Below are 110,001 nucleotides of genomic sequence, written 5' to 3' on the forward strand. Positions count from 1 at the left end.
ATAATCTCGTGTTTTTCTCCAATATCGGGGTGGGGGCCCCCCCCTCGGGGGGGGCCCCACACCGACGTACAAACCAGAGGAAAACTCAGCCCATGAACTTCTTGAACTCGTCGGGCAGCTCGAAGTCCTTGCCCGGCTCACCGGCCGGAAGTCCGAACGCCCCACCTTGCGCCGCCTGCTCGCGGCGCGCCGCTGCCGCCTGCTCCTCGGCCTTGCGCTTCATGGGGTTACCGCTCTTGCGCTTGCCCTTGGCCTGCTTGATCTGCTTCTTCTGACGACCGGGACCGCCACCCATGCCCGGCATCCCGGGCATACCCGGCATCCCGCCGCCCTGGGCCATCTTCGACATCATCTTGCGGGCCTCGAAGAAGCGCTCCACCAGGCCCTTCACGGCGCTGACCTCGACACCGGAACCCTTGGCGACACGGGCCCGGCGCGAACCGTTGATGATCGTCGGGTCCTGGCGCTCGGCCGGGGTCATCGACTTGATGATCGCGGAGATACGGTCCACGTCCCGGTCGTCGATGTTGTTGATCTGGTCCTTGATCTGCCCCATGCCGGGCAGCATCCCGAGCAGCTTGGAGATGGAGCCCATCTTCCTGACCTGCTCCATCTGCGCCAGGAAGTCGTCGAGCGTGAAGTCCTTGCCCTTGCTGCTCGCCAGCTTGGAGGCCATTTTGGCGGCCTCTTCCTGGCTGAAGGTCTGCTCGGCCTTCTCGATCAGGCTGAGCATGTCGCCCATGCCGAGGATGCGGGACGCCATGCGGTCCGGGTGGAACGCGTCGAAGTCGTCCAGCTTCTCGCCGTTGGAGGCGAACATGACCTGGCGGCCGGTGACATGCGCGATGGAGAGCGCGGCACCACCGCGGGCGTCACCGTCGAGCTTGGAGAGCACCACGCCGTCGAAGCCGACGCCGTCGCGGAAGGCCTCCGCGGTGTTGACCGCGTCCTGACCGATCATCGCGTCGACGACGAAGAGGACCTCGTCGGGGCTGACGGCGTCGCGGATGTCCGCGGCCTGCTGCATGAGCTCCTGGTCGATACCGAGGCGGCCCGCGGTGTCGACGATGACCACGTCGTACTGCTTGGCCTTGGCGTGCTCGATGGAGTCCTTGGCGACCTTGACCGGGTCGCCTACGCCGTTGCCCGGCTCCGGCGCGTACACCGAAACGCCCGCGCGCTCGGCGACGACGGCCAGCTGGTTGACGGCATTGGGACGCTGCAGGTCACAGGCGACGAGCAGCGGCGAGTGCCCCTGGCCCTTGAGCCAGAGACCCAGCTTTCCGGCCAGCGTCGTCTTACCCGCACCTTGCAGACCCGCGAGCATGATCACGGTCGGCGGCTGCTTGGCGAAACGGAGGCGGCGGGTCTCGCCACCGAGGATGCCGATGAGCTCCTCGTTGACGATCTTGATGACCTGCTGTGCCGGGTTCAGCGCCTGCGAGACCTCGGAGCCGGCCGCACGCTCCTTGACCTGCTTGATGAAGGCCCGGACGACGGGCAGCGCCACGTCCGCTTCGAGCAGCGCGATACGGATCTCGCGCGCCGTGGCGTCGATGTCCGCCTCGGACAGGCGGCCCTTGCCCCGGAGATTCTTGAATGTCGCGGCAAGGCGGTCGGAGAGGGTGTCGAACACGGTGGTCGCGGATCCTCGGGTCGGGAGCGGGCGGACAGTGTCCCCCAGGGTATCGGGCCGCGCGCGGTGGGGTACGCCCCGTGGCCGGTCTCACCTCAGGCGCGCAGCATCGCCTCGAGCGTACGGGCGGTCTCGGAGGCCTGTTCCGGGGGCAGCGGCGCGCCTTCCAGGCCCGTGACATAGAAGGCGTCGACGGCGTTCGCGCCCAGTGTGGAGACATGGGCGCTGCGGACCCGTACCGCCGACTCGTCCAGCGCGCGGCCGATCCGGTGCAGCAGTCCGGGCGCGTCCTGGGCGCGGACCTCGATCACCGTCGCGAGCCGGGAGCCCGCGGCGGCGACGGTCACCCGCGGCGGCGGGGCCTTGACCCCGCGCCGGCGCGGGTACGCGGCCTCACGTTCCGCGAGCCTGCCCGGAATGTCGAGTGTTCCGTCCAGCGCCCGTACGAGATCGGCGCGGAGCCGGGCGGCTTGTGGCAGCGATCCGTACTCGGCCGCCACCCGCCAGCTCAGCAGCAGTACGCCTGCGGACTCGCCGAGCTCGGTGGGCAGGTCGATGGAGCGCAGGTCGGCGGCGCGGACGGTCAGCCGGTGCAGAGCGAGCACGCCGGCCGCGGCGGGCAGCACACCCGGCTGGTCGGGCAGGGCGATCAGCAGTTCCACGCCGACGGGTTCGGGCTGGTCCCGTTCCTGGGGCGGCTCGGGCCGCTCGGTGTGGGCGTGCAGCGCGAGCACCGGTTCACCGGTGCGCAGTGCCTCGATGGCGAGCCGTTCCTGCTCGGCACTGGGCGCGGCGGGCTCCGGCTCGGGCGGGGCGTCGCCGGCGAGAACCGCGGCGACCCGCCTGACCAGGTCGGCGACCAGCGAACCGCGCCAGGACGACCAGGCCGCGGGTCCGGTGGCGAGGGCGTCGGCCTCGGTGAGGGCCTGCAGCAGCTCGAGGGTGCCCGCCGAGCCGACGACGGAGGCGACCGAGGCGACGGTCGCCGGGTCGTCCAGATCGCGCCGGGTCGCCGTTTCGACGAGCAGCAGATGGTGGCGTACGAGCGTGGCGATGACGGCCACGTCGGCGCGGTCGAATCCGATCCGGGTCGCGAGGTCCTTGGCGATGGTCTCGCCGGCCACCGAGTGGTCGCCGGGCCAGCCCTTGCCGATGTCGTGCAGCAGGGCCGCGACCAGCAGCAGGTCGGGGCGGCCGACGCGGCGGGTGAGGGACGAGGCCTTGACCGCGGCCTCGACGAGGTGGCGGTCGACGGTCCAGGTGTGCACGGGATTGCGCTGCGGCCGGCAGCGTACGCGCTCCCAGTCGGGCAGCAGCTGGGTGATCAGGCCCTCGGCCTCCAGCGCCTCCCAGACCGCGACCGTCGACTCCCCCGCGCCGAGCAGGGTGACGAGCTCCTCGCGGGCCTCGGCGGGCCACGGCACCGGCAGCGGTCGGGCAGCGGCCGCGAGCCGGCGTACGGCGTGCAGGGAGATCGGCAGCCCGGACTGGGCGGCGGCTGCAGCGGCCCTCAGCGGGAGCACCGGGTCGCGTTCCGGCCGTGCGGCGCGGGCGAGCACCACTTCGCCGTCCTGTTCGACGACGCCCTCGGCGAGCGGGCTGCGCTCGGGCTGCGGAGTGCGCCCGCCGCTCAGCATCGCCCGCAGCCGCGGCCGCAGGGACCGTGCCCTGAGCACCCGGTTCACCTCACGCCAGGTGACGTCCGTGGCGTACGAGACGGTGCGCGCCGCCTCGTAGACCTGCCGCAGCAGTGCGTCGGCGTCCAGCAGACCGAGCTCGGTGGCCACCTGGTCCTGCTCCTGGAGCGCGAGCCGGTCGGTGGCCCGGCCGGTGGCCAGATGCAGCGCGTCCCGGGCGTCCAGCAGCCGCCTGCGGGCCTCGGCGAGGCCCTCGCGCGGCGCGTCGGCGAGCCAGGAAGCGGCGACGGCGCGCAGCGCGGTGGCGTCCCGCAGCCCGCCCCGCGCCTCCTTGAGGTCGGGTTCGAGGAGGAACTGCAACTCGCCCTGGCGCTCGGCACGTTCACGGCACAGTTCGTCCAGCTCGGGCAGCCGCTTGGGCGCCTGGTTGCGCCAGTCGGCCAGTACGGCGGTGCGCAGCCCGGCCACCAGCCCCAGATCGCCCACGACCGGGCGTGCGTCCAGCAGCCCGAGCTGCACCTTGAGGTCCTCGCCCGCGGTCTTGCGGGCCTCGGCCGGGGTGCGTACGGAGTGGTCGAGGGCCAGCCCCAGATCCCACACCGGGTACCAGATCCGGTCGGCGAGAGTGGCGATCGCGCCGGCATCCGCGCCGCCGTCGTGCAGCAGGAGCAGATCGAGGTCGCTGCGCGGCGACAGCTCACCGCGCCCGTAGCCGCCGACGGCGACGAGCGCCGCGCCCCGCACCCCGGCCTCCAGACAGGCGGTGGTGAACAGCGCGGACAACCAGTCGTCGGTCAGCTTCGCCAGGGCGGCACGGCGCGGCGGCCCGGGCCGCTCCTTCTCACTGAGAAGGCGCAGCCGGGCCGCCGCATAGCCGCTGGGTCCCGAGTCTTCCGCTTCGGTGGTCATTTCGAGGCTCGTCACCCAGCAGCTCCTGTTCTGTCGAGCGCTTACAGTGCGTCAGGTCCGCGTTCGCCGGTCCGCACCCGTACCGCCGTGTCGACCGGGACGCTCCACACCTTGCCGTCACCGATCTTGCCCGTACGGGCCGCCTTGACGACGACATCGATGAGCTGTTCGGCGTCGCTGTCCTCGACCAGTACCTCGATACGGATCTTCGGGACCAGGTCGACGGTGTACTCCGCGCCGCGGTAGACCTCGGTGTGGCCGCGCTGGCGGCCGTATCCGCTGGCCTCCGTCACCGTGAGCCCCTGGACGCCGAAGGCCTGCAGGGCCTCCTTGATCTCGTCCAGCCGGTGTGGCTTCACGACTGCGGTGATGAGCTTCATGCGTCCACCTTCTTGGTCTTGGCTGCGGCTGCCACGGAGTCGCCCGGCGCGGTTACGGCCTTGCGGGAGCCGGCACCGCCGCCGGCACCGCTGAAGTCGTACGCGGTTTCGGCGTGCTCGTCCTGGTCGATTCCGGATACCTCGACGTCCTCCTCCACCCGCATACCGATGGTCTTGTCGAGGAGGAAGGCGAGGATCGCCGATGCCACCAGAGAGTAGGCCAGCACCGCGAAGACACCGACGGCCTGCTTGCCCAGCTGGTCGAGTCCGCCGCCGTAGAAGAGGCCCTTGGCGTCGGACTGGACACCGCCGGTGGCGAAGAAGCCGACCAGCAGCGAGCCGGCGACACCGCCGACGAGGTGGACGCCGACGACATCGAGGGAGTCGTCGTAGCCGAACTTGAACTTCAGACCGACGGCCATGGCGCAGAGCAGACCGGCGATGGCGCCGATCCCGATCGCGCCGAGCGGCGAGCAGGAGCCGCCGGACGGGGTGATGGCGACCAGACCCGCGACTGCGCCGGAGGCGGCGCCCAGCGTGGTGAAGGCGCCGTGGCGGATCTTCTCGTACGCCAGCCAGGCGAGCATGGCGGCGGCGGTGGCGACCTGGGTGTTGACGAACATCACCGCGCCGACGCCGTCGTCGTTGCCGAGCCACGAGCCGGCGTTGAAGCCGAACCAGCCGAACCACAGGAGCCCGGCACCGAGCATCACCAGCGGCAGGCTGTGCGGCCGCATCGGGTCCTTCTTGAAGCCGACGCGCTTGCCGATGACAAGGATCACACCGAGGGCCGCGGCACCCGCGTTGATGTGGACGGCCGTACCGCCGGCGAAGTCGATGACACCGAGCTCGAAGAGCCAGCCGCCCGCGCCCCACACCCAGTGCGCGACCGGGAAGTAGACAACGGTGACCCACAGCGCCACGAACAGCGCCCAGGCGGTGAACTTCACGCGGTCCGCGAGCGCACCGCTTATCAGCGCCGGCGTGATGATCGCGAACATCAGCTGGAAGACGGCGAAGACATACACCGGAATGGTGTAGCCGTCCCACAGCTGGGTGATGCCGATGCCGCTCAGTCCGACATAGTCCGAGGTCCAGCCGATGAAGCCACCCTTGTCCGTGCCGAAGGCGGCGCTGAATCCGTACAGCACCCACAGGATCGTGACGATGCCGAGGCTGATGAAGCTCATCATCAGCATGTTGAGGGTGCTCTTGACCCGGACCATGCCTCCGTAGAAGAAGGCCAGGCCCGGAGTCATGATCATCACCAGTGCGGAGCAGATGAGCATGAAGCCGGTGTTGGCGGCAGACAGCGTGGGAGTGTCTGCGGCAAGCGTCGAGATGCCTGGAGGCATCGGCGTCTCCTCGTTGTTGGTGCGGCCGCGTGCGGGCGAAGCCTGTGCGGATACGGGCGGGCCGGTTATGCGCCATGAGGTTGGCGCAGCGCCGTTTCCGTCGATGCCACTCGATGTTTCGCCGCAGTGACGAAGGGGTCCTGCGTGTTACGCCCCCATGAACAGGCGGGTCGGGTGAGGGGCCCGGGAGTATCCTCTGCGCACATCACGACCGGCCGCGACGGCCACCCGGCTGACCTGGCGCGGGGGGAGCCGAGTCGGGTTGTCCGGGGTGATCGTCGCGACCGGGGTCCGGCGGGCGCCGTCCGCTCAGACCGCTTCCGCGGTTTCGGGGAGCAGGGCTGTGAGCTCGTCGGTGAAGTGTGCGACTTCGGCCACGCCTCCGAAGTCCCGGGCCGCCGTGTCGACGGTCTTGCGCAGTCGGGTGTTGACCCGCTCGGAGCGGACCTTCTTGGCGACGGTGAGCGCCCGTCCGGCCAGGACCATGGACTGCTCGGGCTCCTTCTTCAGGAGATGGACCGTGGCCATGCCGACCAGATTGAGTGCGTACGACCGCTGGTGCTCCTCGTCCTTGCCGAAGAGGTCCACGGCGCGCTCCATCACCGGCTCGGCGAGCGAGGCGTACGTAGGGCTTCGTCCTGCTACATAGGCGAGGTCTCGGTACGAGTGGGCGTTCTCGCCGTTGAGCTCGGCCTCGGAGAAGAAGCGGATCCAGTCGGGCTCGGACTCGCCGTCGAGACCGGCGTCGGCGAAGGTGTCCTCGGCCATCCGGACGGCTCGCTTGCACTTGCTGGGCTGGCCCATATTGGCGTAAGCGCGGGCCTCCATCGCATACAGCATCGCCTGGGTGCGCGCGGTCGCGCAGTCGCGGCTGCCGTACTGCGCCAGATGGATGAGTTCCAGGGCGTCCTCGGGCCGCCCGAGGTGGATCATCTGGCGGCTCATCGAGGACAGGATGTACGAGCCGAGCGGCTTGTCGACCGCTTCCTTGGCGGCGTGCAGGGCCAGTACGAAGTACTTCTGCGCGGTGGGCTGCAGGCCGACGTCGTAACTCATCCAGCCGGCCAGCTCCGCGAGCTCGGCGGCGCATTTGAACAGCCGCTGGGCGGTGGTCGCGGGCTGCGGCTCCTGGAGCAGATCGGTGACTTCGTGGAGCTGGCCCACGACCGCCTTGCGGCGCAGCCCGCCGCCGCACTGCGCGTCCCACTGGCGGAACATCGCGGTGGTGGACTCCAGCAGCTCGAGCTCGGGCTTGGAGAGCCGGGAGGCCCTGCGCATGGCGGCCGGCGCCGGCTGTCCCGGCTCGCCGACCGGCGACGGCACCAGCCAGCGCTGCAGCGGCTCGACGAGGGCGGGTCCCGCGGCCAGTGCGAGCGAGGTCCCGAGGAAGCCGCGCCGCGCCAGCATCAGGTCGCTGCGCGAGAACTCGCTGAGCAGTGCGACGGTCTGGGGGCCCGCCCAGGGCAGATCCACTCCGGACACCGAGGGTGACTGGTGCGCCGAGCGCAGTCCGAGGTCCTCGATGGCGACGACGCTGCCGAAACGCTCGGAGAACAGCTCGGAAAGGATGCGCGGGATCGGCTCACGCGGCTGCTCGCCGTCGAGCCAGCGGCGCACGCGTGAGGTGTCCGTGCTGATGTGGTGTGCGCCCATCTGGCGTGCCCGGCGGTTTACTTGGCGCGCAAGCTCGCCCTTCGACCAACCGCTGCGCACGAACCACGAACTCAACTGGTCGTTCGGGCGCTTGTCGGTATTCGTACCGTCTGCGCCGGTGCCGCCCACGGGAACGCCCCCATCCACTGAAAGCCTTGGTACTCGAACCCCTACCAGAATGCCGTGAGTTGAGACCGCCTGTACGGAGGTTGCGCCCCATCGAACAGGAAGCCGAGTTGCCTCCGGCATACCCACAAGTGCGCGGAACTCCAGGATTCGTGTACTGAAAGTAGTCCTACGATCACCCCTCCAGTGAGGGAGATTCCAGAAACGCCACCATTCGCCACCCCTTCGAATGAACTCGCTTACCGTCGGGCGCGATTCACTTGACATACGACGATCAGGAGGCAGCGGAGCGTTGCACGCACAGGCGCGCGGCATGGTCCGCACCACCCCTCGCGCCACCGCACGCCGCCGGAGCTTCACCGACTGCGACGCAGTGTTACGGGGAGACTTCGGGTCGTAACCACCGGCGTTGACGACCTGTTGGAGGGGGCATGGGCTTCACGATCGGCGGCAGCCGGGGGACCAGGGAGATCAGGCCCGGATCACGGCGCCGCGGCCGTACCACCGAGTGCACAGTGGTGGCCGAGTACACAGGGCTGTGGGGCTGGGCCGTGATCCCTGGCGCGCGAGCCGCGTCAGGCCGGTGCTCCTGCGGCGCCCCGGACTGTACGTCCCCGGGCGCCCACCCCCTCGACTTCGCCGCCGAGATCCCCGCCGGCGCCACCCTGGACAAGGTCACCAAGGCATGGGCGGAGGTGCCTGGCGCGTCCCTGCTCCTGCCGGTCGGCCGCACCTTCGACATCCTCGACGTCGCCGCCCCGGCCGGCCGCCGCGCACTGCTGCGCCTGGAGCGGATGGGTCTCCCGCTCGGCCCGGTCTCGGCGACGCCGGACGGCCGCTGCCAGTTCTTCGTCGCCACCGGCGCGGCGGCAGAACTCCCGGAGCTGCTCTACCGGATGGGCTGGGACGACGCGGACCTGGACCTGTACTGCCTGGGCGCCGGTGACCACATCATGGCTCCGCCGTCCGACCAGGCGGGCCTGGGGCCGGTGAGCTGGCTCCGGCCCCCGTCCCTGGACACGGCGACGGCTCCGCCGGAGGCGCGGCTGCTGCTGGGGACCTTGGCGTACGTCTGCCACCGCACCTTTCCCTGACGCGCGGGTCTCGCGCGCAGCGGGACCCCGTACGCCCTGTGTCCTCAATCGCCGGACGGGCTGAATCTCAGCCCCGCCGGCGATTGAGGCGCGGGGTCCGGGGCAGAGCCCCGGTACGAAAGGCGGGCCCACCCAGGGACAGCTACTCGCCGATCAGCGCGTCGACGAACGCCTCCGGCTCGAACGGCGCCAGATCGTCCGGCCCCTCGCCCAGGCCCACCAGCTTCACCGGTACACCCAGTTCGCGCTGGACCGCGATGACGATGCCGCCCTTGGCCGTACCGTCCAGCTTGGTCAGCACGATGCCGGTGATGTCCACGACCTCAGCGAACACCCGCGCCTGCACCAGGCCGTTCTGACCGGTCGTGGCGTCCAGGACCAGCAGGATCTCGTCCAGCGGGCCGTGCTTCTCGACGACGCGCTTGACCTTGCCGAGCTCGTCCATCAGGCCCGTCTTGGTGTGCAGCCGGCCCGCCGTGTCGATGAGTACGACGTCCGCGCCCTCGGCGATGCCCTCCTTGACCGCGTCGAACGCGATTGATGCCGGGTCACCGCCCTCGGGGCCGCGCACCGTGCGTGCGCCGACCCGTTCACCCCAGGTCTGGAGCTGGTCCGCGGCCGCGGCGCGGAACGTGTCCGCCGCGCCGAGCACCACGGAGCGGCCGTCCGCGACCAGGACCCGCGCCAGCTTGCCGGTCGTCGTCGTCTTTCCGGTGCCGTTGACGCCGACGACCATGACGACACCCGGGGTGTCCAGACCGCTCTCGGTCTTCACCGCGCGGTCGAAGTCGGTACCGAGGAGGTGCAGCAGCTCCTCGCGCAGCAGGGAGCGCAGCTCGTCGGGGGTACGCGTACCGAGCACCCGTACGCGCTCGCGCAGCCGCTCGACCAGCTCCTGGGTCGGCGCGACGCCGACATCCGCGGTGAGCAGCGTGTCCTCGATCTCCTCCCAGGTCTCCTCGTCGAGGTGCTCGCGCGACAGGAGCGTGAGCAGCCCCTTGCCGAGGGAGTTCTGGGAGCGGGCGAGGCGGGCGCGCAGCCGGACGAGCCGGCCCGCGGTCGGCTCGGGGATCTCGATCTCGGGGACGGGGGGCGCCGCGACGACCGGATCCTCGACGGCGGCCGGGGCCTCGACCGCCTCGGCGGTGTCGGGGAGGTCGACCTCCCCGATCGTGCGGCGCGGTTCCTCGACCGTCGGTGCGGCGTCCTCACCGACCTGAGGCTCGGCGGGCGGGGCAGTGATGGTCGGCGTACTCGACGGTGCCGAGGGCGGCAGCTGCTTCTTCTTGCGGCTGCTGACCACGAGCCCGCTGATCGCGCCGACCGCGACCAGGGCGATGACTACAGCAAGGATGACGATTTCCATAACCCACCCAGTATCGGCCACGACCGCTCCTACACAGCGGCCTCAGAGGATCACACAAGGACGACGGACTCCATTTGAACCCTTTGGGGGATACGTACGATGCTGGTGGTTCTGGCTTTACCCGGCCGCCTCGACCCCGGAGACGCGGAAACCCCGGAGTCCGCCTGACGGCGAGCGCACCGGCCACGTCCGCGAACCTTCCCATCTGGGTCGCCGCCAACATCAGTGTGCTGCTGCTCACGATGGGCGCGGGGGTGATCGTCTTCGACGGCCTGAACTTCTGGCAGGTGCTGGTCGTCGGCCACCGCGACGCCGGTCCTCTCGTACGGGATCGTGGGGGTCGCGGCGGTTGGTATCAGCCGGGTCCCCTCGGGCCCCGACTCCACCCGCCACCTCCCCGACCGCCTCCAGCACGGCGATGGTCGGCTCACCCCTGTCCATCTGACGCTTCGTCAGCTACCGTCTCCCTCCGCTGTCCGTTCAGCCCCGCCGACCTGTTCTTCGGCCGCGGGTCCCGGGGTTGTCCCCCGGGAAGACACAGCACACCCGGCGGAGGGGACCGTTCCCATGGCTTTCACAGTGGCCCGCTTCAATCTCGTCGATCCCGACGCGACGCCCGAGACCCTCGCGGCCCGCTATCGCGCCGCGCTCGAGATGGCCGCGTACGCCGACGACCGCGGCATCGACAGCATCCAGACCGAGGAGCACCACGGCGCCACCAACAACTGGCTGCCCTCTCCCTTCGTCTTCGCCGGCTCGGTGCTCGGCTCCACCCGCCGTATCGCGGTCACCGTCTCCGCGATCATCGGCCCGCTCTACGATCCGCTGCGGCTGGCCGAGGACATCGCCGTACTCGATCTGATCGGCAAGGGCCGGCTGGTCACGGTGGCCGGCATCGGCTACCGGCCCGAGGAGTACGCGCAGTTGGGCGTCGAGTGGAGCCGGCGCGGCAAGCTCCAGGACGAGCTCCTCGAGACGCTGCTGAAGGCATGGACGGGTGAGCCGTTCGAATACCGCGGCCGCACCGTCCTGGTCACTCCCCGCCCGTACACACAGCCGCATCCGCTGCTGCTGGTGGGCGGCTCCTCGCAGGCCGCGGCCCGTCGCGCCGCCCGGTTCGGACTGCCCTTCTTCCCGAGCGCGCATCTGCCGGAGCTGGAGGCGTACTACCACGAGCGGCGCGCGGAGTACGGGACGGAGGGCTGGACGATGATGCCGGCAGCGAAGACCCATTTGCTGCACATAGCGGAGGACCCGGACCGCACCTGGGCCGCGTACGGCGAGCATTTCCTGCACGAGGCTCGGATGTACGCCTCCTGGCAGTCCAAGGACATCCGCTCGGCGGTGCGCTCGCAGGCCACGACCGTCGAGGAGTTGCGGCGCGAGGGCGTCTACCGGGTCGTCACGCCGGACGAGTGCGCGGAGGCCGACGGGGAGAGTCTGGTGCTGCACCCGCTGTGCGGCGGGATGCCGCTGGATGAGGGCTGGCGCAGCCTGCACCTCTTCGCGGAGCGCGTTCTCCCTCGGCTCAAGGGCTGAGCCCGAGGGCAGTCACCGCCCGTGAACGGTGACCTCGTACCCCTCCCGCCGCAGCGAATCGGTACTGCCCCGGCTCAAGAGCTGAGCCGGGGCAGTTCCGTGGTGAGGAGCGGGGCAGCGGGGATTAGCCCATCTCCTCCAACGCCTTGCCCTTGGTCTCCTTGACGAACAGAAGCACGAAGGGGATCGAGAGCGCGGCGAAGCATGTGTAGATGATGTACGTGCCGGAGAGGTTCCAGTCCGCCAGGCTCGGGAAGCTCACGGTGATGAGCCAGTTGGCGATCCACTGCGCGGCGGCGGCGACGCCGAGCGCGGCGGCGCGGATCCTGTTCGGGAACATCTCGCCGAGGAGGACCCAGACCACGACGCCCCACGAGAGGGCGAAGAAGAGCACGAAGACATGCGCGGCGATCAGGGCGACGGCGCCCTGGGCACTGGGCAGTTTGCCGTTGACGAGGTCGGCGGAGAAGGCCCAGGCCTCGAAGGCGAGAGCGATCGCCATACCGGCCGAGCCGACGAGGGCGAGCGGACGCCGGCCGACCCGGTCGACCAGGACCATCGCGATCACGGTGCCGATGATGTTGATGATCGACGTGGTGAACGAGTAGAAGAACGAGCTGGCCGGGTCGATTCCGACCGACTGCCACAGCGCCGCGGAGTAGTAGAAGACGACGTTGATGCCGACGAACTGCTGGAAGAGGGAGAGCCCGATGCCGACCCAGACGATGGGCAGGAAGTTGAAACGGCCGCCCAGCAGGTCCTTGAAGGTCGACTTGTGCTCGCGGCGCATCGCGAGTTCGATCTCGGCGACGCGGGCGTCCAGGTCGATCTTGTGGCCCTCGACCTCGCCGAGGACCTCCTTCGCCTTGTCGACCTTTCCGACGGAGATCAGGAAACGGGGCGACTCGGGGATCGCGAAGGAGAGCAGTCCGTAGAGCACCGCCGGGACGACCATGACGCCGAGCATCCACTGCCAGGCCTCGATACCGAGCATCTCGCCGCGCTGGTTGCCGCCTGCGAGCTGCAGGATGGCGTAGTTCACCAGCTGGGAGATGGCGATGCCGATGACGATCGCGGCCTGCTGGAAGGAGCCGAGTCGGCCGCGGTAGGCGGCCGGCGACACCTCGGCGATATAGGCCGGGCCGATGACCGAGGCCATGCCGATGGCGAAGCCGCCGATGATGCGCCAGAAGGCGAGGTCCCAGAGGGCGAACGGGAGAGCGGAGCCGATGGCACTGGCGGTGAAGAGCACGGCTGCGATCTGCATACAGCGGATGCGGCCGATACGGTCGGCGATCCGGCCGGCGGTCGCGGCGCCGATGGCGCAGCCGATCAGGGCGATGGCGATGACCTGGGCGAGCGTTCCCGAGCCGATGTTGTAGCGGTCCCGGATGGCTTCGACGGCGCCGTTGATCACCGAGCTGTCGTAACCGAAAAGGAAGCCGCCCATCGCGGCGGCGGCCGTGATGAAGATGACATGGCCGAGATGCTCGGGGTGGGCCTGTCGGCCTCCCGATGCCGGCTGTGGCTGCTCAGTGCTGGTCACGTGTACTCCTGGGGCCGTCCGGCAGCGTCGCCGGGCGTGGGGGGGCGAGCCCTTCAAGTGGCGCACAACTTCCTGCCACCCACCACTTGAAGGTAAAAGCAACGCTGCAGAGACTATTCGTTCAAGTTTCGAAGTCAAGGCCTGATCCTTAAGAAGTTCCAGGCAGGCATGTGAGGGACTTGTGTTCAAGAGTTGAAGAGTTGAAGACCTGTCAGCGAAGACGCTGGCTGATGACCTTGGAGACGCCGTCACCCTGCATGGAGACGCCGTACAGCGCGTCCGCGACCTCCATCGTCCGCTTCTGGTGCGTGATCACAATCAGCTGCGAGGACTCCTGGAGCTCCTGCATGATCCGGATCAGCCGCTGGAGGTTGGTGTCGTCGAGCGCCGCCTCGACCTCGTCCATCACATAGAACGGGCTCGGCCGGGCCTTGAAGATCGACACCAGCAGCGCGACGGCCGTCAGCGACCGCTCGCCGCCCGACAGCAGCGACAGCCGCTTGACCTTCTTGCCGGGCGGTCTGGCCTCGACATCCACGCCCGTGGTGAGCATGTTGTCGGGATCGGTCAGGATCAGCCGGCCCTCGCCACCGGGGAAGAGCCGCGAGAAGACACCCTCGAACTCGCGGGCGGTGTCCCGGTACGCCTCCGTGAAGACCTGCTCGACGCGCTCGTCGACCTCCTTGATCACCTGCAGCAGGTCGGCCCTGGTCTTCTTCAGGTCTTCAAGCTGCTCGGAGAGGAACTTGTGCCGCTCCTCCAGCGCCGAGAACTCCTCCAGGGCGAGCGGATTCACCTTGCCGAGTTGCTGATACGCCCGTTCGGCGGACTTGAGACGCTTCTCCTGCTCCCCTCGTACGAAGGGTCTCTGCTGGTTGCGCGGGTGATCCGGGTCATCGGGCAGTTCCTCTCCCTCGGCGGGCGGGGACGGCGGCACCAGCTGGTCGGGGCCGTACTCGGCGACCAGCCCGGCCGGTTCCACACCCAGTTCCTCCAGGGCCTTGGTCTCCAGCTGCTCGATCCGCAGCCGCTTCTCGGCCCCGAGTACCTCGCCCCGGTGAACTGAATCAGTGAGTTTGTCGAGCTCGCTCTTGAGGTCGCGTCCCTGATTGCGGGCGGCGCTCAGATCCTGCTCGCGCTCGGCCTTGGCCGCCTCGGCGGCGACCCGCTCCGCCTCGGCCCGCACCAGCGAGACCTCGACATGCGCCAGGAGCTGGCGGGCGCCGCTCGCCACCGCGGCGGCGACCTCCGACTCGTGACGCAGCCGGGCGCGCCGCTGTTCGGCGCGTGCCCGAGCCTCGCGCTCGGCGCGCGCTCCCCGGTCGAGCGTGTCAGCACGCCCCGCGAGCCCCTTCACACGCTCCTCATGCGTACGGACCTGGAGGCGGGCCTCCATCTCCGTCTGGCGTGCGTTGGCGCCGTCGGCCGCGAGCCGGTCCCGTACATGCGTATCCGGCTCCTCCTCCGCGGGTGCCTCCTCGGCGACGAGCAGCCGCTCGGCGAGCTCCTCGGCCTCCTCGCGCGCCCGCTCCAGCGCCTCCTGGGCCCTGGCGGCGGCCGCGGTCGTCCGCTCGGCCTCGCCCGCAGCACCGCGCGCCTGTCCGGACAGCCGCCCCAGCTGCCCGGACACCGCGGACTTCTCGTGGTCGGCGGCCCGGCGGCGCTCTCCCAGTTCCTCGACCAGCGCGGCGCATTCACCGCGCCGTCCCGCGGCCTGCTGCTGGGCCGCCGACAGCTCCTCGCACCGTACGGCCAGCTCCTCCAGCTCGACGGCGGCCTCGTCGACGGAGGCCTGCACCTCGAGCAGGCTCGGCGCCCCGGCGGAGCCGCCCTGCGCGAAGTGCGCTCCGAGGACGTCTCCTTCTGCGGTCACGGCGGTGAGCTCGGGCCGCGAGCAGACCAGGTCCTCGGCATCCTCCAGCGTCCCGACGACGACCATGCCGTGCAGCAACCGGCGCACGGCGGGCATCAGTTCCGCGGGCCCGCGCACCAGGTCGGCAGCGTACGGAGGACCGTCGGAGCGCTGCGCCTGCGGTACGGATTCGGGGGCACCGCCGAGCAGTATGGCGGCGCGTCCGGCGTCGGTCTTGCGCAGCAGCCGCAGTGCCTCGGCGGCCGTCGCGGGGTCGGCCACGGCGATGGCGTCCGCCGCCGCGCCCAGCGCCGCTGCCACCGGAACCTCGAAGCCCGGGGTCACGCCGAGCAGTTCCGCGGCCGGCCCGAGCAGCCCCGTGAGGCGGTCCTTCGCACCGAGCAGCGCACCTGTGCCGTCCTTGCGGCGCAGCCCCAGGGCGAGCGCCTCCCGGCGGGCGGCGACGGCTGCGCGCTTGCGCTCGGCGCCGGTGAGCTCCTCGCGGGCCGCGCTCAGCGCCGCCTCCGCCTCTGCCAGTTCACGCTTGGCCGCGTCGTGCCGCTCCCCCAGCTCGGCATCGCCCGCGTCGAGACCGTCGACCTCGGCCTTGAGCTGCTCGTACTCCTCCTGAGCCGCGACGGCCCGCTCCTGAGCCTCGTCGCGCGCCGCGGCCAGCCGGTCGATCTCGGCCTGCGCGGAGGCCGCCCGCGAACGAGCCGCGTTGACCTGGCCGTTGAGCCGGGCCAGCCCCTCGCGCCGGTCGGCGATCGCCCGCGCGACGTCCTTGAGCCGGCGCTCCTCGACCGCCAGCTCCCGCTCCAGCTCGGCGCGGTGCGTGACGGTGTCCTCCAACGCGTGCTCCGCCGCCTCCAGCGCGGCCTCCAGCTCCGCCTCCTGCTCACGGATCCGGGCGGCCTCGCGCTCCATGTCCTCCGGGTCGCGGCCGCGCCGCTCCTCCGCCGGGGCCGCGGTCGCGCTCTTCACCCGCGCGTCGGCCAGTGAGATCGTGCCGCGCACCCGCTCGGCCAGCTGGGAGAGTTCGTACCAGCTCTGCTGGGCCCGCTGCAGCCGCGGCGCCAGCCGCCGTACCTCGTCCTCGAGCTCCGCCTCGCGTGTCAGCGCGGCCTTGAGCTCCGCCTCGGCCCTGTCCTTGCGTTCCTTGAGCGCGGCCTCGTCGGCGATCTCACCGCGCAGTGCCTCCCGGAGCCGTACGAGATCGTCGGCGAGCAGCCGCAGCCGGGCATCGCGCAGATCGGCCTGGATGACGGCGGCCCGCCGGGCCACCGCGGCCTGCCGTCCCAGCGGCTTGAGCTGGCGGCGCAGTTCGTCGGTCAGATCCTGCACGCGGGCGAGGTTGGCCTGCATCGAGTCCAGCTTCCGCAGCGCCTTTTCCTTGCGCTTACGGTGCTTGAGAACACCGGCGGCCTCCTCGATGAAGGCCCGTCGCCCCATCGGATCGGCATGCAGTACGGAGTCGAGCTGGCCCTGTCCGACGATGACGTGCATCTCGCGGCCAATGCCGGAGTCGGAGAGGAGTTCCTGGATATCGAGAAGCCGGCAGGTGTCGCCATTGAGCTGATATTCACTGCCGCCGTTGCGGAACATGATCCGCGTGATGGTGACTTCGGCGTAGTCGATGGGGAGCGCGCCGTCGGAGTTGTCGATGGTGAGGGAGACCTCGGCGCGGCCGAGCGGAGGCCGCCCGGTCGTCCCGGCGAAGATGACGTCCTCCATCTTGCCGCCACGCAGCGACTTGGCCCCCTGCTCTCCCATGACCCAGGAGAGCGCGTCCACCACATTGGACTTGCCGGAGCCGTTGGGGCCCACGACGCAGGTGATGCCGGGCTCGAAACGCAGCGTCGTGGCGGAGGCGAAGGATTTGAACCCGCGCAGGGTCATGGCCTTGAGGTGCACGCCGCCGGACTCTACCTTTCGCTTCGCTCGGACCGCCGGAGCTGCTCCACTCCGGCCTGCCACGTGGGATTTTCGACTGAAGGTCCGGGGGTTGTCACCCCTGAAGGCAGAGCGCTCCCGGTTTCACCTATGAAGGTGCAGGGCACATCAGACGGTAAGGGAAGGACTGTAAGGGGCGAGGCAGGGCGGGAAAAGAAAGAAGGGACGCCGAAGCGTCCCTTGCATATCTTGCGCGATGAACTCCAGCTGATCGCCCCTGCTCAGGTGAGCGCGGGCTCCGGCTGGTGCACGTCGATGTCGATGCCGTTGAGCAGCGACTCTCCAGGGTGCTGAGCAACGGCAGCGTTGAGCGCGTCATTCTCGGACTGGATCCGTACAAGCTCGGATTCGAGGTCCTGGACGCGCTGCTGCAGCCGTCGCATCTCGGCGAGGAGTCGCGGGTCGGAACCGCCGACGTAACCGAGAAGCGCCTTTGCCATGATGGATGGTCCTCCACACTGAGTGACCGACCGAATGCGGTGTGGGTCGTGAGGGATTCGCACCCGCGGTGCTCGACAGTGATTGTTACTTGCTAGCGCTGCGATTTGTACTGCCAAACAGCTAAGGTGCGCGGGGCTTCCAGAGTCTCACCAAAAAGTTTGACGGTCAACACGATCACGCCCCGTATCAACGGGCCAACCCGGGGCTCACGGCCGCGAAAGAAGCGGCGGAGCCACACTGCGGGGCCCTGGGGGCGTAGAGATCATCCTTACTGCGGCAGCCTGGCACGACAAGCCGTTCTTGGCAACCACCAGGCCATTTCCATCGCGGCAGGTGCCGTCGGCATACGCGGTGATCTTCGCTTCGCCGAATTACGCGGTGATCATTACCTGATCGCGAAGTCCTCGTAACCACCGCGGGGCGTGTCCCAGATCTCGGTGACTCCTTCGACCCGGCCGGGTGTGTCGTCGGAGCGAAGCCATTCCAGCAAACGGTGGCAATTCTCACGTGACCCCTCTGCCACAACCTGCACCCTGCCATCGTCAAGATTGAGCGCGAAGCCGGTCAGGCCGCCGATCTCCAATGCATTTGCCCTGGTGAACCAGCGGAAGCCCACTCCCTGTACTCGGCCGCGTACCCACGCGGTGAGCCGCGCAACATCGTTCATGCGTGCACGGTAACTGGCCAATAGATTTCCGATCACTTCACCCCCTCGCCACATGGGCTACAGTCCCGTCGCAATGAGTCTCACTCGTATGGGTGAGTCATGTTGACGATTGACCGTCGAGTACCAGGAAGGCACAGCGCATGGGACGCCATCGACGCTCCGCCGCCACACCCGTCGCAGATGACCACGCGGACGGCTCGGCAGGCCGGCACCGGGGTGGTGCACGCCGGAAGAAGCGGGGCCTTGTACCCGTACGCACCGGGCTGCTCGGCGCCTCCGCAGCCATGGCCGTAGGTGCCGTGGCTGTCACGACCGGCCTGCTTCCGGGCGGCGACAAGTTCACCGTCGGTCACGGCAACGACTCCGCCCAGCGGGTACGCGCCGAGGGATCCGCGCAGCTGCAGACCCAGGGCGACGCGAGCGCGGAGCCGACGAACGGGGCCTCGGCCCCCGCGAACCAGAGCGCCCCGCGCCCACAGGCGCCGTCGAAGACTCCCTCGCCCACGCCGACCAAGCCGTCGGCGACGCCCTCGAAGCAGCCGAAGGCTCCTGAGGCGAAGGCCCCTGAGGCGCAGAAGCAGAAGAAGAGCGCCGCCCCGGCCCGTACGAAGGCGCCTGCGCCCGAGCGGCCGTCCGCGGCGGCCAAGCCCCCCGTCCCCTCGGGTGCGGAGACCGCCGCGGCCGCCGAGTCCAAGGTGCTCCGCCTGGTCAACGAAGAGCGCGCGAAGGTGGGGTGCAGCCCGGTACAGGCCAGTGCACCGCTTGCGGCGCTGGCCGGGAACTTCAGCGACGACATGGCCGCGCGTGGCTTCTTCGACCACACCAGCCCCGAAGGGGCGACGCCCTGGGACCGCGCCGACAAGGCGGGCGTGCAGGGGCTCGGCGGCGAGAACATCGCTCGCGGGCAGGCCGACGCTGTTGCGGTGATGACCTCCTGGATGAACAGCGACGGTCACCGCGCGAACATACTGAACTGCGACTACAAGACCATGGGCGTCGGCGTGCACCTGGGCGCCGGCGGCCCCTGGTGGACGCAGGACTTCGGCTTCTAGCCGGTCGTACGTACGCGAGAAGGCCCCGTCACCTCGGTGACGGGGCCTTCTTCCTTGTCAGGCGGGTGAGGCAAGGCCATGCGGGGTCAGGCGGCGACGGCTGCCCGCCCCGCGATGAAGGTGCGGGCGGTCTCCGCCACCCGGCGGCCGAGGTGCTCCGCGGTCGCGATGTCGGCCTTGTGCACGCCCTCCGGGCCCTCGTCGGAGTTGGTCTGGGCTGCGGCGCCGGAGAAGAAGCCCAGGCGGTTGAGGTCGTGCTCGGAGCCCTCGGTGGAGTTCCAGCCGGGCTTGAGCCCGAGGTTCACCCAGTGCATACCGTGCTGGGCGGCGAGTGTCGCGAAGAACTGCAGGGTGTGCAGCTTGTCGCCGCTCTTGGAGCCGGAGTTGGAGAAGCCGGCCGCCAGCTTGTCCTTCCAGGCGTCGGTGAACCAGCGCTGGGAGGTGTCCTGTGCGAACTGGTGGAAGGCACCGGACGCGGTCCCCATGTAGGTGGGCGACCCGAAGACGATGGCGTCGGAGCCGTCGAGCAGCTCCCACTGGGCCTCGTCGATCTCGTCGACCTTGATCAGGTGAACGGTGGCGCCGGCGGCGGCCGCTCCTTCGCGGACAGCCTCGGCGATGACGGCGGTGTGGCCGTACCCGGAGTGGTAGGCAATCGAGACAACAGGCGTGGTCACGGTAGGGGTCTCCTCGAAAGCGGTGTGCTCGTCGGTGGTGGCACCAGAAAAGCACTAACTTCGAGTTAGCGCAACCCAATGGTTAGCGCTGCATCGGAGTATGGTGTCGACATGGAGACCAGTGCGCAGGAAGAGAGCACCCGGGGCTGTCCGAACGGCGACCTCGCCTTTGACGTGTTCTCCCGCCAGTGCCCGTCGCGCAACACGCTGGAGGACGTCACCGGCCGCTGGGGCAGCCTGACGCTGGGAGCGCTTCACGAAGGCACGTTCCGCTTCAACGAGCTGCGGCGGCGGATCGACGGTGTGAGCGAGAAGATGCTGTCCCAGACCTTGCAGGCGCTGGAGCGCGACGGGCTCGTACGACGGGACGCGCAGCCGACCAATCCGCCGCGGGTCGACTACGAACTCACCCCGCTGGGACGCCAGATCGCGGAGCGGCTGCTGACCCTCATCCGATTCGTGGAGGGGCGGATGCCCGAGGTACTGGCGGCACGCGACACTTACGACGAGGTGCGCGGCGGCCGCTGACAGCGCGGGCAGAAGTAGCTGGACCGGTTCATCCAGGGGCGGCGGCGCATCGGCGTGCCACAGCGACGGCACGGCTCGTCCTCGCGGCCGTACGCGTCCAACGACCGTGCGAAGTAGCCTGATTCGCCGTTCACGTTCACATACAGGCTGTCGAAGCTGGTGCCCCCGACGGCGAGGGCGGCGACCAACACGCCCCGTACGTGGCCGAGGAGTTCGACCGAGCGCGGCCGTGTGAGGGTCGCGGTGGGGCGCTCGTAGTGGAGCTTCGCGCGCCAGAGCGCCTCGTCCGCGTAGATGTTGCCGACACCGCTGATCAGCGACTGGTCGAGCAGCGCGCGCTTGACGGTCGTACGGCGCAGCCGCAGCGCGGTGTGGAAGGCCGCGTCGTCGAAGGCCGGGTCGATCGGATCGCGGGCGATGTGCGCGATGACGTCGGGCAGTCCCTCAGGGGTGTTGTCGTGCAGCGAAAGCCCGCCGAAGGTGCGCTGGTCGACAAAGCGCAGCTCGGTGCCCAGGGTGTCGTCGAAGCGGATACGGATGCGCAGATGCTTCTCGTCCGGTGCGGCTTCCGGCTGCACGAGGAGCTGGCCGCTCATGCCGAGGTGGCCGAGGATCGAGGCGTCCGTGTCCGCCAGCGGCAGCCAGAGGTACTTGCCGCGGCGGCGGGCCACACCGACGCTGTGACCCTTGAGCCGGGCCGCGAAGTCCTCGCCGCCGGCGAGATGCCGGCGGACCGCGCGCGGGTGCAGCACCTGCACCTCGGCGATCGTGCGTCCGCTGACCCAGCGCTGGAGTCCGCGACGTACGACTTCGACCTCGGGCAGCTCGGGCACGGGGCTCCTTCAGAACTTTCGCGGTGACGCCCGCAGCGTACCGCTCCGCCCACCACCGAAATCCGTGAGGCCCCTTGCTCCCAGGGAGCGAGGGGCCTCACGGCGGAAAGCGGAAGCGTGGACTCAGGCCGAGGCCCGGTCCGCGGACTCCGTGGACGAAGAGGCGTCGGCGGCCTCTTCGCCTGCCGCGTCGGTCGCCGCATCAGCGGCAGCCTCCGCGGAGGTCGCCACCTCGGCGGCGGCCTTGTCGGCAGCCGCGCGCTCGTCCGCGGCGGCACGGATCTCCCGCCACGCGGACTCCGCCGCCTGCTGCTCCGCTTCCTTCTTGCTGCGGCCGGTGCCGGTGCCGTACGAGACACCACCGACGCGGGCGGCAGCAGTGAAGGTCTTCTCGTGGTCCGGGCCGGTCTCGGTGACGAGATACTCCGGGACTCCGAGCCCCTCGGCAGCGGTGAGCTCCTGGAGACTGGTCTTCCAGTCCAGGCCGGCGCCGAGGTTCGAGGACTTCTCGATCAGCGGGTCGAAGAGCCGGTGCACCAGCTCCGAGGCCGCGTCGAGGCCCTGATCGAGATAGACCGCGCCGATCACCGCTTCAAGGGTGTCGGCGAGGATGGACGCCTTGTCCCGGCCGCCCGTGCCTTCTTCACCCCGGCCGAGCCGGATGAAGAGACCGAGTTCGAGGCCACGGCCGACCTCCGCCAGCGCACGCGAATTGACCACCGCGGCCCGCAACTTGGCCAGCTGGCCTTCGGGCAGGTCGGGGTGGGTGCGATACAGCGTGTCGGTGACCACCAGGCCGAGCACCGAATCCCCGAGGAATTCGAGCCGCTCGTTGGTGGGCAGACCGCCGTTCTCGTACGCGTACGAACGGTGGGTCAGCGCACGCACCAGAAGGGCGGACTCGAGGTGATACCCGAGCCGCCCTTCCAGAAGCGTGTGGGACGAGGCTGCGTTGACGTTGTCTGCCTGCTTCTTGGCGTGGGACAACTCAGACATCGGGCCTCTCACCAGCCGCTCAGACCTCGAGGACCTGGCGCTTGTTGTAGGTGCCGCAGCTCGGGCACGCGATGTGCTGCTGCTTCGGCTCCTGGCAACGCTCACACGAAACCAGGGTGGGGACCGCAGCCTTCCACTGCGACCGGCGGTGGCGCGTGTTGCTGCGCGACATCTTCCGCTTCGGAACAGCCACGGCTACTTCTCCTGCTTCTCGTCGACGCCCGCTTCGGCGCCGCCCATGTTGTCCTTCTCGTCGTCCTTGACGGTTCCGACGAGTCCCTGCAACGCCGCCCAACGAATGTCGACGGCGTCATGGTGGTGGTCCGGGTTCTCGTCCAGCCTGATCCCGCATTCGGGGCACAGGCCGGCACAGGTCTCCCGGCACACCGGCTGCATCGGCAGTGCGAGCACCACCGCATCACGCAGCACGGGCTCGAGGTCGAACAGGCCGTCCTCGAGATAGAGCCTGTCCTCGTCCTCGGCGTCGTCGACGGGTTCCGCAGTGCGGCCCCGGTCGTCGGCGTCGGGGTACGTGAACAGCTCCTGGAAGTCCGCCGCAACCTCTTGGTGCAACGGCTCCAGACACCTTACGCACTCCCCCTCGACCGATGCACGGGCGGTGCCTGTGACAAGCACACCTTCCATGACCGACTCGAGGCGGAGCTCGAGCGCTATCGGTGCGCCCAAGGGCACACCGATGACCCCTTCGATACCGAAGTCCTTGGGGGCCGTGACCGTGCGGGTCAGCCGCTGAAGCGCACCAGGACGCCGCCCCAGCTCGTGTGTGTCGAACACGAGGGGGTTGCGGTGGTCGAGATGCGCGTTCAGAGCTGTTCCTGCTTTCGGATCGTGGGGAGGGGCCGTCCCGACTCGGAGTCGAAGCGGGCAGCCGGGATCGCGAAAATACGCGCGACCGAAGAGCCAGGATACTGGACGGGCCGCCGTAGACCCAATCCGGTCCTCGGCGGCCCGATACTCAGCGGCCCTGCTCGTACCGGCGCAGCTGCTCGAGGTCGATCATGCTCGTGTCGAAGAGGCTGGTCTCGTCGAGAGCGGCGCCCTGCTGCTGCGCCTGCTGAGGCTGATGCTGGGGCTGGACCTGCTGCTGGTAGGCGTACGGATCCTGCTGCGCGTACTGCTGCTGGTCGTAGCTCTGCTGCTGGTAGGCGGCGTACGGATCCTGCTGATATGCGGCGTACACCTCCTGCGGCTGCTGCGGCTGGTAGGCGGCGTACGGATCCTGCTGAGCCGGGATCTGGGGCTGCGGCTCAGTCTGCGGCTGGTACTGGTGCTGGGGCTGGACCTGCGGCTGCTGCGGGACCTGCGGCTGCTGCTGCGGCTCGGCCAGCTCCGCGAGACCGGCCAGATAGTCGGCGTCGCTGGCGTGCTGCTGCGTGCCCGCCGCGTCCTGGGCGGCCATGTGCTCGCCGAGCGCGTCACTGGTGGTCCGGCCGTGCAGCTTCTGCCGGCCTCGGCCCACCGCGTCGAGGGTCTTGGAGAGCACGGCCTCGAAGGCGCCGAGCTTGGCGTCGACGTACTCGTCCGCGCGCTGGATCAGGGTCTGCGGGTCCGCGCTGTACTCGGGGGCGTCGTCCTCGGCAGGGTCGATGTATCCCTGCTGGTCGAGCGCGGGGCCGCGGCCGAGCAGCTTCTCCCGGCCGCGGTCGACGGAGCCGATGGTCTTGGTGAGGACGACCTCGAAGTTGGCGAGCTTGGAGTCGACGTAGTCGTCGGCCTCGGCGCGGATCTCCTCGGCGTCACGGCGGGCCTCGGCGAGGATCCGGTCGGCCTCGTCCTGGGACTGGCGGGCGACCTGGGTGTCCGAGATCAGCGAGCCGCGCTCGGCGTGGGCGGTCTCGATGATCCGCTCGGCCTCCTGGCGGGCCTGCTCGACCAGCTGCTCACGGCCGCCGATCAGCTCCTGGGCCTGGGCCAGCGAGCCCGGCAGGGCCTGGCGGACCTCTTCGAGCATGGCGAGCAGGTCGGCGCGGTTGACCACGCAGGAGGCCGACATGGGCATGGACCGGGCGTTGCCGACCGCCTCGACGATCTCGTCGAGCTTCTTCTGGACGTCCACCGTGTGTTCGCCACTCTCTACAGCTGATGGGAGACGGACGTGGACGACTGTACGGGCAGTCGGTGCCCGTCCGACACCGGGTGACGGACTGTCAGCACGCCACCCCGTTCGTCACTCAGTGCGTCACCGCGTCGTCGGTGAGTCGTCGCCGAGTAGTCACTGAGTAGTCACTGAGTTCGTGACTTCTCGGCGAGGCGCTTGGTGAGCGCCTGGCTCACCACGGGAGGCAGCAGGTGGGAGACGTCGCCGCCCCAGGCGGCGACCTCCTTCACCAGGCTGGAGGAGAGGAAGCTGTAGGTGGGGTTGGTCGGGACGAACAGCGTCTCGACACCCGAGAGGCCGTTGTTCATCTGGGCCATCTGCAGCTCGTAGTCGAAGTCGCTGACGGCGCGCAGCCCCTTGACGATGGCCGGGATGTCGCGCTGCTTGCAGAAGTCGACGAGGAGGCCGTGGTGGGACTCCACCTCGACGTTTCCGTACTCGCTGGTCACCTGGCGGATCATGTCGATCCGCTCCTCGACCGTGAACAGCCCCTGCTTGGACTGATTGATCATCACCGCGACGTATACGACGTCGTACAGCTTGGAGGCGCGGGCAATGATGTCGAGGTGTCCATTGGTGATGGGGTCGAATGACCCCGGACAGACTGCGCGGCGCAACTGAAGTCCCTCGCTCTCCGGTCCGGTCATCGTGCGTCTTCGCACGTAGAGGCGGCGTGACCGTACCAAAGCGTGCCCTCGCCGTAACGACGGGCCCGCAGTGGCTCGAAACCCGGTGGCCACACGAACTCGCCACCTCTGGTGCTGCGCTCCACGGTGGCGAGCGCATCGTCCGCGAGCCAGCCCTGAGTGCGGAGTGTGAGCAGAATCTCGCGAAGATCGTCGTCGGTGACGGAGTACGGAGGGTCGAGAAAAACCACGTCATAGGGGACTTCGGGAGCGGGACCCGTCACGATTTGTTCCGCTTTGCCGGTACGGACCTCGGCGCCGGGCAGTCCGAGCGCGCGGACGTTCTCACGGACGGTGCGGACCGCGCGGGAATCGGCCTCGACAAGCAGTGCGTGGGCCGCGCCGCGGGAGAGCGCCTCCAGGCCGACGGCGCCCGAGCCGGCGTACAGATCGGCGACACGGATACCGCTGAGCGTGCCCAGAAGCGACTCCCAGCTGGAGAAGAGCCCCTCACGAGCGCGGTCGGAGGTGGGGCGGGTGCCGTTGCCGGGCGGGACGGCGAGGCGGCGTCCGCCGGCCGCGCCGGCGATCACGCGGGTCATCTCAGTCCTTCTCGTGAGCTCGGTGAGCGAATCTCTTGCCGTCAGTCTCTCAGCCCTTGTCGAGGTACTGCTCGCGCTCCGTGTCGAGCAACGCGTCCAGCGCCGTACGCAGCTCGGGCAGCCGCTCCAGCTCCGGGTCCTCGCTGACGATCGCGACGGCCTCCTCGCGGGCAGCCACGATGACCTCCTCGTCCTCGATGACCGTGAGCATCCGCAGTGAGGAGCGCACGCCGGACTGGGCCTGGCCGAGCACATCGCCCTCGCGGCGCTGTTCGAGGTCGATACGGGAGAGCTCGAAGCCGTCGAGCGTGGCGGCAACCGCACCCAGCCGGGACCGGGCGGGGCTCGCCTCGGGCATCTCGCTGACCAGCAGACAGAGTCCGGGTGCCGTGCCACGGCCCACCCGGCCGCGCAGCTGGTGCAGCTGGGAGACACCGAACCGGTCCGCGTCCATGATCACCATGGCGGTGGCGTTGGGGACGTTGACACCGACCTCGATGACCGTGGTGGCGACCAGGACGTCCACCTCACCCGCGGCGAAGCGGCGCATGACGTCGTCCTTGTCGTCGGGCTGCATCCGGCCGTGCAGCACTTCGACGCGCAGGCCGCTCAGGGGACCCTTGGCGAGCTGCTCGGCGATCTCGATCACGGCCAGCGGCGGGCGCTTCTCCGCGTCGTCCTCGGCGGACTTCTTCTTCGGCTCGTCCTCGCCGTCGCCGATACGGGGACAGACGACGTACGCCTGGTGTCCGTTCTCGACCTCCTCACGCACGCGCTCCCACGCGCGCGCCAGGAAGTGCGGTTTGTCCTGGGCCGGGACCACATGGCTGGCGATCGGCGAGCGGCCGGCCGGCAGCTGGTCCAGGACCGAGGTCTCCAGATCGCCGAAGACGGTCATCGCGACCGTACGGGGAATGGGTGTGGCGGTCATGACCAGCAGATGCGGCGGCTGTTTGCCCTTCGAGCGCAGGGCGTCGCGCTGCTCCACGCCGAAGCGGTGCTGCTCGTCGACGACGACCAGCCCCAGATCGTGGAACTGCACCTTGTCCTCGATCAGCGCATGCGTACCGATGACGATCCCGGCCTCGCCCGTCACCAGGTCGAGCAGCGCCTGCCGGCGCGCGGCCGCGCCCATGGAACCGGTCAGCAGCACCACCTTGGTGGCGTGCTCGGAGCCGCCGAGCATTCCGCCCTCCGCGAGCTCGCCCATCATCTCGGTGATCGAGCGGTGGTGCTGCTGGGCGAGGACTTCGGTGGGCGCGAGCATCGCGGCCTGGCCGCCCGCGTCGACGACGGTGAGCATCGCCCGCAGCGCGACCATGGTGTTGTGCGTGACAGTGAAGTTGTCTGTGACATACGCATGGTCAGGATGGTTGACACTGATGCACTGAACCGGTTTCCGGCCCACGTATTCAACGCGTCGGATCCCTCTGCGGAAAGTGTTGTACTTGCGACGCTCGACCAGACGTTCAACCTTGCGATCGAGCCGGAATGGCCCGTATTCCGGCGGCAATTCCACAGAGACGTTGAACGCGGCCTTCTTCGGCAGCACTCGTGCCCTCCCGCCCAGTGAGCGCACCAGCCAGGCCACGTCGTCGGCAAGTACTCGGGACGCGGAGCAGAAGGAAACGCTGTACCCGTTCTTGTCAACGGTGCCGTCCGTGTCCATCAGCCCCTGCAGGACAGCGAGCCTGTCCTTGATCGAGGCTGTCTTGTACCTCTCCGGGACGAATTTCGCATGGGATGTCATCCCCCAAAGGCCGAGATCGCGCAGAGCGCTGATCACTGGATTCCGCCTCGTACCTCCAATCGGCCCGGGCAGCCGGATGAGGTAGTCGCATCGAGAACCCTGCTCGGCCACGACCACGCATTCTTCGGGCAAGGTAATTCGGACCGCATCGAGGATCTGCTGATCCACCGTCGAGAGGACGAGATTGTGGCGAAAGGAGCCGTCGCCGAGCAGCACACCCATGAGGTAGGGGTCCAACAGCGCCTCACCCACCCCACGAAGATCTACTGGTGCGGCTTCCGGCAAGTACCACTTGGATGAGCCGTTGCGCTTGCAGAGATCTTGACGAATCTCTCGCGTGGTAAGGACCTTTGGATCCTCCCCTCTGTCCCACGCACAGCTGGTGGCCACAATCCAGAGGTGTTCGTCGTCGCACTCGACCGTGGTGTCATCGGACAGGACGAGGCGCCAGACATCCCGCTCGCCTTGGGGGAAGACGCCGTCGACCGGCGCGATCTCCCCGGACGGCGTCACAAGCTCATCGCCTACCCGAATCTGTCCCATCGCGCGATACCCCACCGGTGTCAGCACCTGCGCGTCCAGTGGTTGTGCCTTGCCCGAGCCGACTTCGCCCTGGAGCAGGCGGTGCATGGGGTGCTCGGTCGCCAGGTCGTCGAAGATCTCCTCGGTGACCTTCTGCTGGCCTTCGGTGAGAGTGAACGGAAGCTTGGCGTCGAAGGCGTCGAGCAGGCCGCCCGGACTGGGTTTCCGTGCCACGGCGGGCAGTTGGCTGTCGGCGAACCGCCGCCGGGCGAGCGCGACCTGGAGCACGAACGCCTCGTCCCACTTGAGGCGGTCCCTGGCCTCGGCGATGTCCGCCTTTGTACGCGGCCGGTGGATCTTGCGCAGGGCATCGGGGAGCGTGGCGAATCCACGGCCTTCACGCAGCGAGGGCGGCAGCGGGTCGGCGGCCTCCGTGGCGCGCGGCAGGACCGCGTCCACCGCCTTGGCGATCTTCCAGGACTCCAGCTGCTTGCAGGCCGGATAGATCGGGATCAGCTGGTTGGCGAAGGCGTCCACGGCGTCCTCGGCACTGGCGGCGCCCAGCGGCTCGTACGCGGGATGGGCGAGCTGCAGCTTGCGGTTGAACATCGACACCTTGCCGGCGAACATCGCGCGGCTGCCCGGCAGCAGGTCCTTGTGCGGCTTGTGGACCCCCTTGCCGAAGAAGACCAGTTGCAGCCGTCCGCTGCCGTCGGTGATGGTGACTTCAAGCCGTCGGCCGCGGCCCTGGTTGAACGTGAGCACGCGGGCGTCCGCGACCTGGGCGACGACCGTGACGTGCTCGTCCAGGGGCAGCTCGGAGAGGGGTGTGAGCTCGCCCCGCTCGGCGTACCGCCGCGGGTAGTGGTGGAGCAGATCACCGACGGTGTGCAGGTCGAGGTGCTCGGCCATCACCTTCGCGGTGGCGGCACCGAGCGTCTTCGTCAGGGGTTCGTCGAGCGCGGACACGCGATCCATTGCACACCACACCACTGACAGTCGTCGCGTACCTGTTGATATCCCCTGGTCACAACGGTGCCGCGAGCCTCATGCCGGCCTCGCTACTCGACCCCGATCAGCAGCGGCGACGACTGGCGGCCGCCCCGGTAGACCACCGTGTCCACGGCCAGGTGGCCGTCCCGGACGTACCTCTCCAGGCGTTCGGCCACCGCGTCCGGTACTTCCTCGGCCAGTACCAGCGTCACCAGCTCGCCGCCCGCCGCGAGCATCCGGTCCAGGACCGTTTCCGCCGTGGCCGGCACGTCGGCGCCGATCACCGCCACGTCGCCGTCGATCAGGCCCAGTACGTCGCCGGCCTGACAGATGCCGGCCGTCGTCCACGACTGCCGTTCCGCGACAGCCAGTTCGGCGTAGCGGGTCGCGCCCGCCGCCGCGGTCATCGCGACCACGTCCTCGTCGAAGCGCCGGTCCGGCTCGTGGACGGCGAGCGCCGCGATGCCCTGGACCGCGGCGCGGGTCGGGATGAGAGCGACCCGCACACCTTCCGTACGGGCCTGTTCCGCGGCGGCCGCGGCCGTGTGCCGCAGCTCGGCGGAGTTCGGCAGCAGGACCACCTCGCGCGCGTGGGCGTGCCGGATCGCCTCGACCAGTTCGCCACTGGCCGGGGGTTCGCCGGGACGGGCGAGGACCGTGGTCGCTCCGGCCTCGGAGCACAGGCCCGCCAGTCCCTCACCCGGGACGACCACGACGACCGCCCGCTGTACCTGTTCGCGCATCACCGCCGCCGCGGTGTCGAAGTGGGTGATACGGATCCGGTACGGCCGCCCCGCCTCGACGCCCGCCTCCACCGCCGCGCCCGCGTCGTCGACGTGCACATGGACGTTCCACAGGCCGTCGCCGCCGACGACGACGAGCGAGTCGCCGAGCTTGTCGAGCCGGGTCCGTAGCCGGGCCACGGCCGCGTCGTCCGCCTCCAGGAGGTAGATGACCTCGAAGGCCGGGCCCCCGTCGGCGCACGACTCCACGGTCCGGGGCGCCGGCTCCGGCCGCACGTGGGCCAGCGCCGGGAGCACCGGGGCCTCGCCCGACACCGCCTCGACCAGCGCCCCGAGCACGGCGAGCAGCCCGCGTCCGCCCGCGTCGACGACTCCCGCCCGCCCCAGTACCTCGAGCTGATCCGGCGTCGCGTCCAGCGCGGCCCGCGCCCCCGCGTACGCCGCGCGCACGGCATCGTCCGGGGAGGCCTCCGCCGCGTCCGCCGCCGCCCCGGCCACGCTCAGGATCGTGCCCTCGACGGGATGCGCGACCGCCTCACGCGCCAGCCCGGCCGCCCGCCGCAGCGCAGCGGCCGGATGATCACCGTCACCGATCCGCTCCGCCATGCCCCGCAGCAGCTGCGCCAGGATCGTCCCCGAGTTCCCGCGTGCCCCTATCAGCGCCCCGTGCGCCATCGCCCGCAGCACATCGGCCGACGAGGGCAGGGAGGAACCGGTCTCATGAGCGGCGAAGACCGCCTCAACGGCCTGGGCCGCGGACTCCACGGTCAAGTACAGATTCGTGCCGGTGTCCCCGTCCGCGACCGGATAGACATTGATCGCGTCGATCGCCTCGCGCTCCCGGCCCAGGGCTTCCAACGCCAGTGAGCACCAGGCACGCACCGTTGCGGCGTCGAGGGCCCGCCCGTCTCCCACCGCCGCCCTCAAGGGAGACCCCGCGGGCCGCCCCTCCTTCTCTGGCACCTGGTGATCCTCCTTGAGCGGCCGGACAGGGCCGTGGGCTGCGGGGTTTGCACCGCAGGGTAGACCCCGGTCGGGGCCGAGGGCCGGGGCGGGTGCGGGAGAAGCCATGGTAGTTTCGTATCTCGGACGCAGTCGTTGTATGCTGCTCCGGTTGCCCGATGAAAGTCGGGCCATTCCCCCGGCAAAGTCACCAAATCAGATCACTGATCCGGTGCGCCGGAATTCACTGTAAGTGCATCTGAAGTCTTTGGAGTGACCCGTGGCTGCCAACTGCGACGTCTGCGGCAAGGGGCCGGGCTTCGGCAACAACATTTCGCACTCGCACCGCCGTACGTCCCGTCGCTGGAACCCGAACATCCAGCGCGTGCGTGCCGTGGTCGGTCGGACGCCGAAGCGGCTCAACGTCTGCACCTCGTGCATCAAGGCCGGCAAGGTCTCGCGCTAACCGCGACGTTTCGTCGTAGCGCAGCCCCTGCGGTTGCCTTGAAAGCCGGTCCACCTCGGTGGGCCGGCTTTTCGCCGTTCCCGCGCACTCCCCGCCCCGCACCCCCCGCATCCGGCACACCCCTCGCGCCCGTCAGCGCAGGCGCCATGCGTGATCCACAGGACCGATCCCGCCTCCCAGCGCGAATCCGGCCGCGATCGCGCCCGTGACGTACTCCTTCGCGGCCCGTACGGCCCGTGGGACCTCCATTCCCTTCGCCAGCCCCGCGGCGACGGCGGACGCCAGCGTGCAGCCCGTCCCGTGCGTATGCCGGTTGTCGTGCCGGGGCGCGCGCAGCCAGTGCTCCTCCGCGCCGTCCGTCAGCAGATCCACCGCGTCGCCCGCGAGATGCCCGCCCTTGATCAGTGCCCAGCGCGGTCCGAAGCCGAGCACGGCGTCCGCGGCCCGGCGCATCCCGTCCTCGTCGCTCACCACGACGCCGGTCAGCTGGGTCACCTCGTCGAGGTTGGGCGTGGCCACGGTCGCCAGCGGCAGGAGCTTGGCGCGTACGGAGTCGAGTGCGGAGGCGGCCAGCAACGGGTCCCCGTGCTTGGAGACGCCCACCGGGTCGACCACCACCGGCGCGTCCGTGCCGGCCAGCAGCTCGGCGACCGTCTCGACGAGCAGCGCCGACGCCAGCATGCCGGTCTTCACCGCCTGGACGCCGATGTCGTCGACGACGCTGCGGTACTGGGCCCGTACCGCGTCGACGGGCAGTTCCCACGCGCCCTGCACCCCCAGGGAGTTCTGCGCGGTGACGGCGGTGAGCACGCTCATGCCGTGCACTCCGAGCGCCAGCATGGTCTTCAGGTCGGCCTGAATGCCGGCGCCGCCGCCGGAGTCGGACCCGGCGACGGTGAGCACGCGAGGGGGTATGTCCATGCCCCCGAATCTACTTGCCGTCCTCGATGTCCCCGAAGTGGTCCCAGCCGCTCTTGCTCGTCCACGGCGCACCGTCGACGGTCACCTGTGGCAACGCCGAGGGATTGAGCACCTCGCCGATCACCTTCCAGCGGGCCGGCAGTTTCGCGTCCGGAGGGAAGGTCGCGACGATCGCATGGTCCTCTCCCCCGGTCAGCACCCACTGCAGCGGATCGACGCCGACCGCCTGGCCGATGTCGTTCATCTGGCTGGGGATGTCGATGAGGCCGGACCGCAGGTCGATACGGACCTTGCTGGCGTCCGCGATGTGCCCGAGGTCGGCGACGAGTCCGTCGCTGACATCGGTCATGGCGGTGGCGCCGAGGCCGGCCGCCGCCGGGCCCGCGTGGTACGGCGGCTCGGGCCGCCGGTGCGCCTCGACGAAGGCGCGCGGCGAGCGGAAGCCGCGCGAGAGCACCGCGTGCCCGGCCGCCGACCACCCCAACCAGCCGGTGTACGCGACGACATCGCCGGGCTGGGCGCCGGCCCGGGTGACCGGCTCGTGGTTGCGCAGATCGCCGAGCGCGGTGATCGCGAGGGTGATGAGGTCGCCTCGTACGACATCGCCGCCGACCACCGCCGCGCCCGCGACCTGGCACTCGTCCCGGATGCCGTCCATCAGCTCGGTGGCCCAGGTGACCGGGAGTTCGGCCGGGACGACCAGGCCGAGCAGCAGCGCGGTCGGGACCGCGCCCATCGCGGCGATGTCGGCCAGGTTCTGGGCGGCGGCCTTGCGGCCCACGTCGTACGCAGTCGACCAGTCGCGGCGGAAGTGCCGTCCCTCGAGCAGGATGTCCGTACTTGCCACAACCCTGCGGTCGGGTGCGGCCACGACCGCGGCGTCGTCGCCGGGCCCCAGCCGTACCGCGGGGGTGGAGGTGAGCCGTGAGGTGAGCTCCCTGATGAGCCCGAACTCCCCCAACTCGCCCACAGTGCCCTTCACCGAGTCTCACCTCTCCGTCGTCCTGCCGGAACGTCCGGCAGTGCTGCTTGCTTGCGGTCGCGAGCCGTCTTCGCGGTACGTACCGTCAAGACATACGCCAACTTCTGCATTTCGTACGCCACGCTGCGGACATCGTCCGGCGCGCAGGTCTCCCCGCAGCCCGCGGCGACGCGATACCGTGGCGTTTCTTCTCTCCCCACATGATCCTCGTGGCCGCCCTGGAGGTTCCGTGGTACAGGCGTACATCCTTATTCAGACCGAGGTGGGCAAGGCGTCGACCGTCGCCGAGACCATCGGCAAGATTCCGGGAGTGATACAGGCCGAGGACGTAACCGGTCCCTATGACGTGATTGTGCGCGCCCAGGCCGAGACGGTCGATGATCTCGGTCGCATGGTGGTCGCCAAGATCCAGCAAGTGGACGGCATCACCCGCACCCTGACCTGCCCGGTCGTGCACCTGTAGCCCCCGTCTACGCTTGGCCGGTGACTTCATACCGCCGCCGGCCCTTCTGCCTGTCCGCAGCCGCCGTTGTGCTCTTGGCTGCCGCGGGCTGCTCCTCCACGGACGCAGCGGCGTCGATCACGGTTCCCAGCCCCCCGCCGGAGGAGGTCTCCTTGTGCCGTGCGCTGCACAGGGAGCTGCCCGATTCCGTCGCCGGACAGGACCGCAAAGACCCCGAACCGGCTTCCGAACTGACCGCCGGCTGGGGCGATGCCGCGATCGTACTGCGCTGCGGCGTCCCCCGGCCGGAGAAGATGAGCGACCCCCAGTCGAAGGGCGTGGAGGTGAACGGGGTCAACTGGCTGCTGGAGCAGCGAGAAGCCGGCCCCCGGTTCACCACCACGTACCGCAAGACCTATGTCGAGGTCACGCTGGGGAAGCAGTACGCCCATGACATCGGGCCGCTCACAGATCTGGCCGGGCCCGTCAAGAAGACGGTCCCGGCCAGCCTTTGACCTCTGGCGCACGCCGGTCGGGCGGCGCTGCTCCTAAGCGGCGCTGCTTCTCACATGTGCCCTAGCGCAGGCCGGTCGGGCGGCGCAGCGCCGCCTGGATCAGCCTGTCCACCAGCTCCGAGTAGCTGATGCCGCTCTCCTGCCACATCCGCGGGTACATCGAGATGGGCGTGAAGCCCGGCATGGTGTTGATCTCGTTGATCACGAACTCGCCGTTCTCCTGCAGGAAGAAGTCGGCGCGGACCAGTCCCTCGCAGGACGCGGCGTCGAAGGCCTCGACCGCGAGCCGCCGCACCTCGGCGGTCTGCTCCGGGGTCAGCGGCGCGGGCACGAGACCGGCCGCAGAGTCGATGTACTTGGCCTCGAAGTCGTAGAACTCATGCGCCGTGACCGGCGGGATCTCGGCCGGCACGCTGGCGCGCGGACCGTCCTCGAACTCGAGCACTCCGCACTCGATCTCGCGGCCGCGCAGCAGCGACTCCACCAGGATCTTGGGATCGTGGCGCTGCGCCTCGGCGATCGCGTCGTCAAGGCCGGAGAGGTCGTCGACCTTGGTGATGCCGATCGAGGAGCCGGCGCGCGCGGGCTTCACGAAGAGCGGCCAGCCGTGCTCACCGGCGAAGTCGATGATCTTCTTGCGGGCGGCGGACGGGTCCTGCTCCCACTCGCGGGGGCGGACGACCTCGAACGGACCGACCGGCAGCCCGAAGGAGATGAACACCCGCTTCATGTACTCCTTGTCCTGGCCGACGGCCGAGGCGAGGACGCCGGAGCCGACGTACGGGACGCCGGAGAGCTCCAGCAGGCCCTGGAGGGTGCCGTCCTCGCCGTACGGACCGTGCAGCATCGGGAAGACGACGTCGACCTCGCCGAGCACCTTGGGCACGGAGCCGGGTTCGCTGTAGACGACTTCGCGGTTGGCCGGATCGACGGAGAGCACCACACCACCGTCGGCGGACTCGGCCAGCTGCTCGACGCTGGGCGTCCTGCGGTCGGCGATGGCCATCCGGTCCGGGTCGTCGGCGGTGAGCGCCCACCGGCCGTCCGTCGTGATGCCGATCGGCAGTACGTCGTACTTCGTACGGTCGATGGCCCGCAGCACGGCACCGGCGGTGACCACGGAGATTCCGTGTTCGGAGCTGCGACCGCCGAAGACGACGGCTACGCGCGGCTTGCGGAGCTGCTGCTCAGGGCTCTGGGGGAGGTTCTCGCTGCTCATATCGCGATGAGACTACCCGCTTGGAAGGCGTGGGGGGATTCCCCCCACAGGGCACAGCGGGCCACGTCAGCTGCGCTCCGGCTTGGCACTGCGTGACATCAGCTCCTTGAGCGCGACCACCGGCGGTTTGCCGTCGTGGACGATGCCGACGACCATCTCGGTGATCGGCATGTCGACCCCGTGCCGACGCGCCAGATCGAGCACCGACTCACAGGACTTGACGCCTTCAGCGGTCTGCTTGGTGACCGCGATGGTCTCCTGGAGCGTCATGCCGCGCCCGAGGTTGGTGCCGAAGGTGTGGTTGCGGGAGAGCGGCGAGGAGCAGGTCGCGACCAGGTCGCCGAGTCCGGCGAGGCCGGAGAAGGTCATCGGGTCGGCGCCCATCACGAGGCCGAGGCGGGTGGTCTCGGCGAGGCCGCGGGTGATGAGCGAGCCCTTGGCGTTGTCGCCGAGGCCCATGCCGTCAGCGATGCCGACGGCGAGACCGATGACGTTCTTGACCGCGCCGCCGAGTTCACAGCCGACGACGTCGGTGTTGGTGTACGGGCGGAAGTACGGGGTGTGGCAGGCGGACTGGAGGCGCTGTGCGACGGCTTCGTCGCGGCAGGCGACCACGGCCGCGGCAGGCCGGCGCTGGGCGATCTCCTTGGCGAGGTTGGGTCCGGTGACCACGGCGACCCGGTCCGCGGAGACCTTGGCGACCTCCTCGATGACCTCGCTCATCCGCTTGGCGGTGCCGAGTTCGACGCCCTTCATGAGGGAGACGAGCACGGTGTCGGGCGCCAGCAGGGGCACCCAGTCGGCGAGGTTGCCGCGCAGGGTCTGCGAGGGGATGGTGAGGACCGTGAAGTCGGCGCCGGCCGCGGCCTCGGCGGGGTCGGTGGTGGCGCGTACCGACTCCGGAAGCTCAATTCCCGGCAGATAGTCGGGGTTGGTGCGGGTGGTGTTGACGGCCTCGGCGACTTCGGGGCGGCGGGCCCAGAGGGTCACCTCGCAGCCCGCGTCGGCGAGGACCATGGCGAACGCCGTGCCCCACGAGCCGGTTCCGAATACTGCTGCCCTGGCGACTGCGCGCGTCACTTGGTGCCCTCCTCGGCGGCCTTGCGGCGCTCCTGAGCGCGGATTTCGCGCAGATCGTACGGCTTCTCGGGCGCCCGCTCGCCGCGCAGGTCCTCCAGCAGGCCGGTGACGGCGGACATGATGATCTCAGTCGCCTCCTTCAGCACCTCCGGCGTCGGCTCCTTGTCGTAGAAGGGCGTGAGGTCGACCGGCGACCCCGCCTTCACCTGGAGCGTCTTGCGGGGGAAGAAGCGGACCTTGTTCTCCTTGGCGTACGGCGGCATCGCCAAGTTGGCGCCCCACTGGGCGACAGGCACCACCGGCGCCTTGGTCAGCAGTGCCGCACGCGCCACTCCGGTCTTCGCGGTCATCGGCCACTGGCCGGGGTCGCGCGTGAGAGTGCCCTCGGGGTAGAAGGCGACGCATTCACCGCGCTCCACGGCTTCCACAGCGGCGCGGAAGGCGCCGAAGGCGTTGGAGGACTCGCGATAGACGGGAATCTGGCCGGTACCTCGCAGAAGGATCCCCACACCGGGCGCTTTGAAGAGCGCGGCCTTGGCCAGGAATCGGGGCACACGTCCGGTGTTGTACTGGAAGTGACCGTAGGAGAACATGTCGAGATACGAGTTGTGATTGATGGCGGTGATAAATCCGCCGTCAGCCGGAATGTGTTCCATTCCTTGCCAGTCCCGCTTGAACAGAAGCAACAGCGGCGGTTTAGTGATGACCGCCGCCAGGCGGTACCAGAAGCCGATTGTACGGCGGGACACTCGGACACCTTCCTCTATCACCGGGCATGCTGCCTGGCTGCTGGGGGTCAAGTGTCGCCCCAGGCCCCTGGTCTGTCGAGAACACCGTACGCCCCGGCCACAGGCCCAGCCCTCCGGATCTTCGCGGGCTCAGGCGACAATGGGCACCCGATGCGCACGGACGGAGAGCCCGCCACGAACACCGACCCGACGCCCCTCTGGTCCCTGGTCGTCCCGCTGAAGCCCCTCGTACTGGCCAAGAGCAGGCTCGCGGAGGCGGCGGACGACATTCTGCGGCCGCATCTGGCACTCGCTTTCGCCCAGGACACCGTGGCCGCGGCGCTGGCCTGCCCGGCGGTGCGGGATGTGGCGGTCGTCACGGACGATCCCGCGGCGGCGGCCGAGCTGGCCGCACTGGGTGCGCGGATCGTGCCGGACGCTCCTGCGGCGGGACTCAACGCGGCGCTGGCGCACGGGGCGGAAGCGGTGCGGGCGGTACGGCCCGCCGCGGCGGTCGCCGCACTCAACGCCGATCTGCCCGCATTGCGTCCCGCGGAATTGGCACGGGTCCTTGCGACAGCTTCGGTATTTCCCCGGGCATTTCTGACGGATGCGGCCGGAATCGGCACGACATTCCTCTCGGCAGCGCCCGGCGTGGAATTGCGTCCTGCTTTCGGCGGCCGCTCGCGGCTCCGGCACAGGGCTTCGGGGGCTGCGGAAATCCTGCTCGACGGGGTCGATTCGGTACGGCAGGACGTGGACACCGGGGACGATCTGAAGGCCGCGCTCGTGCTCGGCGTGGGGCCGCGTACCGCGGAGCGCTGGCAGTCCGGCGTCCACGTCATGGACGGCTGAGCCCACGCCGTGGACGGCCGAGGAGGCGGATAGGCTGGCGCGTATGCAGGCGACCTCGTACACATACGACTCCGAAACCCGCAGCGGGAGCGTGCTGCTCGACGACGGCACGCCGGTGGAGTTCGATGCCGCGGCCTTCGACGCGGGCGGTCTGCGACTGCTCCGGCCGGGCCAGCGGGTCCGCATCGAGACCGAGGGCGAGGGCACGTCGCTCCGCATCACGCTGGTGACGCTGCAGACCCTCTGACCACTGCGAACGTCACGGAAACGCCGCGGGCCGGGCTCCCCTGGGGGAGTCCGGCCCGGCGCGTGAGTGGCACTGTGACCCTTTGCTGCTTACTTCTTCCTGGCAGCGGCCCTCTTGGCGGTCGTCTTGCGTGCCGTCGCCTTCTTGGCAGGCGCCTTCTTGGCTGTGGCCTTCTTGGCGGGGGCGGTCTTCTTGGCCGCCGCCTTCTTGGCCGTGGTCTTCTTCGCCGGAGTCGCCTTCTTGGCGGTGGCCTTCTTGGCCGTGGTCTTCTTCGCCGTGGTCTTCTTGGCGGTCGTCTTCTTCGCCGCCGTGGTCTTCTTCGCCGTCGCCTTCTTGGCCGCGACCTTCTTCGCCGCGACCTTCTTGGCGGCGGCCTTCTTGACCGCTGTACGAGTGGAAGCACCGCCCGAGAGGCTTCCCTTGGGAGCCTTCTTGACGGAGACCTCGCCACCCCTGGGGAGCTTCTTCGAGCCGCTCACCAGGTCCTTGAAGCCCTGTCCCGCACGGAAGCGCGGAACGGAGGTCTTCTTGACCCGTACGCGCTCACCCGTCTGCGGGTTGCGGGCGTAACGGGCCGGACGGTCGACCTTCTCGAACGAGCCGAAGCCGGTGACCGAAACCCGGTCTCCGCCGACAACTGCGCGGACGATCGCGTCAAGTACCGCGTCGACAGCCTCGGCGGCCTGCTGACGGCCTCCGACCTTGTCGGCAATCGCTTCTACGAGCTGCGCCTTGTTCACGTCTTCCCCTTCGGAGACATTGCCGGAACGAATGCGTCCAGGCTTTTTCGCACGTTAGGCAGATATATACCGCAAATCAAACACGAAACGGGCTAATCACCCTAGTGCCGCAACGAAGTCGACCGTCGCGGAACTCCGGGTGTCAGTCGCCTTCAGGGAATCGGCCCTCGTCGAGGTCCTTCATCAAGCGGTCCAGACGCCTTGCCGCATCCGGGAGATCGTGCTTCGCCGCGGCCGTGACGACCAGCAGCTTCCGGGACAGCGCCATCCTTACGCCCTCCGGGACTTGCAGTTCACGCACCCTTGTGTGCGCTTCCTTCAATCGGGCGGCGACTGCCTCGTAGAGCTCGAGTTGGCTGTCGCGTTCCATGCACCGATTGTGCCATCTGGGGCGAGTTGTCGCCCGACAGGGTCTCAACAAGCGACTGCGCCCCCCACCGGGCGGTGGGGGGCGCAGTACGGGAAAACCGCTGCTCAGACGTCAATTGTGCGGGGTTTGAAGGCCGGTCGGGATGCCTCGTAAGCGGCGATGTCTGCTTCGTTCTGAAGGGTGAGGCTGATGTCGTCGAGACCGTTCAGCAGCCGCCAGCGGGCGTTCTCGTCAAGCTCGAAGTCAGCCGTGATTCCCGTGGCCAGAACCTGTCGCTTCTCCAAGTCCACGGTGATTTCGGCAGTCGGGTCGGCCTCGGTCAGCTCCCAGAGCGCGTCCACGACCTTCTGCTCCAGAACCACCGTCAGCAGGCCGTTCTTGAGCGAGTTGCCGCGGAAGATATCGGCGAACCGGGAGGAGATGACGGTCTTGAAGCCGTAGTTCTGCAGGGCCCATACGGCGTGCTCACGGGAGGATCCGGTGCCGAAGTCGGGGCCGGCCACCAGCACCGAGGCGCCCTTGCGCTCGGGCTGGTTGAGGATGAAGGACGAATCCTTGCGCCAGGCCTCGAACAGGCCGTCCTCGAAACCGTCGCGGGTGACCTTCTTCAGCCAGTGGGCCGGGATGATCTGGTCGGTGTCGACGTTGCTGCGGCGCAGCGGTACGGCCCGGCCGGTGTGTGCGGTGAAAGCTTCCATGGTTATCGGGCTCCAGCGGGCGTACGGGCGTCGGCGTCGGACAGATCGGCGGGAGAGGCCAGATGGCCCAGTACCGCTGTGGCCGCGGCGACCTGGGGCGAGACCAGATGGGTGCGTCCGCCCTTGCCCTGCCTGCCCTCGAAGTTGCGGTTGGAGGTGGACGCGGAGCGCTCGCCGGGGGCCAGTTGGTCGGGGTTCATGCCCAGACACATCGAGCAGCCGGCGTGCCGCCATTCGGCGCCCGCGGCGGTGAAGACCTTGTCCAGGCCCTCCTCGACGGCCTGCAGCGCGACCCGTACGGAGCCGGGGACCACCAGCATCCGTACGCCGTCGGCGACTTTGCGGCCCTCGACGATGGCGGCCACGTTGCGCAGGTCCTCGATACGGCCGTTGGTGCAGGAGCCTACGAAGACGGTGTCGACCTTGATGTCGCGCAGCGGCTGGCCGGCACTCAACCCCATGTATTCCAGGGCCTTTTCGGCGGCGTGCCGCTCCGAAGCGTCCTCGTACGAAGCCGGGTCGGGGACGTTCGCCGTCAGGGGCGCACCCTGGCCGGGGTTGGTGCCCCAGGTGACGAACGGCGCCAGTTCGGCGGCGTCGATGAACACCTCGGCGTCGAAAACGGCGTCGTCGTCGGTACGCAGGGTCTCCCAGTACGCGACGGCGGCGTCCCACTCCGCGCCCTTGGGGGCGTGGTCGCGGCCCTGCAGATAGTCGAAGGTGGTGCGGTCCGGGGCGATCATTCCGGCCCGGGCGCCCGCCTCGATCGACATATTGCAGATGGTCATCCGGGCCTCCATCGAGAGCTTCTCGATGGCGGAGCCGCGGTATTCCAGGATGTAGCCCTGGCCGCCGCCGGTACCGATCTTCGCGATGATCGCCAGGATCAGGTCCTTGGCGGTGACGCTGTCGGGCAGTTCGCCCTCGACCGTGATGGCCATGGTCTTGGGACGGGCCAGCGGCAGCGTCTGGGTGGCCAGCACATGCTCCACCTGGGAGGTGCCGATGCCGAACGCCAGCGCGCCGAAAGCGCCGTGCGTGGAGGTGTGCGAGTCGCCGCAGACCACGGTGGTACCGGGCTGGGTCAGGCCCAGCTGCGGGCCCACCACATGGACAACGCCCTGCTCGATGTCGCCCAGCGGGTGCAGACGTACACCGAAGTCGGCACAGTTCTTACGGAGCGTTTCCAACTGGGCGCGCGAGACCGGGTCCGCGATGGGCTTGTCGATGTCCAGCGTCGGGGTGTTGTGGTCCTCGGTCGCGATGGTGAGGTCGAGGCGCCGGACCTGGCGGGCGTTCTGCCGGAGCCCGTCGAAGGCCTGGGGGCTGGTCACCTCGTGCAGCAGATGCAGATCGATGAAGAGCAGGTCGGGCTCGCCCTCCGCGCGCCGGACGACATGGTCGTCCCAGACCTTCTCCGCGAGTGTCCTACCCATCGCTTTCCCTCCGGCCGACTGGTCCGCCGACACAACTAGAGATCTTGTGCAGAGCCCGTTGGTCCGCGGGCCGCAACTACAGCGTCGCAAGTTCCTGGGAAAATTGAACTTGCGTTTCACAGTGTGAGACGTGAATATCGTTGCATGGACAACTCTAGCGGCGTCGGCGTTCTCGACAAGGCAGCTCTGGTACTGAGCGCACTGGAGTCCGGTCCGGCCACCCTCGCCGGGCTGGTCGCGGCGACAGGGCTTGCACGACCCACGGCACATCGCCTTGCCGTGGCACTGGAACACCACCGGATTGTGGCGAGGGACATGCAGGGCCGGTTCATTCTCGGCCCGCGGCTGGCGGAGCTCGCCGCCGCGGCGGGCGAGGACCGGCTGCTGGCCACGGCCGGACCCGTACTCACGCATCTGCGCGATGTGACCGGCGAGAGCGCGCAGCTCTACCGCCGGCAGGGAGACATGCGGATCTGTGTGGCGGCGGCCGAACGGCTGTCCGGACTGCGGGACACCGTGCCGGTCGGCTCCACGCTCACGATGAAGGCCGGCTCCTCGGCCCAGATCCTGATGGCCTGGGAGGAGCCGGAGCGTCTGCACCGCGGACTGCAGGGCGCCCGTTTCACGGCGACGGCGTTGTCCGGCGTACGGCGCCGGGGCTGGGCCCAGTCGATCGGCGAGCGCGAGCCGGGCGTCGCGTCGGTCTCCGCGCCCGTACGCGGCCCGTCCAACCGCGTGGTCGCCGCCGTCTCGGTCTCCGGGCCGATCGAGCGGCTGACGCGCCACCCGGGCCGCATGCACGCCCAGGCGGTCATCGACGCGGCGGCCCGCCTGAGCGAGGCGCTCCGCCGGAGCTGAAGCGGCACGCCCTTCGGGCGTCTCCTCAATCGCCGGAGGGGCTGAATTTTCCAGCCCCTCCGGAAAACAAGCCCGGCCGGCGATTGGGGCGCGGGAGAAACAAGCCTCGCCGGCGATTGAGGCGCGGGGCTTGGGGCGGAGCCCCAGCATGAGCCTCGCCGGCGATTGAGGCGCGGGCGGAGCCCCAGGTCGCGGCCTCAGCCCTGGGTGAGCACCCGTGGGCCCGCGCACACCGCGCGCAACCGCAAGCCCCCTCCCGGCTCCACGCGGACGTCCAGCGACTCCGACAGCGTCCGCAGCAGCCACAGCGCGTCGTCCGTGGACGACTCCGGCCCCGGCGGCGCGAAGCTCGCGAAGCGGCCCGGCACGGCCGCCCCCGCACCCGCCCCCGTGGCCAGTACGTCCCACACCACCGCGCCCGGCTCCTCCCAGACCCGTAGCTCCGCACCGGCCGCCGCACCCCGCGCCACCAGCCACGTCAGCGCCTCGTTCGCCAGCGTCTCGGCCAGCGCCACCCGCTCCCCCGGCAGCCCGGCCGCCTCGGCCCGCAGCCGCGCGAAACGCCGTACCGCGGCGAGTGACACGGGCAGCGCGAGCAGCGCGGCGCTCGCGGGCGGCGGCGGGAGCGGCCGCTCGCCGGCCGCCGCATAAGCCTCCGGGTCCGTGTACGTCCCGCAGGGCAGCACCAGATCGCCCACCACATGGCCGGGATGGGTGGCCCAGGCGGCCTCCACGACATGGCCGGGCAGGGTCCGGGTGTCGTACGGGCAGATCAGCCGGGAGTCGGTGTGCGCGAGCAGCACATTGAGCCCGGACTCCATCCGCTTCCACTCGGCGATCTGCCGCGCGCATTTACCGGCCCAGACCGGTTCGGCGATCATCCGCACCGGGCGCCCGGACATCCGGCCGCGGTCCGCGTAGCGCAGGAGCGCGGAGACCCGTTCCACCGGGCGACGGCCGAAGTAGGCGGTGTCCGCGGTGTCGAGTGCGTGGGCCCGCTCCCCGAGGGCCTCCCCCAGGAGTTGGATGTTGGCGGGCGTCGTCGCGGCCAGCACGGGCTCCCCCGCAGCCAGCCCCTCCTCGGCGAACGGCACTGCCATCGCCAGGAATTCTTCGTCGTCGTGGTACAGACAGGCTTGGTGCACAAAACCGTTGGGCCGGGCGTCACTTGACACGGTGGGCTCCCAGCCGAAGACCGGGAGTGTCGTCCCAGCCGACCAGCGCGATCACATTCCGCAGATGCGGGGCGAGGCCGGCCAGCTCCACATGGTGGCCCCCATCTCGCGTTCCGGCGAAGGCAATCAGCATGCGCAGTCCGCCGAGATCGAGGAACTCGAGCCCCGAGAGCTCGAGTTGGACATCGCCGTCGGTCGAGGCGATCGCTTCGAGCGCGGTACGCAGATGGCGGTGGGTGTGGACGTCAACCACGCCCTCGATGCTCAGGCCCGGCGGCCGGCGGATGCGCGTGATGCGTAACTCCGCGGTGCGTACGAGGGGTTCCGCGCCGGCAGCATCCATACGCGGAGTATCCCGCCGACGCGGCCGCAGGAGGAAGGCAGAGGAAGGCAACAGACGCGAGAAGGCCCTCCGCGGTTCGCGAAGGGCCTTCTCGATGCGTACCCCCGACCGGATTCGAACCGGCGCTACCGCCTTGAGAGGGCGGCGTGCTAGGCCGCTACACAACGGGGGCTAGCTACTTGCAGGTCGATCACTCGACCGCGCTGGGCTACCAGGACTCGAACCTAGAACAACGGAACCAGAAACCGTCGTGTTGCCAATTACACCATAGCCCATGGTATAGACCAGTACCCCCGACCGGATTCGAACCGGCGCTACCGCCTTGAGAGGGCGGCGTGCTAGGCCGCTACACAACGGGGGCCCTAGCGATCCCACCCGGCAAGAGCCGGGTGATGTCACCGCACGATCATCGGGTGCGACCCTGATGATCAACGGGATGGATCTGTACCCCCGACCGGATTCGAACCGGCGCTACTGCCTTGAGAGGGCAGCGTGCTAGGCCGCTACACAACGGGGGCTTGTTACAGATGAGATCTGCGCTGGGCTACCAGGACTCGAACCTAGACTAACGGAACCAGAAACCGTCGTGCTGCCAATTACACCATAGCCCACCAAAACTCAACCCCCAGGTGGGGGTTTGTTTGGTTTGCGCTTCCCGGCCGGACCTCTCGGCCCTCTCGGGCGGCGCAGGAAGAACATTACCTGAAGGTGTCCGGCGCTCCAAAACGGGTATCGCCCCGCAGCAGGCCAGGAAGCTGGTCAAGGCCGGTGATACGAGTGAGCTCAGGGTGCCCACCGAGGCCGGTGCGATCGAGCCAGATACCGGTGAGCCCCGCGGCGACGGCGCCTCGAGCGTCGATATCGGGATGATCCCCCACATACGCCACCTCCTGCGGCGTGAGGTCGATCGCGTCACAGGCGGCGTGGAAGGCGCCGGCGTCGGGCTTGGAGACCCCGAGTTCGACGGCGCACACGACGGCTTCGAACCGGTCCCGTACACCGAGGGCGCGCAGCTTGCGGTCCTGGTTGTGAATGCTGGCGTTCGAGAGGACGGCGTGGCGGTACTCGTCCGCCAGCACGTCCAGGACGGGCACGGTGTCGGGAAAGAGGGACCAGGCGGCCTCGAAGTGGGCGACGTGCCGTTCGAACCAGGCGTCCGCGTCCGCGTCGCTCAGCTCCTCCCTACGGAGAAAGGACCGGACGCGGTCGCGGCGCTGCCCCTGGAAATCGGTCTCGCCGCCGGCGAACCGGGCCCAGTGCAGCTGGGTGAGCTCGCGCCACGCATCGAGGGCCTGCCCGACGGAGTCGTATCCGTCGGGCAGGCCCTCGGCGTTCAGATGCCTTTGCATGCCGACGCGGTCGGCGCTGGCGTAGTCGAAGATCGTGTCATCGATGTCCCAGAGAACCGCGCGGATCGGCATGCCGCGAGCCTAGGCCGTGAGCTTCGCCAGCGCCGCGTCGATACGGGACAGGGTCTTCTCCTTGCCCAGGATCTCCAGGGACTCGAAGAGCGGCAGGCCCACCGTGCGGCCGGTGACCGCGACGCGGACCGGGGCCTGGGCCTTGCCGAGCTTCAGGCCGTGCTCCTCGCCCGCCGCCAGGACCGCGTTCTTCAGGGACTCCGCGCCGGACCAGTCCGCGGACTCCAGCTTCTCGCGGGCCGTACGGAGCAGGGCGTCGGAGCCCTCCTTCATCGCCTTCGTCCAGGACGCCTCGTCCTCGACCGGCGCGTCCCGGAAGAGGAAGTCGACGTTGGCCGTGATGTCCGAGAGGACGGTGACCCGGGTCTGGGCGTACGGGGCGATCGCCTCCCAGGCCGCCTCGTCGAACTGCTCCGGCGCCCAGTTGGCGTGCGGGGCCTGCAGCCAGGGGCGGCATGCCTCGGTGAAGGCCTTCACATCGAGCCGGCGGATGTGGTCGGCGTTGATCGCCTCCGCCTTCTTCAGGTCGAAGCGGGCCGGGTTGGCGTTGACGTCCGCGATGTCGAACTTCTCGACCAGCTCGGCGACCGAGAAGATGTCCTGGTCGGCGGAGTAGGACCAGCCGAGCAGCGAGAGGTAGTTGATCAGGCCCTCGGAGAGGAAGCCGCGCTCGCGGTACAGGTTCAGGGACGCCTGCGGGTCGCGCTTGGAGAGCTTCTTGTTGCCCTCGCCCATCACGTACGGCAGATGGCCGAAGACCGGGATCTCCTTGGCGATGCCCAGCTCGATCAGCGCCTTGTAGAGCGCGACCTGCCGCGGGGTGGAGGACAGCAGGTCCTCGCCGCGCAGCACGTGGGTGATCTCCATCAGCGCATCGTCGACCGGGTTGACCAGCGTGTACAGCGGGGCGCCGTTGGCGCGGACGATGCCGTAGTCCGGGACGTTCTCCGGAGTGAAGGTGAGCTCGCCGCGGACCAGGTCCGTGAAGGTGATCGGCTCGTCGGGCATCCGGAAGCGGACGATGGAGGTGCGGCCCTCGGCCTCGTACGCCGCCTTCTGCTCGGCGGTCAGGTCGCGGCACTTGCCGTCGTAACCGGAGGGCTTGCCGGCCGCGCGGGCGGCGTCGCGGCGGGCCTCCAGCTCAAGGGCGGTGCAGTAGCAGTGGTACGCGTAACCCCCGGCCAGGAGCTTCTCGGCGACGTCCTTGTAGAGGTCCATCCGCTGCGACTGGCGGTAGGGCGCGTGCGGGCCGCCGGTCTCGGGGCCCTCGTCCCAGTCCAGGCCCAGCCAGCGCATCGAGTCGAGCAGCTGGTTGTACGACTCCTCGGAGTCGCGGGCCGCGTCGGTGTCCTCGATGCGGAAGACCATGGTGCCGCCGTTGTGCCGGGCGAACGCCCAGTTGAACAGGGCGGTGCGGACCAGACCCACATGGGGGTTGCCGGTCGGCGAGGGACAGAAACGTACGCGGACGTTCGCGTTAGCCACGCTTGATCACCTTGTTGGTGAGAGTGCCGATGCCTTGAATGGTGACGGCGACCTCGTCGCCGACGTTGAGGGGGCCGACCCCGGCCGGGGTGCCCGTGAGGACGACGTCGCCGGGGAGCAGCGTCATCGCCTCGGAGATGTTGACGATCAGATCCTCGATGGAGTGGATCATCTGGCTCGTACGGCCGAGCTGACGCTGCTCTCCGTTGACCGTGCACTGGATGGCCAGGTCGCTCGGGTCGAGGTCGGTCTCCACCCACGGGCCGAGCGGGCAGGAGCTGTCGAAGCCCTTGGCCCTGGCCCACTGCTTCTCGCGCTTCTGGACGTCACGCGCGGTGACGTCATTGGCGCAGGTGTAGCCGAGGATCACGTCCTTGACGCGTTCGCGCGGGACTTCGCGGCACATCCGGCCGATGACCACGGCCAGTTCGGCCTCGTGGTGCAGTTCCTGGGAGAAGGAGGGGTATGCGATCGGGTCGCCGGGTCCGACCACCGAGGTGGACGGCTTGAAGAAGGCGAACGGCGCGTCGGGCACCTCGTTGCCGAGCTCCGCCGCGTGCTCCGCGTAGTTGCGGCCGAAGGCCACGACCTTGCTGGGGAGCACGGGCGGCAGCAGCCGGACCCGGTCCTGCGACTGCGGAGCCAGCGGGACCTTCGTACCGGAGAGCTCGAAGTCGGCGAACGGGATGCCCTTGATGATGTCGAGGACGAGGTCGTCGGGGCCTTCGCCCTCGACCGCGCCGAAGGCGACATTGCCGTCGATGGAGAACCTGGCGATGCGCACGGGATGCGGGTGCCCCTCTGCTGATTGCGCTGGCTGGAGTCTGACGCTCCAGGCTAACGCGGGTGCGGGCACCGCCTCGCGTATTACTGGGCGGGGGCGTCCATCAGGACCGTACGACGCGGGTTTGCCGTCTGCATGGGAAGATCGATTGCGTGTTCCGGCTGCTCCGGCGTCTGCAGTTCGTCGGCGTCCTCGAGGTGCGCCAGCGTGGTGCGCCGGGGGTTGGCTATGTTGCGGAACATCATCGTCGTCTTCATCTGTTGTTTCAGACCTTGTCGGGGTGCGGGCGCTTCGGTGAGCGCCGGTTGACGGATTGCCCATCCCTGTAAAGCGTCAGGCTAAACATTCAATTCCCTGCGAAAGCCCGGAAGACTCAGCGATCTACGTGTGAGTTTCCTCACGAGTTGACGGTCAATTCGGTCATTCCAGACGGTCAACCACTTTCAGCGAAACGGACATTGCCCCACTGAAGCCAACATTCCGCTCCTGATCATGGCGACTGGGACACCCTCCACCCCGAGCGACTCGTAGGGAAAGGTCCGTTTCCTCCGCACCCTCTTTCTACGTCTTGTGACACAACGCTCACACCGTGTCACCCAGGTCACAGCCCGGTACGCGGCTCTTGTTGGAGATCCTGCTCTGTGCTGGAATTCCACGCACCGCCGCGGGTTTCAGGCCGGCGCGCAAGGGCGCAACGCAGCGCCGAGTGGCGGCGGGGAAGGGGGATCAGCGCCGGTCACTGACGACCACCATGGGGCGCGTTCTTCGCCCCACGACGCCGACACCGTCTCGCCGTTCACGCGGAGGGACGCCTGGTCCAGAGGTTGCGACGCTAGTGCAGGGACGTTTCAAGAGGGATGGCAGCGCTGCGGCGGAACAGGAGCCGCGTGGCGGGACCGACCGCGGTTCCTCGCCCCAGCACACCCAAAACCAGGGACCGGCAGCGCCCGGCGACAGCGGTGACCGTGCCGCGCGCCCCGGTGCGGCCGCACCAGGCGGCGACGGGCCCAAGCCCCCGCTGAAATCCAAGGGACCCACGGACACCGGTTCGCGAATAGCCCTGCGCAACTGGCGCATCAGCACGCGTCTGGTGTCCCTGCTCACCCTGCCGGTCGTCGCGGCGACCACGCTGGGCGGACTCCGTATCAACCAGTCCATGGACGATATGAAGCAGCTGGAGCACATGCAGCTGCTGACGGACATGACCAAGCAGGCGACCGCGCTGGCGGAGAAGCTCCAGGCGGAGCGCGACCTGTCCGCGGGCCCGCTGGCCAACGGCGCGAGCGTCGCCGACTTCAAGGTCTCGGAACCACGAGCGGCGACCGACCGGGCCAGGACCTCCTTCCTCGAGACCACCCGGGGCATCCCCAACACGGAGAACGATCAGGCGCTGGAGAGCATCCGCGCCAACGCGAACGAGATCGCCGTCCAGGTCAACGCGCTGACCAAGATCCGCGAGACCGCCTACACCCCGGGCGCCCCGCACTCCCAGACCATCGAGGCCTACAGCCGGCTGATCCAGTCGCTGCTGAGCCTCTCCCAGGACATGGCCCAGGCGACCAGCAACCCGGAGATGATCAAGAGGACGCGTGCCCTGGCGGCGTTCTCCTCCGCCAAGGAGTTCGCCTCCATCCAGCGTGCGGTCATCGCCGCCGCTCTCCCGGGCGGTGCCGACGCGAAGGCCCCGGGCCTCAGCGAACCCGACCGGCTCTACGGTCTGGCCAACCTGGAGAACGGCAAGACCGAGATCAAGGCCTTCAGGGCGATCTACGAGTCCATCGGCGGCAACGCCGATGAACTGACCGACCCGCTGGAGAACGGCAACCCCACGATCAAGGCGTCCGAGCTCTACGCCAAGCGCGTGCTCGACACCAAGGGCGGTCTGGCCACCCAGCCCAAGCGCTCCCACCTGGACTGGACCGACGACTACTCGGTCCGCATCAGGGCGATGGGCACCATCGAGGCCACGCTGCTCGGCCAGATGGAGGCCAAGGCGCGCGAGCTGCGCCAGCAGTCGCAGCGCGACGCGATCATCAACGGTGCGCTCATCCTCGTCGTCCTCGGCGTCTCGCTCGTCGGCGCCTTCGTCGTGGCCCGCTCCATGATCCGCTCGCTGCGCAGGCTGCAGGACACCGCCACCAAGGTCGCCCAGGACCGGCTGCCCGAGCTGGTCAAGCAGCTCTCCGAGGCCGACCCGCAGGACGTCGACACCTCGGTGGAGTCCGTCGGTGTGCACTCCAGGGACGAGATCGGCCAGGTGGCCGCGGCCTTCGACGACGTGCACCGCGAGGCGGTCCGCCTCGCCGCCGAGCAGGCGCTGCTGCGAGGCAACGTCAACGCGATGTTCACCAACCTCTCGCGCCGCAGCCAGGGTCTTATCCAGCGTCAGCTCTCGCTCATCTCCGAGCTGGAGTCCCGCGAGGCCGACCCGGACCAGCTGTCCTCCCTCTTCAAGCTGGACCACCTCGCGACCCGTATGCGCCGGAACGGCGAAAACCTCCTCGTCCTCGCGGGCGAGGAGCCGGGCCGCCGGTGGACCCGGCCGGTTCCGCTGGTCGACGTGCTCCGCGCCGCCGCCTCCGAGGTGGAGCAGTACGAGCGCATCGAACTCGCCTCGGTCCCGACGACCGAGGTCGCGGGACGCGTCGTCAACGACCTTGTGCACCTCCTCGCCGAGCTGCTCGAGAACGCGACCTCCTTCTCCTCCCCGCAGACCAAGGTCCGCGTCACCGGTCACGCGCTGCCCGACGGGCGTGTGCTCGTCGAGATCCACGACACCGGTATCGGTCTCTCGCCCGAGGACCTCGCGGCGATCAACGAGCGGCTCGCCTCGCCGCCCACCGTGGACGTCTCGGTGTCGCGACGGATGGGTCTGTTCGTGGTCGGCCGGCTGTCCCTGCGACACGGCATCCGTATCCAGCTGCGTCCCTCCGACTCCGGCGGTACGACCGCGCTGGTCATGCTGCCCGTCGATGTCGCCAACGGCGGCAAGAAGGTCCCGAACATGCCCGGTGCGGGCGGCCAGGGCGCCGTTCCCTCGGGGCCCGGCGGCCGTCCGGGCGGCGGCCCCGGTGCGAACGGCGGCGGCCGTCCCGGTCTCGGCGGTGCTCCCTCGGGTGGACTGGGCGGTGCTCCGGCCGGCGGCCGGTTCGGCGCCGGTGCGCCGCGCGGCCAGGTCGGTGCGGGCGCGGCTCCGCGTGCCGCGCTGCCGCCCCGCCAGGGACAGGGTCAGGGTCAGCAGGGCGGTCAGAGCCAGGGTCAGGGCGGCGGTCTCGCCGGCGCCTTCGGCTCGGGCACGGGCCGGGGCGCCCCGAGCGCTCCGGTGCGCAACGAGGCACGCCAGAACGGCTTCCAGCAGGGTGCTCCGGGCGCGGGTGACCGCGGCCGTCAGCTGCCGCCCTCCGGCGGCCCGCGTGCCGAGCTGCCCGGTGGCAGCTCCTCGCACCGCCGGGAGGAGCCGCAGCGTCCACAGCGGCCGCAGGCCACCAGCTGGGGCAGCGAGCAGCCGTCCGCCCCGCAGCAGCGTCCGTCCGCGGATGCGCCGCGCGGCCACGAGGACAACGAGTCCACCCGCGGTCCCGGCTCCACGGCCGAGTTCGCACGGCCCGACTTCAACGGGCCGCCGCCGCGCGGCGGTGACCGGGGCGCAGGTTTGGGTGCCGATTCCACCGGGCAGTTCGTACGTCCCGATGTGTTCGGCGCCCAGGACTCCTCCACCTCGGGCCAGTTCGCCCGTCCGAACACGGGCGCCCCGCAGCCGCCGGCCCCCTCCCCCAACCCGCGTCGGCGCGGTGGCCGGGACAACGCCGACTACGGAGTGCCGCGTCCGGCGCACAACGCACTGCCGCCGCAGCCCCAGCCGGAGGCACTGCCGCCGGCCGGTCCCGGCGACGGCCGTACGCCGCTGTACGACACCCTTGAGACGAACTGGTTCCACGGCCCGCAGAGCGGTCAGCCCGCCGAGCAGCCGCAGGCTCCCGCCGTCCCGCCGCAGCCGACGGAGCGTCCCGCTCCGCCGATGCCGCAGCGCACCCCGGCGCCGACCCCGGTGACCCCGGGCAACGCGCCCAACGCGAGTGGTGCCACCTGGCGCACCTCGCCCAATGACGAGTTGGTACGCCAGGCCGAGCGGGTCAGGAAGCCCGCGGCGGGCGGCGTCACCACCTCCGGTCTGCCTCGCCGGGTCCCGCGCGCCAACCTTGTGCCGGGCACCGCGCAGGAGCAGAACCACCAGGCCGGTCCGCAGGTTTCGCGTGCTCCCGATGACGTACGCGGCCGGCTGACCAATCTCCGTCGGGGCATTCAGCAGGGTCGTCAGCAGAGCAGCTCGACGACCGGCAGCTTCGACCTCGGCCCCACTCACCAGCAGGAGCGTTAGTTGAGTCCGATGAGCCAGGCGGCGCAGAATCTGAACTGGTTGATCACCAACTTCGTGGACAACACCCCTGGGGTGTCTCACACGGTGGTGGTCTCCGCCGACGGTCTTCTGCTGGCAATGTCCGAAGGTTTCCCCCGCGACCGCGCCGACCAGCTGGCGGCCGTGGCGTCCGGACTCACCTCGCTGACCGCGGGGGCGTCCCGGATCTTCGAAGGCGGTCCGGTCAGCCAGACCGTCGTCGAGATGGAGCGCGGTTTCCTCTTCCTCATGTCCGTCTCGGACGGTTCCTCGCTGGCCGTACTCGCGCACCCCGACTGCGACATCGGCCTCGTCGGCTACGAGATGGCACTTCTGGTGGACCGGGCCGGCAGCGTCCTCACTCCGGACCTGCGCGCCGAGCTTCAGGGAAGCCTTTTGCACTGAACCGCCTCCCCCCACAGGTAATTCAGGTACGCGCCACCGCACAGCCACTGTCAGGTCGCCAAGGCCCCCCACCGGCCCAGTCAGACGGCACGCAGACCACTTGCTGTCACGCCCGGAGGATTCATGACCCCGCCACCCGCCTCTCACGATCCGTACGGCGCCTCAGTCGACGCGTCGTACGGATTTGAAGGCGATCAGCCGCTGGTCCGTCCGTACGCCATGACCGGCGGCCGGACCCGGCCGCGCTACCAGCTCGCCATAGAGGCACTGGTCAGCACCACGGCCGACCCGGCGCACCTCGGGACACTGCTCCCCGAGCACCAGCGGATCTGTCACCTGTGCCGTGAGGTCAAGTCGGTGGCAGAGGTGTCGGCGCTGTTGTCGATGCCGCTCGGGGTCGCTCGGATCCTCGTGGCCGACCTGGCGGAGGCGGGCATGGTGGCGATCCATCAGCCGGGCAACGGAGAGGCCGGCGGCACGCCGGACGTGACACTGCTCGAAAGGGTGCTCAGTGGACTTCGCAAGCTCTAGCGGCGGTGCAGCCCGCTCAACCACCAGCGCGAAGATCGTGGTGGCGGGCGGCTTCGGCGTGGGCAAGACCACGTTCGTCGGCGCCGTCTCGGAGATCAACCCGCTGCGTACCGAAGCCGTCATGACCAGCGCCTCCGCGGGCATCGACGACCTGACCCACACCGGGGACAAGACCACCACCACGGTGGCCATGGACTTCGGCCGTATCACCCTGGACCAGGACCTGATCCTGTACCTGTTCGGCACGCCCGGCCAGGACCGCTTCTGGTTCATGTGGGACGACCTGGTCCGCGGCGCCATCGGCGCCATCGTGCTGGTCGACACCCGCCGCCTCGCCGACTGCTTCCCGGCGGTCGACTACTTCGAGAACAGCGGGCTGCCGTTCGTCGTCGCCCTCAACGGCTTCGAGGGACATCAGCCCTACAACCCCGAAGAAGTACGCGAAGCCCTGCAGATCGGCCCGGACGCACCCATCATCACCACCGACGCCCGCCACCGCGCGGACGCCAAGAGCGCACTCATCACGCTGGTCGAGCACGCCCTGATGGCCCGGCTCAAGTAGACGGCGAGATACGGCAGTTGTCGTAGTTGTATGGGGGTGGGCTGTGTCCTTTGACACGGCCCGCCTTCGTGTTCATAACATTTCGAGAGAGAATTAACGCGCCTCGGACACCCGCCGCGTACGACTGGTACCGCTGCGCTCATATTGACCTCGCCATTTGATGCGGCTTGGCATTTATGCCCGTTTTATCTGAGGCGTACGCCACTCGGAATGGCTGATTCCAACTGTTTGGAACGGACCCCTTCCACGTGCTGGAATTCGGCGAACTCCCCAGTAGTAGAGCTCTGAACGAAACACACGGCACAGCGTAGGTGCCGACGCCGAGAGGTTGTTGGTCGAGTGAGGCGAAGCATGACGAGCTCCGCAGAGCAGCAGGCGCGGGGCAACTTCACCCCGCCGCAGCGCGCAGCGGCGTCGCCTGCGATTGAGCCCGGTCCGCCGGCCCCGGCCGCCGGCAGCTCAAGCCGGCTGTCCCCGCGCAACTGGCGAGTGCCCACCCGCCTGAACGCGATCCTCCTCATCCCCGTGCTCGTCGGGCTGGTGATGGGCGGCTTCCAGGTCAAGTCCTCCATCAACACCTGGAACGAGGCGCAGGACGCCGAGAAGACGGCGCTGATCGTGCGCGCCGCCTCGGAGTACGGCCAGGCACTGCTCAACGAGCGTGACCTCACGGCGCCGTATCTGCTCGCCGGTGCCCGCAAGGATCCGCACGTCACCAACGCGTACGCGACCACGGACGACGCGAAGCAGAAGTTCGACCTGGCCGTCCAGGACCTGCCCGAGAAGCAGGGCCTGGAGCGCCGTCTGAGTCTCTTCCGGGCCGAGGAGCCCAGCCTCGCCGACCTGCGCAAGACCGCGTACATCGAGGGCATCGAGTCCAAGTCCGCGGTCGGCACCGAAGAGGGCTACGTCAAGGTCCAGCACTCGCTGATGGAGTTCTCCAACGAGCTCGGCCTCGGCACCGGCAACATCACCAGCTACGGCCGTACGGTCTACGCGATCCAGCTGGCCAAGGCCGCCGCGTCGCTGCAGCGCTCCATCGGCCTGCACCTGCTGATCCGTCCCAGCGGGGACGACACGACCCGTGCCAAGCAGACCATCGCGTTCAACTCGTACAACTACCTTGAGCAGATCGCGCTCGGTGAGTACGTCTCCGGCGGTACGCAGGAAGACACCGACAACCTGCAGCAGATCATGGCGGGCAAGGCCGTCGCGGGCGAGAGGCAGCTGAAGGCCGCTGGTCTCAACCCGCCGCGGGACCCGAAGGGCAACGTCCTGCCCGGCATGGCCGCCAAGATCGGCCAGGGGCTGAGCCCCAAGCAGCTGAAGAAGATCGACGTCACGCCCACCACCTGGATGGCCGCGTCCACCGCCAAGTTCGACGGCTACACCGAGATCGAGAACGACCTCGTCGACAAGGCCGTGACCGAGGCCGCCCAGATCTCCGACGACGCCAAGCAGGACGCCATCGTCAACGGCGCCATCGTCGTGATCGCCCTGCTCACCGCCTTCATCCTGGCCGGGCTCATGGCCCGCCAGATGAGCCGCTCGATGCGCCAGCTGCGTACCGCCGCGTTCGGCATCGCCGAGCAGCGTCTGCCGATGCTGGTCGACCAGCTCTCGCGTACGGAGCCGGGCCGCGTCGACACCCGTGTGCAGCCGATCCCGATCGACACTCTGGACGAGATCGGCGAAGTCGCCCGCGCCTTCGACCAGGTCCACCGCGAGGCCGTCCGGCTCGCCGCCGAGCAGGCCATGCTCCGTGGCAACGTCAACGCGATCTTCACCAACCTCTCTCGCCGTAACCAGTCGCTGATCGAGGGCCAGCTGACCCTGATCACCGACCTGGAGAACAACGAGGCCGACCCGGACCAGCTGGAGAACCTCTTCAAGCTGGACCACCTGGCGACCCGTATGCGCCGCAACGGCGAGAACCTCCTGGTCCTCGCCGGCGAGGAGCCGGGGCGCCGCTGGAACCAGCCGGTGCCGCTGGTCGACGTGCTCCGCGCCGCCTCCTCGGAGGTGGAGTCCTACGAGCGCATCGAGATGACGGGCGTACCGGAGACGGAGATCCACGGCCAGGCCGTGACCGACCTTGTGCACCTGCTGGCCGAGCTGCTGGAGAACGCCACGACGTTCTCCTCGCCGCAGACCAAGGTCCGCGTGACGGCCACCCGGCTGCCCGACGGTCGCGTCATGGTCGAGATCCACGACAAGGGCATCGGCCTGACCGCCGAGGACTTCGCCGACATCAACCACAAGCTGGCCAACCCGCCGACGGTGGATGCCGCTGTCTCGCAGCGCATGGGCCTGTTCGTGGTCGGCCGCCTTGCCGACCGGCACGGCATCCGGGTCCAGCTGCGCCCCTCGGGCGAGCAGGCCGGCACCACCTCACTGGTCATGCTTCCCGACGCCATCACCCACGGTGGCGGTGGCGAGGCGCTGCCCGAGGACGACTTCACTGTCTCCCAGATCATTCCGGAGCAGCAGGCGTTCGAGCCCGCCCCGATCCAGGCCCCGCCGATGCGCACCGCCGCGGAACTCGGCTTCGACGACTCCCGGTACGACGATCCCTCGGACGCCTCTCCGCAGCTCGACCCGGTGGGCCGCTCGCTGATGCGTGAGGAGCGCCGTGCCGCGCTGGAGGCGCAGGCACAGGGCGGCGAGCACCCGCTCTACCGCGACGAGGTGGACTACTCGCAGGGGCAGCAGCAGTACGCCTCCGAGTACGGCCAGGACTACTCGCAGGAGTACGCCCAGGAGCAGCCGCAGGCGTACGACGGCTACCAGCAGTCCGGCGGTTACCCGGAGCCCCAGGAGCACCACGAGTCGGCATATGCGGAAGCCAATTACCAGGCTCCGCAGACCCCGGAGCCACAGTACGACGGCCAGTTCGACACCCAGTCCCACCAGGGAGACTGGTCGAATCAAGGTACGTACCAGGGTGGGTTCGAGCCTGATTACCGGAGCGAACCGGAATCTGCACCCAGCGCCCCCACGAACGTCTCCGAGCGCGTAGGCTTCGAACGTCCGGGACCCGCTCCGAGCAGCAGCCACGCAACGACCAACGCCGGTCTGCCGCGGCGCGGCAGCATTCAGCAGTCGCAGCCCCAGCAGCAGTGGCAGCAGCCCGCCGAGCAGGCCAAACAGGCTCCGCAGGGCGCTCAGGCCGAGGCGGACGGCAGCAGCAACGGTGCCGGCCCCGAGGACTGGCGCTCGACCAACGACGAGCGCTGGCAGCGGGCGGAGAAGCTCCGCGAGCCGAAGGCGGGCGGAGTCACCTCCTCCGGTCTTCCGCGGCGGGTGCCCAAGGCGAACCTCGTCGAGGGCACGGCTGAACAGACCCCGCAGGGCGGACCTCAGGTCTCCCGCGCCCCTGAGGACGTGCGTGGCAGGTTGAGCAACCTGCGGCGCGGTGTCCAGCAGGGACGCAACGCGGGGACGGACACGAACGGATCGGGCTTCGGCCCGGGCAGTAGTACCTACAACCAGGAGCGTTAGTGTGAGCCCGATGAGCCAGGCGGCGCAGAATCTGAACTGGTTGATCACCAACTTCGTGGACAACACCCCTGGGGTGTCCCACACCGTGGTGGTCTCCGCCGACGGACTCCTGCTGGCGATGTCCGAAGGTTTCCCGCGTGACCGCGCCGATCAGCTGGCGGCCGTAGCCTCCGGGCTGACCTCGCTGACCGCGGGAGCGTCCCGGATCTTCGAAGGCGGCGCGGTCAACCAGACGGTGGTGGAGATGGAACGAGGCTTCCTCTTCCTCATGTCCGTCTCCGACGGTTCCTCGCTGGCCGTACTCGCACACCCCGAGGCCGACATCGGCCTGGTGGGTTACGAGATGGCTCTGCTCGTGGACCGGGCGGGCAGTGTGCTCACCCCGGACCTGCGTGCAGAGCTCCAGGGAAGTCTTCTCAACTAACAGGCAGACAGTGCGTTTCACGCCACCGCACCGTAGTGTGCGGTGGCGCGGCTCCACAGGGACATGGACCGGCGACCGGCAGTCGGAGGAGGAAACGTGGCAACACCCCCAGGCGGACGCCCGTATGACGGTGCTCACCAGACGCCGGGTGATCACTCTCAGAACCGCTTCAACTTCCCCTCCACGCCGAGCAGACAGGGCACCCAACAGCCTTACCAGCAGCCGCAGCAGCCGTACGACCCGTCGTACGACCAGCCGCAGCCGCGCATCCAGCCGGTGCAGCCGCGACGGGCGCCGGAGCCCGCTCCCGCGGCGCACAACCCCTTGGTGCGCCCGTACGCCATGACCGGCGGCCGTACCCGGCCGCGCTACCAGCTCGCCATCGAGGCACTGGTCAGCACCACGGCCGATCCCGCCCGGCTGCAAGGGCAGTTGCCCGAGCACCAGCGGATCTGCCGGCTGTGCTTCGAGATCAAGTCGGTCGCCGAGATCTCGGCACTTCTCACCATCCCCCTCGGCGTTGCCCGGATCCTCGTCGCCGACCTGGCGGAGGCCGGACTTGTCGCCATTCACCAGCCCGGCGGCGACGAGTCCGCCGGCGGCCAGCCAGCCGTGACACTGCTCGAAAGGGTGCTCAGTGGACTTCGCAAGCTCTAGCGGCGGTGCAGCCCGCTCAACCACCAGCGCGAAGATCGTGGTGGCGGGCGGCTTCGGCGTGGGCAAGACCACGTTCGTCGGCGCCGTCTCGGAGATCAACCCGCTGCGTACCGAGGCCGTGATGACGTCTGCGTCCGCGGGCATCGACGACCTGACCCACACCGGGGACAAGACCACCACCACGGTGGCCATGGACTTCGGCCGTATCACCCTGGACCAGGACCTGATCCTGTACCTGTTCGGCACGCCCGGCCAGGACCGCTTCTGGTTCATGTGGGACGACCTGGTCCGCGGCGCCATCGGCGCGGTGGTCCTGGTGGACACGCGCCGTCTCGCCGACTGCTTCCCCGCCGTCGACTACTTCGAGAACAGCGGCCTGCCGTTCGTCATCGCCCTCAACGGCTTCGACGGACACCAGCCGTACAACCCCGAAGAGGTCCGTGAGGCGCTGCAGATCGGCCCGGACACCCCGATCATCACGACGGACGCCCGCCACCGCGCGGACGCCAAGAGCGCACTCATCACCCTGGTCGAGCACGCCCTGATGGCCCGCCTGCGGTAGCCGGTACCGCGGTCGCCTGTCTCTGCGGAAGCCCCCGCGCTCCTTTGGGAGTTGCGGGGGCTTCCCGCGTGTGCGGGGCGCCTGCGGCGGGCTTGTCCCCCACCTGGGGCTCTGCCCCGGACCCCGCGCCTCAATCGCCGGCGAGGCTTGATGTGCCCGGGCATATCAAGCCCGTCCGGCGATTGAGGACACGCCCGCAGGCCGTCCGGGGGTCTGGGGCGGAGCCCCCCACGCGGCGGAGCCGCACATCGGCACAGCGGGAAGGGGCGGGGTGGGGGAACAAGAAGACCCCAGCACCCGCTCAGGGCGCTGGGGTCTTCGTACGCGGCGGGGGGCTGGATCAGCCCTGCCAGCTGTGGGCCGTGCGGAAGCCGGACTGGCGCTCCAGACGGCGCCAGCCGGCCGCGGAGCGGCGGCGGTGGGTCGGGACAGCGTCGGGCTGGGACGCCGCGCGGGCGAGCAGCACCGCGGTGATCGCGGCCAGCTCCTCGGGGTCGGCATGACCCTTCTCCACGCGCAGCAGGGAGGAGGACGCAGAGGCCTCTGCAGGAGTGCTCATGGCTGTTCGGGCTCCAGACTCTTCGCAGGGTTACTGCGGGGGGTTGCCGTGCTTGCGCGACGGCAGGTCGGCGTGCTTGGTGCGGAGCATGGCGAGGGATGCGATCAGCACCTCGCGCGTCTCGGACGGGTCGATGACGTCGTCGACCAGGCCGCGCTCCGCGGCGTAGTAGGGGTGCATCAGCTCGGCCTTGTACTCCTTGACCATGCGTACCCGCATGGCCTCGGGGTCCTCGGCTTCGGCGATCTGCCTGCGGAAGATGACATTGGCGGCACCTTCGGCGCCCATCACCGCGATCTCGTTGGTCGGCCAGGCGTAGGTGAGGTCCGCGCCGATGGACTGGGAGTCCATGACGATGTAGGCACCGCCGTACGCCTTGCGCAGGATCAGCGAGATCCTCGGCACCGTCGCGTTGCAGTACGCGTACAGCAGCTTCGCGCCGTGCCTGATGATTCCACCGTGCTCCTGGTCGACGCCCGGCAGGAAGCCGGGGACGTCCAAAAGGGTGATGATCGGGATGTTGAAGGCGTCGCACATCTGCACGAAGCGCGCTGCCTTCTCGGAGGCCTCGATGTCCAGGACACCGGCCAGGGACTGCGGCTGGTTGGCGACGATGCCGACCACCTGGCCGTCGAGACGGGCCAGTGCGCAGATGATGTTGCGGGCCCAGCGCTCGTGGATCTCGAGGTAGTCGCCGTCGTCGACGAGCTCCTCGATCACCTTGTGCATGTCGTACGGGCGGTTTCCGTCCGCCGGTACGAGGTCCAGGAGTACGTCGGAGCGCCGGTCGGCGGGGTCCTCGGCGTGTGCGACCGGCGGGTTCTCGCGGTTGTTGGAGGGGAGCATCGCCAGCAGGTAGCGGACCTCCGCGATGCAGGTCTCCTCGTCGTCGTACGCGAAGTGCGCGACGCCGGAGGTCTCGGCGTGCACATCCGCGCCGCCGAGCCCGTTCTGCGTGATCTCCTCACCGGTGACGGCCTTGACCACATCCGGTCCGGTGATGAACATCTGCGAGGTCTCACGGACCATGAACACGAAGTCCGTCAGCGCCGGCGAGTACGCCGCGCCGCCCGCGCACGGGCCGAGCATCACGCTGATCTGCGGGATGACACCGGACGCGCGGGTGTTGCGCTGGAAGATGCCGCCGTAGCCGGCCAGCGCCGAGACGCCCTCCTGGATACGGGCGCCGGCGCCGTCGTTCAGCGAGACCAGCGGCGCACCGGCCGAGATCGCCATGTCCATGATCTTGTGGATCTTCGTGGCGTGGGCCTCGCCCAGCGCGCCGCCGAAGATCCGGAAGTCGTGCGCGTAGACAAAGACCGTCCGGCCCTCGACCGTGCCCCAGCCGGTGATGACACCGTCGGTGTACGGCTTCTTGGCCTCCAGGCCGAAGCCGGTCGCCCGGTGCCGGCGCAGCTGCTCGACCTCCCTGAACGAACCCTCGTCCAGCAACAGCGCGATGCGCTCACGGGCGGTCAGCTTGCCCTTGGCATGCTGGGCCTGGGTGGCACGCTCGCTCGGCCCGCTCCGGGCCTGCTCGCGCAGATCGTGCAGCTCGGCCACACGCCCACGCGCGTCGCTCGGCTCGCTGGAGGTCTCGTCCAAAACGGTCATGCATCGACCCTACGGATCCGACCAAGAAAACCCTGCCGTCGACTCCGTACAGTCTCCGGAGCCATCTCCTGTCGGCCTTGAACAGAACCATTTCGCACTGCAGCCCAACTACCAGCTCAGGGCCACCAAGCTTTGTGGAGGTTCAACAAGCCGTTCACCTGAGAGCCACCTCACAGTGCTGGGTGGCTCCGGCGGTCCCGGCAGCGATCCGCAGCCGCAGCGACCGGCCGGTGGCGAGCACTTCGACGGACGCGTCCTTGCTGGTCACCTTGCGCACGGGATGATTCCAGGTGATCTCCACGGGCGCTCCGGTACGCGGCGGCTCACTGATGTGGAGGGTTGCGGTGTGGCGATTACTCCGTACGAGGGCACTCGCCTCGGCCGTTGAGGTGAGCCGGCCCACCGTACCGGGCTGCCAGAAGTTCGCCGCGGTCAGTCCCAGGGAGCGGACGGACACGGCCTGGCATGCCCCGGTGTTGGCGAGGATCTCCAGCCAGTGCTTGTCCCGGGCGCGGGCGGCGAGGGTGCGGCGGCTCGCGCCGGGCATCAGCAGATACACGTACGACGCGTCCGCCGGGTCGGTGCCGTGGTCGAGCCAGAGGGTCTGGTAGCGGCGGGTGACGCGCTCGGTGGAGCTGGTGGTGTTGATGTCGCTCCAGGCGCCGGTCCGGTCCTCGCGCAGGGTGCGCGGCGGCTCCGTACCGTCCGGGAAGATCCAGCCGCCGTGGCCTTCGAGGTGTGCCCAGCCGATCCCGGCCGTGAAGTCGTTCGTACCGTCGGCGCCGAGGTTGCGGTTGTCCACGATGGTCTCGACGGGCACTCCGTCGGTGCTCGAGATGCCCGCGCCGAGGCAGACGACCGCGTCGGCGGCGCAGAACCAGGACTTACGGGCCTGCAGGGTGGAGCCGAGGCCGAGCAGATGCTGGCCGACGGCCGCGAACTCGCCGTCGCTCGCGCCGCCCACCCATTTCGCGGCGGGCTTGGGCTCGCCCCATTCGCCGCCCGCCCGGTCGGCAAGTCGCTTGGTCGACACGGTCGTTCCGGGCAGCCGGTAAGGGTCGACGGTGGGCCAGAACCAGTTGGTGTACTGGTCCCCCGCCGCCTCGCCCGGCCACCAGTAGAGCATTCCGGCGCCGGTGTGCCAGCCGCGCGGATTCTCGCCGTTGCCGCACTCGTAGTACGCGATCCGCTCCGAGGCCATGGAGATGTTCGCGGCCCAGCCGGGCCGGCGGTGCACGGCCCGGTCCATCGCGGCGAAGAGCTGATGGCCGACCGGCTCGGGCGCGGCGGGCACGGGTGCGGCGGCGACCGCGTGGAGCCTGGAGAGGTCGGCGACGCCGAACTGCCGGCCGGTGAGGATCGGCGTGGTGGTGTCCCGTCCGATCCAGCCCTTGATCCGGGCGTGCCAGCGGTCCCGCTCGGCGGCGGAGGCGCCGCCCGCGAGGAGCGCGATGGCGGCGATCAGCCCCTGCCCGTGGAAGTGGTCGCTGCGCATGATCCTGCGCTCGTCGCTCTTGAGGTAACCCCGGCTGATGGCACGGCCGTTGACGCTGTCCATCATCAGCCCGTTGTAGATCAGTGGCGCGTACGCGTGCTCGACGCTGTCCAGGATGATCTGCCGGTTCGGGTCGGTGACGGCCCAGGTCGAGCCGGCGAGGAGTGCGAAGAGGCGGCCGAGGCCGTCGAGCATCACCTGTCCGTACGTCCCGGAGTAGGCGACCCAGGTGTGCTGGACGAACGAGCCGTCGGCGTAGAGGCCGTCGCCCTTGGTGACGTAAGGGAAGACGGGCGAGAGGGCGTCGCGGGCCAGCGCGATCTTCCCGGGGGCCCTGCCGAGGACGCCGCGCAGGGTGACGGAGCGACAGAGGTCGACGCGGTTGGCGCCGGTGGATGTGCCGGTGTAGTCGCCGAGCACGGTGTCGGGGATGAAGTGGTCGACGGCGGCGAAGGCCTGCGCCCGCCGGGTCTCGGTGAGCTGGTCGTGGAGGACGGCGACGATGTCCATGAGGAGGCGGGGGCTGCCGATCTGCCACTCCCACCAGTTGCCGTAGCGGGTGGTGGAGGGGTTGTAGATCCTCGCGGCGAGATGGTCGAGCCCGCGGATGATGTCGGCGAGGAGCCCGGCGTCGCCGGTGAGGCCGGTGCCCTGCTGCGCGTACGCCTGGGTCATGGTCCACAGGCGGCTGTAGCTCTGGGTGATGCCGGAGGGCGGGTCGAAGCGGTAGCCGGGCCACAGCGAGGTGTCGGTGGGGGCCATGGAGGCGCGGAATCCGGCGGCGAGCCTTCCGGTCTCGGCGAGGCGGGAGGCGTACGGCTCGGCGGTCGGGTCGTAGCCGGTGCCGAGGCCGATCTCCAGCCAGCGCAGCCGCAGGGTCTCGTACTCGTCGTCGTACTCGTCGGCCATCGCATGTCCCGGAGAGGTGAAGGCAAGAGCGCTTGCTCCGGCGGTGGCGAGAAACATTCGGCGGGACCATGCGGGCGGCAGCGGCACGAGAGCCTCCGGAACGGAAGTGGCGTAGACCGGTTGCCCGTTGGTCTAGCACGCACTTCTCCATGCGTTCAATGGGCATGACAGGAGTGGTGGAAAGCGCTTGCCCCTCGGTCTCCGTATTCCACACGAGGGACAAGCGCCGCTCAAGGGACACGCCGTGGCTCCGCCCGGAACCCGTGCCTCAATCGCCGGCGAGGCTGAAGGATCCAGCCCGCGCCGCAGTTACCCACCGCACCGGAAGCGCGCACTCCCCCAGTCGGCGTGGTCATTGCCGTTCCCGTCACCGCCGTCGCCGACGACCAGGTCGGCATAGGACGCGCCGGTGAGCTCCGCGGTGAGCGACCAGGCGGCGTCAGCGGCCTTCAGGACCGGCGACACCACCTTCTCGGCGCCGTCGGCAAACACGCTGAACTGCACGCTGCCGCGCGCCGTCTGGACGTCGTCCACGCCCACCTCCGCGGTGAAGGAGGTGCACTTCCCGCCCAGGTAGTAGCGGACCTTCGCCGGGGCGTGCGAGCCGAGGCCCTTGGCGTACGCCACACCACCGATCCTCAGCGGGCTGCCGTCGCCCGTCCCCGTCTCGCCGTTGGACAGATCGCGCTCGACCGGGCCCCAGCCGTTCTCTGTGGCCGTCCAGTCGATGTCGCTCGCCCAGACATCCGCGGTGGGCGGCGGCGGAAGGGTGCGTACGGATGTCTGGGCGCCGAGCTTCCGCGCCTCACCTCCGACCGTGTACGTAGCCTGCGAACTGAGCGTGTACGTCTGGTACTTGGCGTCCGCCGGCGGTGTGACCTGCCAGCTGCCGGCGGCCTTGGCTCCGGGCGCCACCGAGCCGGCGGAGACCGGGCCCGCGGGCTCGGCCGTCCAGCCCTCGGGCAGTGCGAGGCTCAGTGCGACACCGGTCGCGGGCTGCGCCTCGTAGTTGGTGAACGTGGCCTTGACCTCGTTCTTCCGGCCGGGTTCCAGCGTCTCGGCGGCCGGTTCGACGGTGAGCGTCCCGCACGCCGCCTGCTCGGCGGCCGGACCGAGGTCGGTCACGGTGAAGCCGTCGAGGACGAAGTCCGCACCGTCCGGGGCGTCGCCGCGCTTGCGCAGCCCGGTCCAGGTGTCGCCACAGCCCGCCGTGACGGTCTCGGTGAAGTGGCCCGTGGCCTTCCCCCGGCCACCGATGGGAGGTGCCCCCTGCTGTCCGATCGGTGTACGGCGGGTCTCGACGGAGGCCGGGACCCCGTCGGCGCCGATCCGGTCGTAGCCGGTGACCCACTCGTACGCGCCCGCGTGGCTCGACTGGTAGTCGTACTCCACCCGGTAGCTGTGCCCGTTCTTCATCGGCACGGTCCAGGGCGCGGTGCGGTAGACGAGACCGGCGTTCTCCTCGTGGGACTTGAGGGACTCCGCGCCGCTCAGCACGTCGTCGACGAGCTTTCCGTTCCAGCCGGCCTGGGTGTACGGCGCGTGCTTCTGCGCGCTGTGCGTGCGCGGGTCGGTGACGCCGCCCGCGTCGCCTTTGAGGAAGGGGCCCCAGCCCTGGTCGACAGCCTCGAAGTCCTCGTACGCGACCGTGCCCTGCCTGGCCGCCGGAGCGTTCCTGACCACGCGTACGTCGTCGACGCGAACGGTCGCCGTACTGCCGCCCGCCGCCTCGATCCTGAGAGTGGCGGCAGAACCGCGCGGCGCGGTGAAGTTCACCTTGGCGCGCTGGAAGTAGGTGCCGTGCCGGTCGGAGGCCGCGACCTGGTCCTTCGCGGTCGAGCGTGCGACGACCACGGACGCGCCACCGGCGGACAGGGTCGTACGGCGCTCCTTGCCCGGCTGGACCTCGATCCAGGCGGACGCGGTGTACCGGGCGCCCGGCGTGAGTCCGGTCAGCCGCTGGGAGACGGAGGCAGTGCCGCTGCCGCTCAGTACGCCGCTGTTGCGGCCCTGGTCGTCGGTGTGGCGGGCGACCGTGCCCCGCTTGGTCCAGGCGGCCGTCCCGGCGTCGTTGAAGCCTGGGTCGGCGACCGGGCCGCCCTGGCCCCACTGCGGGTCCCGCGGGGCGGGCGCGCGGTCCGGGTAGAGGACGTACGGCTGTCCGGCGGCCGCGGTCAGCGTGATCCGGCCGTCCACGGGCCGTACGGTGCCGGCCTTCACGCGCCCGTTGTCGGTGAGCTTGTACACGCTGTACGACGCCGCGCCGGTCACGGCCCAACTGCTGCTGCCACCGGCCTTGTTGTAGTGGTACAGCTTCGTGCCGCCGTTCCACTGCAACAGATAGCGGTCGCCGTCCAGGACCTTGCGGCCGTGGTCGTAGAACGTGCGGCGGCCGTCCTCGACCGTGCCGCGCAGGCCGCCCGTGAAGGCCAGGTCATTGCCGGTCCAGCGGGTGATCCGCTCATGCTGGAGGTACTTGGCGGGCAGATCGCGCTGCCAGACATTGCCGTAGAAGGCGTTCCAGTCGGTCTCGCCGGTCCAGCCCTCGAAGTCCTCGAGGGCCGTCTGGCCCAGGACCGGATGGTTGTTCCAGACGTCCTTCTCACCGTTGCGGATGAACCGGATGATCTGCGAGTTGAGGCCCTTGTTCGTGGGCCCGCCGTAGTCCAGGTCATTGGCCCAGTGCGACCAGAGCGAGGCCCGCTCGAACTTGTCCGCCCACTCGGTGCCGACGTTCCAGCCCTGCGCCTGCACGGCCTGCATCGTCCTGTCGGCGATCCAGCCGTGGGTGTAGTAGACGTCGATGTAGAGGAAGGAGAGATTGCGGTCGGTCTCGTTCCTCAGCTGCTGGAATCTGCGTGCCAGATCCCCGCTGTTGATGTCCCGGCGCTGGTCGATGTAGTAGCTCTGGTTCAGCCAGTTCCAGCCGGGCTTGGTCTTGTCGACGAGGCTCTCGCTGAAGTGGTGCGCCTCGGGGTACGACTCGGTGGCGTTCACATGCACGCCGAAGGTCGCGCCCCACTTCTTGCCGTCCTTGAGCAGCGTATTGAGGTCCGTGAGGCCGCCGGCGCGCTTGTTGTAGTTGCCGCCGTAGTCCGGGTGCGCCGAGTCATGGCCCTCGGAGCCGTATCCCTTGAGCACCGCCAGCTGCCCCAGCCCGTCCGTGGCGAGCGAGATCCGCTTGACGTCGTCGAGGGTCCGCAGGAACGGGTGCGTGGCCTGGCTGGCGAAGTTGAAGGGGATATGCGTGATCACGCGGTCGGGCGTCTGCCCGCTGCCCGGCGCCTTGACCCCGATCGCACGGAAGGCGACCGCGCCGTCCTGCCAGTCGACCTTGTGGTCGCCGTTGGCGTCGGGCGTGACGACGACCTTCGCCCAGGGAAGGTCCTTGCCGCTCTCCGGGCGCGCAGCGCCACTCCCCCGGTAGGTCCACTGCCCGGACCGGACGCCGACGCGCGTGCTGCCGTCGGCTGCCTTGCGGGCCTGGTGCCAGAAGCGGGCGTCGTCGCCACCGGTCGCGCCGCTCGGCCTGTCGTAGCTGGAGTTCGACTCGACGGCCGCGGCCAGCCGTCCCGTGTTGACCAGTGCGTACGAGGCCCCGACCGGTGCGGGGTCCGGCGCCGTCGCCGCCGTCACCTTGCCGAAGACGTCGGCGGTCCTCGTCGAGTCCGGGTCGAGCCGGGTGAAGGCGGTCTCGGCGCCGGCGTCCGTACTGCCGACCGAGACCAGATCATGGCCGGGGATGTCCAGGGTGCCGACGCGGAAGGCCTCGGTGTCCCGGACGGCGGTGACCTTGAAGGCAGTGGTCCGGCCGGAGACGGAGAGCGTCGCGTCGATCTCGACGCCGGGCAGCTCGGCGAAGGCGAGGGTGTAGGCGGCGCTCGACGCCGTGACGGCGGGCTCGCCCTTCAACCGCACGGTGTACGCCTTGCCGTTGAGGGTGACCGCGGTCACCGCAGCCGTACTCCCGAGAAGCTCGGCTCCGCCGGCACGGTCGGTGTACGAGACCACCCTCGGGAAGTCCTTGGCTACGGCGACCGCGAGCTGGGCGGAGCCGATGACGACGGGGGCTTCGTCCTCGGCCGCGGCCGTCGCCGCCGCGGGGACAGCGGCGGCCGGGAGTGCGGGCCCGGCCAGGGCGAACACGGCGGATGAGGCGGCGACGAGCGCGCACGCCGCATGGAGTCTTCGTGGCATGGGGACTGCGTAGTCCTCCGCTCTCACGACCGTCAACGAAGTCGTGCGCCGAGGCGACCAGTAGTCCAACAACCCCGGCGCGTTAGTCCAAGTCGCCCACCGCAGCGTCAACTTATGAATCGGCCAAGATTGTGAGAGCGCTCTCAGTCACAACTATTGACGCCCGTCCCGGCCATGGCGAGAGTGGTGGACACCCCCCACGAGTACAGGAGTTCATCCGTGATATCCCGTCGAATGTTCCTTTCCGGCACCGCGGCTGCCGCGACAGCGCTCACCTACCCCACCTGGGGAAGCGCTCTCAGCCCGCACGCCAAGGCCGCGCCCCCCACCTGCGAACTGGCGCTGGAGAACAAGTCGTTGCCCGGCACGGTCAACGCGTACGTCACCGGCCATGAGCAGGGCACCGGACGCTGGGTGCTGCTCCGTCCGGGCGGCGGCGTCTACTACCCCGAGTCCCCGTCCGCGCCGCAGACCCCGCTCCCCGTCGACTGCGCCATCCCGCTGCGCGCGGCCGGCGCGGGCCCGGTGGTGCTGACCCTGCCGCAGATGTTCGGCGCCCGCGTCTACTTCGTACGCGACAACAAGCTCAACTTCTTCGTCAACCCCGGCCCCGCCCTGGTCGAGCCGGCCTTCGCGACCCCCACCGACGCCAACTACGGCCGCACCTGGTCCTTCGCGGAGTTCACCTTCAACCCGACGCAGCTGTACGCCAACATCAGCTATGTCGACCTGGTGACCGCACTCCCGATCGGTCTCACGCTGACCGGCGACGCCACCCACAAGGTCGCGGCCCTCCCGAACGGCGCGCTGCAGAAGATCGCCGACGGCCTTGTCGCCCAGGCGGCCCGCGACGGCCAGCCATGGGACAAGCTCGTCATCCGCGGCTCCGGCGGCCAGGTACTGCGGGTGATCTCACCGCAGAACCTGATGGCTCCGTACTTCGACCGCCCCGCGGAGATGCCCTTCCGGAACGTCTTCGACAACTACATCAACCAGGTCTGGCAGAAGTACCGCTCGACCGATCTGCGGATCGACCTGCAGGGCGGGCGGGGCGTACGCACCGGGCGCGTCAACGGCGACGTCATGACCTTCACCGGCGGCCACACCTTCGCCAAGCCGACCTCGAAGGACATCTTCACCTGCAATCACGGCCCGTTCGCCAACAACCCCGGTGACCCGGACGACAAGAAGGGCCTGCTGGCCAGGCTCGCCGCGGGCTTCAACCGGACGACCCTGCTGACCCACCCCGACCAGCCGAACAGCGCGACCTCGGCCGACTACTACCGGGACCCGGCCACCAACCACTGGTCGCGCGTGCTGCACGCCAACACCCCGATCGGCTACGCCTTCCCGTACGACGACGTCCGTCCGGACGGCCAGCCGGATGTCTCCGGCGCGGCGTTCGACGGCAACCCGCGGCGCTTCACGCTGACGGTCGGTTCCTGACGACTCGGGTCCCCGTCGGGGCTCCGCCCCGAACCCCGCGAGGACAACGCCCGAAGGGCGTACGAGACCTCGGGGCCCCGGTTACGGGAAGGTGCGGATGTCCGGCCGCCATGGGGGGACGGCCGGACACCTGCCCGGGCGAAGCCCCGGTTCAGCAGCCGCCGCAGTTGTAGTAGATGACGTCCCAGTGGCTGCCCTCGTCCGCGTAGACGTTCCCGGAGCCGGACCTCCACTGCGGGGCGCCGTCACCAGGACGCGCGCCGATGTAGCTGAAGGTGTTCTTGATGTAGTTCGTGACGCAGGTCGACTTGGCGTAGTCGAGCTTGTAGCCGTTCCAGTGCGAGTACGTACCACCCGCGTGCCCGGTCTCGGTGCCGCCGGTGATGTTGAGCGCACACCCGGTCGCGCTCTTGAGGGTCTGCGCTCCCTTCGCGGTCGCGAGGTTGAGCTGCTCGAAGGACGTACACGTCGGATTGTTGCGGTCGGAGCAGCCGCCGGACGAGGACCAGGTGATCCCGGACGAGCGGAACATCGAGGTCGCCGTGGCATGGCTGATCTTGGTGGCGGCGTTCGCTTCGGTCGCGCCGCTGATGACACCGAATCCGGGCGCGAAGAGCGCACCTGAGACGAGCGCGAGTGCGCTCAGAGCGGAGCGGACTTTCATGGCGGGGGATCCCTCCTGCTGATGACCGTTGTGACCGTGCTCTCCGGTGGGACGGCTGTGCAGGTGGCGCAGGGAGATGGTGCCCGAGATCTACGCGCGTCCGCCAGAGGGCTGCCGCGTCGATGGAGTGAACCTCTCGAGAAGATGTTGAACTTTGAACGGAATAGGTCTACTGTCGGTGTCGTTGAAGCTTAAACAACACGCCACCACGTCCCCCAAGGAGTGCGTCATGGGTCTCTTCAACCGCAAGACCGACACCACCACCACCGCGACCGCCACCACCGTGGTGGACCCGGCGCTCGCCGCTCTGACCGGCGAGTACAGCATCGACCCCGCCCACAGCAGCATCGGCTTCACGGTGCGCCACGCCATGGTCACCAATGTCCGCGGCTCGTTCGGCGACTTCTCCGGCAGCCTGCAGCTGAACGGCACCGACCCCCACCACTCCACCGCCGAGATCGACGTCAAGATCACCAGCATCGACACCGGGATCGCCGACCGCGACGGCCACCTGCGCAGCGGCGACTTCTTCGAGGCGGAGAAGTACCCGCTGATGACGTTCCGTTCGACGCAGGCGGAGCAGCTCGGCGGCGACTCGTACCGCATCACCGGTGACCTGACGATCAAGGACGTCACGCGCCCGCTCGCCATCGACCTGGAGTTCAACGGCTCCGCCACCGATGTGTACGGCAACGAGCGCGTCGGCTTCGAGGGCAGCGCCGAGATCCTCCGCTCCGACTGGGGCCTGACCTGGAACGCGGCGCTGGAGACCGGCGGCGTGATGGTCAGCGACAAGGTCAAGCTCACCTTCGACATCTCGGCGATCAAGGCCGCGCCGCAGGTCTGACCCCGTAGGCCTGATCCCCTAGGCCTGACCCCGTAGGCCCGACCGGTCTGCCCCACGAGCGCGCCCGTCCTGCCGTCCCCACGGCCGGGCGGGCGCTCGGTCATGTCTGGTTCGCTTCAGAGGCCGTTGGTGTAGAGGAGCCGGTTGGGCGAGCCTTGGCCGGCGTTGCCGAGAACGTCCTTGGTGGACCCGTCTTCGAGCCAGGCGGCCAGTTCCTTCGGGAGCGCCTTCGGGTGCTTCGCCGCGTAGAGAGCCGCGACACCGGCGACATGGGGAGAGGCCATGGACGTGCCCGTCAGGGCGACGCTGCCGCCGAAGAAGTTGGCCGAGACGATGTCGACGCCGGGCGCGTAGAGCGACAGGCACTCGCCGAAGTTGGAGAAGTCGGTCTCGTCGTCGTCGCGGTCGGTCGCGCCGACGGCCACCACGCGGTCCGCGGACGCGGGCGAGACGTCGCAGGCGTCCGCGGATTCGTTGCCCGCCGCGACGATCGGCAGGACACCGCTGTCCGAGACGGCGGTGACGGCCTTGTTCACCGCGACCGACTTCTCACCGCCGATGGAGGCGTTGAGGACGGCCGGATGCTTGGCGTGGGCAGCCACCCAGTCCAGTCCGGCGATCACACTCGACCAGGTGCCCGAGCCCAGGCAGTCGAGGACCCGGACGCTGACGAGGGAGGCCGCGCGCGCCACGCCGTACGTCTTGCCTGCGACCGTGCCCGCGACATGGGTGCCGTGGCCGTGGCAGTCCCGCCCTTCCCATCCGTCCCCGACGGAGTCGTAGCCGAGCTTGGCGCGGCCGCCGAACTCGGTGTGGTCGAAGTCGATACCGGTGTCGAGGATGTACGCGGTGGCGCCCCGGCCCTTGCTCTTCGCGGTGAAACTCTTGTCCAGCGGCAGGTTGTGCTGATCGATACGGTCCAGGCCCCAGGACGCCGGTGCCGACAAGGCCGTCGCCGACGGGGCCGCTGCCCGGGTGTCACTGCCCGGGGATCCCAGCACCGAGACCGCGGCGTCCTCCTCGACCGCCACGACCCCGGGGGTGGAGCGCACTTGGTCGAGCTGAAGCGGGCTGAGCGCGGCGGCGAATCCGCGCATCGCCGACCTGTAGGTGAAGAGCGGCTCCACGCCGGCCCGGCCCGTCATCGCCTCGGAGTCGACGCCCTTGCCGAGGGTCACGATGTAGCGACCCGGCACGGCATTCGCCGAGCGGTACAGGGCGGCGGGGGCGGCATGCTCGTCGGACGCCTGGGCGGACTGGGAAGACGCGGACATGAGTCCGGCCGCCACCAAGGCAGCGGTGAGGGCGGCCGCCGCGAAGGCTGTGAGCCTCGTTCTCTTGCGCATGGGCACGAGGAAACACAGAAAGACGATCATAATCAATTACCCAGCGTAGCGATTCGCGACTTTCTGTAGCGGATCCGAGATGGATCCGCCACCAGGGCGAACTCGCACCACACCGTCTTGCCCGGGCTGCGCTCACCCACCCCCCATTTGTCCGCCAGCGCCGCGACGAGGAGGAGACCGCGGCCGCCCTCGTCGTCCGGGTGCGGCGGCGACAGCCGTACGCACCCGTCGCCGCTGTCGTGGAGCTCGACGCGCAGGATGCCGTCCGCATGCAGGAACAGGTGCAGCCGGAAGCCGCGGCCCGGCGGCACACCGTGCATCAGCGCATTGGTGGCCAGCTCGCTCACGCAGAGCACTACGTCGTCCGCCCTGTCGGCCGTGGCCCAGTCGGTCAGCGCCTGCCGGATGAACTCCCTGGCCGCGGAGACGGACCGGCGGTCCCGTCGGTAGAACGCCTCGCGGAAGTACGGAAGTTGGGGTTCGTCGTTCATACGGCCACTGTCACGGGGAGTCACTACGATGGATCAGTGCGTCAGGTCGTACAGCCGCGTTGTACGACTCGTGACGGGTCGTACACGTCCCGCGACGGGAAGGGGGAGCGCATGCACCCAGCCAGAAGGACCAAGAGGATCACCTCTTGGCATGTGATCGGCGCCCAGCTCGCGACCTTCCGCAAGGCGGCCCGGATGACCCAGGCCGAGCTGGCGACACAGTTCTGCGTGGGCGAGGACACGATCGCCTCGATCGAGCAGGGGCGCAGGGCGCTCAAGCTGGATCTCGCGATCGCGCTCGATGAACTGCTCGATACGAAGAGGGCGTTGCAGACGGCGGTGGACAAGGTGCCGGAGCGGGAGCGGTATCCGGCGTTCGCGCAGGACTTCATCGACCACGAGCAGGAGGCGCTGACCCTGCTCTCCTACCAGAACCAGGTCGTCCCTGGACTGCTCCAGACCGAGGACTATGCCCGCTCCGTGTTCTCCTGCCTCTATCCGCCGATCAGCCCGGAGGACGCCGAGGAACGGCTGTCCGCTCGGATCGACCGGCAGAAGTTCTTCGAGCGAAAGCCCTGGCCGCCGATGATGAACTTCCTACTGGAGGAAGTCATCCTGCATCGGCCCATCGGGGGCCGGGAGGTACTGCGCGAACAGGTCCGGCATCTTCGGCGCTGTGCCGAACTCCCTTTCCTGGGGCTTCAGATCATGCCGACGAATCGACAGAAGCACGCGGGACTCGCAGGAGCCTTCGTGCTGCTGGAAACACCCGATCACGATCAACTGGCCTATATCGAGGGGCAGCGGGTCAGCTTCCTCGTCGATGATCCGGCTGAGGTCAGTGTCCTCCAGCAGAAATATGGGATGCTGCGGTCACAGGCCCTCACCCCTGAGGAGAGCATGGGCCTGCTGGACGATCTGGCAGGAGAGTAATGAATCCCGCAGTACTGACCTGGTTCAAGTCCAGCTACAGCAGCGACGAAGGCGGCGACTGCATCGAAGTCGCCTACGACTGGCACAAGTCCAGCTACAGCGGTGACGAGGGCGGCGCCTGCGTCGAAGTCGCAGCTCATCCCCTCGCCGTCCACATCCGCGACTCCAAGAACCCCACCGGCCCCGTCCTCACCGTCACTCCGGCCGCCTGGGCGACCTTCGTCGCCGAGCGCTGACTAGGGCGACAGGGCGATGCCGAGGGAGTCGGCGCCCATGGGCTTGGGTGCGCCCTTCTCGTAGAAGACGTCGAGATCGGTAATCGTGAACCCTGCGGTCGCCAGCATGTCGACGGTCGGCCGGGTGAGGTGACATCCGCCGAAGATCCGCTTGTTCAGCGGTTCGAGCCGCCGTTGCCAGCAGCGCACGTTTTCGTCCTCTTCCGGGGCCAGTCCGTGCTCGAGGAAATGCAGAGTCCCGCCGGGCTTGAGGACGCGCCGCACCTCACGCAGAGCGGCCCCCGCGTCGGGGATGGTGCAGAGCGTCCAGGTGGAGAGCGCGGCGTCAAAGCAGTCGTCCTCGAAGGGCAGCGCCTGGCCGTCCAGACCGGCGCGCTGCACCGGGACGGTTGCCGCCCTGATGCGTTCCCCGGCAAGTTGCCATCCGACATCGGAAGGCTCGACCGCGGTCACGCCGGTCACGGCCGCCGGGTAGAAGGGGACGTTGTGCCCCGAACCGAATCCGATCTCGATCACTTCACCCTGCAGGCCCTCGCAAACTCGGCGTCGTAGCGGTTCGACCAGCTTCGTCCCGCAGGCGACGTCGACGATCCGCGGCACGATTCGCTGGGCATAGAACCCCATCGCGACCTCCGTGGCTCACTACCAGCATGGCACCGGCACGGCCCCTGGAGGCACCGTGCCGCTGAGCCGCCAGGGCGCTAGAAGCCGCCGCCCCCGTCGAACCCGCCACCACCACCGTCGAAGCCGCCTCCACCCCCGAAGTCGCCGCCGCCGAAGTCGGAGGAGTTGAAGTCGGCGCCCGAGTAGTCGCCGCCGCTGAAGTCCCCGCCGCCGTAGTCGGCCGCGTAGGCCGGTGTGGAGAGCATGCTGCCGAGCAGCGTGCCCACCAGCAGGCCGGGCAGGATTCCGCCGCCGAAGTAGCCGCCGGCCCAGGGGCCGTACGCCGGTCCCGCCTCCCAGTACGGGCGGCGGCCGGAATCCGTCTCGACCGTGCGGGCCATCGGGTCCTCGCCGTCCTCGAGACGGGCGGCGTCGGCGGCACACACCGGGACCTCACGGGTGGTTGCGCCGGCCGGCGTCCAGGAGACGTCGGCGACCGAAGGGCCGTGGCGCGGGTCGAAGAAGCACGGCGCCCGGCGCTCCGGCACCGCCACACCCGTACGGCGTGCGTCCAGGACCGCCAGTGAGTACCGGCCGTCGTCCAGGGCCTGGGTGACTCCGCGTACATCACTGGGATGCTCGGCGGCTCCCATCAGCGACTTCGACGTGTCGTACGAATCGAGTGCGCGCTCGTAGTCGGCGCGCATGGCATCGGTCGCGCCCTTCTCCGAGGGGTGGAAGTCGAGTCGGTCCAGCTCCTCGCCGAAGGCCGTGATGTCCTCGTCGACGACCACGCGGAGCTTGTCGAGGGCGGCCCGCTCCTCCTCGGCCTTCTTCCGGCGGTTGCGTTGGACGATGGTGTAGGCGCCCGCGCCGCCGGCGACCAGGACCACACCGAGCGTGATCAGGGAGCCCATGTTCGAGCCCTCGTCGGGGCTCGCGCCCCAGGAGGAGGGGGCGCTGCCGCGTGCCTGGGGCAGGGCCTGGTCGACGAAGTTGTTCAGCTGAGTGACGGCGTCGGAGCCCGGGGGCGTCTTGACCGCCGTGACCAGGTTCTGCACGGCCTGGTTGCTCATGACGCTGCGGTCCGCGCCCGCGTTGAATCCATTGCCGAGGCGGATCGCGTACAGGCCGGTGACGCCGGTCTCGGTACGGATGTTCCGCAGGACCGAGTCCGGCGGGAACTCCGCGCTGTTGGGCAGGACCGCCACGAAGACCGGCTTGTCCGCGTCCTTGATCTTCTTGGCGAGGGCGTTCGCGTCGGCCTTGGACAGCTGGCCGGAGACGCGCGGGTCCACGTAGACGGGGCCCTTCTTCAGCGCCGCGGCCACGGTTTCGGGGCCGGTGGCCGCCTGCGCTCCCGGCGCCGCCACGAGGGCGGTCGCCGAGAACGCAAGGAGCAGACCGGACACTGCGGTGAACAGCCTGGTCTTCATACTGTCGACGCTACCTGAATAGGCGCGAATCGGGACAAGCGCGGAGCCTTACGCCTGCGGCGGGCCTTTCCCCTACCCGCCCCTTCCCGTAACTGGGGCTCCGCCCCAGACCCCGCGCCTCAATCGCCGGCGAGGCTGGGTTTCCCGCGGGCTGGGGGCTAACTCAGCCTGTACGCCAGCGTCAGCTTGGCCACCGCCCCCGCCAGATCCCCGGTCAGCAGAAGGTGGTCCGCTTCGGCGAAGGGCTTCGCCGAAGCCTCGGTGATGTGCTGACCGATCTTCTGCTGGGCGATCAGCCGGGCCTGCGAGACCAGCGCACGGGCTTCCGGGGAGTCCGTCCGGCCCGCCGCCTCAAGGATCCTTGCCGCGACGGCGATGGCCTTGAGGGTGAGCTCCTCACCCGTCGGCGGCTTCTTGAGCGTGGTCAGACCCCAGCCGTACGGGTACTGCGGGTCGTACGCCTTGTCCCCGACATTGATCGGCAGCTGCGCCTGGGACTTCGGCCACGTGACCGGGAGCTGTCCGGTGAAGGCCTTCTTGCCGTAGAGGACGTCGGCGACGCCGTCGCCCTCCGTGCCCGGGAGCCAGGAGGCGACAAGGGCGTCGATGTCGCCGAGGCGGTCGCCGATGAGCTGCGGGCGGCCGGAGACGATCAGCACCGCGCACTTCATCGCGGCACAGACCTTGTCGACGGCGGCCTTGTCGGCGGCGCTCAGCTCCAGGTCGTGGCCGTTGCCGACATCGCCGACGCCCTCGGCGTACGGGGTCTCGCCGACCACGACCACGCCGACGTCATGGCCGTCGGTGGGTGCGGAGGCGTCCTTGGAGTAGGTGACCGCGTCGGGAGCGGCCTTCTTGATGCCTTCCAGGATGGTCGTACCCGTGGTGATCTTTCCGGAGGAGCCCTGCCAGGTGATGGTCCAGCCGCCGGCCTGGTTGCCGAGGTCGTCGGCGTTGGACCCGGCGACGTACACCTTCTGGGTCGGCTTCAGCGGCAGTACCGCGCCGTCGTTCTTCAGCAGGACCTGGGACTTGGCTGCGGCCTCACGCGCCACGGCGCGGTGTGCGGCCGAGCCGATCTCCGACAGGTTGGAGGTGTCCGCGTACGGCTTCTCGAAGAGACCCAGGGCGAACTTCTGGGTCAGGATCCGGGACACCGCGTCATTGATCCGGGCCTCGGAGATACGGCCCGCGTTGACCTCGTCCTGCAGGGTCTTGTGGAAGTCCGGGTAGTTCGTCGGGACCATGATCATGTCGAGTCCGGCATTGATGGACGTACGGACGTCGCTCGGGTAGTCACCGGGAATCTGGTCGATCGCCTGCCAGTCGCTGATGACGAAGCCTTTGAAGCCCATACGGTTCTTCAGCACACCGTTGATCATTTCCGCACTGGCGTGCATCTTCACCGGGCCCTGGTCGTCGCCGAGGATGTCCAGCGAGGAGTACGAGGGCATCACCGTGCCGGTGCCGCGCTTCACCGCCTCCGCGAACGGCGCGAGGTGTACTGCTTCCAGCTCCTGCCGGGTGACCTTGGTGATGCCCTGGTCGATCGTGTACGAGCCGGTGGAGGACGAGCCGAATTCCGTACCGCCGTCGCCGACGAAGTGCTTGGCGGTGGCCAGCACCTTGTCATTGCGGCCGAGGTCCTTGCCGGACGGTGCGCCCTGCATGCCCTTGATCACCGTCTCCATGGCGGTGACCAGGGCCGGGTCCTCGCCGAAGGCCTCGTAGGAACGGCCCCAGCGCTCGTCGCGGGTGACGCAGAGGCAGGGCGCGAAGTCCCATGGAATGCCGGTGGCGCGTACTTCCTTCGCTGTCACCGCGCCGGTCTTCTCGGCGACGGCCGGGTCGCGGGTGGCCCCGATGCCGATGTTGTGCGGCATGATCGTCGACCCGATGACGTTGTTGTCGCCGTGCACCGCGTCCACGCCGTAGATCAGCGGGATCTGGAACCGCGTTGCCTGGGCCCGCAGTTGGTAGGCGTCGACCATCTTTGCCCATGCCTCGGGGGCGTTGGGGGTGGGCACCGAGCCGCCGCCGGAGAGCAGCGAGCCGAGGCCGTAACCGGCGATGTCCCCCTGCGACTTGAGGGCGTTGCGCTCGGCCTGGGTCATCTGACCGGCCTTCTCCGCGAGGGACATCCGGGAGAGGAGGTCGGCGACGCGCTTCTTCACCGGGAGGCGCTTGTCGAGATACGGCAGGCCGTGGGCGTCCACGACGACCTGGGGGGTCTCGGCCGGGGGCTTGGCGCCGGTGACCGTGAGCTTCAGCGGGATCGTCTCCGCGGACTCGGCCGTGCGGTCCTTCTTCGTGGTCACGGCGACGGTCCGGGACGTGCCGGAAGCAGAACCGGCCGGGAAGGTGACCGTGCCGGAGACCGGTGTGTAGTCCGTGCCCGTTTCGGCGGTGCCGCCCTCGGTCGTGTACGCCACGGTGACGGGCTCGTCGATCGGGCCGGATCCGGTGGTGGCGACGGAGATCCTCACCTGTGCGGTGCCGCCCTCGGCGACCGGGTACACGGCGGCGTCGGTGACAACGTTTGCCTTCAGCGCCGGGTCGGCCTTGCCGTACAGCTGCACGCCGTCCATGGCGAACCTGCCGGGCGCGCCGGTGGGCAGGGTGAGCGCGTACCCCCACATCGCGTTGAGGCCGAGGATGTGGTCGATGCCGCCGACCGGCTGGTAGTCGGCGCGGTAGACGAAGTCGGCGAAGGGGATCTCGACGAGGTGCCAGCCCTCCCAGTCGTCGGTGAAGGACGTGGTCCACAGCTCGGAGGCCTCGCCGTTGGCGCCGCCGTCCTTCAGCTCGAAGTTGATCCGCTTGCCGGATCCGGGCGGCAGCGGGGCGGTGTTCTGGCCGAACCACCAGAAACGGATGCCTTTGTGGGCGGTCCAGTCGTGGGCGGGCTTGTCGAAGGCGAAGTCGTGGGTGAGTCCGCCCCAGCCACTGATGTCGTAGGTGCCTTCGAGGACCTTGGCGCCCTCGGGGGCGTCGGCACGCTCCTTGAACTCCAGCTTGGGCTGGTCGTCGGCGTCGCTGCCCCAGGTGAAGATCCCCTCGGCCGGGGGGTTGGCGAAGGGGACCTCCCCCTCGAAGGCGTCGACGGTGACGGGTGCGGGGTCGTCGGCGGCGGCGCTCGGAACGGCTGCGGCGAGGAGGCCGGTGAGTACGGCGGTCGCGGCGAGCACGGCGGTTCCGGCTCTGGTTCCGGCTCTGGTTCTGGTCTTGGTTCTGGTTCCGCTTCCGGTTCCGGCTCTGGTTCTGAGGCGTGGCATTGCGGCTCCTTGAGTGCGGGTCACGGTTGCGTGCGGTCCTGTACGGCCTTCGGCCATGTCCTCAATCGCCGGACGGGCTCAACAAACCCCTCGTCATGACGACGGCGCGGATCGGCGGACGATCAACTCGGTGGGCAGGATGACGGGTTCATGGGGAGCGGCCGTGCCGCCGAGATGGGCCAGCAGCATCCGTGCCGCCGTCTCGCCCATCTCCCGCATGGGCTGGCGGACAGTGGTCAGCGGGGGCTCGGTGTGCTGGGCCATGGGGATGTCGTCGAAGCCGACGACGGCGATGTCGTCCGGCACGGACCGGCCCGCGGCACGCAGCGCCCGCAGCGCCCCCGCGGCGCTGAGGTCGTTGTGCGCGAAGACCGAGTCGAAGTGCCTGCCCGTGGCGAGTTGCCGCTCGACCGCGAGCCGCCCCGACAGTTCGGTGAAGTCCCCCTCCGCGATCAGCTCGGTCGGCAGGACCTCGAGGAACCCCTCGAGCCGGTCCTGTACGCAGCCGAAGTGCCGGCGGCCGGTGACGATCAGGGGGCGGCTGCGGCCCGCCGCCAGCAGATGGCCCGCGGCCGACGCACCGCCCTCGCGGTTGGTGGTGGCGACGGACGGGAACTCCGGGTGGTGGCCGCGGTCGTCGATGAGGACGACCGGGAGTCCCTTGCGGTGCATCGCGGTGATGGTGTCGAGGGTGTTCTCGGGTTCGACGACGAGGAGGCCGTCGAAGGCGCGGGCGGAGACCTGACTGGTGAAGTGCTCGACGGACTCGGCGCCACGGTTGCAGGTGAAGAGGAGTAGCCCGTATCCGGCGGCCTCGACGGTATCCACGACTCCCTGGAGTACTTCGCCCATCCAGGGCCAGGTGAGCGGGGGCGTCAGCATGCCGACCGTACGGCTGCTGCCGCGGGCCAGACCGACGGCCCCCAGACTGGGCACATAGCCGAGGCTTGCGATCACTTCACGAACGCGGGCGGCCGTGCCGGCGTCGACTTCGCCCTTGGTGTTCAGGACGCGGGACACGGTGGTCTTGCTGACGCCCGCCTCACGTGCGACATCGGCGATCGTGACGGGCATTCCGGGGCCTCCGCGTCGAGGTCTGGAACCGGTGCCGGAACCGGTACCGGTGGTGCGCGGCGAGTCAACTCGTACCGGGTCCTGTCGTCAAGACTTCACACCGAGATCGGCCGAATCCCAAGTTCCAGGCAGGTGCGGGGTCTTGTGTGTTCAGGCTCTGAATGCGCAAACCCTTGACGGCTGTACGCAGCGGCAGTTCACTCACGCCTCGTCCCCCACACCACTGCCGGAGAGGGCCCAGCCCATGGCACGACGTACCGGAACGATCAGAATCCTGCTCGCATCGGCCCTGGCCGCCGCCGGTCTCACCGGTCTGACGACCGGCTCGGCGCACGCCGCGGGCGAGCAGGTGAACATCTGGCTGACCACGACGGACGACGCCGGCGGCCGACATGTCACCCGGGGCCTCCAGCAGCAGACACCCGTCAACTTCCAGGCGGGCAGCGGCGGCAGCGGCACCAACATCACCGTCGACGAGAACACCCGCTTCCAGACCTTCACCGGCGGCGGCGCCTCCTTCACGGACACCGCGGCCTGGCTGATGAAGGGCAGCGGAGCGCTGTCCCAGGCGACCCGTGACGCGACAATGAAGAAGCTCTTCTCGCCGACCGAGGGAATCGGGCTCTCCTTCGTCCGCAATCCGATGGGCGGCTCGGACCTGGCCCGCTTCGGTTACACGTACGACGATGTGCCGGCCGGCCAGAGCGACCCGGCACTGTCGAAGTTCTCGATCGCGCACGACCTCGCCGACGTACTGCCGCTGACGAAGCAGGCCAAGCAGCTCAATCCGGCGCTCACCACGGTGGCCTCGCCATGGACGGCACCCGCCTGGATGAAGGACAGCGGGCAGCTCAACGGCGGCTGGCTGAAGTCGGAGTACTACGGCGCCTACGCGAACTACTTCGTGAAGTATCTCCAGGCCTACCGCGACCAGGGCATCCCGGTCGACTACGTCACCGCGCAGAACGAGCCGACCTGCTGCGACAGTTACCCGTCGATGAGCTGGAACGGCTCGGGTCTCGCGTACTTCACCAAGAGCGAGCTGTTGCCGAAGCTCCAGGCGGCGGGCCTGCCGACCAAGGTGCTGGCGCACGACTGGAACTGGGACACCTACGACGCGTACGCCGCCCCGACGGTGAATGACGCGGCGGTCCGCAGCCACCCGAACTTCGGCGGGATCGCCTGGCACGGCTACGGCGGGAACATCTCCAAGCAGACCGAGGTGCACAACCAGTATCCGCAGCTGGACGCCTTCCAGACCGAGCACTCCGGCGGCACCTGGATCGCCAACCAGCAGCGCGAGGACATGACCAACATCATCGACTACACCCGTAACTGGGCGAAGTCGGTGACCAAGTGGTCCCTCGCCGTCGACCAGAACCGGGGCCCGCACAACGGCGGCTGCGGAGTCTGCGACGGACTCGTCACGGTGCACAACGGCGACGGTCGGCACGGCCAGGTCGACTACATGATCGAGTACTACACGATGGGCCACCTCACCAAGTTCGTGCGGCCCGGCGCCCACCGGATCGCCTCGACGGCGAGCTCGGCCGTGCCGAACGTGGCCTGGCGCAACCCCGACGGCTCGAAGGCGCTGATCGCGTACAACGACGGCTCGGCAGCACAGACGATCACCGTCAACTGGGGCGGTCAGCACGCCACCTACTCACTGCCGGGCAAGACATCCGCGACCTTCACCTGGTCCGGCACACAGGCCGGCGGCTCGGACGCGACCGGTAGCCTGACCGGCCTGGCGGGCAAATGCCTCGATGTGGCGGGCGGCGCCGGCGCGGACGGCACGGCCGTCCAGCTCTGGGACTGCAACGGCTCCGCCGCCCAGCAGTGGACGGTCCGCGCGGACGGCACCGTCCAGGCGCTCGGCACATGCCTGGACGTGACCGCCGGCTCGACCGCGAACGGCGCGAAGGTCCAGCTGTACGGGTGCAACGGCTCCGGCGCACAGCAGTGGCGCTACGAACCGTCGAGCGGTGATCTGGTGAACGTCCCGGCGGACAAGTGCCTCGACGTCTCCGACAACTCCTCGGCGAACGGCGCCCGCGCACAGATCTGGGCCTGCACCGGAGCCGCCAACCAGAAGTGGCGGCTCCGGTCCTGACCTGCGAGGGCTACTCGGCCGGTTCGACGCCGGCGCGCAGCAGACCGTAGGTGTACGCGTCCTCCAGAGCCTGCCAGGAGGCGGCGATGACGTTCTCGGCGACGCCGACCGTGGCCCATTCGCCGCTTCCGTCGCCCGTCGTGATCAGTACGCGGGTCGTGGACTCGGTGCCGTGGCGACCTTCGAGGATGCGGACCTTGTAGTCGACCAGCTCCATCTTGGCGAGCTGCGGGTAGATCTTCTCCAGGCCGACGCGCAGCGCCCGGTCGAGTGCGTTGACCGGGCCGTTGCCCTCGGCGGTGGCGACGATGCGCTCGCCCTTGGCCCACAGCTTCACGGTGGCCTCGTTGGCGTGGGTGCCGTCGGGGCGGTCCTCGACGATGGCCCGCCAGGACTCCGTACGGAAGTAACGGCGGGCCCGGCCCTCCGCCTCCGCACGCAGCAGCAGCTCGAAGGAGGCGTCCGCCGCCTCGTATGTGTAGCCCCTGAGCTCGCGCTCCTTGACCCGCTCGACGACCCGGCCGACGAGCTCACGGTCACCGCCGAGGTCGATACCGAGCTCTTTGCCCTTGAGCTCGATGGAGGCGCGGCCCGCCATGTCGGAGACGAGCATCCGCATGGTGTTGCCGACCTGCTCGGGGTCGATGTGCTGGTACAGATCGGGGTCGACCTTGATGGCGGAGGCGTGCAGTCCGGCCTTGTGGGCGAAGGCCGAGACACCGACGTACGGCTGGTGCGTGGAGGGCGTGAGGTTGACGACCTCGGCGATCGCGTGCGAGATCCGGGTCATGTCGGCCAGCGCGCCCTCGGGCAGCACCTTCTTGGCGTACTTGAGCTCCAGGGCGGCGACGACCGGGAAGAGGTTGGCGTTGCCGACGCGCTCGCCGTAGCCGTTGGCGGTGCACTGGACGTGGGTGGCGCCCGCGTCGACGGCGGCGAGGGTGTTGGCGACGGCGCAGCCGGTGTCGTCCTGGGCGTGGATGCCCAGGCGGGCGCCGGTGTCGGCGAGGACGGTGGAGACAACGGCCTGGATCTGGGCGGGCAGCATTCCGCCGTTGGTGTCGCACAGGATGACGACATCGGCGCCCGCGTCGGCCGCGGTGCGCACGACGGACTTGGCGTACTCCGGATTGGCGCGGTAGCCGTCGAAGAAGTGCTCACAGTCCACGAACACCCGGCGGCCCTGCTCACGCAGGTAGGAGACGGTGTCGCGGACCATCTCCAGGTTCTCCTCGAGGGTGGTCCGCAGCGCCAGCTCCACATGCCGGTCATGCGATTTGGCGACCAGCGTGATCACCGGTGCACCCGACTCGAGGAGCGCTCTGACCTGCGGGTCCTCGGACGCCTTGGCGCCAGGGCGGCGGGTGGCGCCGAAGGCGACGAGCTGTGCGTTCCGGAAGGTGATCTCCTGCTGGGCACGCGAGAAGAACTCCGTGTCCCGGGGATTGGCGCCGGGCCAGCCGCCCTCGATGAACCCCACGCCGAAGTCGTCCAGGTGCCGTGCGATGGTCAGCTTGTCCGCAACGGTGAGGTTGATGCCTTCGCGCTGCGCGCCGTCCCGCAGCGTCGTGTCGAAGACATGGAAGCTGTCGTCGGTCTCCGTGTCCGTGGCCTGTGTGGTCATGGCTGTGTTGACTCCTGTCGGATGAGTGGCTCCCGGAATTACTGGCTCCACTTGCCCCCATCATCGCGCGCTGCTCGCTTCCGGCCGAGGTGGAGCCGTAAAACGAAAAAACCCCTCGCGGGTGCGAGAGGTCTGCGCGCGGGTCTGGGGCACGGTGGTCGCGTCGTAGTTGTTGGTACGAGGCGATCACTGAGGACCGGCGCGCCTGCTGCCCATAATCATGGCGAACGAAAGCACGGTCGCAGTCTGCCATACGCCGTGCGGCGGGCGGGGTGGGGTCTCACCATGCGGGCGCCTGAGCCGGGGGCTCCCCTGAGGCGCGCCCCTGGGGCTCCGCCCCTGTGCCCCCGGGACGCCCTTCGGGCGTGTCCTCAATCGCCGGACGGGCTGACTTTCCCGCCCGTCGGACGGGAAAGCCCAGCCTCGTCGGCGGCACATCTCAGCCCCTCCGGCGTTTGAGGAGCGGGGTCCGGGGCCGAAATTCAGCCGCGGAGCCCCGGGGAAAGGGCCCCTCCTACTTCACCCGGGCCGGGGTCGGAACCTCCTCGCTGCGCGCGGGCGCCGTCGCCGCCACCCGCTTCAGGTCGATGTCACGCGTCTCGCGCATCGACAGGTACACCACCAGCGACACCGCCGCGCAGCCCGCCACGTACCAGTAGAAGCCCGACTCCAGCCCCGCATCCTTGAACCACAGCGCCACATACTCCGCCGTGCCGCCGAACAGCGCGTTCGCGATGGCGTACGGCAGCGCGACACCCAGCGCTCGGATACCCGTCGGGAACAGCTCGGCCTTCACACACGCGTTGATCGACGTGTAGCCGGTGATCACCACAAGGGCCAGCAGCGCAAGCCCCAGCGCCGACCAGAACGAGCCCGCGTGCTTCAGCATCGTCATGATCGGCACGGTCAGGAAGGTCGAACCGACCGCGAACGTGATCAGCAGCGGACGGCGGCCGATCCGGTCGGAGAGCTTCCCGGCGAGCGGCTGCAGACAGGCGAAGACGATCAACGCGCAGAAGGAGACCAGGGTCGCGGTCTGCTTGGGCAGCCCGGCGGAGTTGGAGAGGTACTTGGTGAGGTAGGTCGTGTACGTGTAGTACGCGACGGTGCCACCCATCGTCAGGGCGATGACCAGGAACGCCTCGCGCTTGTGCGCCCACAGGGCCTTGATCGTGCCCTTGTCCCCGGCGGGGGTGTCGTCGCCGGACTCCTCGTAGACATCGGTCTCGAGCATGTTGCGGCGCAGATAGAAGACGATCGCCGCGCCGAGCGCGCCGATGATGAACGGGATGCGCCAGCCCCAGCTGTGCAGGGCGTCGTCGGACATGGTGCGCTGCAGGATGATCTGCAGACCGAGGCCGACGATCTGGCCCGCGGTCATCGACACGTACTGGAAACTGGAGGCGAAGCCGCGGTGCTCCGGGGCGGAGGCCTCGGTGAGGTAGGTCGCGCTGGCCGCGTACTCTCCGCCGACGGAGAGGCCCTGCAGGAGGCGGGCGATCAGCAGCACCACCGCGCCGCCGTAGCCCGCGACGCCGTAGGTGGGCGCGATCGCGATCAGGACCGCGGATGCGGACATCAGACTGACGGTCAGGGTCAGCGCCGTCTTGCGGCCCTTGCGGTCACCGACCCGGCCGAGCAGCCAGCCGCCGACCGGTCGCATGAAGAAACCGACAGCGAAGATGCCGGCGGTGTTCATGAGCTTGGCGGTGTCGTTCCCTTCGGGGAAGAACGCCCCCGCGAAATAGGTCGCGAAGCTCGCGTACACGAACCAGTCGAACCACTCGACCATGTTGCCGGCGGAACCGACCCAGATCTTCTTCCAGTGCTCTCGTCCCATGAGGTGAAACCGTGCCGGAGGGGCACTACCTCAACAAGACGGCAGGCGGCAACGATCGGGAGTACTTGCGTACGTTGCGTTCCCGGGAGGTCGGTCAGCGGGCGGGCCCGAGCAGCGTCTCGTCGAGGAACTCCCGCACGTGGGCGAGGACTTGGGCGCGTCCTGTACCCGGTATTCCGACGGCGACATGAACGCTGAAACCGTCGAGGAGGGCGCGCAGCCGGGCGGCGAAGCGGTCGGGGTCGACAGTACGGAACTCGCCGCGCGAGATGCCTTCGGCGATCAGCGCGACGAGGTCCCGGTGCCAGGCGCCCTCGATGGCGGCCTGCCGGGCACGGGCGTCGGCCTCGGCGTTCTGCGAGCGGTTCCAGACCTCGAGCCAGAGCGTCCAGTGGGGGTCGCGGGGCCCGTCGGGGATGTAGAGATCGACGTATGCGTCGAGGCGTTCGGCAGCGGAGGCCTGCTGGGAGAGCAGGGCACTGCGCTCGGCACCGAGACGGCCCTCGCTCCATTCGAGGGTCTGCAGGAGCAGCTCGTCCTTGGTGCGGAAGTAGTAGAGGAGATGCCCGCTGCTCATCCCGACCTCACGGCCGAGCCCGGCCATGGTGAGCCCGTCGAGGCCACGCTCGGCGATGGTCGCCATGGCGGCGACGAGGACGGACTCCCGTGGCGGCGCGATGTTGCGGCGGCGCGCGGCGGGGCTCATACGGCGGCCACCGGCACGCTCGGAGAACGGCCGCATCTCGCGTTGAGGAACACATTCACCCGTATGTTCTACCTGATCTCACTCGTCGCCGAGGACGATCCAGCGGTCCTCGGCCCTGCGCGAGCACAGGGCCTCGGACATCAGACCCTGGGCTGCTGCTGTGTGATGCAGTGGATGCCGCCGCCACCGGCGAAGATCGTGCGGGCGTCGACCAGCGTGACCGTACGGTCGGGGTAGAGGCGGCGGAAGATGCCCGCCGCGATCTCGTCGCGCGGGTCGTCGAAGGCGCACAGCACCACGCCGCCGTTGCAGACGTAGTGGTTGATGTACGAGTAGTCGACCCATGCCCCGTCGTCCTCCCGTACGACGGTCGGCGCCGGGACCTCGACGACCTCGATACGGCGGCCCCGTGCGTCCTTCTGGGACTTCAGCATCTCCACGTTCTCCTTGCAGAGCTCGTGGTCGGGGTGGGCGGGGTCCGGCTGGCTGTGGGCGACTACCACCCCCGGGCCGGCGAATGCGGCGACGATGTCGACATGGCCGAGCGTGCCGTAGCCGTGCGGCGGATAGTCCGCGGTCAGGCCGCGCTTGAGCCAGATCGCCTTGGTCGTGCCGAGCTTGGCATGGATCTCGGCCTCGACCTCCTCCTTCGTCCAGCCCGGGTTGCGCTCGGGGCCGAGCTGCACGGTCTCGGTGAGCAGTACCGTGCCGTCGCCGTCGACATGGATGCCGCCGCCCTCGTTGACCAGCGGTGAGCTGTGCGAGGGCACGCCGACGAGGTCCGCGACAAGCCGGGCGATCTTCGCGTCGTGCTCCCAGCCGGCCCACTCCTGCGCGCCCCAGCCGTTGAACACCCAGTCCACGGCGGCCAGTTGGGTGCCGTCGGTGACGAAGGTCGGACCGATGTCGCGCATCCACGCGTCGTCCAGCTCGCGCTGGACGATGTCGATGTCCGGGCCGAGGAGTGCGCGGGCACCCCCGGCCTGGCCCGGGTTCACGACCATGGTGACCGGCTCGAAGCGGCGTACGGCCCGGGCGACGGACGCCCACGCCCGGCGGGACTCGGTGAGATCGTCCCCGGTGAAGGTGGCATTGGGGCCCGGCCAGGCCATCCAGGTGCGCTCGTGCGGGGCCCACTCGGGCGGCATACGGAAGGTCATGTCGTCGGACTCCTAGAGGAAGTAGAGGCGGTTGAGGGAGATCGAGTCGGCGGGTTCGGACCGCACTGGGTCGCCGTCGAGCGTGACCAGGCCACTGGCGCCGTCCACCCCGACCTCGCCGAGGCGGGAGTTGAGCCGCAGATCGGCCGGGCCGATGCCGCGTGTGCCGCGTACCGCGACCCGGCGGCGGCGCGTCGGCATCAGGTCGGAGCCCAGTTCGGTCGCGGCCTTCGCCACGAAGGCCACCGAGATGTCCGCGGCGGTCGCTCCGTACGCCCCGAACTGCGGTCCGAGGACGAGCGGTTCACAGGTGTCGGTCGCGGCGTTGGGGTCGCCCGTCACCCCGTACGCCGGGAAGCCCGACTTCAGTACGAGCTGCGGCTTCGCCCCGAAGTACTGCGGCTTCCACAACACGATGTCCGCGAGCTTGCCCACCTCGATCGAGCCGATCTCGTGCGCGAGGCCGTGTGCGATCGCCGGGTTGATGGTCAGCTTCGCCATGTAGCGCAGCACACGCGCGTTGTCGTCGTGCGCGCCGTCGCCCTCCATCGGGCCGAGCTCGGCCTTCATCTTCCCGGCCATGGCGAAGGTGCGGCGTACGGTCTCGCCCGCGCGTCCCATCCCCTGCGCGTCCGACGAGGTGATCCCGATCGCGCCGAGGTCGTGCAGCACGTCCTCCGCACCCATCGTTCCGGCCCTGATCCGGTCCCGCGCCATCGCGGCGTCGCCCGGCAGATCGGTCTTGAGGTCGTGTACGGAGACGATCATCCCGTAGTGCTCGGCGACCGCGTCCCGTCCGAAGGGCAGGGTCGGATTGGTGGACGAGCCGATGACGTTCGGCACGCCCGCCATCTTGAGCACGTTCGGTACGTGTCCCCCGCCACAGCCCTCGATGTGGAAGGCGTGGATCGTGCGGCCGTCCAGGACGCGCAGCGTGTCCTCGACCGACAGGCATTCGTTCAGACCGTCGCTGTGCAGCGCGACCTGGACGTCGTACTCCTCGGCGACGCGCAGCGCGGTGTCGAGAGCCCGTGTGTGCGCGCCCATGTCCTCGTGGACCTTGAAGCCGGACGCGCCGCCCTCGGCGAGCGCCTCCACCAGAGGCGCGTCGTGGGACGACGAACCGCGCGCCAGGAAGCCGATGTTGACCGGCCAGGCGTCGAAGGCGTTGAAGGCGTGGCGCAGTGCCCAGGGCGAGTTGACGCCGACGCCCCACACCGGGCCGAACTCCTGGCCGATGACGGTGGTGACACCGGAGGCGAGCGAGGCCTCCATGATGCGCGGCGAGAGCAGATGGACATGGGTGTCGACGGCTCCGGCGGTGGCGATCATGCCCTCGCCGGGCACGATGCTCGTGCCCGTGCCGACGACGACGTCGACACCGTCGAGGGTGTCCGGGTTCCCGGCCCGCCCGATGGCGTGGATCCTGCCTTCGCGAATGCCGATCGACACCTTGCGGATGCCCTGTACGGCGTCGATGACAAGCACGTTGCTGATGACGACATCGCAGGTCTCGCGTACGGCGGCGGCCTTCAGGTGCAGCCCGTCGCGCGCGGTCTTGCCGAAGCCGGCCAGGAACTCGTCGCCCGGCTTCTGCGTGTCCGACTCGACGCGGACCACGAGCCCGGAGTCGCCGAGCACGACCCGGTCCCCGGCGCGGGGGCCGTGCACGGACGCGTACTCGTACGGATCGATACCGGTCCTGTCGGTGCCGGTCATGAGCGGACCTCCAGCTCGTGGTGGGCGTACGACGCGGGGCGCGGGGCGGCGCCCGTCGCGGGGCGCGGCGTACAACGCGGCGTACGGCGCGAGGCGGCGCTCAACGCTCCGCTCCCAGATAGCCGCAGGCCGCCGCGCGCCGCAGCGCCTCTTCCTTCGCGCCGGGCGCGTCCAGCGGGCCGTCGACCAGGCCCGCGAAACCGATCGCGATCCGGTCGCCGCCGATGGGCAGCAGGCCGACCTCGGCCTCGCCGCCCGGGTCGAAGCGGACGGAGGACCCGGCGGGCACGCAGAGCCGCATCCCGTACGCCGCGGCGCGGTCGAAGTCGAGTCGCGGATTGGCCTCGAAGAAGTGGAAGTGCGAGGTGACGCTGACCGGCACGGCCGCGGTGTTGCGCACGGTGAGCCCGAGTGCGGGCTCGGGCTCGGCGTGCGGCGGAGCGGGCAGTACGGCGCCGGGCGCACCGTCGCCGAGTCCGCCGCCTCCGATGGGCTCGGAGACCACGGCGAGCCGTGAACCGTCGTCGAAGACGGCCTCCACATGCACCTCGGTGACCACATCCGCCACACCGGGCAGGACATCGTCGGGGCCCAGCACACTGCGGGCCGCCTCGATCGCCTCCGCGAGCCGTCGGCCGTCGCGGGCCGCCTCACAGACGGTGTCCGCGATGAGCGCGGTCGCCTCGGGGACATTGAGCCTCAGGCCACGGGCCCGGCGCGCCCGCGCCAGTTCGGCGGCGCCGAAGAGCAGCAGCCGGTCGCGCTCGGTCGGGGTCAGTCGCACGTCACCACACCTCCCTGTTTGAACGTCACTCTAACCGCGAGTTTCTTTTCACGGAAGCATTGACGTAGGACCGACGCCTGAGTCACATTGAGCGCCACTCAAACAGCCGAGTCTCAGGGGCACCCCTATGCCGATAGAACAGCGCGGAGTCGACACCATCCCGGACGTGGAGCGCACCAGTACGCCACGCGATCTCATCTCGATCCTGCTGGGCTCGAACCTCTGCCTGGGCGTCATCGTCTTCGGCTGGCTGCCGCCGTCCTTCGGGCTCGGCCTGTGGCCCTCAGTGACCTCGATCGTCATCGGCACGCTGGCCGGCATCCTGGTCACGGCCCCGCTCGCGCTGATCTCCCTGCACACGGCGACCAACCTCTCCACGTCCAGCGGCGCCCAGTTCGGCGTACGCGGCCGGCTCGTCGGCTCGGTCGTCGGCCTGCTGCTCTCGCTCGGGTACACCGCCCTCACGCTGTGGATCGGCGGCGACGTGATGGTCGGCACCCTGTCCCGGCTGGTCGGGCTGCCCGACGGCGGGGCCACCCGCGCCCTGATGTACACGCTGCTCGCGGGCTGTACCGTCGTCGGCGCGATCTACGGCTACCGGCTGCTGCTCCGGCTCAGCAAGGTGCTGTCCATCGGCATGGTGATCCTGCTGCTGGTCGGCGTCTTCGCCTACGCGGGCGACTTCACGACGGCCGCGCCCCCCGACACGCCGTACCTGCTCGGCTCCTTCTGGCCCACCTGGCTGCTCGCGGCCGTCGCCGCCGGGCTGAGCGGCCCGGTCGCCTTCATCACGCTGCTCGGTGACTACACGCGCTACATCTCGCCGCGCCGCCACAGCACCCGCAAGGTGTACTGGGCCGGCTGTCTGGGTCTCCTCCTGGGCCTGCTGGTGCCGCAGCTGTTCGGTACGTACACGGCTCTCGCCGCCCGCGCGGGGCTGGAGTACGCGGGACCGCTCGTCGACGCCGCGCCCTTCTGGTACCTGGCACCGCTGCTCCTCGCGGCCTCGGCAGGTTCGGTCGGCAACTCCGGCCTGATGCTGTACTCGATGGGCCTCGACCTGGACGCGATCCTGCCGAAGGCCACCCGCGCCAAGGCCACCGTGATGGCCGCCGTCGTCGCGACCACGTTCGTGTTCCTCGGCTCGTTCGCATGGGACGCGCAGTCGGCCATGACGTCCTTCGTGCTGCTGCTGACCGCCATCGGCACCCCGTGGGCGGTGATCACGCTGATCGGACATGTGCGCTGCGGCGGCCAGTACGACCCGGACGCGCTGCAGGTCTTCAACCGCCGCGCCCGGGGTGGCATCTACTGGTACCGGGCGGGCTGGAACGTGCGGGCCACGGCGTCCTGGGCCCTGGGCGCGGCGGTCGGTCTGACGGCGGTCTCCACCACGGTCTACGAAGGCCCGCTGCTCGCCCTCACGGGCGGAGTGGACTGCAGCTTCATCCTCTCCGGCATGGTCGGTGGCCTGACGTACACGCTGCTGACCCTGCGGGCTCCGGTCCCGGCCGTGACGTCGACCGCGGCGGAACCGTCCACGGTCGACGTCACCGCATGACGGCCCGGTCCGCAGCGGTGGATCAGGCTGCTGAACCTGCCGCGTCTCCGGAGATCGTTTGGGGGATATCCGGAGACGCGGCAGGTGGGGTCAGTCCCAGACCAGGTTGAGGGAGCGTTCGAAGTTGACGTATCCGGCGCGGGCGAAGGACTTCGCCATGGGGACGTTGCCGAGGTCCGTCGATGCCCTGATCCGGTCGACACCCTCGGCGGCCAGGATGCGGGTGCCCTCGGCGAGGATCTCGTCGATGTAGCCGTTGCCGCGGTGTGCGGGCAGGACACCGATGTACGCGATGATCGGGTGGTAGCTGTTGCGGGCCGGGACCACGAAGCCCACCGGACCGCCCCCGCCGGGGAGTTCGGCGATGCGCCACCACTCGTGCGGGCTCTTGAACCCGGCGAACTCTCCGTCGTAGTGCCGTTCCGCCGCCTCGCGCGGGCTCAGTCCGGATGACAGGTCCGCCTGGCCGTGGGCGTCGAGGGTGCCCTCCATGACCGGGGCCATCAGGGCGAGGAGGTCCTCACGGTCGGCCACCGGGCGGAAGACGAGGCGCCCCTTGGACTCCGGGAGCAGGGACGACGGGGTCCACTGCAGCCGCAGCCGCTCGACCAGCAGCCGTGCGCCCGTGCTCTCCAGCACGCGCGTGCGGGATTCGACCACCTCGCGGGCCGCGGGGTCCTCGTGCCAGTCGGGCGGGACGAAGCGGCCGTACTCCGGCAGCTTCGCGCCCGCCGGGAAGACGGTCGCCGTCGCCGTCTTGAACAGCCGCAGGCCGATCTCGTCGCGGTCGGCCCGGGGCAGCGTGTCGTCGACGTCGAAGAAGTCGAACTGCAGCGGGACGTCACCGCCCGGGGTCGTCCACCAGGCGAGCCGGGCGAGGAGACGGTCGCCGTCCAGGGCCACCCAGGCCCACTCGGGGCGGCGGCAGCCGCCGGCGAAGTCGTCGGTCAGTTCGTGGTCGAGGACGTAGGAGAGCCGGCAGAAGAGATCGATCTCCTCAGGGCCGGTCAGAGGTCGGTAGCTCACCGATGTCAGAGTCAAGTCAACTCCTGCGAAGGGGTACGACGCTCCGGACCCGGGATGTCGTGCTGGTCAGGCACGCCGGGTGTCCGGGGCAGAGGACGTCGAGGGCCGCATGCTGCTCAGGCCGATTCGAGGACCGGGCGGATTTCGAGCGCCTCCGGGGTGGGGAAGCCGCGGGCCAGCTCGATGGCCTCGGCGTGGTCGGCCACCTCCAGCACGAACCAGCCGCCGAGGGTCTCCTCGCCGCTGTGCACGGGCCCCTCGGTCACCGCTACGGACCCGTCCGCCGTCTTGCGCACGGTGACGGGGCCCTGGTGCTCGGTGTCGAGGGCGTCGCCGCCCGCCAGCTTGCCCGCTGCCGCGAGCTCGCCGATCCAGGTCTCGTACGCCTTCCGGTAGGCGTCGCGGTCGGCCCGGATCCGGGCGCGTGACGCATGCGTCTCGAAGATCACGAGGGCGTATTTCATGAGGCGTTCCTCTGTTCGGTGTGCTTGGTGGTGATGGTGGTTCTGGTGGTGGTCGGTTTGATGCGGGCCAGTGCGCCTGTCTCCAGGGCCGTCCACAGGGCGCCGTCCGGGCCCACCGTGATCCCGTGCGGCTCGGAGGCCGGGGTGGGCAGGTCGTGGACGGTGACCGTGCCGTCGGAGGTGATCGAGCCGACGCGGTTGCCGCCCCACTCGGTGAACCACGCCGTGCCGTCGGCGTCGGTGGTGACGGCGTGCGGCCGGGCCGAGCGGTCGGGCAGCGGGTACTCGGTGATCCGGCCGTCGGGCGCTCTCCGGCCGATCTGACCGGCCGCGATCTCGGTGAACCAGACGCTTCCGTCCGGGCCCGCGGCGATTCCGACCGGTGCGGCCGCCTCGGTGGGCAGCTCGTGGACCGTGATGCGGCCGTCCATGCCGATGCGGCCGATGGCGTTGGCCTTGTTCATCGTGAACCACATCGCGTCCCCGGCCGCGGCGATCGCGGAGGGGAACGCGCCGGTGCGCGGCAGCGGGTACCCCGTGACCGTTCCGTCGGTGGTGAGGCGGCCGATGCGGTCGGCGGCGGTCTCGGTGAACCACAGCGCGCCGTCCGGCCCCGCGGCGATACCGAAGGGACCGCACTCCGCGGTCGGCAGCGGGAACTCCGTCACCCGGCCGGCCGTCGTGATCCGGCCGATCCGGTGCGCCCGGTACTCGGTGAACCACAGTGCGCCGTCCGGCCCGTTGCTGATCACCGTCGGACCGCTGTCCGGGGCGAGCTGATAACTGGTCGGCTCCTGTCCCGGGACGAGCCGACCGATCCTGCCGCTGTGCACCATGGTGAACCACAGCGCGCCGTCCGGGCCGGTGGTGATCGCGTACGGGCCGCTGTCGCGACCGGACACCGCGTACTCCTCGACGGTCCGGGTCGTCACTCCTGCTGCTCCAGACCTTCGGCGGCGGCGATGCGCTCGATGTCCTGCGGGGAACCAGCCATGATGGTCCGGGCGTGCGCGGTCACCAGCTCGACGGGCCAGTCCCACCAGGCGACGCGCACGAGCCGTTCGATGCCGCTGTCGTCGAAGCGCTGTCTGATCGTCCTGGCCGGGTTCCCGCCCACGATGGTGTACGGCGGCACGTCGGCGGTGACCATCGCTCCGGCCGCGATCACTGCGCCGTCGCCGATCCGTACCCCCGGCATCACGGTGGCTCCGTATCCGAACCACACGTCGTTGCCGACCACCGTGTCCCCGCGGCTGGGCATGCCCGTGACGAGGTCGAGGGTCTGCTCGGTCCACTTCCCGCCGAACATGGTGAAGGGGAAGGTGGACACCCCCATCGACGGGTGGTCGGCGCCCGCCATCAGGAACCGGGTGCCCGTGGCGATCGCGCAGTACTTGCCGATGATCAGCCGTTCCGGACCGTAGGCGTACAGCACATTGCGCTGCGCGAAGTCGGTCGCGCCGTCGGGGTCGTCGTAGTAGGTGAAGTCACCCACCACGACGTTCGTCCCGGCGACCAGTGGCTTGAGGAAGACGACCCTCTCGTGGGCAGGCAGTGGATGGATGGTGGCCGGGTCAGGTGTCCGGGCAGCGCTCGGGTCAGATGTCACGCGGGAATCTCTCCGTGGGGGTTCGTGCTCGGAGGGCGGAGCCAAGGGCGGCGAGTCCCATGGCCGATGAGGTACGCGCCTTCCGCGCGGTCCACGCCTTCCGGGTCGTCGGCCGAATTGAGCAGGCCGGTCCTGCCGCCTCATGCCGACTCATGTCACCTGCCGGAAGCGGCCTCCCGGCCCGGTACCCAGCATGCGTACCGGGCAGCCCGGGAACAACAGCCGTTCTTGTTATGGTCGTTAACCCAGAGGTTCACGACTCCGGGGACCAGAAGGGAACCGGGGGACATGATGGAACTGCGGGACATAGAGATCTTCCTGACGCTCGCGGAGGAGCTCCACTTCGGCCGCAGCGCCGAACGCCTGCATGTCTCCCCAGCCCGTGTCAGCCAGGCGATCAAGAAACAGGAACGCGCCATCGGCGCCCAGCTCTTCGAGCGAACCAGCCGCCACGTGCGGATGACCCCCGTCGGAGAGGTGCTGCTCCAGCGGCTGAAGCCGGCATACGAGGGCATCCAGGAAGCCATGGCGGAGGTGACCACCATCGCCCGCCACTCGGCCGGCACGCTGACGCTGGGGGTCATGGGCGCACAGATGCACGACATGACCCCGGTCCTGACCCACTTCCGAGCCCGGCACCCGTCCGCCGAACTCCGGTTCCGGGAAGTGTTCTTCAGCGATCCGTTCGGAGCCTTGCGGGCCGGCGAGGTCGACGCAGTGACCACCTGGCTGCCGGTCCGCGAGCCGGACCTGACCGTCGGAGTGGTGCTCCGCGAGGAACCGCTCAACCTGATGGTGGCCGCGGATCACCCGCTCGCCCGGCAGGAGTCGGTGAGCCTGGAGGTGCTCGGCGACCACATCGTGCCGCGCCTGAACGGCCCCATTCCCGCCTACTGGGAGACCGCCGTCCTGCCGGCCCGCACACCGGCCGGACGCCTCGTCCGCCGCGGCCCGGCCGTCGCCACCTTCTACGAGATCCTTGCCCTCGTCGCGGCAGGCGACGCGGTCTGCACAGTCCCCGACGAGGGGCGGCGCTACAACGCGCAGACCGACGTCGTCCACCTACCCCTCCACGATGCCCCGCCCGTCCAGTGGGCCCTGATCTGGCGCACGGACCGCGCGACCCCACTGGTACGCGCACTCGCCGAGGCGGCGACGGACTGCGGGGACGCAACTGGGCGGTAGAGACGGGATGTGCCGGCGTCGGTGTCGTGTCCCTCGGTCCCCATCCCGGCCCGCCGCGACCCGCCCGATGTGGTCCGCCCACGCCACGGCCGGAACCTTCACCTGCTGAGCCACGTAGTCCACCGCGGCGGCCGACACCTCCTGGGCCGTCTCCGGGAACCGCGCCTCCACCTCGAAGAACTTCAGCAGCAGCGCGAACCCGAGCCGGGGACGGACGGCGCGGAGACGACTAAGGCCCGCCACCGGTGTGAACCGGTGGCGGGCCTTCGTACGTAGAGCTGCGGTCGGCGTCAGCCCACCTGGTGGGTCCAGCCGTGGACGTCCTCCGCCTTGCCCGTCTGGATGTCCAGCAGCGCCTTGCGCAGCCGCAGCGTGACCTCGCCCGGCTGGCCGCCGGACTGCTTCCATTCGCCGCTCGCGGACTTGACCAGGCCGACCGGGGTGATGACCGCGGCCGTACCGCAGGCGAAGACCTCGGTGAGCGTGCCGTTCTCGGTGCCGGTCATCCACTGGTCGATGGAGATCCGGCCCTCCTCGGACTCGTAGCCGAGATCCTTGGCGAGCTGGAGCAGCGAGTCACGGGTGATGCCGGCGAGCAGCGAGCCGGTGAGTTCGGGGGTCACGATGCGGTTCCCGTACACGAAGTACAGGTTCATGCCGCCCAGTTCCTCGACCCACTTGTGCTCCACGGCGTCGAGGTAGGCGACCTGGTCGCAGCCCTTCTCGGCGGCCTCGGCCTGGGCGAGCAGGGACGCGGCGTAGTTGCCGCCGGTCTTGGCGTCGCCCATGCCGCCGGGGACGGCGCGCACACGGTCCTCGGACAGCCAGATGGAGACCGGCTTGACGCCGCCGGGGAAGTAGGCGCCCGCGGGCGAGGCGATGACGATGAAGAGGTACTCGTTGGCGGGCCGCACACCCAGGCCGACCTCGGTCGCGATCATGAAGGGGCGCAGATACAGCGAGGACTCTCCGCCGTGCGCCGGGACCCACGCCTTGTCCTGCTGGACCAGTGCGTCGCACGCCTCGATGAAGGTCTCGACCGGCAGCTCCGGCATCGCCAGCCGGGCCGCGGACCTCTGGAAGCGCTGGGCGTTCGCCTCGGGACGGAAAGTGACGACCGAGCCGTCGGGACGGCGGTAGGCCTTCAGGCCCTCGAAGATCTCCTGCGCGTAGTGCAGCGTCATATTGGCCGGGTCGATCGACAGCGGCGCGTACGGGACGAGCTGAGCGTCGTGCCACCCGCGCCCCTCCGTCCACTTGATCGTCACCATGTGATCGGTGAAGTGGCGGCCGAATCCGGGGTTGGCCAGGATCCCCTCGCGCTCCGCGTCGGACAGCGGGTGCGAGGAAGGCTTGAGCTCGATCGTGGGCGTCGTCATGAGTGCAGTGTCCTTCACCGGTTGTTTGTGACGGACCGCGCTCACGCCGCTGCGACTGCTAGGACGTCCGAGCTTTCCCGCATGCCGCGGCCCACGTCGATTATCGCTCGCGTGGGGCCGTGCAAGAAACGGGGTGAATGCGGTCCAGGGTTGATGGTGACACCCGGAGGCCGCACAGGAGAAGCCGCCGGGTGCTGATGCGACCCGGCGGCTTCAGTGGAACCGTCAGGTCAGCCGGCTACTCGTACCGCGAGCGCGTCGCCGATCTCGTCCGTCGTACGGACCGTCGTACCGTCACGCTCCGCGAGGTCGGCGGAGACGGCCTCCTCGATGCGTGCCGCCTCGGTCTCGAAGCCGAGGTGACGCAGCAGGAGGGCGACGGAGAGGATCGTGGCCGTCGGGTCGGCCTTGCCCGTGCCCGCGATATCGGGCGCGGAGCCGTGGACGGGCTCGAACATCGACGGGAAGGTGCCCGTCGGGTTGATGTTGCCGGACGCGGCCAGGCCGATACCGCCGGTCACGGCAGCGGCGAGGTCGGTGAGAATGTCACCGAAGAGGTTGTCGGTGACGATGACGTCGAAGCGCTCCGGCTGGGTGACGAAGAAGATCGTCGCGGCGTCGACGTGCAGATAGTCGGTGGTGACCTCGGGGTACTCCTGGCCGACCCTGTCGAAGATGTTCTTCCACAGGTGACCGGCGTAGACGAGGACGTTGTTCTTGTGGACCAGCGTCAGCTTCTTGCGCGGACGGGAGTTCGCCCGCTCGTACGCGTCACGGACGACGCGCTCGACGCCGTACGCCGTGTTGAGGCTGACCTCGGTGGCGACCTCGGCGGGCGTACCGGTGCGCAGGGAGCCGCCGTTGCCGGTGTACGGGCCCTCGGTGCCCTCGCGGACGACGACGAAGTCGATGTCGGGGCGGCCGGCCAGCGGGGTCGCGGTGTTCGGGAACAGCTTCGACGGACGCAGGTTGACGTAGTGGTCGAAGGCGAACCGCAGCTTGAGCAGCAGCCCGCGCTCCAGCACACCGGACGGCACGGACGGGTCGCCGATCGCGCCGAGCAGGATCGCGTCGTGACTCTTGAGGGAGTTGAGCTCCGCGTCCGGGAGGGTCTCTCCGGTGCGGTGCCAGCGCTGGGCGCCGAGGTCGTACTCCTTGGTCTCCAGCTTCACATCCTGCGGGAGGACGGCGGAGAGGACCTTCAGGCCCTGAGCCACGACTTCCTGGCCGATGCCGTCACCGGGGATCACTGCGAGATTGATGCTGCGAGACATATCGGCACCCTACTCCGCGTCCCATCCAATGACACTTGATGTCCATCATCCGGACAGGCGTGTCCTCGATCGCCGGACGGGCCCGAACTCCGCCGACCGGTCGGACCCGGTGGGAAGTTTGTGAATCGTTCACCCAAAGTCTGGGCACGAGTATCTGCGCGCCAAGCACGCACGCCCCAAGCTCTCCCGGCGCGGCGCGCTGGCCGGCGGCCTTGCGGCGGGTGTGGCGGGCGGCGGCGGTCTGCTGCTCGGCCGTGCGTCCACCGCGAGCGCGGCCTCCCCCGAGCTCGCCACGGCCCCGGCGACCGCGGTGGTGAACGGCACGCTGGTCGCGCCGTTCGGGCGCCATCTCGCCTTCGGCGCCGATCCGAAGACGCAGATGCGGATCTCCTGGCAGGTGCCGTTCGCGGTGAAGAAGCCGTACCTGCGCGTCGGCCCGAAGCCCTGGGACCTGAGCCGGAAGATCGAGGCCGAGGTGCGCGATCTGCACACGCCCTCGCTGTCGAAGAAGCTGCCTGCGGTCGACCAGTACTACCTGCACGCGGGGCTCGACGGGCTGAAGCCGGGGACGACGTACTACTACGGGGTCGGGCACGAGGGCTTCGATCCGGCCTCGCCCGAGCGGATGGCGACGATCGGCTCGTTCCGTACGGCTCCGGCGACGCCCGAGAAGTTCGTCTTCACGGCCTTCGGGGACCAGGGCGTGAGCTATGACGCCCTCGCCAACGACCAGTTGATCCTCGGTCAGAACCCGTCCTTCCATCTGCACGCGGGCAATATCTGCTACGCGGACAGCAGCGGGGAGGGCAAGGAGTCGGACACCTACGACGCACGGGTGTGGGACCAGTTCCTGGCGCAGACGGAGAGCGTGGCCTCGCGGGTGCCGTGGATGGTAACCACCGGCAACCACGACATGGAGGCCTGGTACTCGCCGAACGGCTACGGCGGCCAGTCGGCCCGCTGGTCGCTGCCGGGGAACGGTCCCGACGCGCGCAACGCGCCGGGCGCGTTGGCGGAGTGCGGGACGCCTGGCTGCCGCTCTTCACCAAGCACCAGGTCGACCTGGTGATCAACGGGCACAACCATGTGTACGAGCGCACGGACGCGATCAAGGGCGGCGAAGTCGGCAGGCCGGTGCCCATCGGGGCGTCCACCGACCCGACGCGGGACGGCATCGTGTACGTCACGGCCGGCGGCGCGGGCAAGGATCTCTACAGCTTCGGGCCCGGTGTCGAGGACAGCTACGAAGGCAATGTCCATGACCACGACACCATCGTGACGTTCCACTGGACCAAGCTGCGACTGCCCGACCCCGACGCCGTGCAGTGGTCGCGCGTGCGCTACACCGGCTTCTCCTTCCTCGCGGTGGAGGCGGAGTCCGGTACGGCCCCGAAGCTGAAGGTCTCCGCGCTCGCCGAGAGCGGCAAGCGCATCGACTACTTCGAGGTCAAGCGCGGGCAGTGAAGCGGGCGGCGAGGATGCCGGGTCAGTGACCCGTGGAACCGCCGTTGTCCCTGCGGTCGAGGGCTCGCTGCAGGGCGGCGGCGGCATTCTTGCGGTCGGACTCGCTCGTGCGGGACGAGTGGCGGACGCGGCGGGCGGTCTCAGCGGGCATGATGATCGACTCCTTCAGATCAGAAAGCCACACGGCAATGCCGGTGATGTATCTGTGAGGCGCCGGAAGGGGCGGTGAGCGGTGCCACAGGGGTTGCCTGCTGGGGGCACTGACTCAGGGCCGCCATTCGCTGGATCGAGCGAGACGTTCGGCTTCTACAAAGCTAGGACAGGTACACGCTTCTGTCTCCACAATTACTCGGACTTCCTACTATCTGAGACGGCGATCACCGGACGATCACCACGCGCTGGCCGGGAGAGGGCTCTGAGCTCCCGGATCAGAGCCCTGACCGCGACCGTGCGGGCCAGCTCAGGGGTGGTGACATAGCCGACGGAGCGCGTCGGGCGCTCCGGCCCGAGATCGGTGACCTCGATGTTGGCCGGTGCTCCGGTCAGGGAGAGCTCAGGCATGACCGCCATCCCGAAACCACTGCTCACCATCGAGAGCACTGCCCCGTCGTCCTCCGCCTGGACGGTCGCCTTCGGGAGCCACTGCTGGTCCGCCCACCATGCGCGGGTGTACGAGGTGCAGTTCTCGGCCCAGTCGACCAGCGGCAGTGAGCGCGGCGCCGGATGCCCGGCCGGGTGGACCAGGGCGTACCCCTCCTCCACCAGCACTCCCCCGACCAGCTCCTGCGGTACGGGCGAGGTGGTCCCGATCGTCGCGATCCCCAGGTCGGCGCGCCCGTCGGCGACCTCGCCCGCCGTGCCGCGACCGAGCTCCCAGCGTGCTGGTGCGCAACTACACCGATGTGCAGGGCGAGTTCGAGGAGTTCCTCGTCCCGCATCTGCGGAGCGGGCGGATCTCGCCGGACGTCACGGTCGTCGACGGCTTCGGGCTCATCGTGGACGCCTTCCTCGGCATGCTGCGGGGCGAGAATCTCGGAAAGATGCTCGTCAGGGCGTAAGGCCGGTCGGCCTGGAAGAACTGCCCGCGGTTCGGCGGTCAGACCTCGCAGTTGATCTCGAGGTCGGCACCCGCTTCGCCGTCACAGTCGTCCGTATGGGCATTGCCGTTGAGGAAGTCTGCGCTGGGGCCGCCCCTGAGGACGTCGTCGCCGGTTCCGCCGTCGATCGCGTCGGCCCCGCCCGCGGCGCCGGCGGTCTGGCCGGTCTGGCCGACGTTGTCGCCGAACAGGACGTCGTTCCCACCGCGCCCGAAGATCAGGTCGTGCCCGGCGGTGGCTCCGGTGGCATCCCCCAGGGCACTGTCGCCGACGATGATGAACTCGCCCGCGCCGCCACCCACGATCCGGTCGTTGCCGGAGCCGATCGCCGTGCCCCCGGAGGCGTTGTGGTCGCCGACCGCGACCGTTCCACCATCCGCGCCCAGGTCGATGACGTCGTCACCGCCGCTCCCGCTCGCGTTGCCGATGATGGCCGTGTTGTCGCCCGTCGCATCGCCGAGTTCGCCACGGCCTTCCAGCAGCACGTCGTCACCGGCTCCCGAGGCCTCGTAGAAGCCGACCGCGTCGCCGTAGAGACCGTCGTTTCCGTCGCCGCCTTCGAGACGGTCCCTCGCGCCGCCCGAGGCGTAGTCGCCTCTGTTGTCGCCGATCAAGGTGTCGTCCCCGGGCCCGCCGTACAGCGCGTCATTCGCCTCCCCCTCGGCCCTGCCCTGGATGGCGTAGTGATCGCCCACCAGGCTGTCGCTGCCGACGCCGCCGATGAGACGGTCCGCTCCCGTGGCTCCGGTCGCGTCTCCGGTGCCGCTGTAGCCGTCGCCGATCACCCCGTCGTCGCCGTCGCCGCCGTTGACCGAGTCGTTGCCCGGTCCGCCGATCAGACGGTCGTCGCCACCGAGACCGCAGATCAGGTCGTTGCCGCCGAGACCGTCGACGACGTCATCGCCCGGAGTGCCGATGATCACGTCGGGCCCCGGCGTCCCGGTCGTGGACGTGGCCGGGACGCCGAAACAGAGCGGCACCCGCGCGCCGGCTTCGCCCGCTCCCAGGCCGACGAGGGCGGCTGCCGCGAGGACGTCGACGCAGCAGATCAGGAGGGCCCGGTGGCCAGGTCCCTGTCGAAGGTGCTTGTGCTGCATGGCTGCTCCCTGGGTCTGGTCGTGAGCACTGGCGCGTGATCACTTCCAGCCCCGGGCGCCCGAGCAGCGCCGCCGCGCGCGATTTCATCCGTTCAGTCACGGCTTCCGTATCAGTCACGGCTTCAACGCGGTGGCGCACCAGAACGGCTGGTACGACGTCACCGTGGGCCTCGGTCCCCGGGCTAGAGGACGTCGCCGTCGCGCCAGTCGAAGATGAGCGTGCGGCTGGGGGCGGGGAGGGGGCGGCTCGCCGCCGGGCGGACGTAGGTACTGTCCTCCTCGTCCGGCAGCGGAATGACCCCGCCCAGCCCCTGCGCCGCGATCGGCCCCTCCCAGAGCCGCCAGCCGCGTGCCCGGTACAGCTCGGCGCCGTCGTCGGAGGCGGAGAGGGCCCCGAACTCGTACGCCCCGTCGATCACCCGTTCCAGCGTCTCCATCACCAGGCCGCCGAGTCCGCGCCGCCGCCGGTCGGCGCGGACCGCCACCGCCTCGATGTGTCCGATACGCAGTGAGCGGTGGGCGTGGATCACCCGGCGCTGGATCACGCTGCCGTGCGCGACGAGCTCCCCGTCCTCGTGCACCAGCGCATGGATGCCGCCGAGGCTGTGATCCCAGTCGTCGTCGCTGAAGCCGCCATGGAACGCATCCGTCAACAGGGTGCGGATCTCGAGGAGTTCGGCGGGGCCGAGTTCGAAGGTGTGGGCGGTGCGCAGTGACTCACTCATGCTCCGCATCCTCCCAGGCCGCCGCAACCACTCGCGCAACCGATGGGTTGCACGATTTGCCTATGACGTGCAACCATTGGGTAGCACGTCATAGCCGAACAGGAGGCAGGGATCATGAGTAAGGACCGCATCGAACGAGAGATCACCATCGCCGCACCGGTGGAGCGCGTGTGGGCCGTGCTCACCGAGCCGGAGCACGTCGGCTCCTGGTTCGGGCAGGGCAAGCCGACGCCGGTCGACCTGCGCCCGGGCGGGACCATGTACCTGGATCACGGCCAGTACGGCCAGTTCCCCACCACGATCGTGAAGGTCGACCCGCCGCACCACTTCTCGTACCGCTGGGCGAGCGCCTTCCCCGGGGAGCAGGCGGTCGAGGGCAACTCCACCCTGGTGGAGTTCACCCTCACCCCGGACGGCGCCGGCACGCACCTGCGCGTGGTGGAGACCGGCTTCGACGCACTCGCCGTCCCCGAGGACAGGATCGACACCGCTGGGTACGACAGCCACTCGGCGGGCTGGACCGAGGTGGTCGTCAACCTGCAGAAGTACGCGGAGCAGCTCGCGGAATGACGGCGGACGCAGACCAGGAGGCCGTGGCGGAGGTCCTGTCCGCACTGGCGGACCCGACCCGGCGCCGGATACTCGACGCCCTCGCCGCGCACGGGGAGGCGACCGCCACGGTCCTGGCGACAGAGCTGCCGGTCAGCCGGCAGGCGATCGTGAAGCACCTCGCGGTCCTCGACCGGGCCGGCCTCGTCGCCGGCCGCAGGGAGGGACGGGAGACGCGGTACACGGTGCTGCCTGCGCGGCTGGGCATCACAGCCCGATGGATGGACCGGGTCGCCCACGAGTGGGACACCCGCCTCTCGGCCATCAAGCGCCTGGCCGAGGCCGCCCCGGCCGCGGACAAGGCCGCCCCGGACACAGAACCGGAGAGGGAAGCAGGCTCCGCGGCCGACGCCTAGCGGGGAGGCGACGCCTGGTCGGGGAGGCCGATGCCCGGCATCCGGGGGCCCTTCGGGTCGCCCCCGGCGCGGGGCCGCCGCCTTACGCCGACACCTTCCGGGTCAGGTCCTGCGCAAGCCGCTCGACCCACTCACCGAATTCCTGCCGGTGATGCACAAGTCCCCCGCACAAGACGCTGACCTGCGCATCGGTGAGCCGGTTCGGCCCGTCCATCGTCAGTAGCGCGCTCAACTCCCGCATCACGGAAGCCACCCGCACGGCGTCGGTGTGCTCAATCCAGTCGATCCCGTGCCCGGGGCCGAGAGTCGTGGAACCAGGCATCACACTCTCCTTCCAGCACCCCCTCACTGCAGCCTAAACCCGTCGAACGTGGACCGCCCCCGGCCGGCGTGGGGGCCGGGCGGGGGCGGGGTCACGAGGGGGCTTCGGCCCGGTGGGGCGTCGGCCGGGGTGGGCGGAGGTCAGCCCATGTGCGGGTACGGGTAGTCCGTCGGCGGGACCAGCGTCTCCTTGATCGCGCGGGTCAGCGTCCAGCGCATCAGGTTCTGCGGGGCGCCCGCCTTGTCGTTGGTGCCGGACGCGCGGCCGCCGCCGAAGGGCTGCTGGCCGACGACGGCGCCGGTCGACTTGTCGTTGATGTAGAAGTTGCCCGCGGCGTACCGCAGCTTCTCCATCGTGTGCGCTGCCGCCGCACGGTCGTTGGCGACGACCGCGCCGGTCAGGGCGTAGGCCGACACCGACTCCATCTGCTCGAGCATGGCGTCGTACTGGTCGTCCTCGTAGACGTGGACCGCCAGGAACGGGCCGAAGTACTCGGTCGTGAAGACCTCGTTGCTCGGGTCCGCGCATTCGACGACGGTCGGGCGGACGAAGTAGCCGACCGAGTCGTCGTACGTGCCACCGGCGACGATCGTGCAGGTCGGGTCGGCGGCAGCGCGGTCGATCGCGGCCTTGTTCTTCGCGAAGGCACGCTCGTCGATCACGGCACCGATGAAGTTCGTCAGATCCGTGACGTCACCCATCTTGATGCCGTCGACCTCGGCCGCGAACTCCTCCTTGAAGCCGGAGTTCCAGATCGACGCGGGGATGTACGCACGCGAGGACGCCGAGCACTTCTGGCCCTGGAACTCGAAGGAGCCGCGGGTCAGAGCGGTCTTCAGCACCGCGCGGTCGGCGCTCGGGTGCGCGACGACGAAGTCCTTGCCGCCCGTCTCGCCGACGATGCGCGGGTAGGAGCGGTACTTCTCGATGTTGTTGCCGACCGTCTTCCACAGGTGCTGGAAGGTCTTGGTCGAGCCGGTGAAGTGGATACCGGCCAGCTCGGGGTGGTTCAGCGCCACCTCGGAGACGGCGATACCGTCGCCCGTCACCAGGTTGATGACACCCTTCGGCAGACCGGCCTCCTCCAGGAGCTGCATCAGCAGCACGGCGGCGTGGGTCTGCGTCGGGGACGGCTTCCAGACGACGACGTTGCCCATGAGGGCGGGTGCGGTCGGCAGGTTGCCCGCGATCGCGGTGAAGTTGAAGGGCGTGATCGCGTAGACGAAGCCCTCGAGCGGACGGTGGTCCAGACGGTTCCACACACCCGGCGAGTTGGCCGGCGGCTGCTCGGCGAGCAGGTCACGGGCGTACTTGACGTTGAAGCGCCAGAAGTCGACGAGCTCGCAGGGGGTGTCGATCTCGGCCTGCTGGGCGGTCTTCGACTGGCCCAGCATGGTGGAGGCGGCGAGCGTCTCGCGCCACGGACCGGCCAGCAGCTCGGCCGCGCGCAGGATGATCGCGGCGCGGTCGTCGAAGGACATCGCACGCCACGCGGGCGCGGCGGCGAGCGCGGCGTCGACCGCGTCCTGCGCATCCTGCTGCGTGGCAGCGGCGAACGTACCGATGACGGCCTTGTGGTTGTGCGGCTGTACGACGTCGACGCGCTCGCCGCCGCCCATCCGCCGGACGCCGCCGATCGTCATCGGCAGCTCGATCGGGTTCTCGGACAGCTCCTTGAGCTTCGCCTCGAGGCGGGCGCGCTCGGGGCTGCCGGGCGCGTAGGAGTGAACCGGCTCGTTGACCGGCGCGGGGACCTGGGTGACAGCGTCCATGGGTGCCGAATCTCCTTAATCAGTAGGTCAGTTGGGGGGTTCAGCCGCGGCTGACCAGCGAACGCAGGAAGAACGCCAGGTTGGCGGGGCGCTCCGCGAGGCGGCGCATGAAGTATCCGTACCAGTCGGTGCCGTACGCGATGTAGACACGCATCCGGTGGCCCTCTGCGGCGAGCCGCTGCTGCTCGGCCTCGCGGATGCCGTACAGCATCTGGAACTCGTACTCGTCGAGTTTGCGGCCCGCCCGGCGGGCGAGCTCCTGGCTGATGGAGATGATGCGCGGGTCGTGCGACCCGACCATCGGGTAGCCCTCACCCTCCATCAGGATCTTCAGGCAGCGGATGTAGGCCTTGTCGACCTCGGCCTTGTCCTGGTACGCGACGGTCTCGGGCTCCTTGTAGGCGCCCTTGACCAGACGTACGCGTGAGCCTGCCGCGGCCAGCGCGCGGCAGTCGTCCTCGGTGCGGAAGAGGTACGACTGGACGACCGCGCCGGTCTGCGGGAAGCGCTCACGCAGTTCGGAGTGGATCGCGAGCGTCGAGTCGATGGTGGTGTGGTCCTCCATGTCGAGGGTGACCGTGGTGCCGATCCCGGCGGCGGCCTCGACGACCGTGGTGATGTTCTTCAGCGCGAGGTCGTGCCCGCCGGGCAGGGCCTGACCGAAGGAGGAGAGCTTCACCGACATCTCGGCGCGGACCCCGAGATCCAGCGGCTCAAGGGCCTCGATGAGCTCCAGGTAGGCGTCGCGGGCGCGCAGCGCCTCCGCCGGGTCGGTGATGTCCTCACCGAGGACGTCGAGCGTGACCTCGAGACCACGGTCGGCCGTGTCCCGGACGACGGGGATCGTCTCCTGGACCGTCTCGCCGGCGATGAAACGGTTCACCACGGGCTTGGTGACCGGGGCGGCCGAGACGATACGGCGCATCTTGTCGCTGCGCGACGCGGCGAGGATCACGGGACCCAGCACGGGGACCTCCACGGAGAGAAGGACAGAGCAGAAACGGAGGCGAAGCGGAACAGACGACAACGCATCCGGAACGGCACGAAGAACCACCGTGAAACCTAAGGATCGCTCCGATCCTCTGCCATCGACAGCTGTCACGCATCCGTGGTCCGGATCTCAGACATATGTCTGAAGGGGTGCGAGAATGGCGGAGTGAAAGGCGATTACCAAGAGCTGGTCGACGAGATCTCGGCGCTGCTGGCCGAGCCGGCGACGTTGGAGAACCGGGACTTCGGCCTGATCGCCTTCGGAGCCCACGACAGCGACGACGACACCGCGATGGACCCCGTCAGGACACGCTCGATCCTGACCCGGAAGTCCACACCGGCGGTCCGCGCCTGGTTCGAGGGCTTCGGCATCGCACGTGCGACGGGCCCGGTCCGGATCCCGGCAGCCCCGGAGGCGGGGGTCTTCCGCGACCGGATCTGCCTTCCGGTACGCCACGGGGGCATCGTCCTCGGATACGTATGGCTGCTCGACGCGGCCCCTGGGCCCACGCAGGCCCAACTCGCCGCGGCGATGGAGGTCACGGCCAGGATCGGCACGCTGCTCGCCGACGAGGAGCGTGCGGGCACGGATCTGTCCCGTGAGTTCCGCGCCGTCCTGACGGCGGAGAGCGGCTGGCAGTACGACATGGCGGTGGCGGCGCTCCGCACGGCGTTGGGCGGCACGAGCGCGGACCGCCTGGACGCGGTGGTGTGCGTGACGCCATGGAGCGCGGCCGATGCCCCGTCGTCCCGCTCGCTGCCGGGTGTGGCAGCGCTGTGCACGGTGCCGTGGGACACGGGACTCGGCGACGGCGGCAGGTCCGGGCAGCTCGAGACCGGGTCACTCGATACGGCCCCGGACGGGGCCGGAGATCCCGGCAGCGGCGCGAGCACGGGCACCTCGGCCCGGCGCGCCGCGACCCGCACGTCTCGCGGCGGAGCCGATGCCTCTCCGTCCGGCGCCCCGCACCCGCACGACGACTCCGCCCCCGACGGCCATGCGCTCGCCGTCCTCGTACGGCTCCGCTCCGCCGACACCCTCTCGCCCGCCCTCACCGCGGCCGACCGGCTCCGCGCCGCCGCGGGCGGGGACGCGGCGACCGCCGGGATCGCCACGCCGCGGCGCGGCCTCGCCGGACTCAACACCGCCTGGCTGGAGGCGGCTTCCGCGTCCCGCGCGGCACGGGCCGAGCCCCGGCTCGGCCCGGTCGCCGAGTGGCCCGCCATCGGCCCGTACCGCATGCTGACCGCGCTCCCCGCGGACGCCGCGCACGACCCCGCCGTACGCGAATTGCTCGACCGCTCCCACACCGAACTGGCCCGCACCGCCGAGGTGTTCCTCGACTGCGCGGGCCAGGCGGGACGCACCGCGGCGGCGCTCGGCATCCACCGCCAGACGCTCTACTACCGGCTTTCGCGCGTCGAGCAGCTCACGGGCCTGGACCTGGACAACGGCGAGGACCGGCTGCTGCTGCACATGGCCCTGAAGGCGGCACGGCTCTAAGGCGGAGGATCGCCCTCGTACTGGACGTACTTGGGCGACTCCGACCAACGCGAGTGTGCGTGCCAGGGGTCGCGGGGCAGGCGGGACTTCTCAAACACGCCCTGGCCCCACAAGGCTCGGGTCGTCGACCCGGGCCCGAGGGGATCCCTGCGCACAAACGGATCCGGCGGGCTACTTCGCGGCGGGCGGCTGCGGGGGCAGTTCGAAGCGCAGCAGGGCCCCGACCTGGTGCGTGCGCAGTTCCGTCTCCGCCACGATGTGCCGGACCTCGCCGCCGTCGTCGATGACGGTCTCGGTCAGTTCGTCGATGATGTCGGGGACCTCGCGCAGCGGCTCCCCGCAGAGCGGGCAGGTCTCTCCCGAGCGCGCGAGCAGCCCGTCCCGGTCGCAGACGACGCCAGGGACGACCGCCTCCTCGTCCGCCGCCAGCGTCCTGATCGCGGCCAGCGACGCCGCCCACAGCGTCTCGTCGAGCCCGACTGCGCTGGCCCGCTGGGCCGCCTTGGCCTCGAAGATCTCGCCGACGAGCCGTAGCTGCTCCTCCTGTGCGTGATCGGAGACGAACTCCTCCACCTTCTGCCTGATGTCCGCGGGCGTTGTGGTCTCGCGGTCGATGGTGAAGTTTCCGACGAGCCGGTCCCGCAGTTCGCGGGGGAGGAAGTTGATGAAGGCCGGTACCTCATGACGGTGGCCGCCGACGACGAGCAGGTCGAAGCTCCCGTTCCCGAACAGCTGCTTCAGCTCGGCGACGAGCCGCCGGTAGTGCCGTTTGCTCAGCTCGTCGGCCTTGTTGCGGACCCGGTCCTCGGCGAGCCCCGCGGCGTAGTTGGGCTTGCGCAGCGTACGGTCGCGGATCATCTCCAGCTCCCGGACCTGGTCGAGGTAGTGCTCCCAGACCTGGCCGGTGCCCTTGTCCACGATGACCGCGCAGGTGCGGTAGTACTCGTCGAGCACGCCCAGCATCGGACGGACGTACGGATCGGCGTCCACCACGATGCGTTCGCGGGTGCTTCGCGGCAGCCGCACCTCCTCGTAGACGCCGTTGCCGCTGCAGGAGAAGACGGCGACAGCGCCCGGTTCATGGGGCTCCTCCACGAGCGTTTTCTCGATCTTCGCGATGTCCTCGCGGAGCGAGAGCCGCGCGGCGTGCTCAAGTGAGCTGTCCTCCGCGAGGGGCCGGATGCGGTCCAGCAGGCTCGCCAACCGGGCCATGAACGCGCGGCGGCCCCTCCTGTCCGCTTCCACGGGGACGTAGAGAGAGACGCACGGAAGTCCGTTTCCCTCCACCCGGAGGATTTGATCGACCTGCTCTTGCGTGATCATCGCCGCTCCTCACCGCTCCGTGAGCCTCGCTCCGCCCCGTTCCAGGTAACGCGGGGGGCGCGAAAGCGGCAACCACAGCGACACTCCGACTGGCGGACCCCCGCAGCGGGTCTCAGCCCTTCTTCTCCAGGATAGCCCGCAGCCCGTCAGTCAGGTCCTTCGCCGACGGCGCCGTCTCCGGGTCGACCATCCACTGGATCATCACGCCCGCCACCATCGCCTGGTAGAAGAGCCCCGCCACCCGGGCCTTCTCCGGGTCCGCCCCCTGGTCCATGCCGGCGAAGGCCTCGGCCATCCCCATCCGGCCCTCCAACTGCGGTTCCCTGATGGCCTCGCGCAGCTTCTCGTCGTCGTCGAGCCGCGATACGACCTCCAGTTGGAGCTTCCAGACCTGGCGGCTGGCATCGAACGCGGCGATGACCTGCTCCCAGGTCTTCTCGAAGCGCTCGAGGGGATCCGCCGCCATATCGGGCGCTTCCCTGTTGGCCGGGCCGACCGCGTCGCCCCACTCCTCGGTCACCGCCAGGAAGGCCTGGTTGAGCAGCGCCTCCTTGGAGCCGTAGTGGTAGCCGATGGAGGCCAGGTTGGTGCCGGAGGCCGCGACGATGTCGCGCGCGGTCGTCCGGGCGTAGCCCTTCTCCAGCAGGCAGCGCTTGGCGCCTTCGAGCAGATCCTCACGATGTCCCATGTCAGCAGCGTACCGCGCGTCCATACAACTGTCCTATACCTACGTTTTACACAGATGTACTAGACGGTTGGCACGTGAACCGGTCGCGGCGAGCTGAACGTACACACAAAGGGCCCGGCCCACCGCGATCACGCGGTGGGCC

94 protein-coding genes, 5 tRNA genes and 5 pseudogenes are annotated in these 110,001 nt (G+C 69.4%); 31 read left to right on the forward strand and 73 right to left on the reverse strand.

The window, feature by feature from the left end; all coding sequences use genetic code 11:
* Positions 1-85 precede the first annotated feature (85 nt).
* The 5 genes from ffh to ACFWDI_RS19390 all read right to left on the reverse strand — a co-directional run bounded on the left by ffh (position 86) and on the right by ACFWDI_RS19390 (position 7,699).
* Positions 86-1,636: a signal recognition particle protein gene (gene ffh, locus ACFWDI_RS19370; RefSeq protein ID WP_385305454.1), complete on the reverse strand. Its 1,551-nt coding sequence runs from the start codon at positions 1,634-1,636 to the stop codon at positions 86-88.
* A gap of 95 nt (positions 1,637-1,731) precedes the next feature.
* Positions 1,732-4,197 carry a [protein-PII] uridylyltransferase gene (locus tag ACFWDI_RS19375; RefSeq protein ID WP_385305455.1) on the reverse strand — a complete coding sequence of 822 codons (2,466 nt, stop codon included), beginning with the start codon at positions 4,195-4,197 and terminating at the stop codon, positions 1,732-1,734.
* Between the two features lie 26 nt (positions 4,198-4,223).
* A complete protein-coding gene (locus ACFWDI_RS19380) occupies positions 4,224-4,562 on the reverse strand; it encodes a P-II family nitrogen regulator (RefSeq protein WP_175258793.1) in 339 nt (112 codons plus the stop codon).
* Positions 4,559-5,917, reverse strand: coding sequence for an ammonium transporter (locus ACFWDI_RS19385; RefSeq protein ID WP_385305456.1), 1,359 nt, complete (start codon positions 5,915-5,917; stop codon positions 4,559-4,561). The genes ACFWDI_RS19380 and ACFWDI_RS19385 overlap by 4 nt, the downstream gene beginning before the upstream one ends.
* 309 nt (positions 5,918-6,226) lie before the next feature.
* Positions 6,227-7,699 carry a hypothetical protein gene (locus tag ACFWDI_RS19390; protein WP_385305457.1) on the reverse strand — a complete coding sequence of 491 codons (1,473 nt, stop codon included), beginning with the start codon at positions 7,697-7,699 and terminating at the stop codon, positions 6,227-6,229.
* Between the two features lie 428 nt (positions 7,700-8,127).
* Between ACFWDI_RS19390 and ACFWDI_RS19395 the strand changes: the two genes are divergently transcribed.
* The gene (locus tag ACFWDI_RS19395; protein WP_385305458.1) at positions 8,128-8,790 is read left to right on the forward strand and encodes a bifunctional DNA primase/polymerase; all 663 of its coding nucleotides are present in this window, start codon (positions 8,128-8,130) and stop codon (positions 8,788-8,790) included.
* 142 nt (positions 8,791-8,932) lie between these two features.
* Here the strand turns inward: ACFWDI_RS19395 and ftsY are convergent, their stop codons facing one another.
* A complete protein-coding gene (gene ftsY / locus ACFWDI_RS19400; RefSeq protein WP_385305459.1) occupies positions 8,933-10,156 on the reverse strand; it encodes a signal recognition particle-docking protein FtsY in 1,224 nt (407 codons plus the stop codon).
* 139 nt (positions 10,157-10,295) lie between these two features.
* Here ftsY and ACFWDI_RS19405 point away from each other — a divergent pair.
* Positions 10,296-10,519 (forward strand): annotated as a pseudogene (locus ACFWDI_RS19405) (cytosine permease); the annotation flags it as partial.
* Between the two features lie 204 nt (positions 10,520-10,723).
* Complete coding sequence (locus ACFWDI_RS19410; protein WP_385305589.1) at positions 10,724-11,695, forward strand: LLM class flavin-dependent oxidoreductase; 972 nt, start codon at positions 10,724-10,726, stop codon at positions 11,693-11,695.
* 124 nt (positions 11,696-11,819) lie between these two features.
* On the opposite strand, the gene ACFWDI_RS19415 is transcribed toward ACFWDI_RS19410, so the two are convergent.
* From ACFWDI_RS19415 to ACFWDI_RS19430, 4 genes are all read right to left on the reverse strand, one after another.
* A complete protein-coding gene (locus ACFWDI_RS19415; protein ID WP_385305460.1) occupies positions 11,820-13,241 on the reverse strand; it encodes a sugar porter family MFS transporter in 1,422 nt (473 codons plus the stop codon).
* Between the two features lie 211 nt (positions 13,242-13,452).
* Positions 13,453-17,007, reverse strand: coding sequence for a chromosome segregation protein SMC (gene smc / locus ACFWDI_RS19420; RefSeq protein ID WP_385305461.1), 3,555 nt, complete (start codon positions 17,005-17,007; stop codon positions 13,453-13,455).
* 260 nt (positions 17,008-17,267) lie between these two features.
* Entirely contained in the window at positions 17,268-17,486 is a 219-nt protein-coding gene (locus ACFWDI_RS19425) for a hypothetical protein (RefSeq protein WP_327326328.1), read from the reverse strand.
* A 386-nt stretch (positions 17,487-17,872) separates the two neighbouring features.
* Entirely contained in the window at positions 17,873-18,154 is a 282-nt protein-coding gene (locus tag ACFWDI_RS19430) for an acylphosphatase (protein WP_385305462.1), read from the reverse strand.
* A gap of 140 nt (positions 18,155-18,294) precedes the next feature.
* Here ACFWDI_RS19430 and ACFWDI_RS19435 point away from each other — a divergent pair, with 140 nt between their 5' ends.
* On the forward strand, positions 18,295-19,206 hold the full coding sequence (locus ACFWDI_RS19435) for a CAP domain-containing protein (RefSeq protein ID WP_385305464.1): 912 nt from the start codon (positions 18,295-18,297) through the stop codon (positions 19,204-19,206).
* 86 nt (positions 19,207-19,292) lie between these two features.
* Here the strand turns inward: ACFWDI_RS19435 and ACFWDI_RS19440 are convergent, their stop codons facing one another.
* Positions 19,293-19,883 carry a flavodoxin family protein gene (locus tag ACFWDI_RS19440; protein WP_385305466.1) on the reverse strand — a complete coding sequence of 197 codons (591 nt, stop codon included), beginning with the start codon at positions 19,881-19,883 and terminating at the stop codon, positions 19,293-19,295.
* Between the two features lie 111 nt (positions 19,884-19,994).
* Between ACFWDI_RS19440 and ACFWDI_RS19445 the strand changes: the two genes are divergently transcribed.
* The gene (locus ACFWDI_RS19445; RefSeq protein WP_385305468.1) at positions 19,995-20,411 is read left to right on the forward strand and encodes a winged helix-turn-helix transcriptional regulator; all 417 of its coding nucleotides are present in this window, start codon (positions 19,995-19,997) and stop codon (positions 20,409-20,411) included.
* On the opposite strand, the gene mutM is transcribed toward ACFWDI_RS19445, so the two are convergent.
* The 9 genes from mutM to ACFWDI_RS19490 all read right to left on the reverse strand — a co-directional run bounded on the left by mutM (position 20,384) and on the right by ACFWDI_RS19490 (position 30,510).
* On the reverse strand, positions 20,384-21,244 hold the full coding sequence (gene mutM / locus ACFWDI_RS19450; protein ID WP_385305470.1) for a bifunctional DNA-formamidopyrimidine glycosylase/DNA-(apurinic or apyrimidinic site) lyase: 861 nt from the start codon (positions 21,242-21,244) through the stop codon (positions 20,384-20,386). The genes ACFWDI_RS19445 and mutM overlap by 28 nt on opposite strands.
* 123 nt (positions 21,245-21,367) lie before the next feature.
* Positions 21,368-22,240, reverse strand: a complete 873-nt coding sequence (gene rnc / locus ACFWDI_RS19455; RefSeq protein WP_385305472.1) for a ribonuclease III — start codon at positions 22,238-22,240, stop codon at positions 21,368-21,370.
* A gap of 19 nt (positions 22,241-22,259) precedes the next feature.
* Positions 22,260-22,433: a 50S ribosomal protein L32 gene (gene rpmF, locus ACFWDI_RS19460; RefSeq protein ID WP_026165248.1), complete on the reverse strand. Its 174-nt coding sequence runs from the start codon at positions 22,431-22,433 to the stop codon at positions 22,260-22,262.
* Between the two features lie 2 nt (positions 22,434-22,435).
* Positions 22,436-23,068, reverse strand: coding sequence for a YceD family protein (locus ACFWDI_RS19465; protein WP_385305591.1), 633 nt, complete (start codon positions 23,066-23,068; stop codon positions 22,436-22,438).
* 148 nt (positions 23,069-23,216) lie between these two features.
* Positions 23,217-24,317, reverse strand: coding sequence for an ATP synthase F0 subunit B (locus ACFWDI_RS19470; RefSeq protein WP_385305474.1), 1,101 nt, complete (start codon positions 24,315-24,317; stop codon positions 23,217-23,219).
* Between the two features lie 167 nt (positions 24,318-24,484).
* Complete coding sequence (gene coaD, locus ACFWDI_RS19475; RefSeq protein WP_327326320.1) at positions 24,485-25,006, reverse strand: pantetheine-phosphate adenylyltransferase; 522 nt, start codon at positions 25,004-25,006, stop codon at positions 24,485-24,487.
* Positions 25,003-25,587 (reverse strand): 16S rRNA (guanine(966)-N(2))-methyltransferase RsmD, encoded by a 585-nt coding sequence (gene rsmD, locus ACFWDI_RS19480; protein WP_327326319.1) that lies wholly within the window; start codon positions 25,585-25,587, stop codon positions 25,003-25,005. Before rsmD ends, coaD begins: the two co-directional genes overlap by 4 nt.
* A 49-nt stretch (positions 25,588-25,636) precedes the next feature.
* A complete protein-coding gene (locus ACFWDI_RS19485; protein WP_385305477.1) occupies positions 25,637-28,837 on the reverse strand; it encodes a helicase-related protein in 3,201 nt (1,066 codons plus the stop codon).
* A gap of 83 nt (positions 28,838-28,920) precedes the next feature.
* Positions 28,921-30,510, reverse strand: a complete 1,590-nt coding sequence (locus ACFWDI_RS19490) for a DAK2 domain-containing protein (RefSeq protein WP_385305592.1) — start codon at positions 30,508-30,510, stop codon at positions 28,921-28,923.
* A 307-nt stretch (positions 30,511-30,817) separates the two neighbouring features.
* Here ACFWDI_RS19490 and rpmB point away from each other — a divergent pair, with 307 nt between their 5' ends.
* The gene (rpmB, locus tag ACFWDI_RS19495) at positions 30,818-31,003 is read left to right on the forward strand and encodes a 50S ribosomal protein L28 (RefSeq protein WP_003957616.1); all 186 of its coding nucleotides are present in this window, start codon (positions 30,818-30,820) and stop codon (positions 31,001-31,003) included.
* Between the two features lie 132 nt (positions 31,004-31,135).
* On the opposite strand, the gene thiD is transcribed toward rpmB, so the two are convergent.
* Together thiD and ACFWDI_RS19505 are read right to left on the reverse strand one after the other, a co-directional pair.
* A complete protein-coding gene (gene thiD / locus ACFWDI_RS19500; protein ID WP_385305480.1) occupies positions 31,136-31,924 on the reverse strand; it encodes a bifunctional hydroxymethylpyrimidine kinase/phosphomethylpyrimidine kinase in 789 nt (262 codons plus the stop codon).
* A 10-nt stretch (positions 31,925-31,934) separates the two neighbouring features.
* Positions 31,935-32,906, reverse strand: coding sequence for a thiamine-phosphate kinase (locus ACFWDI_RS19505; RefSeq protein ID WP_327326316.1), 972 nt, complete (start codon positions 32,904-32,906; stop codon positions 31,935-31,937).
* A gap of 229 nt (positions 32,907-33,135) precedes the next feature.
* Between ACFWDI_RS19505 and ACFWDI_RS19510 the strand changes: the two genes are divergently transcribed.
* Positions 33,136-33,369 carry an Lrp/AsnC ligand binding domain-containing protein gene (locus tag ACFWDI_RS19510; RefSeq protein ID WP_327326315.1) on the forward strand — a complete coding sequence of 78 codons (234 nt, stop codon included), beginning with the start codon at positions 33,136-33,138 and terminating at the stop codon, positions 33,367-33,369.
* Between the two features lie 20 nt (positions 33,370-33,389).
* The gene (locus ACFWDI_RS19515; RefSeq protein ID WP_385305482.1) at positions 33,390-33,863 is read left to right on the forward strand and encodes a DUF3515 domain-containing protein; all 474 of its coding nucleotides are present in this window, start codon (positions 33,390-33,392) and stop codon (positions 33,861-33,863) included.
* Between the two features lie 61 nt (positions 33,864-33,924).
* Here the strand turns inward: ACFWDI_RS19515 and ACFWDI_RS19520 are convergent, their stop codons facing one another.
* The 3 genes from ACFWDI_RS19520 to ACFWDI_RS19530 form a co-directional block, all read right to left on the reverse strand.
* Positions 33,925-35,082, reverse strand: coding sequence for a D-alanine--D-alanine ligase family protein (locus ACFWDI_RS19520; RefSeq protein ID WP_385305484.1), 1,158 nt, complete (start codon positions 35,080-35,082; stop codon positions 33,925-33,927).
* A gap of 66 nt (positions 35,083-35,148) precedes the next feature.
* A complete protein-coding gene (locus ACFWDI_RS19525) occupies positions 35,149-36,162 on the reverse strand; it encodes an NAD(P)H-dependent glycerol-3-phosphate dehydrogenase (protein WP_385305486.1) in 1,014 nt (337 codons plus the stop codon).
* Positions 36,159-36,911 (reverse strand): lysophospholipid acyltransferase family protein, encoded by a 753-nt coding sequence (locus ACFWDI_RS19530; RefSeq protein WP_385305488.1) that lies wholly within the window; start codon positions 36,909-36,911, stop codon positions 36,159-36,161. The genes ACFWDI_RS19525 and ACFWDI_RS19530 overlap by 4 nt, the downstream gene beginning before the upstream one ends.
* 150 nt (positions 36,912-37,061) lie before the next feature.
* Here ACFWDI_RS19530 and cofC point away from each other — a divergent pair, with 150 nt between their 5' ends.
* Complete coding sequence (gene cofC, locus ACFWDI_RS19535) at positions 37,062-37,745, forward strand: 2-phospho-L-lactate guanylyltransferase (protein ID WP_385305490.1); 684 nt, start codon at positions 37,062-37,064, stop codon at positions 37,743-37,745.
* A 43-nt stretch (positions 37,746-37,788) separates the two neighbouring features.
* Positions 37,789-37,992, forward strand: coding sequence for a hypothetical protein (locus ACFWDI_RS19540; protein WP_327326309.1), 204 nt, complete (start codon positions 37,789-37,791; stop codon positions 37,990-37,992).
* Positions 37,993-38,081: 89 nt separating this feature from the next.
* Here the strand turns inward: ACFWDI_RS19540 and ACFWDI_RS19545 are convergent, their stop codons facing one another.
* The 4 genes from ACFWDI_RS19545 to leuC all read right to left on the reverse strand — a co-directional run bounded on the left by ACFWDI_RS19545 (position 38,082) and on the right by leuC (position 41,236).
* Positions 38,082-38,732, reverse strand: a complete 651-nt coding sequence (locus ACFWDI_RS19545) for an HU family DNA-binding protein (RefSeq protein ID WP_385305492.1) — start codon at positions 38,730-38,732, stop codon at positions 38,082-38,084.
* Positions 38,733-38,874: 142 nt separating this feature from the next.
* A complete protein-coding gene (locus ACFWDI_RS19550; RefSeq protein ID WP_215177549.1) occupies positions 38,875-39,102 on the reverse strand; it encodes a hypothetical protein in 228 nt (75 codons plus the stop codon).
* 104 nt (positions 39,103-39,206) lie between these two features.
* A complete protein-coding gene (gene leuD / locus ACFWDI_RS19555) occupies positions 39,207-39,800 on the reverse strand; it encodes a 3-isopropylmalate dehydratase small subunit (protein WP_385305495.1) in 594 nt (197 codons plus the stop codon).
* Positions 39,801-39,802: 2 nt separating this feature from the next.
* A complete protein-coding gene (leuC, locus tag ACFWDI_RS19560; protein WP_385305497.1) occupies positions 39,803-41,236 on the reverse strand; it encodes a 3-isopropylmalate dehydratase large subunit in 1,434 nt (477 codons plus the stop codon).
* Between the two features lie 144 nt (positions 41,237-41,380).
* Here leuC and ndgR point away from each other — a divergent pair, with 144 nt between their 5' ends.
* Positions 41,381-42,094: an IclR family transcriptional regulator NdgR gene (ndgR, locus tag ACFWDI_RS19565; protein ID WP_385305499.1), complete on the forward strand. Its 714-nt coding sequence runs from the start codon at positions 41,381-41,383 to the stop codon at positions 42,092-42,094.
* 197 nt (positions 42,095-42,291) lie between these two features.
* Here the strand turns inward: ndgR and ACFWDI_RS19570 are convergent, their stop codons facing one another.
* The 11 genes from ACFWDI_RS19570 to ACFWDI_RS19620 all read right to left on the reverse strand — a co-directional run bounded on the left by ACFWDI_RS19570 (position 42,292) and on the right by ACFWDI_RS19620 (position 47,559).
* Complete coding sequence (locus ACFWDI_RS19570) at positions 42,292-43,269, reverse strand: anti-sigma factor RsbA family regulatory protein (protein ID WP_385305501.1); 978 nt, start codon at positions 43,267-43,269, stop codon at positions 42,292-42,294.
* On the reverse strand, positions 43,259-43,612 hold the full coding sequence (locus tag ACFWDI_RS19575; RefSeq protein WP_385305503.1) for an STAS domain-containing protein: 354 nt from the start codon (positions 43,610-43,612) through the stop codon (positions 43,259-43,261). Before ACFWDI_RS19575 ends, ACFWDI_RS19570 begins: the two co-directional genes overlap by 11 nt.
* Positions 43,613-43,711: 99 nt before the next feature.
* Positions 43,712-43,784, reverse strand: a tRNA-Glu gene (locus ACFWDI_RS19580).
* Positions 43,785-43,815: 31 nt separating this feature from the next.
* Positions 43,816-43,887: transfer RNA gene (locus ACFWDI_RS19585), tRNA-Gln, on the reverse strand.
* Between the two features lie 13 nt (positions 43,888-43,900).
* A tRNA-Glu gene (locus tag ACFWDI_RS19590) sits at positions 43,901-43,973 on the reverse strand.
* An 84-nt stretch (positions 43,974-44,057) separates the two neighbouring features.
* Positions 44,058-44,130, reverse strand: a tRNA-Glu gene (locus ACFWDI_RS19595).
* Positions 44,131-44,151: 21 nt separating this feature from the next.
* Positions 44,152-44,223: transfer RNA gene (locus ACFWDI_RS19600), tRNA-Gln, on the reverse strand.
* Between the two features lie 87 nt (positions 44,224-44,310).
* Positions 44,311-45,033, reverse strand: a complete 723-nt coding sequence (locus tag ACFWDI_RS19605) for an HAD family hydrolase (protein ID WP_385305505.1) — start codon at positions 45,031-45,033, stop codon at positions 44,311-44,313.
* Positions 45,034-45,042: 9 nt separating this feature from the next.
* Positions 45,043-46,518, reverse strand: a complete 1,476-nt coding sequence (gene gltX / locus ACFWDI_RS19610) for a glutamate--tRNA ligase (protein WP_385305507.1) — start codon at positions 46,516-46,518, stop codon at positions 45,043-45,045.
* The gene (locus ACFWDI_RS19615) at positions 46,511-47,302 is read right to left on the reverse strand and encodes a fumarylacetoacetate hydrolase family protein (protein WP_385305509.1); all 792 of its coding nucleotides are present in this window, start codon (positions 47,300-47,302) and stop codon (positions 46,511-46,513) included. Before ACFWDI_RS19615 ends, gltX begins: the two co-directional genes overlap by 8 nt.
* Positions 47,303-47,385: 83 nt before the next feature.
* Entirely contained in the window at positions 47,386-47,559 is a 174-nt protein-coding gene (locus ACFWDI_RS19620; RefSeq protein WP_385305511.1) for a hypothetical protein, read from the reverse strand.
* 578 nt (positions 47,560-48,137) lie between these two features.
* On the opposite strand from ACFWDI_RS19620, the gene ACFWDI_RS19625 reads away from it, so the two are divergent.
* From ACFWDI_RS19625 to ACFWDI_RS19660, 8 genes are all read left to right on the forward strand, one after another.
* A complete protein-coding gene (locus tag ACFWDI_RS19625; protein WP_385305513.1) occupies positions 48,138-51,680 on the forward strand; it encodes a nitrate- and nitrite sensing domain-containing protein in 3,543 nt (1,180 codons plus the stop codon).
* 9 nt (positions 51,681-51,689) lie between these two features.
* On the forward strand, positions 51,690-52,103 hold the full coding sequence (locus tag ACFWDI_RS19630; protein ID WP_005311457.1) for a roadblock/LC7 domain-containing protein: 414 nt from the start codon (positions 51,690-51,692) through the stop codon (positions 52,101-52,103).
* 123 nt (positions 52,104-52,226) lie between these two features.
* Positions 52,227-52,634, forward strand: a complete 408-nt coding sequence (locus ACFWDI_RS19635; RefSeq protein WP_327326297.1) for a DUF742 domain-containing protein — start codon at positions 52,227-52,229, stop codon at positions 52,632-52,634.
* Complete coding sequence (locus tag ACFWDI_RS19640; protein WP_385305516.1) at positions 52,615-53,196, forward strand: ATP/GTP-binding protein; 582 nt, start codon at positions 52,615-52,617, stop codon at positions 53,194-53,196. Before ACFWDI_RS19635 ends, ACFWDI_RS19640 begins: the two co-directional genes overlap by 20 nt.
* 339 nt (positions 53,197-53,535) lie before the next feature.
* A complete protein-coding gene (locus ACFWDI_RS19645; RefSeq protein WP_385305518.1) occupies positions 53,536-56,697 on the forward strand; it encodes a nitrate- and nitrite sensing domain-containing protein in 3,162 nt (1,053 codons plus the stop codon).
* A 10-nt stretch (positions 56,698-56,707) separates the two neighbouring features.
* On the forward strand, positions 56,708-57,121 hold the full coding sequence (locus ACFWDI_RS19650; RefSeq protein ID WP_189972015.1) for a roadblock/LC7 domain-containing protein: 414 nt from the start codon (positions 56,708-56,710) through the stop codon (positions 57,119-57,121).
* 96 nt (positions 57,122-57,217) lie between these two features.
* Entirely contained in the window at positions 57,218-57,778 is a 561-nt protein-coding gene (locus tag ACFWDI_RS19655) for a DUF742 domain-containing protein (protein WP_362687734.1), read from the forward strand.
* Positions 57,759-58,340 carry an ATP/GTP-binding protein gene (locus ACFWDI_RS19660; RefSeq protein WP_050791473.1) on the forward strand — a complete coding sequence of 194 codons (582 nt, stop codon included), beginning with the start codon at positions 57,759-57,761 and terminating at the stop codon, positions 58,338-58,340. Before ACFWDI_RS19655 ends, ACFWDI_RS19660 begins: the two co-directional genes overlap by 20 nt.
* 340 nt (positions 58,341-58,680) lie before the next feature.
* On the opposite strand, the gene ACFWDI_RS19665 is transcribed toward ACFWDI_RS19660, so the two are convergent.
* The 4 genes from ACFWDI_RS19665 to ACFWDI_RS19680 all read right to left on the reverse strand — a co-directional run bounded on the left by ACFWDI_RS19665 (position 58,681) and on the right by ACFWDI_RS19680 (position 67,114).
* Complete coding sequence (locus ACFWDI_RS19665) at positions 58,681-58,899, reverse strand: acyl-CoA carboxylase subunit epsilon (RefSeq protein ID WP_385305521.1); 219 nt, start codon at positions 58,897-58,899, stop codon at positions 58,681-58,683.
* A gap of 30 nt (positions 58,900-58,929) precedes the next feature.
* Positions 58,930-60,513, reverse strand: coding sequence for an acyl-CoA carboxylase subunit beta (locus ACFWDI_RS19670; protein WP_385305523.1), 1,584 nt, complete (start codon positions 60,511-60,513; stop codon positions 58,930-58,932).
* A gap of 154 nt (positions 60,514-60,667) precedes the next feature.
* Positions 60,668-62,974, reverse strand: a complete 2,307-nt coding sequence (locus tag ACFWDI_RS19675) for a polysaccharide lyase 8 family protein (RefSeq protein WP_385305525.1) — start codon at positions 62,972-62,974, stop codon at positions 60,668-60,670.
* Between the two features lie 252 nt (positions 62,975-63,226).
* Positions 63,227-67,114, reverse strand: a complete 3,888-nt coding sequence (locus ACFWDI_RS19680) for an endo-alpha-N-acetylgalactosaminidase family protein (RefSeq protein ID WP_385305527.1) — start codon at positions 67,112-67,114, stop codon at positions 63,227-63,229.
* A gap of 234 nt (positions 67,115-67,348) precedes the next feature.
* Here ACFWDI_RS19680 and ACFWDI_RS19685 point away from each other — a divergent pair, with 234 nt between their 5' ends.
* A complete protein-coding gene (locus ACFWDI_RS19685) occupies positions 67,349-68,560 on the forward strand; it encodes a glycoside hydrolase family 64 protein (protein ID WP_385305594.1) in 1,212 nt (403 codons plus the stop codon).
* A 151-nt stretch (positions 68,561-68,711) separates the two neighbouring features.
* On the opposite strand, the gene ACFWDI_RS19690 is transcribed toward ACFWDI_RS19685, so the two are convergent.
* Positions 68,712-69,224 (reverse strand): hypothetical protein, encoded by a 513-nt coding sequence (locus ACFWDI_RS19690; RefSeq protein WP_362680542.1) that lies wholly within the window; start codon positions 69,222-69,224, stop codon positions 68,712-68,714.
* Between the two features lie 229 nt (positions 69,225-69,453).
* Between ACFWDI_RS19690 and ACFWDI_RS19695 the strand changes: the two genes are divergently transcribed.
* A complete protein-coding gene (locus ACFWDI_RS19695; RefSeq protein ID WP_327326289.1) occupies positions 69,454-70,071 on the forward strand; it encodes a YceI family protein in 618 nt (205 codons plus the stop codon).
* A gap of 116 nt (positions 70,072-70,187) precedes the next feature.
* Here ACFWDI_RS19695 and ACFWDI_RS19700 read toward each other — a convergent pair whose 3' ends face one another.
* Both ACFWDI_RS19700 and ACFWDI_RS19705 read right to left on the reverse strand, forming a co-directional pair.
* Positions 70,188-71,417: a S8 family peptidase gene (locus tag ACFWDI_RS19700; protein ID WP_385305530.1), complete on the reverse strand. Its 1,230-nt coding sequence runs from the start codon at positions 71,415-71,417 to the stop codon at positions 70,188-70,190.
* 32 nt (positions 71,418-71,449) lie between these two features.
* A complete protein-coding gene (locus ACFWDI_RS19705; RefSeq protein WP_385305532.1) occupies positions 71,450-71,908 on the reverse strand; it encodes an ATP-binding protein in 459 nt (152 codons plus the stop codon).
* A gap of 111 nt (positions 71,909-72,019) precedes the next feature.
* Here ACFWDI_RS19705 and ACFWDI_RS19710 point away from each other — a divergent pair, with 111 nt between their 5' ends.
* Together ACFWDI_RS19710 and ACFWDI_RS19715 are read left to right on the forward strand one after the other, a co-directional pair.
* Positions 72,020-72,841, forward strand: a complete 822-nt coding sequence (locus tag ACFWDI_RS19710; RefSeq protein WP_385305534.1) for a Scr1 family TA system antitoxin-like transcriptional regulator — start codon at positions 72,020-72,022, stop codon at positions 72,839-72,841.
* Positions 72,841-73,077, forward strand: coding sequence for a DUF397 domain-containing protein (locus ACFWDI_RS19715; RefSeq protein WP_385305536.1), 237 nt, complete (start codon positions 72,841-72,843; stop codon positions 73,075-73,077). Before ACFWDI_RS19710 ends, ACFWDI_RS19715 begins: the two co-directional genes overlap by 1 nt.
* Here ACFWDI_RS19715 and ACFWDI_RS19720 read toward each other — a convergent pair whose 3' ends face one another.
* From ACFWDI_RS19720 to ACFWDI_RS19735, 4 genes are all read right to left on the reverse strand, one after another.
* Entirely contained in the window at positions 73,078-73,701 is a 624-nt protein-coding gene (locus ACFWDI_RS19720; RefSeq protein ID WP_385305538.1) for a class I SAM-dependent methyltransferase, read from the reverse strand.
* A gap of 77 nt (positions 73,702-73,778) precedes the next feature.
* Positions 73,779-75,116 carry a hypothetical protein gene (locus tag ACFWDI_RS19725; RefSeq protein ID WP_385305540.1) on the reverse strand — a complete coding sequence of 446 codons (1,338 nt, stop codon included), beginning with the start codon at positions 75,114-75,116 and terminating at the stop codon, positions 73,779-73,781.
* 158 nt (positions 75,117-75,274) lie between these two features.
* Positions 75,275-78,391 carry a glycoside hydrolase family 3 N-terminal domain-containing protein gene (locus ACFWDI_RS19730; RefSeq protein ID WP_385305542.1) on the reverse strand — a complete coding sequence of 1,039 codons (3,117 nt, stop codon included), beginning with the start codon at positions 78,389-78,391 and terminating at the stop codon, positions 75,275-75,277.
* 93 nt (positions 78,392-78,484) lie between these two features.
* Positions 78,485-79,465 (reverse strand): LacI family DNA-binding transcriptional regulator, encoded by a 981-nt coding sequence (locus ACFWDI_RS19735; protein ID WP_362680516.1) that lies wholly within the window; start codon positions 79,463-79,465, stop codon positions 78,485-78,487.
* A gap of 244 nt (positions 79,466-79,709) precedes the next feature.
* Here ACFWDI_RS19735 and ACFWDI_RS19740 point away from each other — a divergent pair, with 244 nt between their 5' ends.
* Positions 79,710-81,581, forward strand: a complete 1,872-nt coding sequence (locus tag ACFWDI_RS19740) for a ricin-type beta-trefoil lectin domain protein (RefSeq protein WP_385305544.1) — start codon at positions 79,710-79,712, stop codon at positions 81,579-81,581.
* A 10-nt stretch (positions 81,582-81,591) separates the two neighbouring features.
* Here the strand turns inward: ACFWDI_RS19740 and cimA are convergent, their stop codons facing one another.
* From cimA to ureA, 6 genes are all read right to left on the reverse strand, one after another.
* Complete coding sequence (gene cimA, locus ACFWDI_RS19745; RefSeq protein WP_385305545.1) at positions 81,592-83,205, reverse strand: citramalate synthase; 1,614 nt, start codon at positions 83,203-83,205, stop codon at positions 81,592-81,594.
* Between the two features lie 514 nt (positions 83,206-83,719).
* Positions 83,720-85,045, reverse strand: a complete 1,326-nt coding sequence (locus ACFWDI_RS19750) for an MFS transporter (protein WP_385305547.1) — start codon at positions 85,043-85,045, stop codon at positions 83,720-83,722.
* Between the two features lie 94 nt (positions 85,046-85,139).
* Positions 85,140-85,751, reverse strand: coding sequence for a TetR/AcrR family transcriptional regulator (locus ACFWDI_RS19755; RefSeq protein WP_385305549.1), 612 nt, complete (start codon positions 85,749-85,751; stop codon positions 85,140-85,142).
* 140 nt (positions 85,752-85,891) lie between these two features.
* Positions 85,892-86,911: an agmatine/peptidylarginine deiminase gene (locus ACFWDI_RS19760; RefSeq protein ID WP_385305551.1), complete on the reverse strand. Its 1,020-nt coding sequence runs from the start codon at positions 86,909-86,911 to the stop codon at positions 85,892-85,894.
* A 12-nt stretch (positions 86,912-86,923) separates the two neighbouring features.
* Positions 86,924-88,630: an urease subunit alpha gene (locus ACFWDI_RS19765; RefSeq protein ID WP_385305553.1), complete on the reverse strand. Its 1,707-nt coding sequence runs from the start codon at positions 88,628-88,630 to the stop codon at positions 86,924-86,926.
* 100 nt (positions 88,631-88,730) lie between these two features.
* Entirely contained in the window at positions 88,731-89,414 is a 684-nt protein-coding gene (gene ureA, locus ACFWDI_RS19770) for an urease subunit gamma (RefSeq protein ID WP_385305555.1), read from the reverse strand.
* A 127-nt stretch (positions 89,415-89,541) separates the two neighbouring features.
* Between ureA and ACFWDI_RS19775 the strand changes: the two genes are divergently transcribed.
* Entirely contained in the window at positions 89,542-90,975 is a 1,434-nt protein-coding gene (locus ACFWDI_RS19775; protein ID WP_385305557.1) for a cytosine permease, read from the forward strand.
* A gap of 90 nt (positions 90,976-91,065) precedes the next feature.
* Here the strand turns inward: ACFWDI_RS19775 and ACFWDI_RS19780 are convergent, their stop codons facing one another.
* From ACFWDI_RS19780 to ACFWDI_RS19795, 4 genes are all read right to left on the reverse strand, one after another.
* Positions 91,066-92,001 (reverse strand): GNAT family N-acetyltransferase, encoded by a 936-nt coding sequence (locus ACFWDI_RS19780; protein ID WP_385305559.1) that lies wholly within the window; start codon positions 91,999-92,001, stop codon positions 91,066-91,068.
* Positions 92,002-92,117: 116 nt separating this feature from the next.
* Positions 92,118-92,465, reverse strand: a complete 348-nt coding sequence (locus ACFWDI_RS19785; RefSeq protein ID WP_385305561.1) for a YciI family protein — start codon at positions 92,463-92,465, stop codon at positions 92,118-92,120.
* The gene (locus ACFWDI_RS19790) at positions 92,462-93,397 is read right to left on the reverse strand and encodes a virginiamycin B lyase (RefSeq protein ID WP_385305562.1); all 936 of its coding nucleotides are present in this window, start codon (positions 93,395-93,397) and stop codon (positions 92,462-92,464) included. The genes ACFWDI_RS19785 and ACFWDI_RS19790 overlap by 4 nt, the downstream gene beginning before the upstream one ends.
* Positions 93,394-94,074 (reverse strand): CatB-related O-acetyltransferase, encoded by a 681-nt coding sequence (locus ACFWDI_RS19795; RefSeq protein WP_385305563.1) that lies wholly within the window; start codon positions 94,072-94,074, stop codon positions 93,394-93,396. The genes ACFWDI_RS19790 and ACFWDI_RS19795 overlap by 4 nt, the downstream gene beginning before the upstream one ends.
* Positions 94,075-94,365: 291 nt before the next feature.
* Here ACFWDI_RS19795 and ACFWDI_RS19800 point away from each other — a divergent pair.
* Positions 94,366-95,217 (forward strand): annotated as a pseudogene (locus ACFWDI_RS19800) (LysR family transcriptional regulator); the annotation flags it as partial.
* On the opposite strand, the gene ACFWDI_RS19805 reads toward ACFWDI_RS19800, so the two are convergent.
* From ACFWDI_RS19805 to ACFWDI_RS19815, 3 genes are all read right to left on the reverse strand, one after another.
* On the reverse strand, positions 95,137-95,667 hold the full coding sequence (locus ACFWDI_RS19805) for a DUF4158 domain-containing protein (RefSeq protein WP_385305565.1): 531 nt from the start codon (positions 95,665-95,667) through the stop codon (positions 95,137-95,139). The pseudogene ACFWDI_RS19800 and the gene ACFWDI_RS19805 overlap by 81 nt on opposite strands.
* Positions 95,550-96,638, reverse strand: a complete 1,089-nt coding sequence (locus ACFWDI_RS19810; RefSeq protein WP_385305567.1) for a branched-chain amino acid aminotransferase — start codon at positions 96,636-96,638, stop codon at positions 95,550-95,552. The genes ACFWDI_RS19805 and ACFWDI_RS19810 overlap by 118 nt, the downstream gene beginning before the upstream one ends.
* 230 nt (positions 96,639-96,868) lie before the next feature.
* Positions 96,869-97,912, reverse strand: a complete 1,044-nt coding sequence (locus ACFWDI_RS19815; RefSeq protein ID WP_385305568.1) for a 3-isopropylmalate dehydrogenase — start codon at positions 97,910-97,912, stop codon at positions 96,869-96,871.
* 124 nt (positions 97,913-98,036) lie between these two features.
* Here ACFWDI_RS19815 and ACFWDI_RS19820 point away from each other — a divergent pair.
* Positions 98,037-99,376: pseudogene (locus ACFWDI_RS19820) on the forward strand (purple acid phosphatase family protein).
* 22 nt (positions 99,377-99,398) lie between these two features.
* On the opposite strand, the gene ACFWDI_RS19825 reads toward ACFWDI_RS19820, so the two are convergent.
* Both ACFWDI_RS19825 and ACFWDI_RS19830 read right to left on the reverse strand, forming a co-directional pair.
* The gene (locus ACFWDI_RS19825; RefSeq protein WP_326652808.1) at positions 99,399-99,527 is read right to left on the reverse strand and encodes a hypothetical protein; all 129 of its coding nucleotides are present in this window, start codon (positions 99,525-99,527) and stop codon (positions 99,399-99,401) included.
* A gap of 194 nt (positions 99,528-99,721) precedes the next feature.
* Positions 99,722-100,249: pseudogene (locus tag ACFWDI_RS19830) on the reverse strand (substrate-binding domain-containing protein); the annotation flags it as partial.
* Here ACFWDI_RS19830 and ACFWDI_RS19835 point away from each other — a divergent pair.
* Positions 100,243-100,434: pseudogene (locus ACFWDI_RS19835) on the forward strand (NADP-dependent oxidoreductase); the annotation flags it as partial. The pseudogenes ACFWDI_RS19830 and ACFWDI_RS19835 overlap by 7 nt on opposite strands.
* A 38-nt stretch (positions 100,435-100,472) precedes the next feature.
* Here the strand turns inward: ACFWDI_RS19835 and ACFWDI_RS19840 are convergent.
* Positions 100,473-101,570, reverse strand: a complete 1,098-nt coding sequence (locus ACFWDI_RS19840; protein WP_385305570.1) for a calcium-binding protein — start codon at positions 101,568-101,570, stop codon at positions 100,473-100,475.
* 182 nt (positions 101,571-101,752) lie between these two features.
* Positions 101,753-102,295: a GNAT family N-acetyltransferase gene (locus ACFWDI_RS19845; protein ID WP_385305571.1), complete on the reverse strand. Its 543-nt coding sequence runs from the start codon at positions 102,293-102,295 to the stop codon at positions 101,753-101,755.
* Between the two features lie 114 nt (positions 102,296-102,409).
* Between ACFWDI_RS19845 and ACFWDI_RS19850 the strand changes: the two genes are divergently transcribed.
* Positions 102,410-102,865 carry an SRPBCC family protein gene (locus ACFWDI_RS19850; RefSeq protein WP_385305573.1) on the forward strand — a complete coding sequence of 152 codons (456 nt, stop codon included), beginning with the start codon at positions 102,410-102,412 and terminating at the stop codon, positions 102,863-102,865.
* Positions 102,862-103,260 carry an ArsR/SmtB family transcription factor gene (locus ACFWDI_RS19855; RefSeq protein WP_385305575.1) on the forward strand — a complete coding sequence of 133 codons (399 nt, stop codon included), beginning with the start codon at positions 102,862-102,864 and terminating at the stop codon, positions 103,258-103,260. The genes ACFWDI_RS19850 and ACFWDI_RS19855 overlap by 4 nt, the downstream gene beginning before the upstream one ends.
* 82 nt (positions 103,261-103,342) lie before the next feature.
* Here the strand turns inward: ACFWDI_RS19855 and ACFWDI_RS19860 are convergent, their stop codons facing one another.
* The 3 genes from ACFWDI_RS19860 to ACFWDI_RS19870 form a co-directional block, all read right to left on the reverse strand.
* Positions 103,343-103,582, reverse strand: coding sequence for a hypothetical protein (locus ACFWDI_RS19860; protein WP_327326262.1), 240 nt, complete (start codon positions 103,580-103,582; stop codon positions 103,343-103,345).
* A 140-nt stretch (positions 103,583-103,722) separates the two neighbouring features.
* The gene (pruA, locus tag ACFWDI_RS19865; RefSeq protein ID WP_385305577.1) at positions 103,723-105,354 is read right to left on the reverse strand and encodes an L-glutamate gamma-semialdehyde dehydrogenase; all 1,632 of its coding nucleotides are present in this window, start codon (positions 105,352-105,354) and stop codon (positions 103,723-103,725) included.
* 40 nt (positions 105,355-105,394) lie between these two features.
* Positions 105,395-106,321, reverse strand: coding sequence for a proline dehydrogenase family protein (locus tag ACFWDI_RS19870; protein ID WP_385305578.1), 927 nt, complete (start codon positions 106,319-106,321; stop codon positions 105,395-105,397).
* 189 nt (positions 106,322-106,510) lie between these two features.
* Here ACFWDI_RS19870 and ACFWDI_RS19875 point away from each other — a divergent pair, with 189 nt between their 5' ends.
* On the forward strand, positions 106,511-107,848 hold the full coding sequence (locus tag ACFWDI_RS19875; protein WP_385305579.1) for a PucR family transcriptional regulator: 1,338 nt from the start codon (positions 106,511-106,513) through the stop codon (positions 107,846-107,848).
* 171 nt (positions 107,849-108,019) lie between these two features.
* Here ACFWDI_RS19875 and ACFWDI_RS19880 read toward each other — a convergent pair whose 3' ends face one another.
* The gene (locus tag ACFWDI_RS19880; RefSeq protein WP_385305581.1) at positions 108,020-109,171 is read right to left on the reverse strand and encodes a hypothetical protein; all 1,152 of its coding nucleotides are present in this window, start codon (positions 109,169-109,171) and stop codon (positions 108,020-108,022) included.
* Between the two features lie 112 nt (positions 109,172-109,283).
* Positions 109,284-109,859, reverse strand: a complete 576-nt coding sequence (locus ACFWDI_RS19885; protein ID WP_385305582.1) for a TetR/AcrR family transcriptional regulator — start codon at positions 109,857-109,859, stop codon at positions 109,284-109,286.
* Between the last annotated feature and the right edge of the window lie 142 nt (positions 109,860-110,001).

The sequence above is a fragment of the Streptomyces sp. NPDC060064 genome (assembly GCF_042736455.1).
In the GTDB taxonomy this organism is placed as follows: Bacteria; Actinomycetota; Actinomycetes; order Streptomycetales; family Streptomycetaceae; genus Streptomyces.

Coding starts and splice junctions, on each gene's coding strand:
- ACFWDI_RS19380 (WP_175258793.1), bottom strand. CDS start 4,562: ATGAAGCTCATCACCGCAGTCGTGAAGCCACACCGGCTGGACGAGATC.
- ACFWDI_RS19385 (WP_385305456.1), bottom strand. CDS start 5,917: ATGCCTCCAGGCATCTCGACGCTTGCCGCAGACACTCCCACGCTGTCT.
- ACFWDI_RS19395 (WP_385305458.1), top strand. CDS start 8,128: ATGGGCTTCACGATCGGCGGCAGCCGGGGGACCAGGGAGATCAGGCCC.
- ftsY (WP_385305459.1), bottom strand. CDS start 10,156: ATGGAAATCGTCATCCTTGCTGTAGTCATCGCCCTGGTCGCGGTCGGC.
- ACFWDI_RS19410 (WP_385305589.1), top strand. CDS start 10,724: ATGGCTTTCACAGTGGCCCGCTTCAATCTCGTCGATCCCGACGCGACG.
- ACFWDI_RS19425 (WP_327326328.1), bottom strand. CDS start 17,486: ATGGCAAAGGCGCTTCTCGGTTACGTCGGCGGTTCCGACCCGCGACTC.
- ACFWDI_RS19430 (WP_385305462.1), bottom strand. CDS start 18,154: ATGAACGATGTTGCGCGGCTCACCGCGTGGGTACGCGGCCGAGTACAG.
- ACFWDI_RS19435 (WP_385305464.1), top strand. CDS start 18,295: ATGGGACGCCATCGACGCTCCGCCGCCACACCCGTCGCAGATGACCAC.
- ACFWDI_RS19445 (WP_385305468.1), top strand. CDS start 19,995: ATGGAGACCAGTGCGCAGGAAGAGAGCACCCGGGGCTGTCCGAACGGC.
- rnc (WP_385305472.1), bottom strand. CDS start 22,240: ATGTCTGAGTTGTCCCACGCCAAGAAGCAGGCAGACAACGTCAACGCA.
- coaD (WP_327326320.1), bottom strand. CDS start 25,006: ATGACCGGACCGGAGAGCGAGGGACTTCAGTTGCGCCGCGCAGTCTGT.
- rsmD (WP_327326319.1), bottom strand. CDS start 25,587: ATGACCCGCGTGATCGCCGGCGCGGCCGGCGGACGCCGCCTCGCCGTC.
- ACFWDI_RS19485 (WP_385305477.1), bottom strand. CDS start 28,837: ATGGATCGCGTGTCCGCGCTCGACGAACCCCTGACGAAGACGCTCGGT.
- thiD (WP_385305480.1), bottom strand. CDS start 31,924: ATGGACATACCCCCTCGCGTGCTCACCGTCGCCGGGTCCGACTCCGGC.
- ACFWDI_RS19520 (WP_385305484.1), bottom strand. CDS start 35,082: ATGAGCAGCGAGAACCTCCCCCAGAGCCCTGAGCAGCAGCTCCGCAAG.
- cofC (WP_385305490.1), top strand. CDS start 37,062: ATGCGCACGGACGGAGAGCCCGCCACGAACACCGACCCGACGCCCCTC.
- ACFWDI_RS19540 (WP_327326309.1), top strand. CDS start 37,789: ATGCAGGCGACCTCGTACACATACGACTCCGAAACCCGCAGCGGGAGC.
- ACFWDI_RS19550 (WP_215177549.1), bottom strand. CDS start 39,102: ATGGAACGCGACAGCCAACTCGAGCTCTACGAGGCAGTCGCCGCCCGA.
- leuD (WP_385305495.1), bottom strand. CDS start 39,800: ATGGAAGCTTTCACCGCACACACCGGCCGGGCCGTACCGCTGCGCCGC.
- leuC (WP_385305497.1), bottom strand. CDS start 41,236: ATGGGTAGGACACTCGCGGAGAAGGTCTGGGACGACCATGTCGTCCGG.
- ndgR (WP_385305499.1), top strand. CDS start 41,381: ATGGACAACTCTAGCGGCGTCGGCGTTCTCGACAAGGCAGCTCTGGTA.
- ACFWDI_RS19575 (WP_385305503.1), bottom strand. CDS start 43,612: ATGGATGCTGCCGGCGCGGAACCCCTCGTACGCACCGCGGAGTTACGC.
- ACFWDI_RS19605 (WP_385305505.1), bottom strand. CDS start 45,033: ATGCCGATCCGCGCGGTTCTCTGGGACATCGATGACACGATCTTCGAC.
- ACFWDI_RS19620 (WP_385305511.1), bottom strand. CDS start 47,559: ATGAAGACGACGATGATGTTCCGCAACATAGCCAACCCCCGGCGCACC.
- ACFWDI_RS19630 (WP_005311457.1), top strand. CDS start 51,690: ATGAGCCAGGCGGCGCAGAATCTGAACTGGTTGATCACCAACTTCGTG.
- ACFWDI_RS19635 (WP_327326297.1), top strand. CDS start 52,227: ATGACCCCGCCACCCGCCTCTCACGATCCGTACGGCGCCTCAGTCGAC.
- ACFWDI_RS19650 (WP_189972015.1), top strand. CDS start 56,708: ATGAGCCAGGCGGCGCAGAATCTGAACTGGTTGATCACCAACTTCGTG.
- ACFWDI_RS19665 (WP_385305521.1), bottom strand. CDS start 58,899: ATGAGCACTCCTGCAGAGGCCTCTGCGTCCTCCTCCCTGCTGCGCGTG.
- ACFWDI_RS19670 (WP_385305523.1), bottom strand. CDS start 60,513: ATGACCGTTTTGGACGAGACCTCCAGCGAGCCGAGCGACGCGCGTGGG.
- ACFWDI_RS19675 (WP_385305525.1), bottom strand. CDS start 62,974: ATGTTTCTCGCCACCGCCGGAGCAAGCGCTCTTGCCTTCACCTCTCCG.
- ACFWDI_RS19680 (WP_385305527.1), bottom strand. CDS start 67,114: ATGCCACGAAGACTCCATGCGGCGTGCGCGCTCGTCGCCGCCTCATCC.
- ACFWDI_RS19685 (WP_385305594.1), top strand. CDS start 67,349: ATGTTCCTTTCCGGCACCGCGGCTGCCGCGACAGCGCTCACCTACCCC.
- ACFWDI_RS19690 (WP_362680542.1), bottom strand. CDS start 69,224: ATGAAAGTCCGCTCCGCTCTGAGCGCACTCGCGCTCGTCTCAGGTGCG.
- ACFWDI_RS19695 (WP_327326289.1), top strand. CDS start 69,454: ATGGGTCTCTTCAACCGCAAGACCGACACCACCACCACCGCGACCGCC.
- ACFWDI_RS19700 (WP_385305530.1), bottom strand. CDS start 71,417: ATGCGCAAGAGAACGAGGCTCACAGCCTTCGCGGCGGCCGCCCTCACC.
- ACFWDI_RS19705 (WP_385305532.1), bottom strand. CDS start 71,908: ATGAACGACGAACCCCAACTTCCGTACTTCCGCGAGGCGTTCTACCGA.
- ACFWDI_RS19710 (WP_385305534.1), top strand. CDS start 72,020: ATGCACCCAGCCAGAAGGACCAAGAGGATCACCTCTTGGCATGTGATC.
- ACFWDI_RS19715 (WP_385305536.1), top strand. CDS start 72,841: ATGAATCCCGCAGTACTGACCTGGTTCAAGTCCAGCTACAGCAGCGAC.
- ACFWDI_RS19720 (WP_385305538.1), bottom strand. CDS start 73,701: ATGGGGTTCTATGCCCAGCGAATCGTGCCGCGGATCGTCGACGTCGCC.
- ACFWDI_RS19725 (WP_385305540.1), bottom strand. CDS start 75,116: ATGAAGACCAGGCTGTTCACCGCAGTGTCCGGTCTGCTCCTTGCGTTC.
- ACFWDI_RS19730 (WP_385305542.1), bottom strand. CDS start 78,391: ATGCCACGCCTCAGAACCAGAGCCGGAACCGGAAGCGGAACCAGAACC.
- ACFWDI_RS19735 (WP_362680516.1), bottom strand. CDS start 79,465: ATGCCCGTCACGATCGCCGATGTCGCACGTGAGGCGGGCGTCAGCAAG.
- ACFWDI_RS19740 (WP_385305544.1), top strand. CDS start 79,710: ATGGCACGACGTACCGGAACGATCAGAATCCTGCTCGCATCGGCCCTG.
- cimA (WP_385305545.1), bottom strand. CDS start 83,205: ATGACCACACAGGCCACGGACACGGAGACCGACGACAGCTTCCATGTC.
- ACFWDI_RS19750 (WP_385305547.1), bottom strand. CDS start 85,045: ATGGGACGAGAGCACTGGAAGAAGATCTGGGTCGGTTCCGCCGGCAAC.
- ACFWDI_RS19755 (WP_385305549.1), bottom strand. CDS start 85,751: ATGAGCCCCGCCGCGCGCCGCCGCAACATCGCGCCGCCACGGGAGTCC.
- ACFWDI_RS19760 (WP_385305551.1), bottom strand. CDS start 86,911: ATGACCTTCCGTATGCCGCCCGAGTGGGCCCCGCACGAGCGCACCTGG.
- ACFWDI_RS19765 (WP_385305553.1), bottom strand. CDS start 88,630: ATGACCGGCACCGACAGGACCGGTATCGATCCGTACGAGTACGCGTCC.
- ACFWDI_RS19775 (WP_385305557.1), top strand. CDS start 89,542: ATGCCGATAGAACAGCGCGGAGTCGACACCATCCCGGACGTGGAGCGC.
- ACFWDI_RS19785 (WP_385305561.1), bottom strand. CDS start 92,465: ATGAAATACGCCCTCGTGATCTTCGAGACGCATGCGTCACGCGCCCGG.
- ACFWDI_RS19805 (WP_385305565.1), bottom strand. CDS start 95,667: ATGGAAGCAGTCCGGCGGCCAGCCGGGCGAGGTCACGCTGCGGCTGCG.
- ACFWDI_RS19810 (WP_385305567.1), bottom strand. CDS start 96,638: ATGACGACGCCCACGATCGAGCTCAAGCCTTCCTCGCACCCGCTGTCC.
- ACFWDI_RS19815 (WP_385305568.1), bottom strand. CDS start 97,912: ATGTCTCGCAGCATCAATCTCGCAGTGATCCCCGGTGACGGCATCGGC.
- ACFWDI_RS19825 (WP_326652808.1), bottom strand. CDS start 99,527: ATGCCCGCTGAGACCGCCCGCCGCGTCCGCCACTCGTCCCGCACGAGC.
- ACFWDI_RS19840 (WP_385305570.1), bottom strand. CDS start 101,570: ATGCAGCACAAGCACCTTCGACAGGGACCTGGCCACCGGGCCCTCCTG.
- ACFWDI_RS19845 (WP_385305571.1), bottom strand. CDS start 102,295: ATGAGTGAGTCACTGCGCACCGCCCACACCTTCGAACTCGGCCCCGCC.
- ACFWDI_RS19850 (WP_385305573.1), top strand. CDS start 102,410: ATGAGTAAGGACCGCATCGAACGAGAGATCACCATCGCCGCACCGGTG.
- ACFWDI_RS19855 (WP_385305575.1), top strand. CDS start 102,862: ATGACGGCGGACGCAGACCAGGAGGCCGTGGCGGAGGTCCTGTCCGCA.
- ACFWDI_RS19860 (WP_327326262.1), bottom strand. CDS start 103,582: ATGCCTGGTTCCACGACTCTCGGCCCCGGGCACGGGATCGACTGGATT.
- pruA (WP_385305577.1), bottom strand. CDS start 105,354: ATGGACGCTGTCACCCAGGTCCCCGCGCCGGTCAACGAGCCGGTTCAC.
- ACFWDI_RS19880 (WP_385305581.1), bottom strand. CDS start 109,171: ATGATCACGCAAGAGCAGGTCGATCAAATCCTCCGGGTGGAGGGAAAC.
- ACFWDI_RS19885 (WP_385305582.1), bottom strand. CDS start 109,859: ATGGGACATCGTGAGGATCTGCTCGAAGGCGCCAAGCGCTGCCTGCTG.